The sequence below is a fragment of the Pseudomonas sp. AC247 genome (assembly GCF_979258015.1).
This window is the reverse complement of the sequence record NZ_OZ409829.1, coordinates 1132012-1244792: the sequence shown is the minus strand read 5'-3', so window position 1 is coordinate 1244792 and position 112781 is coordinate 1132012. Positions and strand designations below refer to the sequence as shown.

Annotated in this window: 110 protein-coding genes and 2 pseudogenes (2 of these 112 only partly in view); 50 read left to right on the top strand and 62 right to left on the bottom strand. The window is 58.4% G+C overall.

Features of this window, described 5'->3' with window-relative positions:
• From atuC to ppnP, 6 genes are all read left to right on the top strand, one after another.
• Window positions 1–1467 carry the 3' portion of a geranyl-CoA carboxylase subunit beta gene (gene atuC, locus ACZZ0B_RS05945; RefSeq protein ID WP_463544588.1) on the top strand. Its footprint begins 150 nt before the window's first position, so the window shows 1467 of its 1617 coding nt (coding positions 151–1617); its start codon lies beyond the left edge, outside the window; the stop codon is at window positions 1465–1467.
• A 31-nt stretch (window positions 1468–1498) separates the two neighbouring features.
• The gene (gene atuD, locus ACZZ0B_RS05940) at window positions 1499–2656 is read left to right on the top strand and encodes a citronellyl-CoA dehydrogenase (protein WP_463544587.1); all 1158 of its coding nucleotides are present in this window, start codon (window positions 1499–1501) and stop codon (window positions 2654–2656) included.
• Window positions 2653–3450, top strand: coding sequence for an enoyl-CoA hydratase/isomerase family protein (locus ACZZ0B_RS05935; RefSeq protein WP_463544586.1), 798 nt, complete (start codon window positions 2653–2655; stop codon window positions 3448–3450). The genes atuD and ACZZ0B_RS05935 overlap by 4 nt, the downstream gene beginning before the upstream one ends.
• A gap of 118 nt (window positions 3451–3568) precedes the next feature.
• Complete coding sequence (locus ACZZ0B_RS05930; RefSeq protein WP_463544585.1) at window positions 3569–5530, top strand: acetyl/propionyl/methylcrotonyl-CoA carboxylase subunit alpha; 1962 nt, start codon at window positions 3569–3571, stop codon at window positions 5528–5530.
• A 70-nt stretch (window positions 5531–5600) separates the two neighbouring features.
• Window positions 5601–6143 (top strand): 3'-5' exonuclease, encoded by a 543-nt coding sequence (locus tag ACZZ0B_RS05925; protein ID WP_008088215.1) that lies wholly within the window; start codon window positions 5601–5603, stop codon window positions 6141–6143.
• 105 nt (window positions 6144–6248) lie between these two features.
• Complete coding sequence (gene ppnP, locus ACZZ0B_RS05920) at window positions 6249–6533, top strand: pyrimidine/purine nucleoside phosphorylase (protein ID WP_007940055.1); 285 nt, start codon at window positions 6249–6251, stop codon at window positions 6531–6533.
• Window positions 6534–6602: 69 nt separating this feature from the next.
• Here ppnP and ACZZ0B_RS05915 read toward each other — a convergent pair whose 3' ends face one another.
• Window positions 6603–7409 (bottom strand): MOSC domain-containing protein, encoded by an 807-nt coding sequence (locus tag ACZZ0B_RS05915; RefSeq protein WP_463544584.1) that lies wholly within the window; start codon window positions 7407–7409, stop codon window positions 6603–6605.
• A 257-nt stretch (window positions 7410–7666) separates the two neighbouring features.
• Window positions 7667–8602 (bottom strand): chemotaxis protein CheV, encoded by a 936-nt coding sequence (locus ACZZ0B_RS05910; protein ID WP_007908676.1) that lies wholly within the window; start codon window positions 8600–8602, stop codon window positions 7667–7669.
• A gap of 454 nt (window positions 8603–9056) precedes the next feature.
• On the opposite strand from ACZZ0B_RS05910, the gene ACZZ0B_RS05905 reads away from it, so the two are divergent.
• From ACZZ0B_RS05905 to ACZZ0B_RS05895, 3 genes are all read left to right on the top strand, one after another.
• Window positions 9057–9527, top strand: a complete 471-nt coding sequence (locus ACZZ0B_RS05905) for a hypothetical protein (RefSeq protein ID WP_008088219.1) — start codon at window positions 9057–9059, stop codon at window positions 9525–9527.
• Window positions 9528–10010: 483 nt separating this feature from the next.
• Window positions 10011–10904: a sensor histidine kinase gene (locus tag ACZZ0B_RS05900; protein WP_008088220.1), complete on the top strand. Its 894-nt coding sequence runs from the start codon at window positions 10011–10013 to the stop codon at window positions 10902–10904.
• The gene (locus ACZZ0B_RS05895; protein ID WP_463544583.1) at window positions 10901–11560 is read left to right on the top strand and encodes a response regulator; all 660 of its coding nucleotides are present in this window, start codon (window positions 10901–10903) and stop codon (window positions 11558–11560) included. The genes ACZZ0B_RS05900 and ACZZ0B_RS05895 overlap by 4 nt, the downstream gene beginning before the upstream one ends.
• On the opposite strand, the gene yegS is transcribed toward ACZZ0B_RS05895, so the two are convergent.
• Window positions 11544–12455 (bottom strand): lipid kinase YegS, encoded by a 912-nt coding sequence (gene yegS, locus ACZZ0B_RS05890; protein ID WP_008088224.1) that lies wholly within the window; start codon window positions 12453–12455, stop codon window positions 11544–11546. The genes ACZZ0B_RS05895 and yegS overlap by 17 nt on opposite strands.
• Window positions 12456–12758: 303 nt before the next feature.
• Here yegS and ACZZ0B_RS05885 point away from each other — a divergent pair, with 303 nt between their 5' ends.
• The gene (locus ACZZ0B_RS05885; RefSeq protein ID WP_008088226.1) at window positions 12759–13052 is read left to right on the top strand and encodes a hypothetical protein; all 294 of its coding nucleotides are present in this window, start codon (window positions 12759–12761) and stop codon (window positions 13050–13052) included.
• 54 nt (window positions 13053–13106) lie between these two features.
• Here the strand turns inward: ACZZ0B_RS05885 and ACZZ0B_RS05880 are convergent, their stop codons facing one another.
• A complete protein-coding gene (locus tag ACZZ0B_RS05880) occupies window positions 13107–14333 on the bottom strand; it encodes a molybdopterin molybdotransferase MoeA (protein WP_440096422.1) in 1227 nt (408 codons plus the stop codon).
• On the bottom strand, window positions 14317–14856 hold the full coding sequence (gene moaB / locus ACZZ0B_RS05875) for a molybdenum cofactor biosynthesis protein B (protein ID WP_008088229.1): 540 nt from the start codon (window positions 14854–14856) through the stop codon (window positions 14317–14319). Before moaB ends, ACZZ0B_RS05880 begins: the two co-directional genes overlap by 17 nt.
• Before the next feature lie 81 nt (window positions 14857–14937).
• Between moaB and mobA the strand changes: the two genes are divergently transcribed.
• Entirely contained in the window at window positions 14938–15540 is a 603-nt protein-coding gene (gene mobA / locus ACZZ0B_RS05870) for a molybdenum cofactor guanylyltransferase MobA (protein WP_463544582.1), read from the top strand.
• A 77-nt stretch (window positions 15541–15617) separates the two neighbouring features.
• Window positions 15618–15839, top strand: coding sequence for a YgdI/YgdR family lipoprotein (locus ACZZ0B_RS05865; RefSeq protein ID WP_008088233.1), 222 nt, complete (start codon window positions 15618–15620; stop codon window positions 15837–15839).
• Window positions 15840–15926: 87 nt separating this feature from the next.
• On the opposite strand, the gene ACZZ0B_RS05860 is transcribed toward ACZZ0B_RS05865, so the two are convergent.
• A complete protein-coding gene (locus ACZZ0B_RS05860; RefSeq protein WP_463544581.1) occupies window positions 15927–16583 on the bottom strand; it encodes a thiopurine S-methyltransferase in 657 nt (218 codons plus the stop codon).
• A 102-nt stretch (window positions 16584–16685) separates the two neighbouring features.
• On the opposite strand from ACZZ0B_RS05860, the gene ACZZ0B_RS05855 reads away from it, so the two are divergent.
• Window positions 16686–17453 carry a DODA-type extradiol aromatic ring-opening family dioxygenase gene (locus tag ACZZ0B_RS05855; protein WP_008088237.1) on the top strand — a complete coding sequence of 256 codons (768 nt, stop codon included), beginning with the start codon at window positions 16686–16688 and terminating at the stop codon, window positions 17451–17453.
• Window positions 17454–17611: 158 nt separating this feature from the next.
• Here ACZZ0B_RS05855 and ACZZ0B_RS05850 read toward each other — a convergent pair whose 3' ends face one another.
• Window positions 17612–19285, bottom strand: coding sequence for a DEAD/DEAH box helicase (locus ACZZ0B_RS05850; protein WP_008088238.1), 1674 nt, complete (start codon window positions 19283–19285; stop codon window positions 17612–17614).
• A gap of 423 nt (window positions 19286–19708) precedes the next feature.
• Between ACZZ0B_RS05850 and ACZZ0B_RS05845 the strand changes: the two genes are divergently transcribed.
• The gene (locus ACZZ0B_RS05845; RefSeq protein ID WP_463544580.1) at window positions 19709–20500 is read left to right on the top strand and encodes a crotonase/enoyl-CoA hydratase family protein; all 792 of its coding nucleotides are present in this window, start codon (window positions 19709–19711) and stop codon (window positions 20498–20500) included.
• A 132-nt stretch (window positions 20501–20632) separates the two neighbouring features.
• Here the strand turns inward: ACZZ0B_RS05845 and ACZZ0B_RS05840 are convergent, their stop codons facing one another.
• Window positions 20633–21388, bottom strand: a complete 756-nt coding sequence (locus ACZZ0B_RS05840; protein WP_008088242.1) for a spermidine synthase — start codon at window positions 21386–21388, stop codon at window positions 20633–20635.
• 150 nt (window positions 21389–21538) lie between these two features.
• Here ACZZ0B_RS05840 and ACZZ0B_RS05835 point away from each other — a divergent pair, with 150 nt between their 5' ends.
• Window positions 21539–22885 carry a class II 3-deoxy-7-phosphoheptulonate synthase gene (locus tag ACZZ0B_RS05835; RefSeq protein WP_027613442.1) on the top strand — a complete coding sequence of 449 codons (1347 nt, stop codon included), beginning with the start codon at window positions 21539–21541 and terminating at the stop codon, window positions 22883–22885.
• A 288-nt stretch (window positions 22886–23173) separates the two neighbouring features.
• Here ACZZ0B_RS05835 and ACZZ0B_RS05830 read toward each other — a convergent pair whose 3' ends face one another.
• Together ACZZ0B_RS05830 and ACZZ0B_RS05825 are read right to left on the bottom strand one after the other, a co-directional pair.
• Complete coding sequence (locus ACZZ0B_RS05830) at window positions 23174–24400, bottom strand: winged helix-turn-helix domain-containing protein (RefSeq protein ID WP_463544579.1); 1227 nt, start codon at window positions 24398–24400, stop codon at window positions 23174–23176.
• 64 nt (window positions 24401–24464) lie between these two features.
• The gene (locus ACZZ0B_RS05825) at window positions 24465–24680 is read right to left on the bottom strand and encodes a DUF1127 domain-containing protein (protein ID WP_463544578.1); all 216 of its coding nucleotides are present in this window, start codon (window positions 24678–24680) and stop codon (window positions 24465–24467) included.
• A gap of 97 nt (window positions 24681–24777) precedes the next feature.
• Between ACZZ0B_RS05825 and ACZZ0B_RS05820 the strand changes: the two genes are divergently transcribed.
• Window positions 24778–25632, top strand: coding sequence for a LysR substrate-binding domain-containing protein (locus tag ACZZ0B_RS05820; protein WP_026000633.1), 855 nt, complete (start codon window positions 24778–24780; stop codon window positions 25630–25632).
• On the opposite strand, the gene ACZZ0B_RS05815 is transcribed toward ACZZ0B_RS05820, so the two are convergent.
• A complete protein-coding gene (locus ACZZ0B_RS05815; RefSeq protein WP_175559623.1) occupies window positions 25622–26371 on the bottom strand; it encodes a sulfite exporter TauE/SafE family protein in 750 nt (249 codons plus the stop codon). The genes ACZZ0B_RS05820 and ACZZ0B_RS05815 overlap by 11 nt on opposite strands.
• Before the next feature lie 111 nt (window positions 26372–26482).
• On the opposite strand from ACZZ0B_RS05815, the gene ACZZ0B_RS05810 reads away from it, so the two are divergent.
• The 3 genes from ACZZ0B_RS05810 (at window position 26483) to ACZZ0B_RS05800 (ending at window position 28628) form a co-directional block, all read left to right on the top strand.
• On the top strand, window positions 26483–27439 hold the full coding sequence (locus tag ACZZ0B_RS05810; RefSeq protein ID WP_440096428.1) for a LysR family transcriptional regulator: 957 nt from the start codon (window positions 26483–26485) through the stop codon (window positions 27437–27439).
• A gap of 45 nt (window positions 27440–27484) precedes the next feature.
• Complete coding sequence (locus tag ACZZ0B_RS05805) at window positions 27485–27976, top strand: MarR family winged helix-turn-helix transcriptional regulator (protein WP_440096429.1); 492 nt, start codon at window positions 27485–27487, stop codon at window positions 27974–27976.
• A gap of 232 nt (window positions 27977–28208) precedes the next feature.
• Window positions 28209–28628 (top strand): organic hydroperoxide resistance protein, encoded by a 420-nt coding sequence (locus ACZZ0B_RS05800; RefSeq protein ID WP_008079954.1) that lies wholly within the window; start codon window positions 28209–28211, stop codon window positions 28626–28628.
• Between the two features lie 146 nt (window positions 28629–28774).
• On the opposite strand, the gene ACZZ0B_RS05795 is transcribed toward ACZZ0B_RS05800, so the two are convergent.
• On the bottom strand, window positions 28775–29344 hold the full coding sequence (locus ACZZ0B_RS05795) for an elongation factor P (RefSeq protein WP_007908599.1): 570 nt from the start codon (window positions 29342–29344) through the stop codon (window positions 28775–28777).
• 48 nt (window positions 29345–29392) lie between these two features.
• The gene (gene earP, locus ACZZ0B_RS05790; protein WP_463544577.1) at window positions 29393–30535 is read right to left on the bottom strand and encodes an elongation factor P maturation arginine rhamnosyltransferase EarP; all 1143 of its coding nucleotides are present in this window, start codon (window positions 30533–30535) and stop codon (window positions 29393–29395) included.
• Between the two features lie 124 nt (window positions 30536–30659).
• On the opposite strand from earP, the gene ACZZ0B_RS05785 reads away from it, so the two are divergent.
• Entirely contained in the window at window positions 30660–31070 is a 411-nt protein-coding gene (locus ACZZ0B_RS05785) for a hypothetical protein (protein WP_463544576.1), read from the top strand.
• A gap of 2 nt (window positions 31071–31072) precedes the next feature.
• Entirely contained in the window at window positions 31073–31555 is a 483-nt protein-coding gene (locus ACZZ0B_RS05780) for a GreA/GreB family elongation factor (RefSeq protein WP_158831673.1), read from the top strand.
• Between the two features lie 9 nt (window positions 31556–31564).
• Here ACZZ0B_RS05780 and cysB read toward each other — a convergent pair whose 3' ends face one another.
• From cysB to ACZZ0B_RS05755, 5 genes are all read right to left on the bottom strand, one after another.
• Entirely contained in the window at window positions 31565–32539 is a 975-nt protein-coding gene (cysB, locus tag ACZZ0B_RS05775) for an HTH-type transcriptional regulator CysB (RefSeq protein WP_158831675.1), read from the bottom strand.
• 113 nt (window positions 32540–32652) lie between these two features.
• Window positions 32653–33156, bottom strand: coding sequence for a universal stress protein (locus tag ACZZ0B_RS05770; RefSeq protein WP_463544575.1), 504 nt, complete (start codon window positions 33154–33156; stop codon window positions 32653–32655).
• Between the two features lie 99 nt (window positions 33157–33255).
• Window positions 33256–34161, bottom strand: a complete 906-nt coding sequence (locus ACZZ0B_RS05765) for a 5'-nucleotidase (RefSeq protein ID WP_008079944.1) — start codon at window positions 34159–34161, stop codon at window positions 33256–33258.
• Window positions 34162–34183: 22 nt separating this feature from the next.
• On the bottom strand, window positions 34184–35143 hold the full coding sequence (locus tag ACZZ0B_RS05760) for a putative 2-dehydropantoate 2-reductase (RefSeq protein ID WP_463544574.1): 960 nt from the start codon (window positions 35141–35143) through the stop codon (window positions 34184–34186).
• Between the two features lie 8 nt (window positions 35144–35151).
• Window positions 35152–35538, bottom strand: a complete 387-nt coding sequence (locus tag ACZZ0B_RS05755; protein ID WP_463544573.1) for a thioredoxin family protein — start codon at window positions 35536–35538, stop codon at window positions 35152–35154.
• On the opposite strand from ACZZ0B_RS05755, the gene ACZZ0B_RS05750 reads away from it, so the two are divergent.
• Both ACZZ0B_RS05750 and ACZZ0B_RS05745 read left to right on the top strand, forming a co-directional pair.
• Window positions 35537–35980: a PilZ domain-containing protein gene (locus ACZZ0B_RS05750; RefSeq protein WP_463544572.1), complete on the top strand. Its 444-nt coding sequence runs from the start codon at window positions 35537–35539 to the stop codon at window positions 35978–35980. The two genes, ACZZ0B_RS05755 and ACZZ0B_RS05750, sit on opposite strands and share 2 nt — an antisense overlap.
• Window positions 35981–36123: 143 nt before the next feature.
• Window positions 36124–37200 carry a 3-deoxy-7-phosphoheptulonate synthase gene (locus tag ACZZ0B_RS05745; protein WP_003226802.1) on the top strand — a complete coding sequence of 359 codons (1077 nt, stop codon included), beginning with the start codon at window positions 36124–36126 and terminating at the stop codon, window positions 37198–37200.
• Between the two features lie 60 nt (window positions 37201–37260).
• Here the strand turns inward: ACZZ0B_RS05745 and ACZZ0B_RS05740 are convergent, their stop codons facing one another.
• Window positions 37261–37542, bottom strand: coding sequence for a GNAT family N-acetyltransferase (locus ACZZ0B_RS05740; RefSeq protein ID WP_003226804.1), 282 nt, complete (start codon window positions 37540–37542; stop codon window positions 37261–37263).
• A gap of 640 nt (window positions 37543–38182) precedes the next feature.
• On the opposite strand from ACZZ0B_RS05740, the gene oprI reads away from it, so the two are divergent.
• The gene (oprI, locus tag ACZZ0B_RS05735; RefSeq protein ID WP_003199355.1) at window positions 38183–38434 is read left to right on the top strand and encodes an outer membrane lipoprotei OprI; all 252 of its coding nucleotides are present in this window, start codon (window positions 38183–38185) and stop codon (window positions 38432–38434) included.
• A gap of 123 nt (window positions 38435–38557) precedes the next feature.
• On the opposite strand, the gene ACZZ0B_RS05730 is transcribed toward oprI, so the two are convergent.
• The 3 genes and pseudogenes from ACZZ0B_RS05730 to ACZZ0B_RS05720 all read right to left on the bottom strand — a co-directional run.
• Window positions 38558–39529 (bottom strand): L,D-transpeptidase family protein, encoded by a 972-nt coding sequence (locus ACZZ0B_RS05730; RefSeq protein WP_463544571.1) that lies wholly within the window; start codon window positions 39527–39529, stop codon window positions 38558–38560.
• Between the two features lie 195 nt (window positions 39530–39724).
• A complete protein-coding gene (locus tag ACZZ0B_RS05725; RefSeq protein WP_007908575.1) occupies window positions 39725–40018 on the bottom strand; it encodes a hypothetical protein in 294 nt (97 codons plus the stop codon).
• 57 nt (window positions 40019–40075) lie between these two features.
• Window positions 40076–40210 (bottom strand): annotated as a pseudogene (locus tag ACZZ0B_RS05720) (arylesterase); the annotation flags it as partial.
• Window positions 40211–40372: 162 nt separating this feature from the next.
• Between ACZZ0B_RS05720 and hxsA2 the strand changes: the two are divergent.
• From hxsA2 to hxsC, 4 genes are read left to right on the top strand one after another with little or no spacing between them, the layout of a single operon-like run.
• Window positions 40373–40657 carry a His-Xaa-Ser repeat protein HxsA2 gene (hxsA2, locus tag ACZZ0B_RS05715; protein ID WP_463544570.1) on the top strand — a complete coding sequence of 95 codons (285 nt, stop codon included), beginning with the start codon at window positions 40373–40375 and terminating at the stop codon, window positions 40655–40657.
• A gap of 1 nt (window position 40658) precedes the next feature.
• On the top strand, window positions 40659–40961 hold the full coding sequence (hxsD, locus tag ACZZ0B_RS05710; protein ID WP_463544569.1) for a His-Xaa-Ser system protein HxsD: 303 nt from the start codon (window positions 40659–40661) through the stop codon (window positions 40959–40961).
• On the top strand, window positions 40954–42411 hold the full coding sequence (gene hxsB / locus ACZZ0B_RS05705) for a His-Xaa-Ser system radical SAM maturase HxsB (protein ID WP_463544568.1): 1458 nt from the start codon (window positions 40954–40956) through the stop codon (window positions 42409–42411). The genes hxsD and hxsB overlap by 8 nt, the downstream gene beginning before the upstream one ends.
• A complete protein-coding gene (gene hxsC / locus ACZZ0B_RS05700; RefSeq protein WP_463544567.1) occupies window positions 42405–43568 on the top strand; it encodes a His-Xaa-Ser system radical SAM maturase HxsC in 1164 nt (387 codons plus the stop codon). The genes hxsB and hxsC overlap by 7 nt, the downstream gene beginning before the upstream one ends.
• Before the next feature lie 17 nt (window positions 43569–43585).
• On the opposite strand, the gene ACZZ0B_RS05695 is transcribed toward hxsC, so the two are convergent.
• On the bottom strand, window positions 43586–44191 hold the full coding sequence (locus ACZZ0B_RS05695; protein WP_008079924.1) for an arylesterase: 606 nt from the start codon (window positions 44189–44191) through the stop codon (window positions 43586–43588).
• A gap of 10 nt (window positions 44192–44201) precedes the next feature.
• Between ACZZ0B_RS05695 and ACZZ0B_RS05690 the strand changes: the two genes are divergently transcribed.
• From ACZZ0B_RS05690 to greB, 3 genes are read left to right on the top strand one after another with little or no spacing between them, the layout of a single operon-like run.
• Window positions 44202–44885: an ABC transporter ATP-binding protein gene (locus ACZZ0B_RS05690; protein ID WP_008079923.1), complete on the top strand. Its 684-nt coding sequence runs from the start codon at window positions 44202–44204 to the stop codon at window positions 44883–44885.
• Window positions 44885–47389 (top strand): ABC transporter permease, encoded by a 2505-nt coding sequence (locus tag ACZZ0B_RS05685; RefSeq protein ID WP_463544566.1) that lies wholly within the window; start codon window positions 44885–44887, stop codon window positions 47387–47389. The genes ACZZ0B_RS05690 and ACZZ0B_RS05685 overlap by 1 nt, the downstream gene beginning before the upstream one ends.
• Before the next feature lie 34 nt (window positions 47390–47423).
• Window positions 47424–47921 (top strand): transcription elongation factor GreB, encoded by a 498-nt coding sequence (gene greB / locus ACZZ0B_RS05680; RefSeq protein WP_008079921.1) that lies wholly within the window; start codon window positions 47424–47426, stop codon window positions 47919–47921.
• Window positions 47922–47926: 5 nt separating this feature from the next.
• On the opposite strand, the gene ACZZ0B_RS05675 is transcribed toward greB, so the two are convergent.
• The 4 genes from ACZZ0B_RS05675 to ACZZ0B_RS05660 form a co-directional block, all read right to left on the bottom strand.
• Window positions 47927–48235, bottom strand: coding sequence for a hypothetical protein (locus tag ACZZ0B_RS05675; RefSeq protein ID WP_008079920.1), 309 nt, complete (start codon window positions 48233–48235; stop codon window positions 47927–47929).
• Between the two features lie 209 nt (window positions 48236–48444).
• On the bottom strand, window positions 48445–49335 hold the full coding sequence (locus ACZZ0B_RS05670; protein ID WP_463544565.1) for a pseudouridine synthase: 891 nt from the start codon (window positions 49333–49335) through the stop codon (window positions 48445–48447).
• Between the two features lie 71 nt (window positions 49336–49406).
• Window positions 49407–49724, bottom strand: a complete 318-nt coding sequence (locus ACZZ0B_RS05665; protein WP_008079918.1) for a hypothetical protein — start codon at window positions 49722–49724, stop codon at window positions 49407–49409.
• Window positions 49725–49886: 162 nt separating this feature from the next.
• Window positions 49887–50123 carry a glutaredoxin family protein gene (locus ACZZ0B_RS05660; RefSeq protein WP_008079913.1) on the bottom strand — a complete coding sequence of 79 codons (237 nt, stop codon included), beginning with the start codon at window positions 50121–50123 and terminating at the stop codon, window positions 49887–49889.
• Between the two features lie 207 nt (window positions 50124–50330).
• On the opposite strand from ACZZ0B_RS05660, the gene ACZZ0B_RS05655 reads away from it, so the two are divergent.
• Complete coding sequence (locus tag ACZZ0B_RS05655; protein WP_463544564.1) at window positions 50331–52043, top strand: cation:proton antiporter; 1713 nt, start codon at window positions 50331–50333, stop codon at window positions 52041–52043.
• On the opposite strand, the gene ACZZ0B_RS05650 is transcribed toward ACZZ0B_RS05655, so the two are convergent.
• On the bottom strand, window positions 52040–53248 hold the full coding sequence (locus ACZZ0B_RS05650) for an ammonium transporter (RefSeq protein WP_008079911.1): 1209 nt from the start codon (window positions 53246–53248) through the stop codon (window positions 52040–52042). The two genes, ACZZ0B_RS05655 and ACZZ0B_RS05650, sit on opposite strands and share 4 nt — an antisense overlap.
• A gap of 304 nt (window positions 53249–53552) precedes the next feature.
• On the opposite strand from ACZZ0B_RS05650, the gene ACZZ0B_RS05645 reads away from it, so the two are divergent.
• The 8 genes from ACZZ0B_RS05645 to ACZZ0B_RS05610 all read left to right on the top strand — a co-directional run bounded on the left by ACZZ0B_RS05645 (window position 53553) and on the right by ACZZ0B_RS05610 (window position 64858).
• The gene (locus tag ACZZ0B_RS05645) at window positions 53553–53867 is read left to right on the top strand and encodes an ElaB/YgaM/YqjD family protein (protein ID WP_008079910.1); all 315 of its coding nucleotides are present in this window, start codon (window positions 53553–53555) and stop codon (window positions 53865–53867) included.
• Between the two features lie 2 nt (window positions 53868–53869).
• Window positions 53870–54256, top strand: a complete 387-nt coding sequence (locus ACZZ0B_RS05640) for a phage holin family protein (protein ID WP_008079909.1) — start codon at window positions 53870–53872, stop codon at window positions 54254–54256.
• On the top strand, window positions 54253–54591 hold the full coding sequence (locus ACZZ0B_RS05635) for a hypothetical protein (RefSeq protein ID WP_008079908.1): 339 nt from the start codon (window positions 54253–54255) through the stop codon (window positions 54589–54591). The genes ACZZ0B_RS05640 and ACZZ0B_RS05635 overlap by 4 nt, the downstream gene beginning before the upstream one ends.
• Before the next feature lie 123 nt (window positions 54592–54714).
• A complete protein-coding gene (locus ACZZ0B_RS05630) occupies window positions 54715–55878 on the top strand; it encodes an EAL domain-containing protein (RefSeq protein WP_158831689.1) in 1164 nt (387 codons plus the stop codon).
• 68 nt (window positions 55879–55946) lie between these two features.
• Window positions 55947–57275 carry a deoxyguanosinetriphosphate triphosphohydrolase gene (locus ACZZ0B_RS05625; RefSeq protein WP_440096436.1) on the top strand — a complete coding sequence of 443 codons (1329 nt, stop codon included), beginning with the start codon at window positions 55947–55949 and terminating at the stop codon, window positions 57273–57275.
• A 298-nt stretch (window positions 57276–57573) separates the two neighbouring features.
• A complete protein-coding gene (locus ACZZ0B_RS05620) occupies window positions 57574–58200 on the top strand; it encodes a response regulator transcription factor (RefSeq protein ID WP_008079905.1) in 627 nt (208 codons plus the stop codon).
• An 8-nt stretch (window positions 58201–58208) separates the two neighbouring features.
• A complete protein-coding gene (locus ACZZ0B_RS05615) occupies window positions 58209–61853 on the top strand; it encodes a transporter substrate-binding domain-containing protein (RefSeq protein ID WP_463544563.1) in 3645 nt (1214 codons plus the stop codon).
• 47 nt (window positions 61854–61900) lie between these two features.
• Entirely contained in the window at window positions 61901–64858 is a 2958-nt protein-coding gene (locus ACZZ0B_RS05610) for an HD domain-containing phosphohydrolase (protein ID WP_463544562.1), read from the top strand.
• On the opposite strand, the gene ACZZ0B_RS05605 is transcribed toward ACZZ0B_RS05610, so the two are convergent.
• A complete protein-coding gene (locus ACZZ0B_RS05605; protein ID WP_463544561.1) occupies window positions 64859–65341 on the bottom strand; it encodes a GAF domain-containing protein in 483 nt (160 codons plus the stop codon). It abuts the gene before it with no gap.
• Window positions 65338–66228 (bottom strand): ATP-binding protein, encoded by an 891-nt coding sequence (locus tag ACZZ0B_RS05600; RefSeq protein WP_008079900.1) that lies wholly within the window; start codon window positions 66226–66228, stop codon window positions 65338–65340. Before ACZZ0B_RS05600 ends, ACZZ0B_RS05605 begins: the two co-directional genes overlap by 4 nt.
• Window positions 66229–66395: 167 nt before the next feature.
• On the opposite strand from ACZZ0B_RS05600, the gene ACZZ0B_RS05595 reads away from it, so the two are divergent.
• Complete coding sequence (locus ACZZ0B_RS05595; protein WP_463544560.1) at window positions 66396–68717, top strand: hybrid sensor histidine kinase/response regulator; 2322 nt, start codon at window positions 66396–66398, stop codon at window positions 68715–68717.
• Here ACZZ0B_RS05595 and ACZZ0B_RS05590 read toward each other — a convergent pair.
• The 3 genes from ACZZ0B_RS05590 to msrB form a co-directional block, all read right to left on the bottom strand.
• Complete coding sequence (locus ACZZ0B_RS05590) at window positions 68701–69162, bottom strand: MarR family winged helix-turn-helix transcriptional regulator (RefSeq protein ID WP_008079898.1); 462 nt, start codon at window positions 69160–69162, stop codon at window positions 68701–68703. The two genes, ACZZ0B_RS05595 and ACZZ0B_RS05590, sit on opposite strands and share 17 nt — an antisense overlap.
• Window positions 69159–69644, bottom strand: coding sequence for a glutathione peroxidase (locus tag ACZZ0B_RS05585; protein ID WP_008079897.1), 486 nt, complete (start codon window positions 69642–69644; stop codon window positions 69159–69161). Before ACZZ0B_RS05585 ends, ACZZ0B_RS05590 begins: the two co-directional genes overlap by 4 nt.
• Window positions 69645–69826: 182 nt before the next feature.
• Window positions 69827–70222: a peptide-methionine (R)-S-oxide reductase MsrB gene (gene msrB / locus ACZZ0B_RS05580; RefSeq protein ID WP_008079896.1), complete on the bottom strand. Its 396-nt coding sequence runs from the start codon at window positions 70220–70222 to the stop codon at window positions 69827–69829.
• A 224-nt stretch (window positions 70223–70446) separates the two neighbouring features.
• Here msrB and ACZZ0B_RS05575 point away from each other — a divergent pair, with 224 nt between their 5' ends.
• Window positions 70447–71658 carry a pyridoxal phosphate-dependent aminotransferase gene (locus ACZZ0B_RS05575; protein ID WP_008079895.1) on the top strand — a complete coding sequence of 404 codons (1212 nt, stop codon included), beginning with the start codon at window positions 70447–70449 and terminating at the stop codon, window positions 71656–71658.
• 305 nt (window positions 71659–71963) lie between these two features.
• The gene (gene htpX / locus ACZZ0B_RS05570; protein ID WP_008079894.1) at window positions 71964–72851 is read left to right on the top strand and encodes a protease HtpX; all 888 of its coding nucleotides are present in this window, start codon (window positions 71964–71966) and stop codon (window positions 72849–72851) included.
• 84 nt (window positions 72852–72935) lie between these two features.
• On the opposite strand, the gene ACZZ0B_RS05565 is transcribed toward htpX, so the two are convergent.
• On the bottom strand, window positions 72936–73370 hold the full coding sequence (locus ACZZ0B_RS05565) for a DoxX family protein (protein WP_008079893.1): 435 nt from the start codon (window positions 73368–73370) through the stop codon (window positions 72936–72938).
• A gap of 111 nt (window positions 73371–73481) precedes the next feature.
• A complete protein-coding gene (locus tag ACZZ0B_RS05560) occupies window positions 73482–74903 on the bottom strand; it encodes an MltF family protein (protein WP_008079892.1) in 1422 nt (473 codons plus the stop codon).
• Window positions 74904–75138: 235 nt separating this feature from the next.
• Between ACZZ0B_RS05560 and ACZZ0B_RS05555 the strand changes: the two genes are divergently transcribed.
• The 3 genes from ACZZ0B_RS05555 to ACZZ0B_RS05545 all read left to right on the top strand — a co-directional run bounded on the left by ACZZ0B_RS05555 (window position 75139) and on the right by ACZZ0B_RS05545 (window position 78233).
• Window positions 75139–75945 carry a TatD family hydrolase gene (locus ACZZ0B_RS05555; RefSeq protein ID WP_463544559.1) on the top strand — a complete coding sequence of 269 codons (807 nt, stop codon included), beginning with the start codon at window positions 75139–75141 and terminating at the stop codon, window positions 75943–75945.
• Window positions 75946–76156: 211 nt separating this feature from the next.
• Window positions 76157–77638 (top strand): methyl-accepting chemotaxis protein, encoded by a 1482-nt coding sequence (locus tag ACZZ0B_RS05550; protein ID WP_008079890.1) that lies wholly within the window; start codon window positions 76157–76159, stop codon window positions 77636–77638.
• Between the two features lie 229 nt (window positions 77639–77867).
• Window positions 77868–78233 (top strand): DUF962 domain-containing protein, encoded by a 366-nt coding sequence (locus tag ACZZ0B_RS05545; protein WP_440096444.1) that lies wholly within the window; start codon window positions 77868–77870, stop codon window positions 78231–78233.
• Between the two features lies 1 nt (window position 78234).
• On the opposite strand, the gene ACZZ0B_RS05540 is transcribed toward ACZZ0B_RS05545, so the two are convergent.
• The 3 genes from ACZZ0B_RS05540 to ACZZ0B_RS05530 all read right to left on the bottom strand — a co-directional run bounded on the left by ACZZ0B_RS05540 (window position 78235) and on the right by ACZZ0B_RS05530 (window position 80360).
• The gene (locus tag ACZZ0B_RS05540; protein ID WP_440096445.1) at window positions 78235–79029 is read right to left on the bottom strand and encodes an acyl-CoA thioesterase; all 795 of its coding nucleotides are present in this window, start codon (window positions 79027–79029) and stop codon (window positions 78235–78237) included.
• A 205-nt stretch (window positions 79030–79234) separates the two neighbouring features.
• Window positions 79235–80002: a CHAD domain-containing protein gene (locus tag ACZZ0B_RS05535; RefSeq protein WP_463544558.1), complete on the bottom strand. Its 768-nt coding sequence runs from the start codon at window positions 80000–80002 to the stop codon at window positions 79235–79237.
• A gap of 79 nt (window positions 80003–80081) precedes the next feature.
• Window positions 80082–80360, bottom strand: coding sequence for a hypothetical protein (locus ACZZ0B_RS05530; protein WP_008079886.1), 279 nt, complete (start codon window positions 80358–80360; stop codon window positions 80082–80084).
• 216 nt (window positions 80361–80576) lie between these two features.
• Between ACZZ0B_RS05530 and ACZZ0B_RS05525 the strand changes: the two genes are divergently transcribed.
• On the top strand, window positions 80577–81614 hold the full coding sequence (locus tag ACZZ0B_RS05525; protein ID WP_008079885.1) for a patatin-like phospholipase family protein: 1038 nt from the start codon (window positions 80577–80579) through the stop codon (window positions 81612–81614).
• A gap of 49 nt (window positions 81615–81663) precedes the next feature.
• On the opposite strand, the gene ACZZ0B_RS05520 is transcribed toward ACZZ0B_RS05525, so the two are convergent.
• From ACZZ0B_RS05520 to kdpF, 7 genes are all read right to left on the bottom strand, one after another.
• Window positions 81664–81978, bottom strand: a complete 315-nt coding sequence (locus ACZZ0B_RS05520) for a hypothetical protein (protein WP_008079884.1) — start codon at window positions 81976–81978, stop codon at window positions 81664–81666.
• 121 nt (window positions 81979–82099) lie between these two features.
• Window positions 82100–82789: a response regulator gene (locus ACZZ0B_RS05515; protein WP_008079883.1), complete on the bottom strand. Its 690-nt coding sequence runs from the start codon at window positions 82787–82789 to the stop codon at window positions 82100–82102.
• Window positions 82790–82837: 48 nt separating this feature from the next.
• Complete coding sequence (locus tag ACZZ0B_RS05510; protein WP_463544557.1) at window positions 82838–85489, bottom strand: DUF4118 domain-containing protein; 2652 nt, start codon at window positions 85487–85489, stop codon at window positions 82838–82840.
• 187 nt (window positions 85490–85676) lie between these two features.
• Window positions 85677–86222 carry a potassium-transporting ATPase subunit KdpC gene (kdpC, locus tag ACZZ0B_RS05505; protein ID WP_463544556.1) on the bottom strand — a complete coding sequence of 182 codons (546 nt, stop codon included), beginning with the start codon at window positions 86220–86222 and terminating at the stop codon, window positions 85677–85679.
• 227 nt (window positions 86223–86449) lie between these two features.
• Window positions 86450–88507, bottom strand: coding sequence for a potassium-transporting ATPase subunit KdpB (kdpB, locus tag ACZZ0B_RS05500; protein WP_463544555.1), 2058 nt, complete (start codon window positions 88505–88507; stop codon window positions 86450–86452).
• 25 nt (window positions 88508–88532) lie between these two features.
• Window positions 88533–90227: a potassium-transporting ATPase subunit KdpA gene (gene kdpA / locus ACZZ0B_RS05495; protein WP_463544554.1), complete on the bottom strand. Its 1695-nt coding sequence runs from the start codon at window positions 90225–90227 to the stop codon at window positions 88533–88535.
• Between the two features lie 8 nt (window positions 90228–90235).
• Window positions 90236–90325 (bottom strand): K(+)-transporting ATPase subunit F, encoded by a 90-nt coding sequence (gene kdpF, locus ACZZ0B_RS05490; protein ID WP_007899818.1) that lies wholly within the window; start codon window positions 90323–90325, stop codon window positions 90236–90238.
• 415 nt (window positions 90326–90740) lie between these two features.
• Between kdpF and eat the strand changes: the two genes are divergently transcribed.
• From eat to ACZZ0B_RS05475, 3 genes are all read left to right on the top strand, one after another.
• Window positions 90741–92105, top strand: a complete 1365-nt coding sequence (gene eat, locus ACZZ0B_RS05485; RefSeq protein WP_463544553.1) for an ethanolamine permease — start codon at window positions 90741–90743, stop codon at window positions 92103–92105.
• Window positions 92106–92327: 222 nt separating this feature from the next.
• Complete coding sequence (locus ACZZ0B_RS05480; RefSeq protein ID WP_008079868.1) at window positions 92328–92495, top strand: DUF2897 family protein; 168 nt, start codon at window positions 92328–92330, stop codon at window positions 92493–92495.
• Between the two features lie 139 nt (window positions 92496–92634).
• Complete coding sequence (locus ACZZ0B_RS05475) at window positions 92635–93192, top strand: TetR/AcrR family transcriptional regulator (protein ID WP_463544552.1); 558 nt, start codon at window positions 92635–92637, stop codon at window positions 93190–93192.
• On the opposite strand, the gene fabF is transcribed toward ACZZ0B_RS05475, so the two are convergent.
• The 17 genes and pseudogenes from fabF to rfbA all read right to left on the bottom strand — a co-directional run.
• Window positions 93183–94463: a beta-ketoacyl-ACP synthase II gene (gene fabF, locus ACZZ0B_RS05470; protein ID WP_463544551.1), complete on the bottom strand. Its 1281-nt coding sequence runs from the start codon at window positions 94461–94463 to the stop codon at window positions 93183–93185. The genes ACZZ0B_RS05475 and fabF overlap by 10 nt on opposite strands.
• Before the next feature lie 31 nt (window positions 94464–94494).
• Window positions 94495–95289 (bottom strand): SDR family NAD(P)-dependent oxidoreductase, encoded by a 795-nt coding sequence (locus tag ACZZ0B_RS05465; protein WP_463544550.1) that lies wholly within the window; start codon window positions 95287–95289, stop codon window positions 94495–94497.
• 212 nt (window positions 95290–95501) lie between these two features.
• Complete coding sequence (locus ACZZ0B_RS05460; RefSeq protein ID WP_463544549.1) at window positions 95502–95837, bottom strand: ComEA family DNA-binding protein; 336 nt, start codon at window positions 95835–95837, stop codon at window positions 95502–95504.
• 110 nt (window positions 95838–95947) lie between these two features.
• Entirely contained in the window at window positions 95948–97942 is a 1995-nt protein-coding gene (locus tag ACZZ0B_RS05455) for a polysaccharide biosynthesis protein (protein WP_463544548.1), read from the bottom strand.
• 281 nt (window positions 97943–98223) lie between these two features.
• Window positions 98224–98460 (bottom strand): annotated as a pseudogene (locus tag ACZZ0B_RS05450) (transposase domain-containing protein); the annotation flags it as partial.
• Window positions 98461–98967: 507 nt separating this feature from the next.
• Window positions 98968–99321 (bottom strand): DUF2304 family protein, encoded by a 354-nt coding sequence (locus tag ACZZ0B_RS05445; protein WP_463544547.1) that lies wholly within the window; start codon window positions 99319–99321, stop codon window positions 98968–98970.
• A 4-nt stretch (window positions 99322–99325) separates the two neighbouring features.
• Window positions 99326–100000: a glycosyltransferase family 2 protein gene (locus ACZZ0B_RS05440; protein ID WP_463544546.1), complete on the bottom strand. Its 675-nt coding sequence runs from the start codon at window positions 99998–100000 to the stop codon at window positions 99326–99328.
• 3 nt (window positions 100001–100003) lie between these two features.
• Window positions 100004–100363 (bottom strand): EamA family transporter, encoded by a 360-nt coding sequence (locus ACZZ0B_RS05435; RefSeq protein WP_463544545.1) that lies wholly within the window; start codon window positions 100361–100363, stop codon window positions 100004–100006.
• Between the two features lie 10 nt (window positions 100364–100373).
• Entirely contained in the window at window positions 100374–102188 is a 1815-nt protein-coding gene (locus tag ACZZ0B_RS05430; RefSeq protein ID WP_463544544.1) for a hypothetical protein, read from the bottom strand.
• A gap of 348 nt (window positions 102189–102536) precedes the next feature.
• Window positions 102537–106418 carry a glycosyltransferase gene (locus tag ACZZ0B_RS05425; protein WP_463544543.1) on the bottom strand — a complete coding sequence of 1294 codons (3882 nt, stop codon included), beginning with the start codon at window positions 106416–106418 and terminating at the stop codon, window positions 102537–102539.
• Window positions 106419–106421: 3 nt separating this feature from the next.
• Window positions 106422–107681, bottom strand: a complete 1260-nt coding sequence (locus tag ACZZ0B_RS05420) for an ABC transporter ATP-binding protein (protein WP_463544542.1) — start codon at window positions 107679–107681, stop codon at window positions 106422–106424.
• Complete coding sequence (locus tag ACZZ0B_RS05415) at window positions 107681–108469, bottom strand: ABC transporter permease (RefSeq protein WP_463544541.1); 789 nt, start codon at window positions 108467–108469, stop codon at window positions 107681–107683. The genes ACZZ0B_RS05420 and ACZZ0B_RS05415 overlap by 1 nt, the downstream gene beginning before the upstream one ends.
• Window positions 108470–108540: 71 nt before the next feature.
• Window positions 108541–109632 (bottom strand): acyltransferase family protein, encoded by a 1092-nt coding sequence (locus ACZZ0B_RS05410; RefSeq protein ID WP_463544540.1) that lies wholly within the window; start codon window positions 109630–109632, stop codon window positions 108541–108543.
• Window positions 109633–109816: 184 nt separating this feature from the next.
• A complete protein-coding gene (locus tag ACZZ0B_RS05405; RefSeq protein ID WP_463544539.1) occupies window positions 109817–110842 on the bottom strand; it encodes an MraY family glycosyltransferase in 1026 nt (341 codons plus the stop codon).
• Window positions 110839–111798: a UDP-glucose 4-epimerase family protein gene (locus tag ACZZ0B_RS05400; protein WP_463544538.1), complete on the bottom strand. Its 960-nt coding sequence runs from the start codon at window positions 111796–111798 to the stop codon at window positions 110839–110841. Before ACZZ0B_RS05400 ends, ACZZ0B_RS05405 begins: the two co-directional genes overlap by 4 nt.
• Window positions 111795–112718, bottom strand: coding sequence for a glycosyltransferase (locus ACZZ0B_RS05395; protein WP_463544537.1), 924 nt, complete (start codon window positions 112716–112718; stop codon window positions 111795–111797). The genes ACZZ0B_RS05400 and ACZZ0B_RS05395 overlap by 4 nt, the downstream gene beginning before the upstream one ends.
• Window positions 112719–112767: 49 nt before the next feature.
• Window positions 112768–112781, bottom strand: the 3' portion of a protein-coding gene (gene rfbA, locus ACZZ0B_RS05390; RefSeq protein ID WP_463544536.1) for a glucose-1-phosphate thymidylyltransferase RfbA. 877 nt of this gene lie beyond the right edge of the window; the window shows 14 of its 891 coding nt (coding positions 878–891); its start codon lies off the right edge, out of view — the gene reads right to left on this strand; its stop codon occupies window positions 112768–112770.

The following is a 112781-nucleotide window of genomic DNA, read 5'->3' as shown; positions in this document are numbered from 1 at the left end:
GGACAGTTACTGCCGCGTGAACGCCTGAACCTGCTGCTAGATCCCGGTGCACCATTCCTCGAACTGGCCAGCCTCGCCGGCTACAAGTTGCACGACGACAAGGACGGCAGTTCGGCCGGTGGTGGACTGATCGCCGGCATCGGTTACGTCTGTGGCATCCGCGCAATGGTCGTGGCCAACAACAGCGCGATCAAGGGCGGCACCATCTCGCCCAGCGGCTTGAAAAAATCCCTGCGCCTGCAGCAAATCGCTCAGGAAAACAAACTGCCAGTGATCACCCTCGCTGAAAGCGGTGGCGCCAACCTTAATTACGCGGCGGATATTTTTGTCGAAGGCGCGCGCAGTTTTGCCAACCAGGCACGGATGTCGGCGATGGGTTTGCCGCAGATCACCGTTGTACATGGCTCAGCCACGGCGGGCGGCGCTTATCAGCCGGGTTTGTCCGATTACGTGGTGGTGGTGCGCGGCAAGGCCAAGCTGTTTCTGGCCGGCCCGCCGTTGCTCAAAGCCGCCACAGGCGAAGTCGCCACCGATGAAGAACTCGGCGGCGCCGAGATGCACGCGCAGGTTGCCGGCACGGCGGAATACCTCGCGGAAAACGATGCCGACGGCGTGCGTCAGGTGCGCGAAATCCTGCGCATGCTGCCATGGAATGAACAGCTGCCATGGCTGCCGGAGCCGCAATACAAAGAGCCGCTCTACCCGATCGACGAACTGCTCGGGCTGATTCCGGACGATGCGAAAAAGCCTTACGACGTGCGCGAAATCATCGCGCGCATCGCCGACGAATCCTGCTTTCTCGAATTCAAGGGCGAGTTCGATCAGCAAACCCTTTGCGGGCAATTGAAGATTCAGGGCCGCGCCTGCGGTTTCATCGGCAACAACGGCCCGATCACGCCGAACGGTGCGAGCAAAGCGGCGCAGTTCATTCAGTTGTGCGATCAGAGCCAGACGCCGTTGCTGTTTTTCCACAACACCACGGGCTTCATGGTCGGCACCGAATCGGAACAGCAAGGCGTGATCAAACACGGCTCGAAACTGATTCAAGCGGTGGCCAATGCGCGGGTGCCTAAACTGACCATCGTCGTCGGCGGTTCCTACGGTGCCGGCAACTACGCGATGTGCGGACGCGGTCTCGATCCACGCTTCATCTTCGCCTGGCCCAACAGCCGCACGGCGGTGATGGGCGGTGCGCAGGCCGGCAAAGTCTTGCGCATCGTCACCGAAGCCAAACAACTCAAGGACGGCCTGATGCCGGACCCGAAGATGCTCGACATGCTCGAACAGGTCACCGCGCAGAAACTCGACAGCCAGTCCACCGCGCTCTACAGCAGCGCCAACCTGTGGGACGACGGGCTGATCGATCCACGCGACACGCGCACCCTGCTCGGCTACTTGCTGGACATCTGCCACGAAGCCGACATTCGCACGCTGCAACCCAACAGCTTCGGCGTCAGCCGGTTCTGACCGCCACGGATCTTACGGAGAACAATAAAAAATGATCTTCACCCCGGAACACGAAGCCCTGCGCCGTACCGTCCGCCAGTTCGTCGAGCACGAGATCAATCCGCACGTCGAGGAATGGGAAAAGGCCGGACGCTTTCCCATCCACGAGATTTTCCGCAAGGCCGGCGACCTCGGTTTGCTGGGTATTTCCAAACCGGAAAAATTCGGCGGCATGGGCCTCGATTACAGTTATTCGATTGTCGCCGCCGAAGAGTTCGGCACCATTCATTGCGGCGGCATTCCGATGTCGATCGGCGTGCAGACCGACATGTGCACGCCGGCCCTCGCCCGTTTCGGCTCCGATGAATTGCGCGAAGAGTTCCTGCGCCCGGCGATCACCGGCGAGCAGGTCGGCTGCATCGGCGTTTCCGAAGTCGGCGCCGGCTCCGACGTCGCCGGGCTGAAAACCACCGCGCGCAAGGACGGCGACGACTACGTGATCAACGGCAGCAAGATGTGGATCACCAACTCGCCGAGTGCTGATTTCATTTGCCTGTTGGCGAACACTTCCGACGATAAACCGCACATCAACAAGTCGCTGATCATGGTGCCGATGAACACGCCGGGCATCAGCCTCAGTTCGCACCTCGACAAGCTCGGCATGCGCAGCTCGGAAACTGCGCAGGTGTTTTTCGACGACGTGCGCGTGCCGCAGCGCAACCGCGTCGGCCACGAAGGCGCCGGGTTCATGATGCAGATGCTGCAGTTTCAGGAAGAACGCCTGTTCGGCGCGGCGAACATGATCAAGGGCCTTGAGTACTGCGTCGACAGCACCATCGAGTACTGCAAGGAGCGCAAAACCTTCGGCAATGCGCTGATCGACAATCAGGTGATCCACTTCCGTCTCGCCGAATTGCAGACCGAAATCGAATGCCTGCGCGCGCTGGTCTATCAGGCCACCGAGCAGTACATCAAAGGCCAGGACGTCACGCGCCTGGCGTCGATGGCCAAGCTCAAGGCCGGGCGCCTCGGTCGCGAAGTCAGTGACAGCTGCCTGCAATATTGGGGCGGCATGGGTTTCATGTGGGACAACCCGGTGGCCCGCGCTTATCGCGATGTGCGGCTGGTGTCGATTGGCGGCGGCGCCGACGAAATCATGCTGGGGATCATCTGCAAACTGATGGGCATCCTGCCGGGGAAAAAGAAATGAGCAGCCTGCCGGAATGCCAGACGCTGTTGCTGGAACTGCATGGCGGCGTGCTGCACATCACCCTCAACCGCCCAGACAGCCGCAATGCGATGAGCCTGCAAATGGTCAGCGAGTTGCGCGCGGTGCTCTCGTCGGTACGCGATGACCGCAGTGTTCGCGCTCTGGTGCTCAGCGGCGCCGGCGGACATTTCTGTGCTGGCGGCGACATCAAGGACATGGCCAGTGCCCGTGCTCAGGGCGCTGATGCTTATCGTGAATTGAATCGTGCGTTCGGGGCTTTGCTGGAAGCAGCACAGCACGCGCCGCAAGTGCTGATCACGGTGCTGCAAGGCGCAGTGCTCGGCGGCGGTTTTGGGCTGGCGTGTGTCAGCGATATTGCGATTGCCGATCATCAGGCGCAGTTCGGTTTGCCGGAAACCAGCCTGGGTCTGCTGCCGGCGCAGATCGCGCCGTTTGTGGTGCAGCGCATTGGCCTGACCGAGGCGCGGCGACTGGCGCTGACCGCCGCACGTTTTGATGGGCATCAGGCTCGGCGTCTGGGGTTGGTGCATTTTGTCGAACAGGACCCGCAAGCCCTCGCCGAGCGTCTGGATGAGGTACTGCAACACGTGCTGTGTTGTGCACCGGAGGCGAATGCCATGACCAAGCAATTGTTATTGGCGAGTGCCGGACAGCCATCGGGAGCTTTGCTTGATGAAGCGGCGCAGTGGTTTGCCGAGGCGGTGACGAGCGAAGAAGGGATCGAGGGCACCATGGCTTTTGTGCAGAAGCGTAAACCGCGGTGGGCTACCTAAAAAGCATCGCTGGCAAGCCAGCTCCCACAGGGAATTTGCGTCGTTAACAAAACCTGTGGGAGCTGGCTTGCCAGCGATGAGGCCAGCACATGCAACGCAACTTCCGAGGAAACAGCCCATGCCTGCCATTCAGAAAATCCTGATCGCCAACCGCGGTGAAATCGCCTGCCGCATCCAGCGCACCGCCCAGGCTTTGGGCTACCGCACCGTCGCCGTCTTCAGCGACGCCGACGCCAACGCGCTGCACGTGCAAATTGCCGATCAAGCCGTACACATCGGCCCCGCCCCCGTGCAGCAGTCGTACCTGAACATCCCGGCCATCCTCGACGCCGCCCGTCACAGCGGCGCCGATGCCATCCACCCTGGCTACGGTTTCCTCTCGGAAAACGCCGAGTTCGCCCGCGCCTGCGCACAGGCGGGTCTGACATTCATCGGTCCCAGTGTCGAAGCCATCGAACTGATGGGCAGCAAACGCCGCTCGAAAATCGCCATGCTCGAAGCCGGCGTGCCCTGCATCGCTGGCTACCAGGGCGCCGAGCAGGATGACGTCACCCTGCTGCGCGAAGCCGAACGCATTGGCTACCCCTTGATGATCAAGGCCAGCGCCGGTGGCGGCGGTCGCGGCATGCGCCTGGTGCACGATGCCGCGGATTTACCGGCGCAGTTGCGCACCGCACGTTCCGAAGCGTTGAACGGTTTCGGCAGCGACGATTTGATCCTCGAACAGGCGCTGATCGAACCACGGCATGTCGAAGTGCAGTTGTTTGGCGATCAACACGGCAACCTGATCTACCTCGGCGAGCGCGATTGCTCGGTGCAGCGCCGCCATCAGAAAGTCATCGAAGAAGCGCCCTGCCCGGTGATGACCGCCGAGTTGCGCCAGGCCATGGGTGAGGCCGCGCTCAAGGCCGGGCGTGCAGTGAATTATGTGGGTGCCGGCACGGTGGAATTCTTGCTCGATGCACGCGGGCAGTTTTACTTTTTGGAGATGAATACCCGCTTGCAGGTCGAGCACCCAGTGACCGAGCTGATCACCGGAGTGGATCTGGTGGCGTGGCAATTACTGGTCGCCGAGGGGCAACCGTTGCCGCTGACTCAGGACCAAGTGCAACTCAGCGGCCATGCCATGGAGGTGCGACTCTACGCCGAAGACCCCGCGCAAGATTTCCTGCCGCAAACCGGTCGCATACAAGCGTGGGAACCGGCGTTGCAGCGCGGCGCACGCATCGATCATGGTCTGCTTGCAGGGCAATCTGTCAGCCCGTTCTACGACCCGATGCTGGGCAAACTGATCGCCCACGGCGCTACCCGCGAAGAGGCCCGGCGCAAACTCCTGCGCGCAGTGCAGGACACAGTGTTGCTGGGTGTGCAAAGCAATCAGCGTTTGCTCGCCGGCCTGCTGCAGCATCCGCAGTTCATCAGCGGTGACTTCAGCACAGCGTTCATCACGCAGCATTTCAGCGACCACCCGAGCCTGCACATTTACTCGCCAAGTGCTGAAGATCTGGCCATTGCCGCCGTGCTGTTTTATCAAACCAGTGCCCTCAGCCACCGCGCGCCACTGTCCGGTTGGCGCAACAATGCCAACGTGGCGCTGCACTACCGTCTCGGCCGCGACGAGCAGAACTGGACGCTGCAACTGCTCGCGCAAGCGCACGGCGTATTCAAGGTGCAGGTCGCCGAACGCACGCTCGAACTGAAACTAGTCGACCGCGATGCGCAGTCGGTGACGCTGGAAGTCGACGGCTTGCGTCAAACTCACCCTTATCACCTCGATGGCGAACAACTCTGGCTGTTCACCCATCCCGGCAGCCTGCAGGTGGAGGATCGAACTCACGCGGTGATCGACAGTCAGACCAGCGTCAGTTCCGGCACCTTGAAAGCGCCCATGGACGGCGCCATCGTCGACGTACTGGTCAGCGAAGGCAGCCCGGTCAGCAAGGGTCAGTTGCTGGTGGTACTGGAGGCAATGAAAATGGAGCACCCGCTCAAGGCCGGCATCGACGGCGTGCTCAAGCGGGTGCAAGTCAAAGTTGGCGATCAGGTAAAAAATCGTCAGGTTCTGTTGCAGGTGGAGTAGTCAGCCAAGCGCAAACGCAGGGTTTGGCTACGCTCTGAATAATCAGAACGCACAAATCAGGAACCCTGCGATGCCCCACTGGCTGGTCATAGATCTGGAAGCCACCACCGATGAGGGTGGCTGGCCGGTCACCGAGATGGAAATTATCGAGATCGGCGCCACGCTGGTCGATCGTGCCGGGCGCGAGCAGGATCACTTCCAGCGCTTCGTCAAACCGACACGGCGGCCGTTGCTGACGCCGTTCTGTCGTGAGCTGACGCACATCACCCAAGCCAATATCGACTCGGCGCAGCCGTTGACCGAGGTCTGGCCGGCGTTCGAGCGCTGGCTCGCGCAACATCAGCCACGGCTTGAAGGCTGGGCCAGTTGGGGCGACTACGATCGCAAGCAATTGCTTCAGGAATGGCAGCGTCTGAATATCGACAGCGGCTTGAGCAAAGTGCCGCACATGAACCTCAAACAACGTTTTGCCAAGGCCCGGCGCCTGGAGCGGCCATTGGGCCTCAACGGCGCGCTGCAATTGGCCGGCATGCAGTTCAACGGTCAGCAACACCGGGCGCTGGAAGATGCGCGCAACACCGCGCGATTGTTGCCGCTGGTTTTGCCACTCTAGGGTCAATTCGAGAACTCGCCGGACAGGCGCCGGGCAGGTGACGGCGCCGAAAGCCTTGTGCATACTGGCCGCCTCCATTTTTTAGCCCTTTTCGAGGAATCGCCCATGTTTAAAGTCAACGAGTACTTCGACGGCACCGTCAAGTCGATCGCCTTTGGCACCGCTGAAGGTCCGGCGACCATCGGCGTCATGGCCCCGGGCGAATACGAATTCGGCACCAGCCAGCGTGAAATCATGCACGTGGTCTCCGGCGCACTGACCGTCAAACTGCCCGACAGCAGCGATTGGGAAACCTTCGCCGCCGGCAGCCAGTTCAACGTCCCGGCCAACAGCAAGTTCCAGCTGAAAGTCGCCGTCGACACCGCTTACCTGTGCGAATACCGCGGCTAAAACCCTCGGCTGCACCCAATAAAAAATGCCCGTGTCTCAGGACACGGGCATTTTTCGTTTCAGCGAGGCTTACTCGAGGATTTCCACCGGCATTCCGACTTCAAGCCGTCCATTGCTGTCATTGACCAGGTTCTGGCCGAACATCGCGCCATCGGCTTCGGCGCGGTATTTCTGCAAGGTAGCCAAGGGTTCACGATCGGCACTGCGCTCGCCGGTTTGCGGGTCGATGGTGGTGAGGATGCAGCGCGAGCACGGCTTGACCACGCGAAACTCGACGTCGCCAATGCGAATCCGCTTCCAGCTGTCCTCGGCATACGCCTCGCTGCCTTCGATCACCAGGTTCGGGCGAAAGCGCAGCATCTCCAGCGGCCGCCCGACCTTGTGCGAAAGGTCCTGCAGCGACGCTTCACCAATCAACAGCAGCGGAAACCCGTCAGCAAAAGCGACCTGATCATCATCCTTGCCAAAACCTGACTGCGTGGTACGCGCACGATCCAGCGGCACCTGCACCAGACGGGTCGGCTTGCCGATGAACGCACTGACCCAACGGGCCGCCTCGTCACCGGCATCCGGCACGCGCAACGTATCACGCCAGATCGTCACGCCGCGCAGTTCGGCGTCGTCGCCTGGCAGGGCGATTTCGATGGAAGACTGTTGGGGTGCGCTCAGGGTCAACCCGCCCTGGACATTCCACAGGGCCGACAACTGACTCATCTTCGCTTCCGCGCGCTGGGTCAGGAAGCGGCCGCTGGCTTCATCCACGAGCATCCAGCGTCGGTCGCCATCAAGCCCCAGCTTGTCGAGGTCGACGCTTTGCAGCACATCGACTTTGCCGGATTTCAACGGGTAACGATAAAGCGCGCTCAGACGCAGCATGGCCAGCTCCCTGGAGGATAAAACCGCCACCCTATACGAGCTTCATGCACGAATCAAAACATCAATTGGTACACTGGATTCCAGCTGCTACTCGACCTTGTGGCGAGGGGATTTATCCCCGTTCGGCTGCGCAGCAGTCGCAAATTCAGCAAATGCGGTTTAAATGGTGTACGAGTCAACTGCATTTGGGGCCGCTTCGCTGCCCAACGGGGATAAATCCCCTCGCCACAGGGCTCACTCCTACAAAGGGGGTGTGATCAGGCCGGGACTTCGTCGAGCATCAGGCGCTGGCGCACCACGTCGACCAGTTTGTCCGGCTGGAATTTGGAGAGGAAGTTGTCGCAGCCGACCTTCTTCACCATCGAGTCGTTGAAGCTGCCCGACAGCGAAGTGTGCAGCACCACATACAGCCCACGCAGGCGCGGGTCATTGCGAATTTCAGTGGTCAGACGGTAACCGTCCATTTCCGGCATTTCCGCATCGGTGAAGATCATCAACAGCTTGTCGGTCATGTTCACGCCGGTGTCAGCCCAGGCCTTGAGCATGTTCAGCGCCTTCAGACCGTCGCTGGCGATGTGCATTTTCACACCGAGTTGGCCGAGGGTGTCGCGCAGTTGCGAGAGCGCCACGTTGGAGTCGTCCACCAGCAGCACTTCACGGCCACGCGCACGTTCCAGCACTGGGTCTTCGAGTTTTTCCCGCGAGACTTTGGCGTTGTACGGGACGATTTCGGCGAGGACTTTCTCGACGTCGATGATCTCCACCAGTTGATCGTCGACTTTGCTGATCGCGGTCAGGTAATGCTGGCGACCGGCACTGGTCGGCGGCGGCAGGATGGCTTCCCAGTTCATGTTGACGATGCGGTCGACGCCACCGACGAGGAATGCCTGCACCGAACGGTTGTACTCGGTGACGATGATGGTGCTGTTCGGCCCCGGCACCAGCGGACGCATGCCGATCGCCTGCGACAGGTCGATGACCGGCAAGGTCTGACCGCGCAGATTGACCACACCGCAAACGAATGGGTGACGCTGAGGCATCAGCGTCAGCTTCGGCAACTGCAAGACTTCCTGAACCTTGAACACGTTGATCGCGAACAATTGGCGTCCGGCCAGACGAAACATGAGAATTTCCAGGCGATTCTCACCCACCAGTTGCGTGCGTTGGTCTACCGTGTCGAGAATGCCGGCCATCAATGACTCCTGGGCTTGTTCTGATGAATTCACTATGTGAGGTTATCGGCTGCGCATGGCGGTTCTTTATCGCCATACCAAGTGCCGTCAAAAATGCCATGCTCAGGCATTGATGTCACATTAACATCATGCTTTACTGGCCCGGTGATTTTCATCTGCTACATTCTCTGCAGCGCGACCTCGGTTGGCGCCGTAGGTTCCCGCGCCTAAGGGATTCCCCTAGGAACAATCAGGCCTAACCTGATGTTCGCAATATCCAATAGCCATTAATGTGACGCCATTCTCATTGCATGAACGGAGTCAGGCTATTGTGTGCGATCGCAGGTCAGTGGAAACACCTCCTCTCGAAACCCCGAATCTGTGCACCTGCACACCGGGGCGCGATCTCGCGACGGTTCACGATCGTCGACACACACGGCATTCCCTCATCAGACATGACGTTGTGGAGATAAGCATGCCAAACGATCGCAAGGACTGGGCGCAACGGTTCCCCGAGTTTATCCTCGAGGCTGAAACGCTCCTGGCCAAGTCCGAGGAATGCCTCAGCCACCTGCAACTGATCAACAACGACAAGGACGCCATCGAGTGCATGCTCAGCACACTGCTGAAGCTGGCGAGCAAGGCAGATGCGCTGGCGCTGCAAGCGATTTCCGAATTTTCCCTGCATCTCCACGGCCTGCTCAATCATGCGCAGGACGAGGTCGACCTGCATGCACAGGCGCTCAACGCACTGCAAGACTGCTTCACGTTGATGGCCTGGCAATTGGAACTGGTCGATCAAACCACTGGCCAGTTGAGCCTCGACGACAGCGAGCAGACCTCCCTGATCGAGGCCTTTGCCTCCCAGGTCGGCCAGAGCCAACTGCAACTGCCGCACCACGTCAAACCATTGTCCCTGGTGGCGTATTCGGACCGGCAAGCCTGACTCTGTGAAAAGATTGCGCGTTGCCAGAGTCTGAAAGCGCAGACGGCGAATGTCGCAATTGAATAGTTCATACCTGCCAGCGACACAGTCGAATAAATAATCACCTCTGATCTCAACGGACTTCTCGCTGCCGGTATCAGGGTTTGCCTGTGTATAAATAAGGCACTATCGATTCCTGTCGAGTTGAATAAATCAACTTTTCCATAATGGAACTCACGTCCAATACGACGTAATTCCTGACCGACTGGACATATATAGCAAACGCGACCAACGGTATCTTAAGTGGTATTATGCCGCGCATTAGTTGCTTTCAATTAATGGCACAGTGATTCCAGCGATAGGCTGCCAACGAAGTTGGCGGTTCAATATCGATCACGCGACGTTGTTGAATTCAATAACATAAATGACAGTGTTTTCAGACAGAGATCCGTCAGCCACTCTGACCGGTCTGCCCGCAGCGAACATCCATTGGCTCCATCCGTTATGTACGCCAGCCTCAAGTCAATCGCCACATGGCCACCTTCCCGGGAAAATGCCCGCCGGTTCACGCTCATACTGAGTGTCGCCGCCGCGCTCGGCAGCGTGCTGACCTATGGTTTTTCCCTGCCGCTTTGCCTCGGACTGCTGCTGCTCAACGTCGCTGCCACCGCATGTGTCTGGGTGCAATATCGGCTGTCGCGCAAGTCGATCAAGTTTCAGCCGCAGGAGTTGGCCGACCGCTTGCTCGAAGTCCAGGAAAACGAGCGCCATCGCCTCAGCCGGGAATTGCACGACGACATCGGCCAACTGCTGACTGCCGCCAAACTGCAAAGTGAATGGCTCAAGCGCCGCTTGCCGGACGACTTGCAGGAACAATGCAGCGTGCTCTGCGACACCCTTGAGGAAACCCTCAACAAAGTGCGCGACGTGTCGGCCATCCTCAATCCACGGCAACTGACCAGCCTTGGCCTGGAAGCCAGTCTGCGCGCGCACTTGCTCAAGACGCTGACCAACACGTCGGTGCACTGGAGCCTGGATTGCCAGCAGCGGCTGAACGGCATTCCCGAAGAAATGGCGGTCGCCGCTTTTCGCATTACTCAGGAAGCCGTGACCAATATCCTGCGCCATGCGCAGGCAAAGAATCTGCTGATTCGCGTCCAGCGTCTGCCCAAAGGCCTGACGCTGCTGATCAGCGATGACGGTCAGGGATTCGCCCCGGCAGCCAATCCGGGGCGGGAAGGACAACGCGGCATGGCCGGGATGGCCGAACGGATGGAGCAGTTGGGCGGCACCCTGAGCGTTACCAGCGAGCCGGGCAAAGGCACTCAAATCGAAGCACTTTTCCCCTGGGCGCCGCGTGCACTCGAGCGGGCCAGTACGAATAAGGTTATGCGTTGACTTGTAACTTACTTCTGGTGGATGACCACTCGCTGATCAGGGCCGGCGTGCGCGCTCTGGTGCTGGATATTCCCGGCTACGCGGTGATTGGCGAGGCCAATGACGGCTCGCAACTGCTCGAAATGGTCGAGCAATTGAGTCCCGATATCGTACTGCTGGATATTTCCATGAAAGAAACCGGCGGCCTTGAAGCCCTGCAGCGACTCAAGCGCGTGCGCCCACATAGCAAAGTGCTGATCCTGTCGATGCACACTGACCCGGCGCTGATCATGCAAGCGCTGGAATCCGGCGCGCATGGCTACCTGCTCAAGGACACCACGGCCACCGAACTGGAACACGCGCTCGAAGCGTTGCGCAACAACGAGCGCTATCTGAGCCCGGCCATCGCCCATACGGTGATCAACCAGGCCCTGACGCGCAACCAGAAGACCCAGCCGGAAACCAGCGACTCGCACAATCTGACCGCGCGCCAACTGGAAATCCTGCGGCTGATCGTGCGCGGCAAATCGACCCGGGAGATCGCCAACGGCCTGGGCCTGAGCATCAAGACCGTCGAAACCCACCGCTCGCAGATCATGAAACGCCTGCAGATCTACGACGTGGCAGGCCTGGTGCTGTTCGCCGTGCGCGAGCAGATCATCAGTCTGGACGACTGACCGCGCCACTCAACAGTGGCGAATCAGCCGGCAAATGCACCTGCAGCGCTGCCGGGCGCGCTTCGAAACGCATGTTGTCGCCTTCCAGTGGCTCACCGTCGAGATTGATATAAAGCCCTTCGGCCACCTTGATTTCGACCCACGGCAAGCGGGTCCGCACAAACATGTTTTCGATGCCGAAACCGTCGCTGAGCAAATTTTTCAAAGTCCCCACCAGCTCCTGAGGCGCCGGCAGAATACTGATATCCAGCAGGCCATCATCGGCCAGCGCCTGCGGGCACAATACGTGCCCGCCGCCTGCCTGACGTCCATTGCCGATGCCCAGCGCAAGCAGTTCGCCACTCCAGTGGAAGTCCGGGCCTTGCAACTCGCCGTAGGCTGCATGCAATTCACTGAAGCGCGACAGGCCGGTGAACAGATACGCCGCCCCGCCCAGGACCTTTTTCAAGTCTTCCGAAGTATTGGCCGTGACCTGACTGCCAAAACCGCCAGTGGCCATGTTGAGAAAGATCTGCCCGCCAACCTCACCGAGATCGATGTCACGCGGCGACACCTCCAGCAACTCGAGGGCCTCGGCCGGTTCCAGCGGTACGCCTGCCGCACGGCAAAAATCGTTGGCCGTGCCCAAGGGCAACAGCACGAGACTGGCCTCGCCGGGATGCGCCGACAACGCCTGAGCGATGTCGCGCAAGGTGCCATCGCCACCGCCGGCAATGATGGTGCGGTAACCGGCGGTCAGCGCTTCCTCGACCATGCGCTCGGCGTCACCCGCCTCCCAGGTCACCCGCACCGCCAGCTCCCAGCCTTGCTCGCGTTTGCGTTCGACAGCGCTGCGCACCGCCTCGTTGAGTGCCTGCTTGCCATGCAGAATCATTAGCGCCCTGCGTTCACTCATTACGGTCACTCCCTGAATGGAATCGGTACGGGACATCTTGACCACTGCGCCACGTAAAAAAGCCGCAAGAATGGCAATTATTTCAAGCGTCCAAGCTTGCTCGTCCTACAGAGCAGGAAATCTTCCTACAAAACCTGAGGAAACGGCTGAATTGACCCGGCGCCAGCATTGGCACATCGTGCGCCGGCAACAGCAATTTTTCGATCTGAAACACACAAGGAAGTGCCGCAATGAGTAGATACACGTTTAGCGCTTGCGATCGTTCAAAGGATAGCGAGCAACGGCCAGCAGGTGGACACCTCAATGCATAGCCAGGAAACCAGAACGCCGGTCAGCCCGCTTGCTCCACTTACGGAGAGTCGCGCCAGCCACAGCAACGGCGCCAAAACCGGAGAAGTGAATATGGAACCTCGCATCACCGAGCTTGAGACCCACCTCAAATACATTCGCCGGGACATGGATGAAGTTCGCGGCGATGTCAGAACTATCAAACATCGGCTGGCCTACTCCGCAGGTGCAACCGCGGTCGTGCTGGGCTTGCTCGGATGGGTGGCGAACAGTCGGTTCGACCAGCTCGTCTCGATCATGACGCGCTGACCGTACAGGCAGGCTTCGGAGACGACCTCCGAGCCTGCCCCTGCGATCGACGTGTCAGCTCAGCAGCTCGCTGAGCGGAATGAAGACTACTTCGTCGCCCTCGCCAAGCGTGCGCCCCTCCAGCACCTCCACCAGTCCATCGGCCCAGGCCGCACTGCGCAGGACACCCGAACTTTGATTGCGATAAATAACCGCACGACCTTGCTCAAGGCGACCCCGCAAATACTCACGGCGATTGCCTGCCACGGGCCAGTCAAACCCCGCCGGTACCGGGAACTTCAGTGGCTCCACGTCCTGCACGCCCTGGCGACGCAACAGGTAGGGACGGGTCAGCAAGGCGAAGGTCACCAGGGTCGAAGCAGGATTACCCGGGAGGCCGATCACCGGCACCTTACGAAAATGGCCGAACGTCAGTGGCTTGCCGGGTTTGATCGCGAGTTTCCACAACGCCAGCTCACCCTCCTCCCTCAGCGCAATGCCGAGAAAATCGGCCTCACCCACGGACACGCCTCCGGTCGAGAGAATCAGGTCGACATCCTGCAAGGCGCCAAGCCGCTCACGGGTTGTGGCCAGATCGTCCGGAAGAATCCCGGCATCAATCACTTCACACCCCATGCGCTGCAACCAACTGCACAGCACCACCCGGTTGCTGTTGTAAATCTGCCCCGGACCCAACGCCTGCCCCGGTTCGACCAGCTCATCGCCAGTGGACAACACCGCCACGCGCACCTTGCGCACCACGCTCAATCCGGCACAGCCCAGAGACGCAGCCAGGCCTTGCTCGATCGGTCCGAGCCGGGTGCCGGCCGACAAAACCAGCTCACCCACCGTGGTTTCCTGGCCTTGCGGACGGATGTTCTGTCCTGGCGTCATCCTTTCGAGAAAACGCACACGACCCTCTGCAAGGACCTCGGCGTTTTCCTGCATTTCAACGCAATCGGCACCCGCCGGTACCGGAGCGCCAGTGAAGATGCGCGCACAGGTACCCGGCGCGAGCGCTTCGGGAGCCTGCCCGGCGAAGACCTTTTGGCTCACCGGCAAAGGTTCGCCCGTCCAGTCAGCCAGTTTCAGCGCATAGCCATCCATCGCACTGTTCGGCCACGGCGGCAGATCCAGCGTCGAAATCAGATCCTCGGCCAGCACGCGGCCCTGAACGTCTGCCAATGGCAAAAATTCCCGCTCGGCAATCGGCGAGGCCTCGGCCATTTCCAGCAGGCGCGCCAGCGCCACTTCGACCGGCATCAAGGCACCGGTCTTGCCCGGCTTACCCACGGGATTCACAAGGTGCCGCCTGTTTCAGATGGGGCACGAAGTTGCAGGGACGGTGCCGGGAATCCAGTTGCTCGGCGAGAATGCCATCCCAGCCGGTGCGCACGGCGTTGGTCGAGCCTGGCAGGCAGCACACCAGCGTGCCATTGGCCAGACCGGCCAAGGCCCGGGACTGCACGGTGGATGTACCGATATCGGCCACCGAGATCTGCCGGAACAATTCACCAAAACCATCCACCTGCTTGTCGAGCAGACACGCCACTGCTTCAGGGGTGCTATCCCGACCGGTAAAACCAGTGCCCCCAGTAATCAGTACGACCTGCACGACATCGTCAGCAATCCAGCTGGCGACTTGCGCACGGATTTTGTAGAGGTCATCTTTGAGCAACACCCGCTCAGCCAGCAGGTGGCCTGCGGCCGTCAGGCGGTCGACGAAGACCTGGCCCGAAGTGTCGGTTTCCAGCGTTCGGGTATCACTGACAGTCAGCACGGCGATATTGAGCGGTGCGAAAGGTACATCAGCCTTGGCTTTCATAGGCTCGTCCAGTTGTAGGAGAAACAGCCCGGTGTTATATCACAGCGCCCCCTTTTTTCGCCGCCCCTCTGGAGAGCCGACATGACGCTGAATAGACATTTGCCCGCCTGCTCCGTTCTGCTCCTGGCAGGCGGACGCGGCCAACGCATGGGGGGGCAGGACAAAGGGCTGGTGGAGTGGCTGGGCGAACCGCTGATTGCGCATTTGCAGCGTAAAGTGCGCCCGCTGACGGATGATTTGATCATCTCCTGCAACCGCAATCGTGAACGCTATGCCGCGTACGCCGATCATCTGGTGGTCGATGATGAAGGCGACTTTCCGGGGCCGCTGGCCGGTATTCGTGCCGGCTTGAAAGCGGCGCGCCATACTCACCTGCTGGTGTTGCCATGCGATGTTCCGCGCATCGACGAGACGCTGCTGCAAAGCATGCGGGAAACCGCCAGTCAGAATCCTGAAAAACCTTTAATGTTGCGTCACGACGAGCACTGGGAACCGCTGCTGTGCGTGATTCCGGTCGCCCTGCTGCCAGCCTTCGAAGACGCCTGGAACGCCGGTGAGCGCAGTCCCGGCCGCGTCATGCGCCATCTTGGCGCCACGGCCCTGCAATGCCCGGACAATGACCCACGGCTGGCCAACCTCAATACCCCGGAACTGTTAAATTCGCACAACACTGTGTCAGACTGACAGCACTCAAGGAACTCTCACGCCTTGTATACGTCTCAAGCTCAGTAACCAAAAGAATTTCCATTCGGAGACACACCATGACTCAACGGACCCTCGCCACTCTCATGCTCGCACTGGGCCTGGCTACCCTCGCCGGTTGCTCGTCGCCAACAGTGATCACGCTGAATGACGGTCGCGAAATCCAGGCCGTCGACACCCCGAAATACGATGATGATTCGGGCTTCTACGAGTTCAAACAGCTGGACGGCAAAGAGACCCGCATCAACAAGGATCAGGTTCGCACCGTTAAAGAACTGTAAGGTTCGACGCGACGCCTGAAGCAGTCAGATTGACTGGTTAAAAAAATGCCCCGATACGTCGGGGCATTTTTTATGCGCGCAAGAAAGCTACCGGGCAGTCAACCGATACACCCGCTCCTCAAGCCGCGTAGCACCGGCCTGCACAAACTTGCCACTGTCACTCAGCACATCCTGCGATTGCAGCACCTGCATCTGCCAGACGCTGCCGAACAAGCGCTGCACTTGCGCATCATCTACAGAGAACGGCGGCCCCGGTATTTGCGCCTGATCGTAATCCAGCGTAATCAGCAGCCCTGTCAAACCGGCCGGCAGAATGTTTTGCAAATGCTCGGCATAGTGCTCGCGCATTGGCACTGGCAAGGCGATCACGGCAGCACGGTCGTACAGCGCGGCGCAATCGGCAACATCCTCTGCGGTCAGCGCGAAAACGTCACCGCACCACAACTCAATCGAACCGGCGCGATAAACCTTGAAAGCACCGTGCTCGCTGATCTGCGGCTGAAGTTGCTGCTCAGTGAAAAAATCCTCGACCGCCTTCTGCGACAGCTCGATGCCAAGCACCCGATGCCCACGCCCGGCCAGCCACAGCAAATCCAGACTTTTCCCACACAACGGCACCAGCACACGTGCTTGTGCTGGAAGCTGCAGATCCGGCCAGAAACGCTGCAGATACGGGTTCACCGCAGGCAAATGAAAGCCGATCTGATTCGAAGCCCACTTCTTGTGCCAAAACTCAGGCTGCATGCATCCCCCTAAAAAATCGATCAAAAAGCGTTAAAACTTATATTAGATTTAGATCAATGATCTGACTGAAGATGGGTCATCTTAACGCTCAGGAACCCTCTTATGTTTCCCAGCCTGTTTATCTCCCACGGCTCACCGATGCTCGCACTGGAACCGGGCGCCAGTGGCCCGGCCCTGGCGCGACTGGCGGCCGAACTGCCGAAACCGAAAGCCATCGTGATCGTCTCCGCCCACTGGGAGAGCCACGAATTGCTGGTCAGCAGCAACCCACAGCCGGACACCTGGCACGACTTCGGGGGCTTTCCCCGTGCATTGTTTGAAGTGCAGTACCCGGCGCCGGGCGACTCGCAACTGGCGGCGCAAGTAGCCGAGCTGCTGGCGGCCAACAACCTGCCGGCCCGCCTCGACCCGCAGCGTCCGTTCGATCACGGCGTGTGGGTGCCGTTGTCGCTGATGTACCCGCAGGCGGATATTCCGGTGGTTCAGGTTTCCTTGCCAAGCCGTGCCGGCCCGGCGTTACAGACTCGCGTTGGTCGTGCGCTGGCCGGCTTGCGTGAGCAAGGCATTCTGCTGATCGGCTCTGGCAGCATTACCCACAACCTGCGCGAATTGGACTGGCATGCCGGGCCGGAAAGCGTTGAGCCGTGGGCGCGGGATTTTCGCGACTGGGTGATCGACAAGCTGACGGCGAACGATGAGGCGGCGCTGCACGATTACCGCCAGCAAGCGCCGAATGCGGTGCGCAGTCATCCGAGTGATGAGCATTTATTGCCGTTGTATTTTGCGCGGGGGGCGGGTGGTGAGTTCAGCGTGGCGCATCGGGGGTTCACGATGGGCGCGCTGGGGATGGATATTTATCGTTTCGGGTAAAAGCAAAAGATCGCAGCCTTCGGCAGCTCCTACAGTTAAATGCATTCCCATGTAGGAGCTGCCGAAGGCTGCGATCTTTTGACCCTGAAAAACAGGCAAAAAAAATCCCCGAACCAGTCGGGGATTTTTTATGTGCGATCAATCAGCCCAAGGGCGGATCAATCTTCGCGGTAGCGACGCAGCTTCAACTGCTTACCAGCAACGCGAGTGTCCTTCAGTTTGGTCAGGAGTTTGTCCAGACCATCTTCCGGCAGCTCGACGAGGCTGAAGCTGTCACGCACCTGGATGCGACCGATCGCTTCACGGGCCAGACCGCCTTCGTTGAGGATGGCGCCCAGCAGGTTTTTCGCGGCGATACCGTCACGCGCACCCAGCGCGGTACGGCAACGAGCACGGCCTTCGCCCAAAGGCATTGGCGCGCGACGCTCGCGGTCACCACGATCAGGACGATCACCGGTGCGCTCAGGACGGTCGCCACGCGGTGCGTTGTTCGGCACCAGTGGGCGTTCCTTCTCGATCGCGGCCAGGTTCAGTGCTTGACCGTTGGTGGCTTTGCGCAGCAGGGCTGCAGCCAGAGCACGCGGAGTGCAACCGATGTCTGCAGTCAGACGATCAAGCAGCTCACCGTGAGTCGATTCGGCATCAGCAACCAGCGGCGATAGGCTGTTGGTCAGTTTCTTGATGCGCGCATCGAGAACGGCTTGAGCGTCCGGCAGGCGAACTTCAGCCACTTTCTGACCGGTTACACGCTCGATCACTTGCAGCATGCGGCGCTCACGTGGAGTCACCAGCAACAGTGCACGACCTTCGCGACCGGCACGGCCAGTACGGCCGATACGGTGAACGTAGGACTCTGGGTCGTACGGCATGTCAACGTTGAACACGTGAGTGATGCGCGGAACGTCCAGACCACGAGCAGCAACGTCGGTCGCCACAACGATGTCCAGACGGCCATCTTTCAGCGAGTCGATGACGCGCTCACGCTGGTTCTGGGCGATGTCACCGTTCAGCGCCGCGGCTTTGTAGCCTTTGGCGTCGAGGGCGCTGGCCAGATCCAGGGTCGCTTGCTTGGTGCGTACGAACATGATCAGCGCGTCGAAGTCTTCCACTTCCAGCAAGCTGAGAACGGCCGAAGTCTTCTGGTCAGCGTGAACCAACAGGTGAGCCTGTTCGATCGCGGTAACGGTCTGGGTCTTGGTCTGGATCTTCACGTGTTGCGGATCGCGCAGGTGGCGTTCGGCAATGGCGCGGATCGACTGCGGCAGGGTAGCCGAGAACAAAACGGTCTGACGGGTCGCTGGCAGAGCCTTGAAGATGACTTCCAGGTCATCCATGAAGCCCAGCTTCAACATTTCGTCAGCTTCGTCGAGAACCAGGTGGTTCACGGTCGACAGCACTTTTTCGTCACGACGCAGGTGGTCGCACAGACGGCCCGGAGTGGCGACAACGATCTGTGCGCCATTACGGATTGCTTTCAGTTGTGGGCCCATCGGCGCGCCGCCGTAAACGGCCACAACGGTAACGCCCGGCATTTGCTTGGCGTAGGTTTCGAAAGCGGTTGCTACTTGCAGCGCCAACTCACGAGTTGGCGCCAGGATCAGGGCTTGCGGTTCGCGCTTGGCAGGATCGATGCGGTGCAGAATAGGCAGTGCGAACGCGGCGGTTTTACCGGTACCGGTTTGCGCCTGGCCAATCATGTCCTGGCCGGCCATGATGATCGGGATCGATTGCTGCTGAATCGCCGAAGGCTCTTCGTAGCCGGTCGCTGCGACGGCTGCAAGAATATTCGGGTTAAGATTAAAAGCGGCGAATCCGCCGGTTTCCTGGGTCATGGGTCTGCCTCTAAGTGCATCCGCAAAGACCCATGCTCCAAAGCTGCGCATGCCGTGTTGAGACTCAAGAGTCGCCCTGGCAGCTTTGTCGGCGGGGATTTGCGAAAACGAATGAATGAAAAAAAAGAATCGTCCGGGAAGAGCCCGCAATGCGGACGTGCAGCCGAAGCTGACTTCGGGAAATTGCGCTACCTAAACGCGGCCCGGTTAAAGGCCGGCGCGCACTATACCGGATTTTGCCCGAAAAGGGAGCTTTTTTTATTGCCTGAATGCGTGTGTCACCGCTGTGTAACGGGGTTTTGCGGATAATCGCGCCAAGGTCTATTTTTCAAAGGCCCGGCCCTGCGGGCGATGACGCTTAAACGATTCACCGACCTGCGGCATTCCGTCGCCGCACCCGCCCTTCCCGCCCGAGGATTTACCATGAACCAGCCCTGCGCCGGCCGCGTCAGCCGAGAACGTCGTGGTCACGTGCACTTGATCGGCCTCGATCGGGCGGCCAAGCGCAATGCTTTCGACCTCGACTTGCTCAATGCACTGAGCCTGGCCTACGGCGAATTCGAAGCCGATAACGAGGCCCGGGTGGCTGTGGTATTTGGCCATGGCGAGCACTTCACCGCCGGTCTGGATCTGGTGAATGCCAGCTCGGCGCTGGCGCAAGGCTGGCAGGTTCCGACCGGTGGTTGCGACCCGTGGGGTGTTTTCGTCGGGCCTCGGGTGAGCAAACCGGTGATTGTCGCCGCACAGGGCTACTGCCTGACCATCGGTATCGAGCTGATGCTGGCCGCCGATATCAACCTCTGTGCGAGCAATACCCGCTTCGCGCAGATGGAAGTGAAGCGTGGGATCTTTCCTTTTGGCGGCGCGACGTTGCGTTTCCAGCAGATCGCCGGTTGGGGCAACGCGATGCGCTGGTTGCTGACCGGGGATGAGTTTGATGCGCACGATGCGTTGCGTTTGGGGTTAGTGCAGGAAGTGATGGCCAGTGAGGATTTGCTGCCACGGGCGATTGAATTGGCCGAGCGGATTGCCCGGCAGGCGCCATTGGGGGTGCAAGCGACGTTGCTGTCAGCGCGACAGGCTCGCTATGAAGGTGAGGCCGCGGCTGCGCAGGGGCTGCCGGCGCTGGTGAAGAAGTTGTTGGCCAGCGAGGATGCCAAAGAGGGCGTGCGGTCTTTGGTGGAACGCCGCCCCGGAATATTCAAAGGGATCTGAGAATTATGGCGCCTGTCTGGGCCCCATCGCTGGCAAGCCAGCTCCCACAGTGACCGAGTCGTTCACACATTTTGCGTACGGCGCGAACCCTGTGGGAGCTGGCTTGCCAGCGATGGGGCCAGCTCTGACGCCTCAGGTCGCCGGGCGAATACTGTTGATCAACGATTGCAACGAATACCCCAACCGCGGCGCCAAGGCTTCAGCCCGCGCAGTCAGTGCCTGCATGTCCAGCACCTGGTCCAGGTCCGCCGGCACCAGCAGAATCACATTGCCCTCCTTCACCGGCAGTTCCCAGTAATGCCGGTGATAGAGCCCGCGCAACAGCGCCGCGCCCAACGGCTGGCCATCATCGGTGGCCCACTGATTGATCACCAGCCAGCCCCCCGGATTCAAGCGCTTCTGGCAATCACCGAGAAACCCCCAGGCCAGATGCCCGACACCCGGGCCGACGTCAGTGTAGAGGTCGACGAAAATCAGATCCGCAGGCTCGGCAGTCGGCAACAACTCCAGCGCATCGCCGACACGGATGTACAGCCGCGGATCATCGTCCAGCCCAAGGTATTCGATGGCCAGACGTGGCACGTCCGGGCGCAGTTCGATGGCCTCGACATCTTCCAGTGGCAGAAACTTGAGGCAGGCCTGGGTCAACGTGCCCGCACCAAGCCCTAGGAACAGCGCACTCTCGGGCAGCTCATGGCACAACGCGCCGATCAACATCGCGCGGGTGTAGTCGTACTCCAGCCAGCTCGGATCAGCGGTGAACACGCAGCTCTGCTCGATCGCATCACCGAATTCGAGAAAGCGGTAATCAGCCACTTCCAGCACGCGAATCACGCCGAACTCGTCCTGTACTTCGGCGAGCAGATGCTCGACGCGCTCCTCAGTCATTTCGTCTCCTGATGGTCACCGGGCGCGGTGACGCGATGGCACCGCTGTGGCACCGTGGCAAAACCGCGATTGTCAGCGATGGGGCGGGAACAGGTCACGCACTAATTGCTGCTAACATGGCGGCCCGTGCGAAGAACCTTAGAGACCGTGATGAGCCAACCGTGGAGCCCTGACAGCTGGCGCGCCCTGCCGATCCAGCAACAACCCCAATACCCCGACGCCGCGCACCTGCGCCAGGTCGAGCAAACCCTGGCCAGTTATCCGCCGCTGGTGTTTGCCGGCGAGGCGCGCGAGCTGCGTCGACAGTTTGCCGAAGTAACTCAGGGCCGCGCGTTTTTGCTCCAGGGTGGCGATTGCGCCGAAAGCTTCGCCGAATTCTCCGCGGCGAAGATTCGCGACACCTTTAAAGTGTTGCTGCAAATGGCGATCGTCATGACCTTCGCCGCCGGTTGCCCGGTGGTCAAAGTCGGGCGCATGGCCGGCCAGTTCGCCAAGCCGCGCTCGGCCAACGACGAGACCATCGACGGCGTGACGTTGCCGGCTTATCGCGGTGACATCGTCAACGGCATCGGTTTCGACGAAAAGAGCCGCGTGCCGGATCCGGAACGTCTGCTGCAGTCCTATCATCAATCGACCGCGACGCTGAACCTGTTGCGCGCCTTTGCCCAAGGCGGTTTTGCCGACCTGCACCAAGTGCACAAGTGGAACCTCGATTTCATCGCCAACTCGGCGCTGGCCGAGAAGTACAGCCACCTCGCCGACCGCATCGATGAAACCCTGGCGTTCATGCGCGCCTGTGGCATGGACAGCTCGCCGCAACTGCGCGAAACCAGTTTCTTCACCGCCCACGAAGCGTTGCTGCTGAACTACGAAGAAGCCTTCGTGCGCCGCGACAGCCTGACCAACGATTACTACGATTGCTCGGCGCACATGCTGTGGATCGGCGACCGCACCCGTCAGCTCGACGGCGCGCATGTCGAGTTTCTGCGCGGGGTGAACAACCCGATCGGCGTGAAGGTCGGCCCAAGCATGAACCCCGATGATCTGATCCGCCTGATCGACGCGCTCAATCCGGACAACGATCCGGGTCGCCTGAATTTGATCGCGCGGATGGGTGCGAACAAGGTCGGCGATCACCTGCCGGCGCTGATCCGCGCGGTGCAGCGTGAAGGCAAGCAGGTGCTGTGGAGTTCCGACCCGATGCACGGCAATACCATCAAGGCCAGCAGCGGTTACAAGACTCGCGACTTTGCGCAGATTCTTGGCGAGGTGAAGCAGTTCTTCCAGGTGCATGAGGCTGAAGGCACTTATGCCGGCGGGATTCACATCGAGATGACCGGGCAAAACGTCACCGAGTGCATCGGTGGTGCGCGGCCGATTACCGAAGATGGCTTGTCGGATCGCTATCACACGCATTGTGATCCACGGATGAATGCCGATCAGTCGCTGGAGTTGGCGTTTTTGATCGCGGAGACCCTCAAGCAGGTTCGCCGCTAATGCTCGACATCTTTATCGCTTGAACCGGCCTCATCGCTGGCAAGCCAGGCTCCCACAGGATCTGCGTCGCGCACAAAATTGATGAATGACGCGGTCAATGTAGGAGCTGAGCTTGCTCGCGAAGGCGCCCCCTCATTCAACAGGTTCGCCGCTAGGGTTCGATATCTTTGTCGTTTGAACCGGCCTCATCGCTGGCAAGCCAGGCTCCCACAGTGACCGCGCCGATCACAAAATCTGTGTACGACGCAGAACACTGTGGGAGCCTGGCTTGCCAGCGATGGCGTCAGTTCAGTCACAGCCGATTTGGGCGAATGCCACTCGTAATCGTGCGGCACTCTCGCGCTGACAATTGAGCTGTACCCGCGCAAGCCCCAACCAATCCGCCATCCGCCGTAAATTCACCGCCAGCGCCAACATCCCCGCCTCATCCAGCCCCGGCTCCTCCTCGTGCACCGCATGCACCGCCAGTCGCCCCGACGCCCGTTCGGCACGCAGATCAACCCGTGCCGCAATCCGCTCATTGTGCAAAAACGGCAACACGTAATAGCCGTAAACCCGCTTGTCCTGCGGCGTGTAAATCTCCAGCCGATAGCGGAAATCGAACAACCGCTCGGTGCGGCTGCGCTCCCAGATCAACGAATCGAACGGCGACAGCAGCGCACTGGCGACCACCTTGCGCGGGACTTTCGGCTCTGGCAGGCAATAGGCGATCTGCCGCCAACCGGCCACTTCGCATATTTGCAGTTGTCCCGCCTCGACCAGCTCAGCCAGTCGCGGACGCGCATCCGCCGGATTCAAACGAAAGTAATCGCGCAGGTCTTTCTCCGTGCCGACGCCCAACGCCTGTGCTGCATGCAACAGCAAACCACGCTGCGCCTCAGCCTCATCGGGCAACGCTTGCTGCAGAATGGACGAAGGAATCACTCGCTCCGGCAAATCATACAAACGCTCAAACCCACGCCGTCCCGCTACCGTCACTTCACCGGCGGCGAACAACCACTCCAGCGCGTGCTTTTCCGCGCTCCAGTCCCACCATGGCCCGGCCTTGTCTTCGCGGGTCGACAGACTGCCGGCGCCGATCGCGCCCTGCTCTTGCACCGAACTCAACACGCGACGTACAACGTCTTGCTGCTCGCGACCAAACTTGGCCAGTTGCTGATAAATATCTTCGCCGCGCCTGGCGCGTTGCATGCGCCAGCCCATCAACGGATACATCGACAGCGGCAACAACGACGCCTCATGCCCCCAATATTCGAACAACGAACGACGACGCCCCGAACTCCAGGCAGCCTGGTCGAGCAAGTCAGAAGAATAGTTACCGAGGCGGGAAAACAGCGGCAGATAGTGCGAGCGCACCACGGCGTTGACGGAATCAATTTGCAGCAAGCCCAGCCGTTCGATCAGCCGGTTGAGGTGAGCGGCCTTGACGGTCGGCGGCTGGCGCCCGTTGAACCCTTGGGCGGCCAGCGCCAGACGTCGCGCCTGTTTGAGGGAAAAGGCCAGTGTCGCGGGCATGAGCATCTCCTTGTCTGCTCGCAACCTACCTCACCTGAAAGTGTTTTGTGTAGCACTGGCGTCATCATTTATGCATCGGATCATCCCAGAACGGCCGCACAGACTCGTGTTCGACGTCGGCACGACTGACCCCGATGTCTTTCAACGCCTCGTCGCTCAGACTGGCGAGCAACTCGCGTTCACGGTGCAATTCATACCAGCGGCTAAACTTGTGCAGCAGGTCGGAAACGATGTGACCGCTGAATTTTTCTTCGCCTGCAAACTCTCTTTGACCTTTCATCGTGTTGCCCTCCTTTGTGGATGGCTCAAGTCTCTGCCTGGCGCTAAGATCAATCCAACGAATGTTTCTGATGGCATGCATCACGGAGATTCATCAATTGTCGGCCTACCCCAGTATCGATACCGATGTGTTGCGCACCTTTGTCGCGATTGCCGATCAGGGTGGTTTCACCCGCGCCGGTGAAATGGTCAACCGCACGCAATCGGCGGTGAGCATGCAGATGAAGCGTCTGGAAGAGGACGTGTTGCAGCGCCAGTTGTTCGAGCGCGACGGCCGACAGGTACGCCTGACTGCCGAAGGCCAGGTGCTGCTCGGTTACGCGCGGCGCATCCTCAAGCTGCACAGCGAGGTGTTCAACACCCTGCGCGAACCGCACATGGTCGGCACAGTGCGCATTGGTACGCCGGACGATTATGTGATGCGTTTTCTGCCGGGAATTCTGTCGCGGTTCGCGCAGTTCTATCCGTTGATCCAGATCGAAGTGCATTGCGAGTCGACCAAACAACTGTTGCAGCGCACCGATCTGGATCTGTCGATCGTTACCCGCGAACCGGGCAACGAGATCGGCCAACTGCTGCGCAAAGAGCGTTTCGTCTGGGCCGAGGCGCAAAATTTCAGCGCCCATGAACAAACGCCGCTGCCGCTGGCGATGTTCAACAGTGATTGTTTCTGCCGCTTGTGGGCGTGCAATGCGCTGGACGCGATGGGCCGCGATTACCGCATCGCCTATAACAGCACCAGTTTGTCGGCGCTGATGGCCGTGGTCAGCGCGGGTCTGGCGATCACCGCGCAACTGGAAAGCCTGATCACCCCGGACATGCGCATTCTCGGCGCTGCCGAAGATCTGCCGCTGTTGCCCGAGGCGAGCATCATGCTGATCCGCAACCTGAACAACCCGTCGCCGATCACCGAGTGCCTGGCCGAGCACATCGTCGAAGGCTTCAAACTTTAAACGCGAGCATCACCGCACACAGCACCAGAAAGCCGCAGAACAACCCGCGCAGGAGTTTTTCCGGCATCGCGTGGGCGACTTTCACGCCCCAACTGATGCTGGCCAGCCCGCCAATGGCCAGCGGCAAACCGATCATCCAGTCCACCTCGTGATGCACTGCGTAGGTCACCAGGGTCACGCCGGTACTTGGCAGCGCCAGCGCCAGCGACAAACCCTGCGCGACGACTTGTGTGGTGCCGAACAGGCTGGTCAGCACTGGCGTCGCCACCACCGCCCCGCCGACACCAAACAAACCGCCCATGGTCCCGGACGCCGCGCCGAGCACACCCAGCCACGGCCACGAATAGCGCATTTCGGAAGTCGCAGCGGGTTGCTTGCCGAACATCTTCAACAGGTTGTAAGCCGACAACACCACAAGGAACGCAACGAAACCGATACGCATGGTTTGCGCATCGATGCCGACCGCCCAGATCGAACCGATCCAGGCAAAACAAAAGCCCATCAGCGCCAGTGGCAGCGCGTGGCGCAGTTCGATGCGATTGCGCTGGTGATAGCGCCACAGCGCCAGCATTACGTTGGGCACCACCATGACCAGCGCCGTGCCTTGAGCGATCTGTTGATCGAGGCCGAACCACACGCCCAGCAACGGAATCGCGATCAAACCGCCGCCGATGCCAAAAATGCCACCCAAGGTGCCGAGTGCGGCGCCAAACAGCAGGTATAACAAAAACTCCATCACAGCCCAATTCCTCTAACGTCAGGCGACTCATCCTACGCAGTCGCCGCTGGCGGGTAAACGCACAGCAACGCACAATGGCTATGCCGATTTCGCACAAGCACCGGGCCGAACATGAATCCCAATCAATTGACCGACCAACTCGGGCTGTTTCTCGACGTGCTCGAGAGTGGCAGTTTTTCCGCCGCCTCGCGCCGTCATCCGCTGACGCCCTCAGCGGTCGCGCGGCGTATCGACAGCCTGGAAAATGCAGTCGGCAGCCAGTTGTTCATTCGCAGCACCCACGCCGTACTCGCCACGCCGGCCGGTCTGGCGTTCGCCGAGCGGGCGCGGCGCATCGTCGCCGAATTGCAACTGGCCCGGGCTGAAGCGGTGTCCTTGAGCAGCGCCCCCGAAGGCTTGATCCGCATCGATGCCCCGGCCGCGTTCGGGCGGCGACATCTGGCGCCGGTGATTGCCGACTTCCTCGTCCTCTATCCGGGGCTGGATGTGCAATTGCACCTGATCGACAGCTTCGTCGACATGGGCGGTTCGAACCTGGGCAAGGTTGATCTGGTGTTGCGCGCAGGGCAACTGGCCGACACGCGACTGGTGGCCACGCCGTTGGCGAGCATGGTGCGCATCGCCTGCGCCAGCCCGGACTACCTCAAGCGTCGCGGTATCCCCAAGCACCCCGCACAGTTGAGCGAACATGACGGCCTGGATTGGGAAGGACTCGCCCCGCCCTTCGCCTGGCGATTCGAACAGGACGGTCAAATGCAATTGCACCGTCCGGCGCGGATCCGCATGAGCGCCAACAATGCCGAGGCGCTGGTGTGCGGCGCATTGGCCGGGCTAGGCATCGCCCATTTACCCACTTGGCTGGCCAGCGAATACCTGCTGCGCGGCGAGTTACTGCCGCTGTTTTGCGAAAGTGGCCTGCCGAAGGCGGAATCCACGGGCATTTACGCGCTGCGTATGGAGCAGCAAACCAACTCCCGCAGTCGCTTGCTGCTGGAGTATCTGAAGACGCGGTTCAGCCCGGTGCCCCCTTGGGATCTGGCGCTGCAGCGGGACCTGGGTCGTCATTAGCGCCGGCGAATTATCTGGCGCATTAAACATTCGGGCGCTAGATTCATGACCATTACCGATCAAGGCTTTGATATGACTTCCGACCGCAACACCCCCGACGTCTGCGAAGAACTGCTGCTGGACAATCAAGCGTGCTTCGCCCTGCACTCCACTTCGCTGATGATGACCAAGGTCTACAAGCCGCTGTTGCAGGCGCTGGGCCTGACGTATCCGCAGTATCTGGCGATGATGGTGCTGTGGGAAAAGGACGGTTTGACGGTCGGAGAGATCAGCACAAAGCTGCTGACTGATCCGGGTTCGCTGACGCCGCTGCTGAAACGGCTAGAGGGCGAAGGGTTATTGAGCCGTACGCGTAGCCGAGAGGATGAGCGGGTAGTCATCGTCGAATTGACCGAACAGGGCCGAGCGCTAAAAGATCGGGCGCGCACGGTTCCCCCTTGCATCCTCGGCGCCAGCGGTTTCTCCATCGAGCGCCTGCAAAACCTGCAAGCAGAACTCCAGGCACTGCGCAGCCACCTGCAAAACAGCCTTTCCTGAATCCACCCTCCCCTTGTGGGCGCTGCGGCACGTTGCGATCTTTGGATTTTGGCTTTTTCAAGATCAAAAGATCGCAGCGTGCCGCAGCTCCTACAAGTGTTTCAGTGCACCTATCACGAATAATTTTCCAAAATTATCTTGCGCGCAAAATATTTGCGCTATACATTTGCCTCGTACTTATTTAGCGCGCAAACAATTAGCGCAAACCACGACACCCAACGAGGCTCACATCATGCAAACGCTCTACACCGCAATCGCAACCTCCACTGGCGGCCGTGATGGTCGTGCGATCTCCAGCGACAATATTCTCGACGTCAAACTCGCCACCCCCAAAGAACTCGGCGGTGCTGGCGGCGCGGCGACCAACCCTGAGCAGCTGTTCGCAGCCGGTTACTCGGCCTGCTTCATCGGCGCGCTGAAATTCGTTGCCAGCCAGACCCAACGCAAAATCCCCGACAATGCCTCGATCACCGCCCACGTCGGCATTGGTCAAATCCCTGGCGGCTTTGGTCTGGACATCGATCTGCACATCAGCCTGCCTGGCCTGGAACAAGCCGACGCGCAATCGCTGGTCGACGCCGCTCACCAGGTTTGCCCGTACTCCAACGCCACCCGTGGCAACGTCGACGTACGCCTGCACGTCACTGTCTGAACAAAGCAAAAGATCGCAGCCTGCGGCAGCTCCTACAGGGGTACATATGTAGGAGCTGCCGCAGGCTGCGATCTTTTGATCTTACTGACAGGCACAAAAAAGCCCGACTCAATGGTCGGGCTTTTTCTTTCCGCAAAAAGCAGTGCTTATTTAGCACGGCCTTTGTAGGAACCGCCTTCGCGGGTGTCGATCTCGATCTTGTCACCGATTTCGATGAAGTCAGCAACCTGCAGCTCAGTACCGTTGGCCAGTTTGGCTGGCTTCATGACTTTGCCGGAAGTGTCGCCGCGAGCCGAACCTTCGGTGTAGTCAACTACACGTACGATGGTGGTCGGCAGCTCTACGGAAACCAGACGCTCTTCGAAGAAGATCGCTTCGCAAACATCGGTCATGCCTTCTTCAACGAAAGGCAGAACGGCTTCGATGTCTTCAGCGTTCAGCTCGTACATGGTGTAGTCGGTGGTGTCCATGAACGTGTAGGTGTCGCCGCTGATGAAGGACAGGGTCGCTTCTTTGCGGTCGAGGATTACGTCGTCCAGTTTGTCGTCAGCGCTGTAAACGATCTCGGTCTTGTAACCGGTCAGCAGGTTTTTCAGCTTGGTCTTCATGATCGCGCTGTTACGGCCCGATTTGGTGAATTCAGCTTTCTGAACCAGCCAAGGATCGTTTTCGAGACGGATCACGGTACCGGGTTTCAGTTCTTTACCAGTTTTCATTGCGAATATCCGAATTTGGATGGGATTTACAAAAATCTAGGCCGCGTATCATATCCAATTTAGGTAAAACTGTACCAGCGCTGCGGCAAGATCGGCCTGCAAGCCTTGTTCCAGACACCATTTTTCGGCATTTTCCTGCAGTTCGGGCCAGTGTTTGCGGCTCGCCAACCAGTGATCACCGATTGGTTGCCCAGCGCTCCAGGCTCGCCACAGACCGTTCATCGCCTCAGCGGCGGCCGGCGACAGACCTTTGGTGTACAGCACCAGAAAGGCGTCGAGCTTGTCCAGATGGATGTCTTCGTCCTGCTGATAGATGTGCCAGAGCATCGGCCGCCCCGCCCATTGCGCGCGAACGAAAGAATCCTCGCCGCGCACGGCGTTGAAATCGCAGCACCACAGCAGGTGATCATATTGATCCTGTCGGACGAATGGCAGCACCTGCACGTTCAATGACTGCCGTACATGGATCGCACCGACCGTCAGGGTTTCAACCCCGAGCCAGCGCGCAACATCGCCAAGAATGCGCCCTTCCGGCACCAGCAGATGAGTCGGCGTGGGGTCTGCTGCCAATACGTCCAGCCAACTGGCCAGCCCGGCATTCTCGTAGGCAAATAACGAAATCAGCTGCGCCTCAGGCGCGCGATCAATGCCCAGGCCTTGCAGGAATTGTCGCTGCGCCTCGGGATCCAGCTGAAACTGCTGACGCTGTTCAAGCAATCCACGCTCACGCAGCAAGCCGCCAGTACCGGGCTGGAAGCCGGGGAAAAAGAAGATCTTCTGCACCGATTTGTATTTCACTGATGGCAGACCGTGGCAGCCGATGACCCAGTCCTCGGCGCTGAGGTAGTCGAGATTCATCCATAACGGTGGCTTTTCGCGCGCGGCCATGGCGTCCATGTAATCACTGGGCAACTGACAGGCAAACGCGGCGATCACCACATCCACCGCGTCAGTCTGTGCCCACTCACTCGGCCAGAGGCGCACTTCGACGCCCTGCTGCGATTGCTGCGCAGCGTTGACGTCGATGTCCGGGCAGATCCGTTCGAACGCACGCAGGTCATCGACCCACAGGCGCACCGCCAAAGAGTGCTCGGCGACCAGTTGCCGGGCCAGGCGCCAGGTCACGCCGATGTCGCCATAGTTGTCGACCACGGTGCAGAAAATATCCCAGCGGGTGTTCACTTCCGGCATTCAAGACTCCCGTTGGCAAAAGCAGCGATTGTCCGCATAAATCACCTCGCGCAGAAGAGCCGACGGCGATTAATCTTCGTGCGACAATCGCCACTTGCCCGCAATCATCCGCCAGGAGGCAGCCATGCCCTATCGTCCCAACCCGCGTCGCCCCTTGCCTGTTCAGCTTAACGCGCTGCACCTGACCGGCAGTATTGCCTTGGGCCTGTGGCTGGGGTTTCTCGCCATTGCGCTGACCTGCTGGCTGCTGTCGCGTTTTCTGTTCACCGAACAGTTGGCACCGGTTGCTCAGGCGGTGCAGCAACTGGCCAAGCCGCCGGCTGCCGTCCAGGTACAACCGGATATTCCGCCGCAAAGTCCGCTGTTCGACCAGTACGAAGAAAACCTGCGCAAGAACGAACAGCAGGTTCGACTCGATCAAGCGCGCAGCAGCTCGCGAAACCAATCCAACCCTAAATGCCAGTTCTGGCTGCAACAGGATCAGACCGCCCCAAGCGAAAAGAGCCGCGCCAACGTCCTACAATTCTGCGATTGATCATGAACAAGCACACGGTTCACCAACTGATTATCGACAAGCTGCGCGTTGATCTCGACATCGCCGAACGCGCGGCGCAAACCGCCTACGAAACCGCGACCCACGAAGAAAACATTGCCGAAAACAAGTACGACACGCTGGGGCTTGAGGCGTCTTATCTGGCCGCGGGTCAGGCAAAACGCGTCGAGGAAATTCGTCAGTCACTGGCGCTGTGCCAGAACTTGACGCTGCGCGCCTATGACGAAAACCGTGGAATCGAGATCGGCGCCCTGCTCGGTCTGGAAGACGAAAAGGGTCGCGAGCAGTGGCTGTTTCTGGCGCCGGATGCGGCCGGCCTGAAAGTCGATGTCGTGGGTCAGCCGATTACCGTCATCACCCCGCGCTCGCCACTGGGCAAAAGCCTGCTGGGCAAGTTCGAAGGTGATGAGGTGGAGATTCTGGTGGCGGGCACCCGGCAACAATTTGCTGTCACCGAGGTGCTTTAAGAGGGTTGCTTAGTGAACGGGCAGTTCGACGCCGTCGAACAGCTCTTCCAGCTCTTGTTTGTTGTGGCACTGAATGGCTTTGGCCATGACTTCGCGGGTCAGGTGCGGCGCAAACTTCTCGATGAAGTCGCACATGAAACCGCGCAGGAAGGTGCCGCGACGGAAACCGATCTTGGTGATGCTCGATTCGAACAATTCGCTGGCATCCAGTACCACCAGATCGCTGTCGAGTTTGCTGTCGACCGCCATTTTCGCCACGATGCCCACGCCCAGCCCCAGGCGCACGTAGGTTTTGATCACGTCGGCGTCGGCCGCAGTGAACACCACTTTCGGCGTCAGGCCACGATGGCTGAACGCTTCGTCGAGTTTCGAACGGCCGGTGAAACCGAACACGTAAGTCACGATCGGGTATTCAGCCAGCGCTTCGAGCGTCAGCTTCGGCAATTTGGTCAGCGGGTGACCTTGCGGCACGACCACGCAGCGGTTCCAGCGGTAGCACGGCATCATCACCAGATCGCCGAACAGCTCCAGCGCTTCAGTGGCGATCGCAAAATCGACGGTGCCGTCTGCGGCCATCTCGGCGATCTGCATCGGCGAACCCTGGTGCATGTGCAGCGCCACGTCCGGGTATTGCTTGATGAAATTGCTGATCACCGGCGGCAGGGCATAACGCGCCTGGGTGTGCGTGGTGGCAATCGACAGGGTGCCCTTCTTCTCGTTGGAGAATTCCTGGGCGATCTGCTTGATGCTTTCTACCTTGCGCAGAATCTCACCGGCAGTGGTGATGATGCGCTCGCCGGCCGGGGTGACGCGGGTCAGGTGCTTGCCGCTGCGGGCAAACACTTCAACGCCGAGTTCGTCTTCCAGCAAGCGGATTTGTTTACTGATGCCCGGTTGCGAGGTGTACAGGCTTTGGGCTGTAGCGGAAACGTTGAGGTCGTGGTGCGCCACTTCCCAGATGTAGCGCAATTGTTGAAGCTTCATATGTATCCCTCAAAGCAGGTAGACGCCACGGGCATCAGCGACGGTATATAACTATATTAATGGTTTGAAGAATAAATCTAGAACTTTTTTATCAAAGTGCCATTATTCCCGCTTCAGCGATCCTCCCGCCGCCGACGTTCCACCAACGGCACCAGATAAACCGGCACCTTGGCCAACTGCAGGACCCGAGCCGCCGTGCGCCCCAACGGCGTTTCCGCGCCCACCCCGTGACTGTGGCTACCTACGATCAGCAAATCGACCGAGAGTTTCTGCGCCTGGTCGAGAATCACCTGCGACGGATCGCCTTGCAGCACGCGCACCGCGCGAATGCGTTGCAGATCCTGCTCGCCCTCCTCCCCCAACTCTTCGCGAAAGCTTTCCAGCACCCGTTGTTCGATATTGGCGATGACTGTTTTCAGACCCTGGCTGTGAAAATCGTTCAATGCCTGCTCGTCGAGATAGCTCTGCAACACCGATTCGGCGAACAGCCCCATCGGTTCTACCGCGTGCACCACATACAAGTCGGCATTGAACGTTCGCGCCAATGCCAGGGCATGCTGCATCACTAACGGTGCGTACAGACCGAGGTCAGTGGCATACAGCATCGAACGAATCATATGACCTCCTCGCAAGCCAACAATGGCGGAGATTTGATTCAGCTTAGCAGTGCCTTGGCGAGTACGACGTGCGGCGCAACGTCTTGAACCGTTTGGGCTTTAGACCGACGGTTCGTTGCTGATGCCGTGCGGCACATGGCCGGTGGCAACCACTTCGCGGGCGAGTTCGCAATGCCCGGCCTGATCGTCGAAGAACACGTCGGCTGCGAATGCTTCGAGAAACGCCGATTTGGTTAGACCGCCGAGAAACAGTGATTCGTCGAGACGGATATCCCACTCGCGCAAGGTGCGGATCACCCGTTCATGCGCAGGTGCCGAACGTGCGGTGACCAGCGCGGTGCGGATCGGGCAATCGTCGTCGGGAAACTCGCGCTGGAGCAGATTGAGCGCTGCCAGAAAGCCCTTGAACGGCCCGCCACGCAGCGGTTCGCGTGCAGATTCACGCTCCTTGGCCTGAAACGCTTCGAGCCCGCCGGATTGATAGACGCGCTCCGACTCGTCGGAGAAAATCACCGCGTCACCGTCGAAGGCGATGCGCAATTCGTCGCTGGCCGCACGGCTGGCGCCACCGGACAAAATGGTCGCGGCGGCAAAACCGGCGTCCAGCGCCGCACGTACGTCTTCAGCATGGGTCGACAGAAACAGGTCGCAACCAAACGCTTTCAGATACGGGTACGGACTGCGCCCGCCGACAAACGCCGCGCGGGAAATCGCCAGCCCATAATGGTGAATCGAGTTGAACACGCGCAGGCCAGTGTCGGCGCTGTTGCGCGACACCAGAATCACCTCGACCCGCGCTCGGCCGAGGCGGCTGTTGAGTTTCAGGAGTTTTTCCACCAGCGGGAAGGCATCGCCGGGCGCCAAAATCTCGTCTTCGTGTTCGATCTGATATTGCCGATAGGCTTCGACGCCGCTCGACAGGTAGACCTTGTGGCTCTCGCTCAGGTCGAACAAGGCGCGCGACGAAATCGCCAGCACCAGTTTGTCATCGATGTTCTTGGCCATGCATTCCCCCAAAGCGACCGGCTTAAACGTTGCGTCGGTCGATAAAACGTAAAGTGCGATACAGCGCTTCGATGCGCGGCAACTGACAACCCGCCGCTTTTGCTGCCGCCAGTGGTCGAGCGTAGATCGCGTCCAGCTCCAGCGGTCGCTTATGTAGAAAGTCGTGGTACATGCTCGGCCAGTAGTCGGGCATTTTCTCGGTCATCGTGAACAGGAAATCGGCATAGCCGGCCGGCACTTCCAGACCACACGCCTTGGCGCCCTGCACGACCTCAGCCATCAACGCCTGAATCAGCGCGCGACTGTCGCCATCGGCCATCAGCGGCGTGGTACCCGCACCGAGGAGCACCGACAGGCCGTTATAGGGAATATTCCAGACCAGTTTCTGCCAGCGCGCCTGATGCAGATTGGGCATTGCCTGCGAATCGAGACCGGCGGCGCGGAACAGGCCAGCGCCTTCTTCAACGATGGCCATGCGCGCCACTTCATCAAGCGCCGGACCGCTGTGATAGCCGACGTTCACCGCCCCCAGGGCTTGATGGGTTATCAGCCCGGGCTCCTCGCGATGCACACAGATCAGACACAAGCCGCCGAGCAGATGGAGGGAATCGGGAAGCAGTTCACGCAGGCTGTCTTCGACATCAAGACCGTTTTGCAGAACCAGCACTTTCGCATCAGCCTTGGCCGCCTGAACGATTGCAGGCGCGAGGCCAGCGTTGCTGGTGGTTTTCGCGCCGACCAGCAGCCAGTCACACTTGGGCATGTCCTCGGCCGCCGAATAGGCTTGCACCGGATTCAGCGTCAGTTGACCGTGCACCGCACTGTTCACCTGCAACCCGCGCTCGGCGACTGCCGAGAACTCGCTGCGCAACAGAAAGTGCACATCGAACCCGGCACGCGCCAGCATCAATCCGTAGAAACCACCAATTGCGCCGGTGCCAATAATCCCCACTTTCGGTTTATCAAAGCCTGACTTATCCATTGCCCCGATCATGGCAACTCCTCTGCAATTCGACCCAGTGCCTGCGCCAGCGCCGCGTTCAGCGCATCAGCTGTCAGGCGCATGTGCAATGCCCCAAAGAACTCACCGTCGCGCACCACAAACAGCGCCGGCAAATGAAAGACCTGATAACGCTCGACCAACCCGCCGTTGTCACCGGCATCGATCCAGCACAGGCGATCAACCGCGAGCGCCATCTCCGGTAATACTTCGCGGGCATAACGGCAACTGGCGCAGCCGACACTGGTGAAAATCACCAGTGAAACGCCGCTCATCGCCAACAGCCGTTGGTCGGCGTCGAAATCGGTCAGTTCGGATTCGACCACTATACTGGGGGAAACAATGTCAAATGGCCGACACAGGGAGTCTGTGCTCATGGGACGTTTCATTCCTCATCCGGACGAGGTGCCGGTTGAATTAACCTTGCTCAAGCCTGAGTGTATTTCCAGGCAACAGCTGCACACTATCAGCCTCGGCGGCATCGCTTGCAATTACCACCGTGCCTGGCGCCATGGCACGGCGCTGCAAGTGCGCATGCCGACACTCAATGCCGACATCTGTTATCCGGGCTATGTGGCGTGGTGCCTGCGGCGCAAAAAGGGTTATCTGGTGGGGATCGCATTTACCGATGAACAGACGCTGTTCAGCGCGCGAATGGGTGAGCAGGTGTGTCAGATCGAGCGCTACTGCCGCATGCACGACACCCACGATGACCTGCAAGAAATTCAGGCGGTGGCCCTGCAATGGGTCGAGCAACACGCCGACGAGTTCTCCCACGACAGCGTGCGCAAGGCTTTCGCCCAAGCAGTGTCGGACTGACGCGCTTCTCTAAACAATTACTTGCCCATTGTCGAGCAGGCGCTTTACGCGCTAAGGTTCCGCTCCCCGACGCGCTTAAATCTGCTGTGCTCCGCCGCGCGGGGATCGCTGGCGGCCGGCACCCGTGACCTGACGAGTAAACGATGGCTGATTTACCGATCAACGACCTAAACGTCGCCTCTAACGAGACCCTGATCACTCCTGATCAGCTCAAGCGTGATATCCCTCTGAGCGACGCCGCCCTGCGCACCGTCACCAAGGGCCGCGAAGTCATTCGCAACATTCTTGATGGCACTGACCACCGTCTGTTCGTAGTGATCGGCCCGTGCTCGATCCACGACATCAAGGCTGCCCACGAATACGCCGATCGCCTCAAGGTGCTGGCGGAGGAAGTCTCCGACACCCTGTATCTGGTCATGCGCGTGTATTTCGAGAAGCCACGCACCACCGTCGGCTGGAAAGGCCTGATCAACGATCCGTATCTGGACGACTCGTTCAAGATTCAGGACGGCCTGCACATCGGTCGCCAGTTGCTGCTGGATCTGGCCGAAAAAGGCCTGCCAACCGCCACTGAAGCCCTCGACCCGATCTCCCCGCAGTATCTGCAGGATCTGATCAGCTGGTCGGCCATCGGCGCGCGCACCACCGAATCGCAGACTCACCGTGAAATGGCCTCTGGCCTGTCCTCGGCGGTGGGCTTCAAGAACGGCACCGACGGCGGCCTGACCGTGGCGATCAACGCCCTGCAGTCAGTCTCCAGCCCGCACCGTTTCCTCGGCATCAACCAGGAAGGTGGCGTGTCGATCGTCACCACCAAAGGCAACGCCTACGGTCACGTGGTGCTGCGCGGTGGCAACGGCAAGCCGAACTACGATTCGGTCAGCGTCGCCCTGTGCGAGCAGGCGCTGAACAAAGCCAAGATCAAGCCGAACATCATGGTCGATTGCAGCCACGCCAACTCCAACAAGGACCCGGCCCTGCAACCGCTGGTGATGGAGAACGTCGCCAACCAGATCCTCGAAGGCAACCAGTCGATCATCGGCCTGATGGTCGAAAGTCACCTGAACTGGGGCTGCCAGGCGATTCCCAAAGACCTCGCCGACCTGCAATACGGCGTGTCGATCACCGATGCCTGCATCGACTGGTCTGCCACCGAGAACACCCTGCGCAGCATGCACGCCAAGCTCAAGGACGTGCTGCCGAAACGTCAGCGCAGCTGATCAGCGTTTCGCAGGCATAAAAAAACGCCGGGCATTGCCCGGCGTTTTTGTGTGTGCGGCTCAGATCTTCGCGGCGCGGCGCTGATGGCGCTCCATGTAGCGCTCGACGTAGGAGCACGACGGGATCACCGTGTAGCCCATTTCTTCGGCGTACTGCAGCGCGCTTTCGGTCAGCGCAGCGGCAATGCCACGCCCGCGCAGGGCGTTGGGCACAAACGTGCGGTAAATATCCAGGGTCTGTTTCCCCAGATCCATATAGGTCAGGTAGGCACGATGACCGTCCACATTGGTCTCGAACTGATGACCAGCCTGGTCATGGTGGATGGACAACGCCTCGCTCATCACTACTCCTCGCGGGTCTTGGATTCTGACCCCTACCTTACCGATGTTTTTCCGGCGAAGGAACATCTACGCCACCCCGTGCCTGTTGGACACCGAGAAGAGCCACACCGATCTCGCGCAACCGAGCACCTGATAAATAGTAGGCTCCATTGGCAAAAATGCTCAAGGTGCGCTCGTCATCAAGCCGGTTGACGGGGGTTGCTCCGATGGACGCAGGGGTGGTTGGGGAGAAGATCTTCCCAAGCCGCTCACCTGAACATTGCCGGATGTTGAGACTTAAGACGTGCAACCTTTTTTAAAGTCACCTCAACATGGACAAAAGATAAGCGAAGCAGCACGCAAAATCGGAACAAAAGTGTGGACGAATTCATCTAGAAAGACTTTAGCCAAGACTGCAAAAACAGCACACCGTAACGGGAACTTTTTCTGATTAACTCGCTCAGTGCGGGGCTTGCAGCTGGATATTTTTTATACAGTGCAGTTAAAAGTTGCTCGAAAAAGAATCAGCGCCTACAATTTTTTTTGCTTCTTGCGCTACGTCAGTTTACTTACTACAAGTAATGGGTAGTATGTACGCCGGCTATTTCCTCAATCGTGAGGAGACAGCCACTTAATTTGAAAGTCCTTGAAGGGGAACACGATGAACAACGTTCTGAAATTCTCTGCTCTGGCTCTGGCCGCAGTTCTGGCTACCGGTTGCAGCAGCGCATCGAAAGAAACCGAAGCACGTCTGACCGCTACTGAAGACGCAGCTGCTCGCTCCCAGGCTCGTGCAGACGAAGCTTACCGTAAAGCTGATGAAGCTCTGGCTGCTGCTCAAAAAGCACAACAGACTGCTGACGAAGCTAACGAGCGTGCTCTGCGCATGCTGGACAAAGCTAGCCGCAAGTAATAATCCTTCGGGATTGTTATCAAGCCGATCCGATGTCTGGGTCGGCTTTTTTGTGCCCGATGCTTTTGTCCAGGCAATAAAAAACCCGCCGGCGCGTGAAGCGTCGGCGGGTTTTTTATTGCCTTATTGCTGCAAATCGATTGGCGCACTCGAAACAATCGGCGCCGAGCTAGTCGGTGTACCGATTTCCGTAGGCAGGCCATCTTCAGCCGCCACCACATCGCGCACCACATCCCAGTTCATGCGCAGGTTGTTGGTGACGTCTTCACGCTTGAGCATCGCGTTGATCACTGCAGTGTGCTTGTCGACTACCGACGGGTTGCCCTTGTCGTCGATCGGCGTGTGCGCTTCCAGATAAACCTTGCCGCCACTGCGACCGAACTTGTAGGCGTCGTTGAGGATGCGCACCGACGTGCCGACCGGCACCATGCTGGCCATCTCCAGCACATTGTTGTTGAACATGCGGAAGCAGCCGTGGCTGGTGCGCATGCCGATCCCGAATTTCTTGTTCGAACCGTGGATCAGATAACCCGGCGTGCCCAGCGTGAACTTGAACGGGCCCAATGGATTGTCCGGGCCGGCCGGCACTACGTTTGGCAGCGGATCACCATCGGCGGCGTGTTCAGCCTTGATCGATGCGGGCGGCGTCCAGGTCGGATTTGGCGTCTTGGCGATGATCGAGGTGTGGGCGATCGGCGAACCCCAACCTTCACGACCGATACCCAGCGGGAACGTGTAAACCACGTTCTTGCCTTTCGGGAAGTAGTAGAGGCGGTACTCGGCGAGGTTGATCACGATGCCTTCGCGCGGGCCCGGCGGCAGAATAAAGCGGGTCGGCAAGACGATTTCAGTGCCGGCGCCCGGCAACCAGGCATCGACGCCCGGGTTGGCCGCGACCATTTCCGAATAACCCAGATCGTAGGTCGTGCCCAGATCGGCGAAGGTGTCTTCGTACTTGGCCTTGATCACCTGGACCTGGCCGATGATGTCTTCACCGGGCGGTGGCAGGGGGAACTCCAATGCAGCAACGGGACCGGCCACACACAGGGCGGCAAGTGACAGGCAGCGGGTGACGGCAGGAAAGCGCGGCAACATCCGGAAAATCCTTCGCATGATCAACAAGGGTATAAGAGCGGGATTGTACACCGCACTTTGAATATTGGGGGAGACAGCCCGATGGACCGCGTCAGGCCTTGAAAAGATCGCAGCCTGCGGCAGCTCCTACAGGATTACGCGAACCCATGTAGGAGCTGCCGAAGGCTCGGGCCGCGATCGGACGATCTTTTGACCTTAAAGCTCGAATCGCAGCTCAGGCCAGATCGGCGACGTGCCGCGCTTTTGCGATTCCAGAATCGCCCGGCACAGCGAACACAGGCGCTGATCCTGAAACACCCGGCGATCAACGCTCGACCAGCGCGGTTGCGCCGGGAGCAAGCTGCCGCACAGGGTGCGATCAGCCGAACCACCGAGTTCGAGTTGCCGGGTCACCAGATGCACCCGCACTTCCTGGCAGGCGAACAGATCCAGCTGCTCGTCAGGCTCGATCAGTTGGTAGGCAAACAGGGACCAGGCAGAACGCGACATCGGGGGCTCCAAATAAGGGGGCGCCACATTAGCCGAAAGCCTGCCCTTAGAAAAGCCTCATAACAGCGGTTTTAGCGTCGGCCAGACATTTTCCAGCAACTTGCCCTGAGCCCCGACCGCCGGGTGCAGTCCATCGGCCTGCATCAAGTCCGGATGACCGCCGACGCCGTCGAGGAAAAACGGTACCAGCGAGAGACTATTCATATGTGTGTCAGCCTGAAAAGATACATACCTTGTAACGTCTGTCGGATTTTTACTGCGGAAAGCTCAGCCAAGTTAATTCCATATTGACATCACGCTCATCGGACGGGGAGACTCAGCGAGTAACCCCACCCCTGATAAGGAAATCCAATAATGAAAAATCGCTCCTTTCTGGTACCTATGGCGACTTTGGCAGCAGCAGTTGCTACAGAGCACGCTTCAGCATCACTACCTCACCAGATTATCGCCCCCGCCATTGACCAAACAATCGCAACTCAGTCGCCTCCTCAAAGCGAAAACCTTTCGGTACGCGGCGGCAACGATTTGTTCACATTTGTGTTGAAACGCGGAGACCAAGGTCAATTTATGGCCTATCACAGCTCTCACAGCTCCCACGCGTCGCACAGTTCACACAGCTCCCATCATTCGGGCTCCTGACATGGAGCGGGAGGTGACGCTCGTATTTGACCAGCAGCTTTACGAAGCACAAGTGCTGCAAAAAGCTGCTTATCGGGCTATGAACTCGCTGACGGTTGATATCGCATGCGCTGATGGAAAATTCAGCTGCGTTTTGTCCGCGAATATCGGCATCGAAGAGCCTTCATTTTTACTCGCTGTTCAAGAATTCAAGAAAGACGTGATCGACTACCAACTGCGCCACCAGTTGAATACTGAAACGTTGTCCATCAAAAATCTGATCCTTGGGCTGGCCTTTTCGAAAACCGGACTGATCAGTGAGTAAATTTCAGAAGCTGGATTTCTATGCTCAGCAACGCCCTTACGAGCTGCTGCCGTTCAAATTCGACCGTTTGAATGACTGCGAATACGTCATTACCAATATGGCGGGCGAGTACCACGTACTGCCGATGCCGGTCCTCGAACCGCTGATCAACAGAACACTACCGCTTACATCAGAGCTGATCCCAACACTCCGTTCGAAGCAGTTCATCCGATTTCCTGAAGAGCAAGCACCTCTCCAGCTACTCGCACTCAAAATTCGCACCCGGCTGTCCAGGCTCGCTCAGTTCACAAATCTTCATATCTTTGTAGTAACCCTTCGATGTGACCATAGCTGCCCCTACTGCCAGGTCTCTAGGCAATCGGAAAGCAGAGATGAATTCGATATGACTTCAGAGATGGCTGACCGGTCATTGGATTTCGTTTTCATGTCTCCGAATCCGGCCATCAAAATTGAGTTTCAGGGCGGAGAGCCCTTGCTGAATTTTGAGATGGTGAAATACGTCGTCCTTGAGGCTGAAAAACGCAACCTCAAAGAGGGCCGTGACCTTCAGTTCGTGATCGCGACCACGCTTTCGCTGTTGACTGATGAAATGCTCATTTTCTGTAAGCAGCATCGCATCGTCCTTTCATCCTCCCTCGACGGTCCGACGAATCTCCACAATGCCAATCGCCCACGTCCCGGTCGGGACAGTCACCAGCGTTTCGAAGAAGGGCTAACCAAAGCGCGCGCAGCTCTCGGGTACGATCAAGTGTCTGCTCTGATGACAACCACAGACAAGAGTCTACCCCACGTAAGGGCCATCATTGATGAGTACCTGCGCCTCGGTTTTGATGGGATATTTCTCCGAACTCTCTCGCCATATGGCTTCGCGATCAAGACCAAGAAATTTCTGTCGTATGACACTGAACGCTGGCTCGATTTTTACAAAGAAGGTCTTGAATACATCATCAATCTGAACAAGTCCGGCATACGGTTCGTGGAGCAATACTCATCGCTTGTACTGGCAAAAATGCTGACATCAACAGATCCCGGATTCGTTGATCTGATGAACCCTGCGGGTGCTGGAATTGCTGCCATCGTGTTCAATTATGATGGCTCTGTCTATGCTTCTGACGAGAGTCGCATGCTTGCTGAGATGGGCGACCACACCTTCAGATTAGGCAACATTTTGGAACAATCCTATGAGGAGATCATCCTCTCGGATCAACTGTTAGATGCACTGGAATATTCCTTCACACTGAGTGCTCCCATGTGCTCAGACTGCGCATTCGAACCCTACTGCGGCTCAGAACCTGTTTACCACCATGCTATGCATAAGGATTTGGTAGGAAGAAAGCCAGAGTCCTCCTTTTGTAAGCGAAACATGGCGATCTTCAAACACCTCATCGAATTGATGGAAAACGACGAAGATACGAAGCGGATTTTTATGGGATGGGCCAATCGATGCTGAAGCTCAGCGGAAAAATAATCCGTATTCATGCAGTTGATGTCTCTAAGGATCTCACGTTAATCAAGGTCTCCACTAACCGAAACCTTCCCGAAATCCTACGAAGAGAAATGGCCTACCTGGCTACTGAATGCCCTATCCCCTTCGGATTTGCACACTATCTTCTGACTGAGCTGCATCAGGATTTGGTTCAAGAACTCCCCGAGGGTTCCGACTACTCGATCCTGCCGAATGACTACGACTACATTGGCAACAATGACATTGTCCGACTTTCCGCTGATCGTCAAAGCATCCGGGTTCTGTTCCGGGCTTCGTCGCCGAACAACAGCATTCTGCTAACTGAGCAATGCAATAACTATTGCCTCATGTGCTCGCAGCCTCCTAAAACAACCGATGATTCATGGATACTCGATGAAATCGAAAGCTTGATCCCTTTGATCCCAAAAGAAACACGCGAGCTGGGATTCACCGGTGGAGAGCCTACGACCAATCAAGAGCGTTTTCTCAAAATACTTAGCCTGACGAAAAGCTACCTACCAAGGACCGCAATTCATATCCTTTCGAACGGAAGAAGCTTCAGAGACCCAAGGTTTGCTGAAAAATATGCGGACATAGGATTACCTGATGCAATGGTCGGGATTCCCGTCTATTCAGATGATCCAACTCTTCATGACTACATCGTTCAGGCTCAAGGCGCATTCGACGAAACCATTCAGGGCATTCTGAACCTGAAACGCTTGGGGCAGAGGGTTGAGATTCGGGTCGTCTTGCACAAATTGTCTATCCAGCGGCTTCCTCAGCTATGTGAGTTCATTGCACGCAATCTCTTGTTCGTTGATCAGGTTGCTTTGATGGGACTTGAAATGATGGGATTTACCCGCGCCAATCTTGATGAGCTCTGGATTGATCCCATCGAATACAAAGACACTCTCAGCAAATCGGTGCTGATTCTTACCAAATATGGAATGAACGTTTCGGTCTACAACCATCAGCTGTGTCTGGTTAACCCAGACATTATTCCGCACTACCGAAAATCAATCAGTGACTGGAAAAATGAGTTTGCGCCGGAATGCCTGACCTGCCGAAAGCAAAGCGAATGCGGAGGCTTTTTCGCATCTGGGATCAAGTTTGGATATAGCAAACAACTCACCCCCTTCTGACGCCTCCGCACGAAAATTCAAAGCAAGGGTTTTAGCGTCGGCCAGACATTTTCCAGCAATTTGCCCTGAGCCCCGGCTGCCGGGTGCAGTCCATCGGCCTGCATCAAGTCCGGATGACCGCCGACGCCGTCGAGGAAAAACGGTACCAGCGGGATCTTTTTATCGTCGGCGAGTTTGCCGTAGACCTCAGCGAAAGCATCGGTGTAGCGCTTGCCGTAATTGGGCGGCAGCTGCATGCCGAGCAGCAGGACCTTGGCGCCGCTCTGACGGGAGCTGTCGATCATCGAGGCAAGATTTTGTTGCAATTGAGTTGGCAGCATTCCGCGCAAGCCATCGTTGCCACCCAGTTCAAGGATCACCAGCGCCGGTTTATGCTCTGCAAGCAGCGCCGGCAGCCGCGCCTGGCCTCCGGCACTGGTGTCGCCGCTGATCGAGGCGTTGACCACTTTATCGTCGAAACCCTCCTGTTTGAGCCGTTGCTCCAGCAACGACACCCACCCCAAGCGGGTATCCAGGCCGAAACCGGCGCTGATACTATCGCCAACGATCAGGACAGTACCCGCCGCTGCGTTCTGGGCCATGCACATGACGGCCAGGCCAGCACTCAAAAACCATACACGCATCGGATTCTCCATGGGCGCAAGCATTCTCACCGCGAAGAACCTCAGCAAAGTGGTTCCCAGCGCGGAAGGTGAACTGACTATCCTGCACGAACTCAGCCTGGAACTGAACAAGGGCGACAGCCTGGCCATTGTAGGCGCGTCCGGTTCCGGCAAATCCACCCTCCTCGGCCTGCTCGCCGGCCTCGACCTGCCGAGCAGTGGCGAAGTCATCCTCGCCGGACAGAGCCTGAGCAATCTCGATGAAGACCAGCGCGCGCGCATTCGTGCCGAGCACGTCGGTTTCGTCTTTCAATCGTTTCAACTGCTCGACAGCCTCAATGCGCTGGAAAACGTCATGCTGCCGCTGGAGCTTGATGGCCGCAAAGACGCGCGCGAGCGTGCGACGGAACTGCTTCAGCGCGTCGGCCTCGGCCAGCGCCTGACGCACTCGCCGCGCCAGCTCTCCGGTGGCGAGCAACAACGTGTAGCGATTGCCCGAGCGTTTGCCGCCGAGCCCGATGTGCTGTTTGCGGATGAGCCCACCGGCAACCTCGACAGCCACACCGGCGAGCGCATCAGCGACTTGCTCTTCGAACTGAACAAGGAACGCGGCACCACCCTGGTGCTGGTGACCCACGACGAACGCCTGGCCCATCGCTGCCGGCGCCTGATCCGTCTTGAAGCCGGGCTGTTGGTCGCCCCTCTGGAGCCTTGATGGCACGCCTGCCGCTGTTGCGTCTGTTCAGTCTCGCCATTCGCCAACTGCTGCGCGATGCCCGCGCCGGGGAATTGCGGGTGTTGTTCTTCGCGTTGGTCGTGGCGGTGGCGGCGAGTACCGCCATCGGTTACTTCGGCGCCCGCCTCAACGGCGCGATGATGTTGCGTGCCACTGAGTTTCTCGGCGCCGATCTGGTCCTTGAAGGCAGCTCGCCGACCCGCGAAGAACAAATCAAGAGCGGCATCGAGTTGCGCCTGCAGCATGCACAGGTGGTGGAGTTCTCCAGCGTCATTGCCACTGACAACGGTATTCAGTTGTCGAGCATCAAGGCGGTCGACCGCACCTATCCGTTGCGCGGCGAACTTAAAAGCGCCCCGGCGCCCTTTGCTGCGGAAGAGGTTGGCGGCGAGCCGCAACCGGGCGAAGCGTGGGTCGAAGCGCGCCTGCTGACGGCGCTCGATCTGAAGATCGGCGACAGCATCGATGTCGGCATGAAGACACTGAAGCTGGCCCGCGTGCTGACTTACGAGCCGGATCGCGCCGGCAACTTCTACAGCCTGACACCGCGGGTGATGATCAACCTCGACGACCTCGCTGCCACTGGCGTGGTGCAGCCCGGTAGCCGCGTGAGTTACCGCGAACTGTGGCGCGGCGAACCGCAGGCGCTGGAAACCTATCGGCAACTGATCAAACCAGGCCTTGCAGCCAACCAGCGGATTCAGGATGCCCGCGATGGCAACCGGCAGATTGGCGGTGCGCTGGGCAAGGCCGAACGTTATCTGAACATGGCCAGTCTGGTCGCTGTGTTGTTGGCCGGTGTAGCGGTAGCGTTGTCGGCGAACCGTTTTGCCAGCCGCCGTTTTGATGCCAGTGCGCTACTGCGTTGCCTGGGATTGTCGCGGCGGGAAACCATGCTGCTGTTCAGCATTCAACTGACGGTACTCGGTTTGCTCGCTGCCCTTAGCGGTGCGCTGCTCGGCTGGCTGGCGCAATTGGGCCTGTTTGCCCTGCTGCATGATCTGTTGCCAAGCGACGTTCCAGCGGGCGGTCTGTTCCCGGCGATCGCCGGGATCGGCACCGGGCTGGTCGCACTGGCCGGATTTGCTTTGCCGCCTTTGGCAGCGTTGGGTCGTGTGCCGCCGCTGCGGGTTTTGCGTCGCGACATGTTGCCGATCCCGTCGAGCACCTGGATGGTTTACGGGGCGGCACTCGGCGCACTCGGTTTGATCATGTGGCGCCTGAGCCTGGATCTGCTGCTGACGTTCGCCTTGCTTGGCGGTGGCGTGATCGCCGCGCTGGTGCTCGGCGGCTTGCTGCTGTTGCTGCTCAATAGCCTGCGGCGAATGCTCGCCCGCGCTTCGTTGCCATGGCGGCTGGGCTTGGGTCAGTTGCTGCGTCATCCATTGGCCGCGGCGGGCCAATCGCTGGCATTCGGCCTGATCCTGTTGTCGATGGCCTTGATCGCCCTGCTGCGCGGCGAACTGCTCGACACCTGGCGAAACCAGTTGCCGAAAAACGCGCCCAACTATTTCGCCCTGAACATTCTGCCCGCAGACAAACAGGCCTTCACTGATCACCTTGTCAACGTGTCGGCTCAGGCGGCGCCGTTGTATCCGGTGGTACCGGGGCGATTGATCAGCATCAATGGTGAAGCGGTGCAGCAAATCGTCAGCAAGGATTCCGCTGGCGACCGTGCAGTACAACGCGACCTGAGCCTGACCTGGGCCGCCGATTTGCCAGCGGGCAACAAACTGACGGCGGGCAGGTGGTGGAGCGAACAACCAGTAGACGACGTTCCGGGTGTCTCGGTCGAAGGCAAAGTCGCCGAGAGCCTGAAACTGAAACTCGGCGACCACATGGTGTTCAGCGTCGGCGGGGTCAATCGTGAAGCGAGGGTCACCAGCCTGCGCGAGATCAACTGGGATAACTTCCAGCCGAACTTCTTCATGATCTTCCAGCCCGGCACCCTCAAGGACCTGCCGGCGACCTACCTGACCAGCTTCTACCTGGCGCCCGGTCACGACCAACAGATTGTCGAGCTGTCGCGCGCATTCCCGGCCGTGACCATTCTCCAGGTCGAAGCCCTGCTCGAACAACTGCGCAGCATCCTCGCCCAGGTCACCCTGGCCGTGGAATATGTGTTGTTGTTTGTGCTGGCGGCGGGAATGGCGGTGCTGTTCTCTGGCCTGCAAGCGACGCTGGATGAGCGCATCCGCCAAGGCGCGTTGCTGCGTGCGCTGGGCGCCGAGCGGCAATTGCTGATCAAGGCGCGGCGTATCGAGTTTGGTTTGCTCGGCGCAGTCAGCGGTTTGCTCGCAGCCATTGGCTCGGAAGTGGTCAGTCTGGTGCTCTATCGCTACGCCTTCGACTTGCCATGGCATCCGCATCCCTGGTTGCTGGTGCTGCCATTGATTGGCGCTGTACTGATCGGTGGTGCGGGCGTATTCGGTACGCGTCGGGCGCTCAATGCAAGTCCACTGACAGTGTTGCGCGAGGGTTGATAGACTCCAGCGGTCTTAATCACAAGAAGTTGCCATGAGCCGTTATCGCCCTCCCCGTACCGCCGGCACCGCGCTGATCACCCCTGAAGGTGAAGCGCGGATGCGTGCCGAATTCCATGAGCTGTGGCATGTGCGTCGCCCGCAGGTCACGCAATCGGTCAGCGAGGCTGCAGCGCAAGGTGACCGTTCGGAAAACGCCGAATACACCTACGGCAAAAAGATGCTGCGCGAGATCGACAGCCGCGTGCGCTTTCTGACCAAACGTCTGGAAGCGCTCAAGGTGGTCAGCGAAAAGCCCAGCGATCCGAACAAGGTCTACTTCGGCGCCTGGGTGACCATCGAGGACGAAGACGGCAAGCAATCGCGCTACCGCATCGTCGGCCCCGATGAACTGGATCTTAAACTGGGTTTGATCAGCATCGATTCACCGCTGGCCCGCGCCTTGATCGGCAAGGCGCTGGACGCTGAAGTACGGGTGCAGACGCCGACTGGCGAGCAATTCGTCTACATCGTCGCAATCGAATACCTCTGACACCGTCAGCGGCGGGTGATCAGACCTTGCCGCGCCACGCGGGTCAGCTGCTTGATCATTTCCGGGGCATCTTCCGTGCTTGGCGCCTGAATCACCGCCAGATCAAAGCTGTCACTGGCAAACCGCGCCAGTGACTCGCCGTCTTCAACGAACTGGATCAGGAACGCGGCAGGGCCGCCACTGCGACGTGGCCAGCCATCGAGATAACGCAACAGCGTCGGCTGATGTTTGCCGCCAAGCAGGATTTTCGGGTTGCGTTGAGTGATATGCGCAGTGATCGGCGCGGGACGTGCAGGAGGGCGTAGTGCATTCATTGGTCGTGTCTCTGCCTCAAAAGTCTGCATGGCAGGTGAGAGGCAACACCGAACCAGCGCTTTAGCGGTATTTCGAAGCCCTGTTCCGGCTTCTGACGGCAACTGATTGAGTCACCTGGCGCCCCGCAAGTAGCTGTTTAAATCGGCGCATGACCACATGCTAGATAACGTGACCGTACAGTGTCAAGAATCAGAAGCTATAAGCGCTGTCACCACTGCAAGGTGATACGGCTTTCGAATTCACGCGCCTGCCCAGTGACTGGATCAATGAAGCGCAGGCCCTGCGCCAACAGTTTCAGCGGATTGGCGTAATCATCCTCGACGTCCTTCAACACGTCCGGGTAAAACGGGTCGTTGCAAATGCTCGCGCCCAATGCGGTCATGTGCACACGCAGTTGATGTTTTTTGCCCGTGACCGGGTAAAGGCCATAGCGCCACAGATCGCCGTTCTTCTCGCGAACTTCGACCGCCGTTTCCGTGTTGCTGACGCCCGGTCCTTCCTGCATGCGGAAAAACGGTTCGCCATCGACCAGACGACTCTTGTGTACCAAGGGGAAGTTCAGATCAGGCAGCGCAGGCGCGATCGCCTCGTAGCGCTTGTCGATCTGCCGGGTCGGGAACAGTGACTGATACGCCGAACGGGTTTGCGGATTGGCCGAGAAAATCACCAGCCCGGCGGTGTGCCGGTCGATGCGGTGCAACGGCACCAAATGTGGATTGTCCAGACGCCGGATCAAACGGCGCAGCAACGTCTGTTCGACGTACTCGCCGGCCGGCGTCACCGGCAGGAAATGCGGTTTGTCCGCGACCACCAGATGCTCATCGGCATAAAGAATCGACTCGACCACCGGAATCGGTTTCTCGTCCGGCACTTCACGGAAGTAGTGAATGCGCAGGCCTTCCTTGTACGGCAGATCCACCGTGATCGGCTGACCATTGCCGTCCAGCACGCGACCACGAGCGATACGATCCAGCCACTGCTCGCGGCTGATGGCCCGGAAGTGCTCGCACAGGCAATCAAGCACTGTCTGCCAGGAGCCCGGTGGCAGATACAGGGTGCTGGCCTGATTGTGTGCCGCGGAAAATGTAGATGTGGACATACGAAAACTCTAACCCTCAATGCAGGCTGGCATTATCCAACACTGGGGGAAACGAACCTAGCGCAGAATCCTCAGGCCGGAATCGACTTGAGCGCCGCCGCCTCAGTGAATTCCTTGAGCCAGCGCAACACCTCGACCGCCTCCCAACGACCCGGGTCATACAAGGCGTAGAGCAATCCTTGATAACCGACCACGTCGAGTTGCTTGTGATAACCGGCACGCTGAAACAGCGCCTCGATCTCGGCAAAACACGTATTGAAATGGACTTTACTGAAGGGCGTCTTGCCTTCCGTGACCAAGCCGTCGAGACGCAATTCGGTGACGGCCTCGCGCACCACGTCAACCGACATCCGGTTTACGCTGTTCTTCAATTGTTCGACATTGACCACGGTTCATCCCTCTGACGTCCGGCTCACCTGCTCCACCCTGCAAAAAACCAGGATGCTGCAGGCCTACCCAATTACTGTATGAACATACAGTAACCGAATAATCCGCAAAGTGCCAAGGAATGGATGCGCCACCGCGACCGGCGGGATGTGGCAAAAAAACGCTTAACGAAGGAACGCCACCACCTGATCGGCATTGAACGGCCAGCCCAGTTCGGCACCGGTGTCGACGCGGCGCAACAGCGGAATGCGCAGACTATAAGCCTCGAACCACGACTCATCGTCAGCAATATCCACCAGTTCCACCAGCAGACCGTGCTCGACAAAAGGCATCAGCTCGGCTTCGGCCAATTCGCACAAATGGCATCCGAGGGTGCCGAACAGCTGACATTCAGGAGGCATGATCGCTCGACCACAAAAAGAGTGCGCCTATTCTAGGCCGCAGCGCAAAACCCGTCGACCCACCGCCGCTTAAAGGCTTGCGCGCGCCGACACGGCTTGTGCGCAAAACCCTGACGCACATCAGTCCAGCGAAAAACCAATTACGCGATCCTCCCGGTCTTTTTGCCTCTACGCTTGAACAGCCAGAGCCTGACATCGGAGTGTCCAGTGTTTGCCAACCTGTTGATCATCCTCGCCTCGTCCCTCGTGGTGATTGCCTTGTTCCGCCGCCTGCGCTTGCCACCGGTGCTGGGTTACCTGTGTGTGGGGCTGCTGGTCGGGCCGAGCGCATTCGACTGGGTCAACGAAAGTGAGCACCTGCCTGACGTGGCTGAACTGGGCGTGGTGTTCCTGTTGTTTTCGCTCGGGCTGGAATTCTCCCTGTCGAAGATGATTGCGTTGCGCCAGGTGGTGTTCCGGCTCGGCAGTCAGCAGGTGCTGATCAGTACGGCGCTGCTCGGGTCACTGCTGATGTTGCTGGGCATGCCGTTGACGCCCGCACTGTTGCTCGGCGCCGGGCTGTCATTGTCTTCCACGGCGATTGTCACCAAAGAACTGGGCAGCCTCGGTGAAGTGTTCAGCAGCCACGGTCAGAACGCGATCGGCGTGCTGCTGTTTCAGGACGTGGTCGCGGTGTTGCTGCTGACGCTGGTGCCGGTGTTCGCCGGGAGCAGCACGCAGGCCTGGTACTGGGCGCTGCCGCTGACGCTGGCGAAAACCGTGGTGCTGTTTGTCGGCCTGCTGCTCGCCAGCCGCTGGTTGCTGCCACGGCTGTTCCATGAGGTGGCGGCTTCGCGCTCGGCGGAATTGTTCGTGCTGCTGGCGCTGGTGATTGTGCTGCTGACGGCGTGGCTGACGCACTTGCTCGGTTTGTCCCCTGCCCTCGGCGCGTTTCTCGCCGGCATGTTGCTCGGCGAAAGCCACTACCGGCATCAGATCGAAGCCGATATCCGGCCGTTCCGCGACATTCTGCTCGGGGTGTTTTTCGTCAGCATCGGCATGCTGATCGACCTGCAGTTGTTTGTCAGTGACGGCGTGCTGATTCTCGGGCTTACCGTCGGTTTGATGGTAATCAAAGGCATCGTCGTCGCGCTGCTGGTGAGGTGGCGCGGCAGTGACAGCGAAACCGCGTGGCGCAGCGGTCTGGCCTTGGCTCAGGGCGGCGAGTTCTGCTTCGCGCTGATGGCGCAGATGCAACAAAACAGCCTGCTGCCGGCAAGGCTCGGCGCCTTGCTACTGGCGGCGACATTCTGCTCGATGTTGCTGACGCCGCTGTTGTTGCGCGCGGCGCCACGCATCGCTGCTGCCCTGCATCGCAAGCCCAATGAGGAAGCACAGATCGAAGAGATCAGCGCACTCAACGCCGACCTCGACCAGCACGTAGTGATCTGTGGTTACGGTCGTGTTGGCCAGTCCATTGGCCGCTTCATGCGCAACGCCAGGCAAGCCTATATCGCGCTGGACAACGATCCGGTGCGTGTTCGAGAAGCCGCCTCTGGCGAGAGTGACGTGCATTACGGCGACTCCGCGCGCGGCGATCTGCTCACCGCCGTCGGTTTGTTGCGCGCCCGCCTACTGGTGATCGCCGTCGATCAAAGCGATGTCGCCCTGCGCATCCTCAAGGAAGCGCGGCGACTCAACACGCACATACCGATTCTGGTGCGCACCCGCGACGACAGCCAATGGAGCGAACTGAAAGCCGCCGGGGCCAGCGAAGTGGTGCCGGAATTACTGGAATCGAGCCTGATGCTCGCCTCGCATGCGTTGATCATGCTCGGCCTGCCGGCGCATCAGGTGCAGGAGCAAGTCGATCAGGTGCGCATCGACCGCTATCGCCTCCTGCACGGCTTTTATCCCGGAACCGACGATGAAGAAACTTAGTCCTGACTCACCGCGCCGATCTTGTGCAGCGACAGATCGGCGCCGTAATACTCTTGTTCCTGACTGAGGCGCAGCCCATGCAGCGCCTTGATCGCGCCGTACACGACGAAGCCACCGATCAGCGCCACCGCGACGCCGAGAGCGCTGCCGAGCAACTGGCTGATCAGGCTGACGCCGCCCAGTCCACCGAGCGCGCTCTGGCCGAAGATGCCGCAGGCGATCCCGCCCCACACGCCGCACAAACCGTGCAATGGCCACACGCCGAGCACGTCATCGATGCGCCATTTCACTTGCGCGGCGGTGAAGCACCAGACAAACAGTGCGCCAGCAATCGCGCCGGTGACCAACGCGCCCACCGGGTGCATCAAGTCCGAACCGGCGCAGATCGCCACCAGCCCGGCCAACGGGCCGTTGTGCAGGAAGCCCGGGTCGTTACGCCCGACGATCAATGCCGCCATGGTGCCGCCGACCATCGCCATCAACGAGTTGACCGCGACCAGGCCGCTGACACCTTGCAACGTCTGTGCGCTCATCACGTTGAAGCCGAACCAGCCGACAATCAGAATCCACGAGCCCAGCGCCAGAAACGGAATGCTCGACGGCGCGAAAGCCACCAATCGTCCATCGCGATAACGCCCGTTGCGCGGGCCGAGCAGCAGCACCGCCGCCAGCGCCAGCCAGCCGCCCATGGCGTGCACCACCACGGAACCGGCGAAGTCATGGAACGGCGCGCCGAACTGCGCCGCCAACCAGGCTTGCAGGCCATAGTTGCCGTTCCAGATCATTCCTTCAAAAAACGGATAAATAAACGCCACGATCAGCGCCGTCGCACACAACTGCGGAACGAAGCGCGCACGCTCGGCGATGCCCCCGGAAATAATGGCCGGGATCGCCGCCGCGAACGTCAGCAGGAAGAAGAACTTCACCAAGCCATAACCGTGATCGGCGTTCAGCACCGCCGCCGGTTGCATGAAGGTCACACCGTAGGAGATCCAATAGCCTATAAAGAAATAGGCCAGGGTCGAGACAGCGAAATCGCTGAGGATTTTCGACAGGGCGTTGACCTGGTTTTTCTGCCGGACCGTACCGACTTCCAGAAAGGCGAAACCGGCGTGCATCGCCAGCACCATCACCGCACCGATCAGAATGAACAACGTGTTGGAGCTGTGCACCAGGGTGTCCACAGCGCTTTGCAGATTTTCCATAAGCAGGCAGACCTAAAGGCGAAAAGGCACCAAAGCGGTTCGTGCGGGCATTTCATGCACCAAGTTGCGACCGCCGAGTCACTGAATCGAATGCCCAGTGAACTGCTTTGGCGCACGAGGTCGATGTCCTGACACGTACCGGGATTATTTGAGTTAAGGTTTTCAAGCATGCACGCCCGGCAACAGCGCACAGCGGCCGGGCGACGCACCACGACACAGCAAAAGTTGTACCAGTCATTTGTACTGAACCTTCGCGCAAGGCTCATACTCGAACGCTTCAGACGCCACTTACGGAGATCCACCCATGGCCAGCATCAAGGCAAAGACTGCTCAAGAAATCCTCATGAACGACTTCCAGACTTTGGTCGCCGACACCGAACGGTTGCTCGAGCACACCGCCACCCTGGCCGGCGATCAGGCAGATGAACTGCGCGAGCAGATCCACGACAGCCTGCTGCGCGCGCGCGAAACCCTGAAGCTGACCGAAGAGACCGTTCGCGAACGCGGTCAGGCGGCCGTGACCGCCACTGAAGATTATGTGTCGGCCAATCCTTGGCAATCGGTCGGCATCGCTGCCGGTGTCGGTTTCCTGATCGGCCTGCTGGCCACTCGGCGCTGATTATGTCGATCGGTGAATCCGGCCCGACTGCGGGCACCGCCTCCTCCACGCGGCGCCTGGGCGCCGCTGTTCTGGGTTTGCTGCACAGCCATGTCGAACTGTTCGGCATCGAATTGCAGGAGCAGAAATCCCGTACGGTCAGCCTGTTGCTGTTCGCAGGCCTGGCCTTGGTCTTTGCCCTGTTGTTGCTGGTGGGCTTATCGACTTTGGTGATGATCATCTTCTGGGACACCTATCGCCTTGCCGCGATCATTGGCCTTTGCGTGTTCTATACGTTGGCATCGATCTTCTGTGGGCTGCGCCTCAAGGCAGCAATTTTCGATGAGTCCTCACCCTTCCACGGCACGCTCGAAGAGCTGGCCAACGACCGGGAGCGCCTGTTGCCATGAGCTTGCCTCAACTTCCACACAACGGTTCGCGCCGGGAAATGCGCAAGGCATTGATCCGTCTGCGCATGGAAATGCACCGTCAGGAAATCCGCCACGAAACCGCGCAAGTGCTGCAACCGTTGCAGCGTATGCGCGGGATGTCGCAGAACCTGCAGGGCGGCTTCGGCATCAAGCACGCGCCGCTGTGGGGCGTGGCGGCGGTTACGCTGCTGGGGTTCATCACGGGCAAAGGCGCGAAAAGCGGCGGCGCCGGTGGTCTGACCCGGCTGATCCGCCTCGGCACCAGCCTGGGACCATTGATCAAACTGGTCATGCAGAACTCGGGCAAGCGTTGAGCTGACGCATCTGGCTACATTCTTGCAATACCGACGGGATGAACCTCTTATCCAGAGGTTCAATCCTGCCTGCCTACCCGGTCGACAGGGTTCAACCAGAACAAGAACGACTAAGGAGGCCCCGTGATCGACGGGCAACCGCTCGCCTGCTTTCAGCCTTTCATCGACACCGCCACCGGACGCATCGCAGGCGTTGAAGCATTGGGCCGCCTGCGTCAGGCTGATGGTCAACTGAATTCTGTCGGGCCGCTTTTCGCCGACCCGCGCACGCCGGCCGTCGCCTTGCGCCGCCTCGACCGGCAAATCCGTGACAACGCCTTGAGCCGTCTGCATGAAGCGCCGGCCGACTGGTTCCTCAGCCTGAACATGTCGCCACGCTGGATCAGTCGTCTGCGTCCCGATCAGGCCCTGCCGAGCCTCAAGCAACTGGCCCGGCATGATGTCGATCCACAACGCATCGTTTTCGAAATCACCGAACTGGGCGGCAATGGCCAGCGCCTGGCCGAAGTGGTCGCGCGTTATCGTCAGGCGGGAGCGAGAATCGCGATTGATGATTTTGGCGCCGGCTATTCGCAGCTTGATCGCGTGCTGGCGCTGCAGCCGGATATCCTTAAACTCGATATGCGCCTGTTCCAGGCTGCCGCGTTGGGCGGGCCCAGCAGTGACGTGGTCAAAGCGCTTGCGCAGATGGCCGAGAAGACCGGCTGCTGGATCATTGCCGAAGGTGTCGAGACCGAAGCACAACTGAATTTTGCGTTGGAGTGCGGTTCACGTTATGTGCAGGGTTTTCTGTTCGCACGCGCCCAGCAAGATTTCTTCGCCGCCGATGCTTTCGTCCAACGCTTCGCTGAGCTGCGCCAACGTTATGTCCGGCAAAAACTCACCGAACGCGGGCGACTGATGCAGATGCGCCAGCAACTCGGCGAGCTGATGGCGATTCTGCAAGCCTGGGCTCAGGCCCGCGCCCCCTTGAGTGCATTGCCGCAACTGGATGCGTTTCCATGGCTGCTGCGTTTTTATCAATGCGACCGGCACGGCACGCAACTGACGCCGAACCTGGAATGGCGGCAGAACGGCTGGGTCGCTGACAACCGTTATCTGGGGCACAACTGGTCGTGGCGCCCGTACTTCTATCATCTGCTCGCCGAAGGCTGGGAAGAACGCCGCCTGACGCTGTCGAACACCTACCGCGATGCCACCAGCAATCAGTATTGCCTCACGGCCGGACAGTTTTTCGATAATGGCGAACGGTTACTGCTGATCGATATTGATGCGGCCGGCCTGTAGTTCCGCTTGCAGGTGCAGGGCTGAACCGGGAAGCTAGGGCATCAGTCACCAGACGGAGAGAATCAGCCTTGGATTGGCAGACCCTGCTCAACCGCGAACGCCTCGGAAAGCCACTGCACAGCCCGCAAGAACTTGGCCGCAGCCCTTTTCACAAAGACCATGACCGCATCATTTTTTCCGGTGCGTTTCGGCGCCTGGGACGCAAGACCCAAGTACACCCGGTCACCAGCAACGATCACATCCACACGCGCCTGACCCACTCGCTGGAAGTCAGTTGCGTGGGGCGTTCACTGGGCATGCGTGTCGGTGAAACCCTGCGCAGCGCCCTGCCCGAATGGTGCGATCCGGCCGATCTGGGCATGGTCGTGCAATCGGCTTGCCTGGCCCACGACATCGGCAATCCGCCTTTCGGCCATTCCGGCGAAGACGCGATCCGCCATTGGTTTCAACAGGCTGCCGGGCGCGGCTGGCTGGACGGCATGAGCGAAGCCGAGCGCGGCGATTTTCTTAATTTCGAAGGCAACGCTCAGGGATTCCGCGTACTCACGCAACTGGAGTATCACCAGTTCGACGGCGGTACGCGACTGACCTACGCCACCCTCGGCACTTACCTCAAGTACCCGTGGACCGCGCGCCACGCCGACTCCCTCGGCTACAAGAAACACAAGTTCGGCTGCTATCAGAGCGAACTGCCGTTGCTTGAGCAGATCGCCCACAAACTCGGCCTGCCGCAAATCGAAGACCAGCGCTGGGCGCGCCATCCGCTGGTGTACCTGATGGAGGCGGCTGACGACATCTGCTATGCACTGATCGACCTCGAAGACGGCCTCGAAATGGAGTTGCTGGAATACGCCGAAGTCGAATCGCTGCTGCTCGGCCTGGTGGGCGACGATCTGCCGGAAACCTACCGCCAGCTCGGCCCTCAGGATTCACGGCGGCGCAAACTGGCGATTCTGCGCGGCAAGGCCATCGAGCACCTGACCAACGCGGCGGCGCGCGCCTTTGTCGAACAGCAGGATGCCTTGCTCGCCGGCACGCTGCACGGCGATCTGGTGGAGCACATGCACGGCCCGGCCAAGCGTTGTGTATTGAACGCCAAGGACATCGCCCGCAAGAAGATCTTTCAGGACAAGCGCAAAACCCTGCACGAAATCGGCGCTTATACGACGCTGGAAATTCTGCTCAATTCGTTCTGTGGTGCCGCGCTGGAACAACACAACGGTCGTACGCCGTCGTTCAAAAGCCGGCGCATCCTCGATTTGCTGGGCAATAACGCCCCTGATCCACAGGGTTCGTTACACGCCTCGTTTCTGCGCATGATCGACTTTATCGCCGGCATGACCGACAGCTATGCCAGCGACATGGCGCTGGAAATGACCGGACGTTCCAGTCATTGACCTCTGGCACCCAACCGGCCTTGTGGCCGGTTGGGTGAACAAATAAAAACACCTGTAGCAATAACATTAAACACACTTCACAGGCTCATCGAAGTCAAACTCTCGCAACAACGCCAACACTCAAAAACAATTAAAAAAACCTGCACTTCCTTACATCAGACCTAATCCCCCGTAGTCCTCTTCCTCATTAATTGTAGGAATAATCCGATAACGCACCTTGAGCCACACCCACTCATACGAGCGCTCATACATCTGAGCTAAGGTGCGCGCTTTATTCGTGCTTGTATGGGATTTGATTATGAACTCCGTTTTTATTGTCGACGATCACCCGGTCATCCGTCTTGCTGTTCGAATGCTGCTGGAACATGAAGGCTACAAGGTCGTTGGCGAAACCGATAATGGGGTCGATGCCATGCAAATGGTGCGCGAATGCCTGCCCGACCTGATCATTCTCGACATCAGCATTCCCAAGCTTGATGGCCTCGAAGTCCTCGCCCGGTTCAACGCCATGGGCTCTTCGTTGAAAACCCTGGTTCTCACTGCGCAATGCCCAACCCTGTTCGGCATTCGTTGCATGCAGTCCGGTGCATCGGGGTATGTCTGTAAACAAGAGGACTTGAGTGAACTGGTCAGTGCAATCAAGGCAGTACTTTCCGGTTACAACTATTTCCCCAGCCAGGCTTTGAATCCGGTTCGTCCTGATGACATCCGCTATGCCGAACTGGAACTGTTCAAATCCGTCAATGACCGTGAACTTATGGTATTGCAGTTATTTGCCCAGGGGCGCACCAACAAGGAAATCGCCAAGGGCATGTTTCTGAGTAACAAGACCGTCAGCACCTACAAGAAACGCTTGATGCAAAAACTCAAAGCCAAATCCCTTGTAGAACTTATCGAGATGGCCAAACGTAACGCACTCGTGTGAGAGCCAGCATGCCCAGTCGTTTAACGCGCTATTTGATTGCCTTGAGTGCCGGTCTGTTTCTGAGCACCAGCGCCTTCGCCGTATTTACCACGTCGCCGCATTATGCGTTGCTCAGTCGCTCGGCAAGCGAACCCGTATCGGTGCCGCTGGAACCGTCGCAACACCAATGGCTGCAAACTCGTCGCGAACTGATATTGGGCACCTCCGCCCCCGATTACCCGCCCTTTGACATGACCGTCAGCGGCCGTGATTACGAGGGACTGACCGCCGATTACGCGGGATTGCTGAGCAACGCCACCGGGCTGCCGATCCGCATTCAGCGCTTCCCCTCGCGGGACGCGGCGATTCGTGCGCTGGTCGACGGGCAAGTGGACATGCTCGGTACCGCCAATGGCTTCGAGGCCGGTAACGCCAACCTCGCACTGTCCGAACCCTATGCCATCGATCAACCTGTGCTCGTCACCCGCGAAGGCGAAACCCGCTCACTGAGCGAAGGCCTGGCAGGTCTGCGCCTGAGCATGGTCTATCACTACCTGCCGCTGGCCGAGGTCAAGGCGCTGTATCCCAAGGCGCTGATCACCTGCTACCCGTCCTACCAGAATGCGCTCAACGCCGTCGCGTTCGATCAGGCCGATGTGTTTCTCGGCGACACCCTCTCAACGCATTACATGATCAACAAGGGTTACCTGAACAACGTGCGCATGGCCAACTTCGGCAAGCAGGAAGCCCAGGGCTTCAGTTTCGCCGTACGCCGCAATAATCCGCAGTTGCTGGGCGTCATCAATTCCGTGCTCAAGGCGGTTCCGCGCAACGAACGCGAAAATATTGCCAAACGCTGGAGCGCCGGCAGCGACCTTTTGCTCACTGACCAGAAGTTGCAACTGAGTCAGCGCGAAGAGACCTGGATCAAACGCCATCCGGTGGTCAGCGTAGTGGTCAACGAGGCCTACGCGCCGCTGACATTCTTCGACAGCGACGGCAATTTTCGCGGCATCAGCGCCGACCTGCTCGAACTGATCCGCCTGCGCACCGGCCTGCGTTTCGAGATCCGCCGTAGCCGCAACGATGCCGAGATGGTCAAACAGATCGACAACCATCAGGCCGACCTGATCGCCGCGCTGCTGCCAACCGCCGAGCGCGAAGAAACCCTGAATTTCAGTCGCCCCTACCTGGAAAACTCCTACGTTTTGCTGACCCGCAAAAGCGCCGACAGCCCCACCAATCTGGGTCAGCTCAAAGGCAAGCAACTGGCGATCGCGCAAGGCAATCCGATGGTCGAATACTTGCGCCGGGACTTTCCGCGCATTCACCTGATCGAAACGGCAGACACCTTCAGCGCGGTCTCGCTATTGGCCGAGGGTCATGTCGACGGCGCGGTGAACTCGCTGGTGATCGCCAATTACTTCATCTCATCGCGCATTTTCGAACGCGCACTGCAAATCACCACCACCATCGGTACCGGTCAGGCGGCCTTTTCGCTGGCCACCGCGCGCGACAATACCGAGCTGGGCTCGATCATCAACAAAGCCTTGCTGAGCATCGCGCCTGAAGAACTCGGGGTGATCAACGGGCGTTGGCGCGGGTATGCAACCACCTCGCAGAACACCTGGCGCAACTATCAGCGCCTGTTCTACCAAGTGATCATCGGCGCCTGCCTGCTCTTGCTGCTGTTGCTGGCCTGGAATGCCTACATGCGTCGGCAGATCAAACAGCGTCAGGCAGCTGAACGCGCGCTCAACGATCAATACGAATTCATGCGCTCACTGGTCAACGGCACACCGCATCCGATCTACGTTCGCGATCGCCAGGGCCTGCTGCAGAGCTGCAATGACAGCTACCTTGAAGCCTTCAATGCCAGACGCGAAGACGTCATCGGCAAAAGCGTGATGAATGGCTCTCTGAGCAACGCCTTCGAAGCGCAGGCGTTTCAGGCGGATTACCAGCGCGTGGTGGCCGAGGGCATTCCGCTGGTGCTCGACCGACCGCTGCACATCGGTAACCGGCGCCTGACGATCTATCACTGGATCCTGCCGTATCGCGACTCCAGCGGTGACGTACAAGGCATCATCGGCGGCTGGATCGACATCAGCGAACGCCGCCAATTGTTTGAAGAGCTGCGCACGGCCAAGGAACATGCGGATGATGCCAACCGTGCCAAGAGCACTTTTCTGGCGACGATGAGCCATGAGATCCGCACACCGATGAATGCCGTGATCGGCATGCTCGAGCTGACGCTCAAGCGCATGGATCAACAGCACCCGGACCGTTCTTCGATCGACACCGCCTACCACTCGGCCAAAGACCTGCTGGGCCTGATCGGCGACATTCTGGACATCGCGCGAATCGAGTCAGGACGCCTGAGCCTGTGCCCGGAGCGGGTCAATCTGGTGGAGACGGTGGCGTCTGTCACGCGAATCTTCGACGGCCTCGCCCGCCAGAAAAGCCTCTCACTGCACCTGGCTGTCAATCCGCCGGAGCTGGCAGTGGACGTACATCTGGACCCGTTGCGTTTCAAGCAAGTGCTGTCGAATCTGATCAGCAACGCGATCAAGTTTACCGAGCTGGGGCAGATCAGAATCACCCTGGACCTGATGACCACTGACGACCCGGCACGCTCGCTCATGCAACTGAGCGTTCAGGACAGTGGTGTCGGCATCAGCGCCGAAGACCAACAGCGCCTGTTCGAACCCTTTGCCCAGGCGGAGAACAGCGGGCCACAAAGCCGCAGCGGCGCCGGCCTGGGCCTGGTGATCAGTCGCAACCTGTGCGAGATGATGGGTGGCAAGCTGCAACTGAGCAGCCATCCCGGCATCGGCACTCAAGTGTCTGTTTCGTTGCCACTGGAAACCTTGCCGGCCGAAGTCAGCACGCGAAAGACCGAGCCTGCCATCAAGACTTCGCTGACGCCGCTGAATGTCCTGGTGGTCGACGATCACCCGGCCAATCGCCTGTTGATGTGCCAGCAACTGGAGTTCCTCGGCCACCGCTTCAGTGTCGCCGAGAATGGCAGCAGCGGACTCGACCTGTGGAGGGATGGCCAATTTGATCTGGTGATCGTCGACTGCAACATGCCGTTGATGAACGGTTATGAACTGACTCGCGCAATTCGCCAGCATGAGCTGCAGAACCGCCGCACGCCCTGCGTGGTGCTGGGCTTCACGGCCAACGCGCAACCCGAAGAAATACAACGCTGCAAACAAGCAGGCATGGACGACTGCCTGTTCAAACCCTTGAGCCTGAGCCAATTGAGCCAATGGGTCGACAACGTCACGCCTGCAACGGCGTCAGCCGTGTTCAACCTGCAAAGCCTGAATATGCTGACCGGCGGCAACCCCGAGCAGAGCCGACGACTGCTGGCCGAACTGTTGAAAAGCAGCCGCCTGGATCGGGAGGAGCTGCTCGCGCTGTCGCCACACAATGATTGCCAGGCGTTAGCCTTGGTCGCGCACAAGATCAAGGGCGCTGCGCGCATCGCTCAAGCCTCGCGCGTGATCGAAAGTTGCGAAGCCCTTGAGCAAGCCTGTACGCAAGCGTTGGCCAAAGACGAGATCGCCCGACGGTGTGCGGCCAGCAACCGAGTGATGCTCGAACTGGAGCACGCCTTGCAGCAACAATTGGCATTGACCGACCAAGGCAGAATGACTTTGCCTTAACTATGCTTGGGCGCTGAGCAGTGAGTAAACATCATGGAGACGTCGAAATGCCCAGCCCACTGCGCCCGGAACGACACCCGGAACAACGCCGTTTCCCTCTGCATGTGCACATCAGCGTCATGTTCACCTTTCTGTTGTTGCTCACTGGGGTGATCCTCGGCCTGTTCAATTACCGGCAGACCACGCAGATCATCCTGTCGAGCAGCGAAAAGCTGTTCAACCGTATCGAACAGGATGTGCGGGTCGACCTGCACGCCACCTATCAACCGATCCGCCACCTGTTGAGCCTGCTGGCGGACAATCCGGCCACTCAGGCGCTGCACCTTGAGCAGCGCCTGCCGTTGCTCAAGCCGTTCAGCCAGTCGCTCACCGACAACCCCGACCTGGCCTCGCTGTACCTGGGTTATGCCAATGGCGATTTCTTCATGGTGCGCCCACTGCGCTCCGCCGCGTTGAAGACCCTGCTCAAGGCACCGGATGCAGCGGCTTATCAGGTCTGGAGCATCGAGCATGGCGCCGACGGCGAGGCGCACTCGCAATCGCTGTTCTTCGATCAGTCTCTGACCGCCCTCAGCCGTCTCGACAACCCCGGCGACACCTACGACCCACGCGGTCGCGCCTGGTTTACAAGTGCGCGCCAGCAAGCCGAGCAGATCACCACCGAACCCTACGTGTTTTTCTCGACTCACAACGTTGGCACCACCCTCGCCCGGCGCAGCGGCGAAAACGCCGTTATCGCCGCCGACCTGACACTTGAAGCACTGTCCGCCACCCTGAACAAACACGTGGTGACGCCGGCCACCGAAATCGCCCTGTTCGATGCTGATGGCAATGCCGTCGCCTACCCCGACAGCAGCCGATTGATTGTTGATGACCGCACCGCGCGGCTGGCCAAAGTGACTGACCTGAGCCCGAGCCTGCACGCGCTGTTGTCCGGCGCCCAGCAGGGCCGTCGCCTGCAGGCCGACGGTCGGCAATGGATCGTCGCCCGCAGCAGCATGCAGGAAGGCGGACCGAAGGGCTTGCAACTGGCGCTGCTGGTGCCGGAAGACGAATTGCTGGTCGATGCCTACCGCATGCGCTGGCAAGGCGCGCTGATAACGCTGGCGACCTTGTTGCTGTGCCTGCCTCTGGGCTGGCTGATTTCACGGCTGCTGGTCAAACCCCTGCGCGCGCTGGTGAAAGAGGCCGACGCGATCCGCAGTTTCGATTTCAACTTTCCACTGGCGCGGCGTTCGCCAGTGCTTGAAGTCGATCAGTTGAGTGTGTCGATGGCGCGAATGAAAGACACCCTGGCCAGTTTCTTCCGCATTACCGACAGCCTGTGCGCCGAGACCCGCTTCGCGCCGTTGCTGCAACGGGTGCTGTTCGAAACCGTGCAGATCGCCCAGGCCCAGGCCGGGCTGATCTATTTGCGCGAAAGTGACGGCAATCGCATGGAGCCTTACGGGCTGGTGATTGACGGTACCGAGCAAACGCTTGAACCCTTCGACATTACGGGCCGAGACCTGCAAGCGCCTGAGGGCCCGGCGTGGTTTCAGCAACTGGCCAGTGCCGACAATGTCGTGAGTAACCTGGGGTTCGAGCAGGCTGATGATCTGCAGAAAGTCCTGCTGGCGATGTCGTCGCCGCGCGTGCACCTGATCGGTATCCGCCTGCGTAATCGACATAATGAAACCATCGGCCTGTTGGTCCTGCTGGTGAACGACAGCGGCAACGCGGCCGATCTGGAAAAACTGCTGCCTGACCGTATCGCCTTTTTGCAAGCGGTGTCCGGCGCCGCGGCCGTCAGTATTGAAAGTCAGCGCTTGCAGGCCAAACAGAAACAGTTACTGGATGCGTTCATTCAATTGCTCGCCGGCGCCATCGACGCCAAAAGCCCCTACACCGGCGGACATTGCCAGCGAGTGCCGGAACTGACGCTGATGCTTGCCCAAGCCGCTGCTGCCAGTCAGGCACCTGCGTTCAAGGCTTACCAGCCCAGTGAGGATGAATGGGAGGCGCTGCATATCGCCGCGTGGCTGCACGATTGTGGCAAGGTCACGACGCCAGAGTACGTGGTCGACAAAGCCACCAAACTGGAAACCATCAACGACCGCATCCACGAGATCCGCACCCGTTTCGAGGTGCTCAAGCGCGATGCCTGCGTCAGCTACTGGCAAGCGCTGGCCAGCGGCGGTGACGAGGCGCAACTGAGCGAACGGCGCGACGCCACGCTGACGGCGCTGGACGAAGACTTCGCGTTTGTTGCGCGCTGCAATCTGGGCAGCGAGGCGATGGCCGAAGCCGATCTACTGCGACTCAATAAGCTGGCCCAACGCACCTGGATGCGTACCCTGGACGACCGTCTGGGTGTGTCATGGGAGGAAAACCGTCGTCAGGCACACACGCCGGCACCGACGTTGCCGGTCCGCGAAAACCTCCTCACGGACAAGCCCGAGCACTTGCTCGAACGCGATCCCGGCGAGGTGATTCCCGAAGACAATCCATGGGGCTTCAAACTGGATGTGCCGCGCTACAAATACAATCGTGGCGAGCTGTACAACCTGAGCATCAGTCGCGGCACGCTGACGCGCGAAGAACGCTACATCATCAATCACCACATGGTGCAGACGATCCTGATGCTCAGCCATTTGCCTTTCCCCGGGCACCTGGACAGCGTTGCCGAAATCGCCGGCGGTCATCACGAAAAAATGGACGGCAGCGGTTATCCAAAACGCTTGAAGCGCGAAGAGATGAGCCTGCCGGCGCGGATGATGGCGATTGCCGATATTTTCGAAGCGTTGACGGCGGCGGACCGGCCGTACAAGAAGGCCAAATCCTTGAGCGAAGCGTTGAACATCATGGCGACGATGAGCCATGAGGCGCACATCGATGCCGAGCTGTTCGGGCTGTTTATCAACGAAGGCGTGTACCTGCAATACGCCACGCGCTTTCTCGATCCACAGCAGATCGATGCGGTGGAGCCGGCCAGCCTGCTACGCAAGGCTGGCCTTTCAGGGTGATCAGCAGTCGGTCAGGCGCAGGAAGATTGCGGCCAGTTGCTCGACACCGGCTTGGTCGTCGGCGCCGAAACGCGCCAGCTTCGGGCTGTCGAGGTCGAGCACACCGATCAGGCGACCGCCCTTGACCAGTGGCACCACCAGCTCGCTGTTCGACGCGCTGTCGCAGGCGATATGGCCGGCAAACGCGTGAACGTCTTCAACCCGTTGCGTTTGCAGGGTTGCAGCAGCAGCGCCACACACCCCACGACCGAACGGAATGCGCACACAGGCGATCTGCCCCTGAAACGGGCCGAGCACCAGTTCTTCATTGCGGTTGAGGTAGAAACCCGCCCAGTTCAGGTCATCGAGCTGGTTGAACAGGAACGCCGAAAACTGCGCGGCGTTGGCGATGAAATCGCGTTCGTCCGCCAGCAGCGACTCCAGTTGTGCGGCCAACATGCCATAGCCTTCGAGGCCCTGGCCGCTTTGTTGCAAATCAATCATGCCTTGTGCTCCAACAATTTCAGTCCCACCCAATAACGGGCGAATTGGTACGCGCAACGTCCATTGCGATTGCCGCGGCCGGTGGCCCAACGCACGGCGAGGATGTCCAGCTCTTCGTCGCGCTGCCAGCTCAGGTTGGCTTTGGCAGCCAACTGGCCGATCCAGTGTTCAACAACGTCGAGGAAGTGTTCTTGAGTAAACGGGTAGAACGACAGCCACAGGCCAAAGCGATCCGACAGTGCGATTTTGTCTTCCACCGCTTCGCTGGGGTGCAATTCGCCGTCGACGCGTTTCCAGTTTTCGTTGTCGCTTTCCTTCTCCGGCACCAGGTGGCGGCGGTTCGAGGTGGCGTACAACAAGACGTTGTCCGGTGCCTGTTCCAGCGAGCCATCAAGCACGCTTTTCAATACGCGGTAATCGCCTTCACCGGATTCAAACGACAGGTCATCGCAGAACAGCACAAAGCGCTGCGGCAATTTGCCGATCTGCTCGACCACACGCGGCAAGTCTGCCAGGTGATCGCGCTCGATCTCGATCAGGCGCAGGCCCGCCGCAGCGTGCTCGGCCAGCAGTGCGCGCACCAGCGAGGACTTCCCGGTGCCGCGCGAGCCCCACAGCAAGGCGTGGTTGGCCGGCATGCCGTCAAGGAATTGCTGGGTATTGCGGCCCAGTTGTTCGAGCTGACGGTCGACGCCGATCAGGTCGGACAGGCGCATGTCGAGGCTGACTTCCAGCGGCAGCAGATAACCGCTGCGGCCGTCACGCTGCCAGCGTGCGGCCAGGCAAGTGCCCCAGTCGATCACCGGACGGGGTGCCGGCAACAACGGTTCGATCCGCGCCAGGACCGACTCGGCGCGTTCAAGAAAAGCATTCAATCGGGAATCCACGTCTTCTCCTCGGGCACGTTCACAGTGATGATGGCGATCCAGCGACGTCACACAGACTTCAATCCACCGCCTCAGGCCTTGTTACAAGGCGATTCGGGAACCTCGGTAGCCCTACATGATCGACTATGCTTGAGCAGCGAAAGGAAACGGAAGTGGTTCAACACCCCATGGATATCAAATTCACCCACCGGCTGTCATACAAGCAAGCCAAGCTCACTGTGCTGGTCGGGTTCATTCTGGGCACGCTGCTCAGCCTGCTGCAAATCGGCATCGATTATGCCAGCGAAGACGCCTCCATCAACCGTGAAATCCTGTCTTTGCTGGAAATCAGTCACAATCCGGCGTCACGCATCGCCTACAACATCGACGCTGAACTGGCGCAGGAGCTCACGCTCGGCCTGCTGCGCTCACCGGCGATCATCTCCGCGCAACTGACCGACAACAACAATACCGTGCTGGCCAGCGTCAAACGCCCGGAATTGCAAAGCGGCTATCGGGTGATCAGCGATTTTCTGTTCGGCGCCAAGCGCCAGTTCGAGGACCGCCTCTATCTCGATCACTTGCCTGCCGAATCACTGGGTGTCTTGAGCCTGGAAGTCGACACGTATGCTTTCGGCAGTCGCTTTTTGCGCCGTGCGGAAATCACCCTGCTCAACGGTTTTGCCCGCAGCCTGATCCTCACCGGCATTCTGCTCGCGTTGTTCTATGTGATGCTGACCAAGCCGCTGGTGCGGGTGATCCGCGAGCTCAGCGGGCGCGACCCGCGCAGTGCCGAGCCGACCACGCTGGAATGCCCGGGCGGGCACGCCAACGACGAGATTGGCGTGCTGGTCAAGGTCGCCAATCAACAGTTCGAAAACATTGCCACGGAAATCCAGCAGCGGCGCAACGCCGAAAACCGTCTGACCGACTATCTCGGCCAACTGGAAAACATCGTGTCCTCGCGGACCGCCGAACTGAAAGCCATCAATGCCCGGCTCAGCCAGTCCAATCAGGAACTGGAAGTCGCGCGCAGCACCGCGCTCGACATGGCCGAAGCGCGTTCGGCGTTTCTGGCCAACATGAGCCATGAGATCCGCACGCCGCTCAACGGCTTGCTGGGGATGATCGCGCTGTCGCTGGATGGCCCGTTGAATGCCGAGCAGCAGCAACAACTGTCGATTGCCCATGACTCGGGCAAAGTGCTGGTGGAGTTGCTCAACGATATTCTCGACCTGTCGAAATTCGACGCCGGGCAACTGGAGCTTGAGCACATTCCATTCGATCTTGGCTCACTGGTCGAGGACACCGCCAATCTGCTGTCGCAGAACGCGGCGCCGAGTGTCGAACTGACCTGCCTGGTCGATCCGCAATTTCCTGCGTTGGTGCTGGGCGATCCGACCCGGGTGCGGCAGATCGTCAGCAACCTGCTGTCCAACGCGTTGAAATTCACCCGTTTCGGGCGAGTCGACGTGCGTTTGTCAGCGATCAAGGACGGCGTGCGCATCGAAGTCTGCGACACCGGGATCGGCATCGCGCAGGACGCCCAGGTGAAAATCTTCCAGCCGTTCACTCAGGCCGGCGCCGGCATTACCCGCCAGTACGGTGGCACCGGGTTGGGTCTGGCGCTGACCTATAACCTCTGCGAAGCCATGCAGGGGCGGCTGACGATCAGTTCCGAAGCGGGTTTCGGCAGCCAGTTTTGCGCCGAACTGCCGCTGCCCTGCCATACCCGCGCGGTCGCGCCGGCACCGCTGCACGGCAAAGTCCTCGCGATCACTGCGGGCAGCAGTGGCCTGGCCGAGCTACTCAAGAGCTTGTTGCCGGCGTGGGGGCTGGAATATGAGCAGCGCACGATTGACGACTCGCTGCTCGGCCTGAGCCCGGACGTGCTGATCACCGACTGCCCGGAATGCCTGTTCGGCCTGCGCCCGACCCTGAGCGCGCCGATTCTGCTGGTCACGGCCTACGGCAGCTTCCTGCCCAGCGAAGAAGCCGCAGCGCTCGCACCGTTGCAACAACAGGCGCGACCGCTGGCACGCAACGCGCTGTATCAGAACCTGCGCAGAACATTGCAACCGGACGTCACCACGATCAACGACGCGCGCCTTGAAACCTCGCCATCACTGCGACGCGGGCGGGTGCTGCTGGTCGAGGATAACCCGGTCAATCAACTGGTCGCCAAAGGCATGCTCGGCAAACTCGGCTGCGATGTCGTGGTTGCAGCCCACGGTGCCGAAGCGCTGGATCAACTGGAGTTTCACCAATTCGACCTGGTGCTGATGGACTGCAACATGCCAGTGATGGACGGCTACGAAGCGAGCCGGCAGATCCGCCAGAGCGGGCGCTGGCCGAATCTGCCGATTGTCGCGCTGACCGCCAACGCCATGTCGGAGGAGCGCGAGCGTTGCCGGGCCGCCGGCATGAGCGACTACCTGGCCAAACCGTTTCGCCGCGAAGAACTGGCGGCGCTGCTCGATCTGTGGATCCCGACTACGACAGCGCTTTGATTTGCCCCAGCAGATGATCGAGGCCGTCGCGCAAATCGTTGAGCCGATCCAGATCGACGCCGCTGTCACAAAGCAATCGGGCCTTGAGCGGCCCGACCTGCTCGCGCAGTGCAAGCCCCGCCGATGTCAGGCTCAGATGCACTTCTCGCTCGTCACGCAGCGAGCGTTGACGCTGCACCAGTTGCAACTGTTGCAGCCGCTTGAGCAGCGGCGTCAGCGTGCCGGAATCCAGCGCCAGCCGCTCGCCCAAGGCCTTGACCGTCGGTTGCTCGGGCGCGCTGTCCTGCCATTCCCACAACACCAGCATCGCCAGGTATTGCGGATAGGTCAGGCCGAGTTGATCAAGCATCGGCTTGTAGGCACGAATTACCGCGCGGGAGGCGGCGTACAACTTGAAGCACAACTGGCTGTCGAGCTTCATTGAATCGACCGACAGGCTGTTCATTTGAGCAGGGCTTCGATCTCGCGGCTCAGGTCCTGCGGCTTGGTGGCCGGGGCGAAGCGCTTGACCAACTGGCCGTCCTTGCCGATCAGGAACTTGGTGAAGTTCCACTTGATGCCCTGGGAGCCGAGCACGCCCGGTGCGCGTTTTTTCAGTTGCACGAACAGCGGATGCGCGTCGGCACCGTTGACGTCGATTTTCTTGAACAGCGGGAAGCTGACGCCGAAATTCAGCTCGCAGAATTCACTGATCGCGCCCTCGTTACCTGGTTCCTGCTTGCCGAACTGATTGCACGGAAAGCCCAGCACCACCAGGCCTTGATCCTTGTAGGTCTGCCACAGTTGTTCAAGACCTTTGTATTGCGGGGTGAAACCGCACTTGCTCGCGGTGTTGACGACCAGCACCGCTTTGCCGGCGAAGTCGGCCAGGGTCTTTTGCTCACCCTTGATGGTGGTGCACGGGATGTTCAGCAGGTTGTCGCTCATGGCGTGGTGCTCCGCGTAAAGATCGGGAAGCGCCAAACATAGCGAGCAATTAAATTGTGTGCAATTTAATTAATCAAATCCCCCCCTGTAGGAGCTGCCGAAGGCTGCGATCTGTTGATCTTGTCTTTTAAAAACAACATCAACAGATCGCAGCCTTCGGCAGCTCCTACAGGGGATACCGGTTATTCGCGTGGTTCGAGGTTCAGGCACACCGAATTGATGCAATAACGCAGACCGGTCGGCGGTGGGCCGTCCGGGAAGACGTGGCCCAGGTGCGCATCGCAGCGGGCGCACTTCACTTCCGTGCGGATCATGCCGTGGGTGGTGTCACGGATTTCGGTCATGGCGCTCTCGCCGATCGGCGCGTAGAAGCTCGGCCAGCCACAACCGGAGTCGAACTTGGTCGTGGAATCGAACAACGGTTCATTGCAGCAGATACAGTGATAGACACCGTCGGTTTTGGTGGCGTTGTATTTGCCGGAGAACGGTCGCTCGGTCGCACTGAGGCGGCAAACCTCGTATTGCTGCGGGTCGAGCATGGCTTTCCATTCTTCCAGGGTTTTTTCCAACTTTTCCATCATCACACCTCAGCGGCTGAAAAAGCCCGATCTGTACCTTTTCCACGGATCGGGCGGCACGTATGATTGCGCCTCGTCACGTGCCAGTCTGGCAGCCAGACCGGGCGCATTCAAACGGATTCTGGGCGCTGCGGCTCAAGACCTCCGCCTGTGGCAAGACACAGGAATCCCAGTACGGTTGTCCATCCGCCGTCTGGATCGTTCATTTTCGGGATCACATCGCCATGCAGTTCAGCAAATCGAACAAGCTCGCCAACGTCTGCTACGACATTCGCGGCCCGGTGCTCAAGCACGCCAAACGACTGGAAGAGGAAGGCCAGCGCATCCTCAAGCTGAATATCGGCAACCCGGCGCCGTTTGGTTTCGAGGCGCCGGAGGAAATTCTTCAGGACGTGATCCGCAACCTGCCGACCGCGCAAGGCTACAGCGACTCCAAAGGTCTGTTCAGCGCGCGCAAGGCGGTGATGCAGTACTACCAGCAGAAAAATGTCGAAGGTGTCGGCATCGAAGACATTTACCTGGGCAACGGCGTGTCCGAGCTGATCGTGATGTCGCTGCAGGCGCTGCTCAACAACGGCGACGAAGTACTGGTGCCAGCCCCGGATTATCCGTTGTGGACCGCAGCGGTGAGCCTGGCCGGTGGTAACGCCGTGCATTACCTGTGCGACGAAGGCGCCGACTGGTTCCCCGACCTGGCCGACATCAAGGCCAAGATCACACCGAACACCAAAGCCATGGTGATCATCAACCCGAACAACCCGACCGGTGCGGTGTATTCGAAGGAAGTGCTGCTGGGCATGCTGGAAATCGCCCGCGCGCACAACCTGGTGGTGTTCTCGGATGAAATCTACGACAAGATTCTCTACGACGATGCCGTGCACATCTGCACCGCGTCGCTGGCGCCGGATCTGCTGTGCCTGACCTTCAACGGCCTGTCGAAGTCCTACCGCGTGGCGGGTTTCCGCTCCGGCTGGATCGCCATCTCCGGGCCGAAACACAATGCCCAGAGCTACATCGAAGGCATCGACATGCTGGCCAACATGCGCCTGTGCGCCAACGTGCCGAGCCAGCATGCGATCCAGACCGCACTCGGCGGCTATCAGAGCATCAATGACCTGGTGCTGCCGCAGGGGCGTTTGCTGGAACAGCGCAACCGCACCTGGGAATTGCTCAACGACATTCCAGGCGTCAGCTGCGTCAAGCCGATGGGCGCGCTGTATGCGTTCCCACGGATCGACCCGAAGGTCTGCCCGATCCACAACGACGAAAAATTCGTCCTCGACCTGCTGCTCTCCGAGAAGCTGCTGGTGGTGCAAGGCACCGCGTTCAACTGGCCGTGGCCGGATCACTTCCGCGTAGTCACCCTGCCGCGCGTCGATGACCTGGAAATGGCCATCGGCCGCATCGGCAACTTCCTCAAGTCGTACCGCCAGTAATTGGCCAGCAGTGCGCAACGGCCCGAACGTTGCGCACTGTCTGATTCAGCAACACATCTACCTCCCCCGCCCTCACCCGCCTTCTACACTTGCGATTCATACCGCCCACAAACGTCTGACGTAATGGCGGCGGGTCGCGGCTATCTGTCGTCCCTGTCCGTGTCAGCCGTGGGAAATACACCGCGCAGCGCAGAATCTGCTGTAGGACACAGTTTGAAATAGTCACTCAGTTGAATAGGCCCGGTGCAGCACCTTATATACCCCGCAGTACGCTACATCTTTAGCTTGAGGAGATTTCTACAACCATGATGCGCATCCTGCTGTTTTTGGCCACTAACCTGGCGGTCGTGCTGATAGCCAGCATCACCCTGAGCCTGTTCGGCTTCAACGGGTTCATGGCGGCCAACGGGATTGATCTCAATCTCAATCAGCTGCTGGTTTTCTGTGCGGTCTTTGGTTTCGCCGGTTCGTTGTTCTCGCTGTTCATCTCCAAGTGGATGGCGAAGATGAGCACCAGCACTCAGATCATCAGCCAGCCACGGACCCGGCATGAGCAATGGCTGTTGCAAACCGTTGAGCAACTGTCCCGCGAAGCCGGGATCAAGATGCCCGAAGTGGGTATTTTCCCGGCCTACGAGGCCAACGCCTTTGCGACCGGCTGGAACAAGAACGACGCGCTGGTCGCGGTCAGCCAGGGCCTGCTCGAGCGTTTCTCGCCCGATGAAGTGAAAGCCGTGCTGGCCCACGAAATCGGCCACGTCGCCAACGGTGACATGGTTACCCTGGCGCTGATCCAGGGTGTGGTGAACACCTTCGTGATGTTCTTCGCGCGAATCATCGGCAATTTTGTCGACAAGGTGATCTTCAAGAACGAAGAGGGTCAGGGCATTGCCTACTACGTGGCGACCATCTTCGCCGAACTGGTACTGGGCATACTGGCCAGTGCGATCGTCATGTGGTTCTCGCGCAAACGCGAATTCCGCGCTGACGAAGCCGGTGCCCGCCTGGCCGGCACCAGCGCAATGATCGGCGCACTGCAACGCCTGCGCGCTGAACAGGGTCTGCCGGTGCACATGCCCGACACCCTGAATGCGTTCGGCATCAACGGTGGCATCAAGCAGGGTTTCGCTCGCATGTTCATGAGCCACCCGCCGCTGGAAGCGCGTATCGATGCCCTGCGTCGCCGCGGTTGATCTGACGGCGGCAATATCACACAGCAGAAAAACAAAAATGCCCGTATCTCGCGATACGGGCATTTTTTTGTCTGAAGCTGCGGATCAACCAGCGATGGCGCGATCCACCGAGAGTTTGCCAGCGCCTTCGATCAGCACCGCAAGGCTGCCGCCGAGCAGGGCCAGGGCGAATTCGTAACCGTTGTTGGCCATGAACAGACCGTTACCGATGTGCACGGTGAAAATGGCCACCAGCGAAAGAAAGGTCAAACCCAATGCTGCCGGGCGAACCAGCAGGCCGATGATCAGCGCCAGACCGGCAAAGAACTCGGTACCGCCGGCCAGCGTGGCCATGACGTAACCCGGGTGCAGACCGATGCTGTCCATGTATTGCGCGGTCCCCGCCAGACCGTAACCACCGAACAGGCCGAAGAGTTTCTGCGAGCCGTGGGCGGCGAAGATCACGCCGACGGCGATGCGCAGAATGGTCAGACCGTAGCCGGCACGGGTGAACAGAACCTTGTTGATCAGAGAGCTCATGGGGCATTCCTTGTTTTGCGAGAAGTGATGTGTGTTGGTTGGCCGCTATATTAATCAGTTATTTTCATGTTAAAAGCGCAAATATTCCGCCATAACAATCAGTTTATTTGATCATTTGCGTGAGACAACTTTCTGTCCCCGGGGCTCCAACGACTCTCGCTCCCGGTCGAACGCCAAATAGTATTTGTTCACGCTATTAACATAGCTGACGGCGCCCATTCCCACCTGCTCCATGGCGATGCGCTCGACCTGGAAAAACCATTGATTAGGGTTCAGCCCACGCCTGCGGGCTTCGGCGCGCATGCCCTGGACCCGCTCCGGCCCGATGTTGTACGCGGCCAGTGTGAAGGCCATGCGCTCGCGTTCATTGAGTTTGGGGCTGTTGAAGAACTTGCGCCGGATCATCGCCAGGTATTTGGCCCCGGCCTGCACATTCGCATCGAGATTCTGGATATTGTTGACGCCGACCCGCTGCGCCGCAGACGGAGTGATCTGCATCAGCCCGGTCGGGCCACTGCCGCTGCGCGCATTGGGTTGCAGCGCCGACTCCTTGAACGCCAGCGCCGCCAGGTTGAGCCAGTCCATGTTCTGTGCATCGGCATGTTTTTGCAGGGTCGGGCGCAGTTTTTCCAGACGCTGGCGGTCAGCCTTGGCCAAGGGATAGTGCACCTGATAGAGACGCCGATAGATGCGCAAAAACGCCGCATCTTCGTTGGAAGGCTTTTTGTAGCCGGTCAGGAAGCGGTCGATGCTTGCCCGCAGCATCGACGCATCGCGGCGCACAAACCAGTACTCCTCGCCCGGCTCGCTGATCATCACTTGTCGGTCAAAGCGCAATTTCGGCAGGATCTTGCCCCAACGCTCGGCAATCGGTTGCTCGACGATGGTCAGGTGGAAAATACCGCCCTGCACCATCTCCAGGACATCCTCGACCGCCAGCGTCGGGTCGACCCATTCGATCTTGATCGGCGCCAGCTTGTGCAGCGCCAGCTTCTGGTTGATCTGACTGACCGCCTCCCCCGCCGCGCTGCCCGTTGGCAACGCAAGAGTCTTGCCGGCCAATTGTTCGACCTTGGTGTAACGGCGCTCGCCTTTGATGCCCACCAGTACCAACGGCACGTTACTGGCAATCGGCTCACTGCTGGCCACGGCGAAACCCGCTTGCAGGTCGAGCAATTCACCCGGCGCAACCAGGTCGCCCTCGCCGCGTTGCAGCGCACCGAGCAGTTGATCCTTGGCTTTGGGAATGATCTTGAGGGTGATTTCCTGGCCATCGCGGGCGTGGCCATTGAGGTATTGCTCGAAGGCGCGCAGGCGATGGTATTCAACACCGATGGCCTGGCCTTGGACTTCGCCGGAGCTGTTGCGGCTCTGGTTGACCAGCACGCGCAGGACGCGGCTGCTGCGAATCTCCGAAAGATCACGGACCTTGGTGGCCGGTACTGCCTGCAGCGGCCCGGGCAGGCGCGCAACCGCCGTCATCGGCAGCAGCAACGATCCACACAACAGCAACAAAACCGAGGGACGAATCATCCACTCTCCGGAAAGAATACGGGGTGAGCCCACCGCTGAACGGCGTCAATCACCGACGAAAACAGAGCGCCTGAGCGCTGGCAAAGTGCGAGAGACTGGCACAGTGATGGCATCTTTGCCAAACCGGGCTGCGTCGCGGCATCAAAAGACAGCTATAACTCGTTGTAGTTCTTGGCTTTTCTTATGGATCTACAGCTCTGGTATGCTTTCCGGCCTTCGGCCCGAGGTAGCAACCATGCAACTCATCGATATCGGCGTCAACCTGACCAACCCAAGTTTCGCCGACAAACACCAGGCCGTGCTTGATCGCGCCTATGCCGCCGGGGTCTGCCAACTGGTGTTGACCGGCACCAGCGTCGAGGGCAGCGAACAGGCGCTGGAGCTGTGTCAACAGCTGGATGACTCTGCGCAGCGACTGTTCGCCACCGCCGGTATTCATCCGCATTCGGCCAGTGACTGGAGCGCGGACAGTGCCCGGCGTCTGCGCAGTTTGCTGAAGGAGACCAACGTGGTCGCGGTGGGCGAATGCGGGCTGGATTTCAACCGCGATTTCTCGCCGCGCGCGCAGCAGGAAAAGGTTCTTGAAGAACACCTGGCCATGGCCGTCGAACTGCAAATGCCGGTGTTCCTGCACGAGCGCGACGCCAGCCAGCGTCTGCTGGAGATACTCAAAGACTTCCGCGATCAATTGCCGGCCGCTGTGGTGCATTGCTTTACCGGCGAGCAAAAGGCGTTGTTCAGCTACCTCGATCTGGATCTGCACATCGGCATCACCGGCTGGATCTGCGATGAGCGCCGAGGCACGCATTTGCACCCGCTGGTCAAAGAGATCAAGCGTGGGCGATTGATGCTGGAAAGCGATGCGCCGTATTTGCTGCCGCGCACGTTGCGGCCGAAGCCGAAAAACGGTCGCAATGAGCCGGCGTATTTGACTGAAGTGCTGCGTGAGGTGGCCTTGCATCGGGGTGAATCCGAAGCCGATCTGGCGGCGCACACCACTGCTTGCGCTCGCGCGTTTTACAACCTCCCCGTACTCCCCTGACACACCAGAAACTGAATGTCGGAGTGAGCCTGCTCGCGATGGCGGCAGCTCATTCAACGTCGCAGTGACTGATCCATCGCCATCGCGAGCAGGCTCACTCCTACAGTGGCAGGATGGGGGTCTTTTGATGTGCATCAAGTTCTTCATATTTGGATAGCGGCACAATGCTGGCACCTTGCCAATGCTGTTTCCGCTATCAGAGAAGACCTCCATGGGTGCCTGGCTTAGCAATATCTCGCTGAAATACAAATTCTGGGCGGTCAACGCGGTCGCCTTTGTCACGACTCTGCTGCTGGTGCTGTACGCCGTGCAGCTCGAGCAGCAGGCGCGCAGTCACGCCTCCAAAGCCTCGGCTCAAGCCCAGGCGCAAATACTCATGGCCTGGCCAGCCGGGCAAGCGTTGCCCAAGGCCGATCACGTGCTGACGTTCAAGCACGGTGAAGCGCCGCGCCTCAACGATCAGCCGCTGCTGGAGATCACCGACAGCCATGGCTGGAACGACATCAACCCAATGCCAGTGTTGGGCGAAAATCCGCTGATGGGCGCTGAAGTGTTCAGCCGCGCCGACGGCCAGCAAGTCGCGGTGATCGCCTATGGCCCAAGCCTGACGCAGGTCTTCGGCGAGCGATTTGCCAACTACGCGGTGGCGGTGTTCATTCTGATGCTGGCGATGCTCGGCGCTTCGCAGTTGCTGATCCGTTTTCTGCTCAGCCAGCTCAACACCTTGAAAGACGTGATGCTGCACGTTGAAAAGAGCGGCGACCTCTCCGCCCGCGTCCCCTTGGTCGGCAAAGATGAGGTCGGGCAGATGGCCAATGCGTTCAACGCGATGCAGGCCGGTTATCAACGCGTGGTCAGCACCGTCGCCAACACGGCGCGGCAACTGGATGTCGGCGCTGCGCGGCTGGCGTCGAGCATGAACGAGGTGCGCCACGGCATGCTCGGCCAGCAAAGTGAAACCGATCAGGCCGCCACCGCAATCAACGAAATGACCGCCACGGTTTACCACATCGCCCAACACGCGGGCGCCACTCGGGATTTGTCGCAGACCGCCGATGGCCTCGCCGGCAGCGGCCAGCAAGTGGTGGCGCGGGTGCAGCATTCGATTGCCGGGCTCTCCAGCGGCGTGCAGCAGACCGCCGAAATGATCCAGCGCCTTGCCGAAGACAGTCAGAAGATCAACGGTGTGGTCGGCGTGATTCACAGCATCGCCGAGCAGACCAACCTTCTGGCCCTCAACGCCGCCATCGAAGCCGCCCGCGCGGGTGAAATGGGCCGTGGTTTTGCCGTGGTCGCCGATGAAGTGCGCAACCTGGCGAAACGCGTGCAGGCCTCGACCGATGAAATCACCACCATGGTGTCGGCGTTGCAGGCCGGTACGCGTGATGCGGTGGATTTCATGCAGGAGAGTTCGTACAAGGCCGACGACTGCGTGCAGCAAGCGCAGGAGGCTGGCGCAGCACTGGCGGAAATCACCGGGGCAGTGGCGCAGATGCGCGAAAGCAACACGCAGATTGCCGTCGCGGCAGAGCAGCAGAGCCAAGTCGCCGAGGAAATGAATCGGGCGGTGGTGAGTATTCGTGATGTGACCGAGAACACCGTGCAGCAGACGGTCGATTCGGCGACCACCAGTAATGAACTGGCGACGTTGGCGGGGGAGTTGAGCAAGGCGATTGGGCAGCTGAAACTTTGACGGCCTCATCGCGGGCAAGCCCGCTCCCACAGGTTTCGTGGGTGTTCACACAATCGGTGTTCACTGGAGATCACTGTGGGAGCTGGCTTGCCAGCGATGGCGGCATTTGAAACGACATCGAATCCTGCGATGACGCCTATCGCTTCAATAGCCAACCTTGATTCGCCGCCCTTCCCGCCCGGGCCTATTCTTCAGCCATGTGTTCAACAAGGATCGAGGAGTAGTCAACATGGGCAAACGTCACCCCAACCTTCCCGCGTGGCAATGGCGCGCGTACCCGGGCAATCATCAGCATCCGACCAACCTGGTGCTGCACCTGATTGCCGTGCCGCTGTTCATCGTGGCGTTTCTGCTGATCGTGTCCGGGGTGTTCAGCCTGAGCCTGGCCAGTGTCGCCATCGGCGTGATCGGTATCGTTGCGGCGCTGGGTCTGCAGCGCCACGGCCACAGCCTGGAGGCGCAAGCCTCCGAGCCGTTCAGTGATCGCAAAGATGCCATATCACGCTTGTTGGTCGAACAGTTTCTGACCTTTCCACGGTTCTTGCTCAGCGGCGGCTGGTGGCGCGCCTGGCGTGAACGTCATCGCCGGCATTGATTCAGGCGAAGATCGTGACAGTCTGGCGGCTCATGGCGATCAACTCGCCTTGCGCACTCCACAGTTTCGCGGCGGCATGTCCGTAGCCGTCAGCGGCGTACTCGGTTTCAACGCGGTACTTGCACCAGTCCAGCGTGTTCAACTCACGTAACGGCTGAACGAATTCGATGGTCCAGGTCAGCGTGCTGCCCATGGCCGGTTTCTTCAGGTGCGGCAGCAACGACGGCGGCCACGCGTCCACCAACGCCAGAATGTGCGACTCGGTGACCGGTTCTTCCTTCACATCCCCACGCAATCGTACCCAACCGCCCATCTCCCGCGACGGATTACCGGTAAACGGCAGACCGCCGATGGTCCAGCGCATGCCCAGGTGACGCATGAATTCCGGCAGCACGCCTTTGATATAGGGCAGTTCCTGACAGTCGTCCCAATGCTTCATCTCAGGGGCCGGCTCTGCGGCAATCGCCACTTCCGAGGGGCGCGAGGCGCCAAAACTGCCTTGTACCAGCGTGACCACCTGGCCGTTCTGCATGGCGCGGCCCAGCACCTGGCTGACCGCTTTGCCTTCGCGCAACACGTCCACTTCAAAACTGACCGGGACTTCGGGCTCGACCGGGCCGACAAAAGTGATCGCCAGCGAACGCACCGGTCGATCCGCCGGCACTCTGGCGCGCATGGCTTCGTATTGCAGCGCGGCGACCAGGCCACCGAAACTGGCACGACCCTGCGCCCATTCGGCGGGAATCGTCACGTGCGGATCACGGCGGACGGCATCGAGCAGATCGCAAAAGCGCATGGCAACCTCAGAAAACGAGAAAGGAATGCAGGGATCTTAACCAGCCCGGCACAGCACCGCAGCGTCTATTCCGGTCAAATGCGCTGACAGATCAGACACCCTCCCTGTAGGAGCTGCCGAAGGCTGCGATCTTTTGATGTTGTCTTTGAAAAACAACATCAAAAGATCGCAGCCTTCGGCAGCTCCTACAGGGGGTGGAGGTTGCTCAGGATTTGAAGCAGGTGCTGATGAGTTTTTCGAGCACGCGGTCGGCTTTGATTTCGGCCTTGATCATGGTTGCCTGCCATGTCGCGACGCAAGGCTCAAGATCCGCTTCGTGTTCGGCTTTCGCCAGCCACTGCCAGCAGTCGTGCCAGTCGCCCAACGCACCTTGCGCGGACTTCAAGCGTGGCAACGCCGCCGCAGGCAGACGATCAAGCTCTGGATAGGCTTCGATGCCGTAGCGCACGCGCTTGATCAACAGGCGCAGACGATGACGGTCGTGGGCGGGATCGTGCAAGGCCGCGTCGAGTTTTTTCCATTGTTTGCCGAGGCGTTTTTCGATGCGTTTATCCAGGCCCTTGAGCAAACCCTGGCGCTGCGAGGCGCGCAGAAAACGTGGAAAGGCGTCGAGAATCATCAACAGCGACGCCACCTCGGCACTCGCCGCCAGCGCCGGGTAGGCCTCAGCCATTTGCGCCATACGCCGTTGCGCGGCTTCGGGCTGAGCGTGCTCGAGCAGGTACGCGGCCAGCACTTCACGATCGCGCCACGGCGTGGTCAATTGACCCACCGCCGACGCCGCGTCCTCCAATTGCTCGACACCCGGCAAACCGCGCAATGGCCGCAACAGACTGCGCAGGCGCCGCACCGTGGTGCGCAGATCGTGCAGCGCCTCAGGATCAGTGCGCGCCGTCAACCGCGCCTGACAAGCCAGCAGTCGCACTTCCAGGCTCAGGACATGAGCCACCAAACGGTCAACCAACGCAGACATCACATGCTCCTGATTCAAATGCCCTGGGGGATGAGTCTGGCGGTTCGACCGCGCAGCATCCTTGCTTCAGGTCAGCAGCTTAGCGTCCGGCGCGGGATTCGCGAATGTAGAAGCGCGCCTTCTCGGCTTTACTGCTGCAACCTTCAAAACCCTCGAATTGCTGCTGGGTCTTGGCCGCCGTCAACAACGACAGCGCCTTGGAATAGCTGACGGTGCCGGCAAAACCCTCAGCCTTGGCCAGGTCCAGTTCATGCCAGGCGGCGTCGAGCTGGCTGCCGCAGCTGTCGCGGTACGCGGTCTTGCCGGCGCAACCGGCCAATGCCAGGGCCATCAACGGCACACAGATCCAGGCTTTCATCACTTACACCTCAACGTTAGGTCAACAGTCGTGCAGGTAAGACGGTCACGCCGGGAAAAAGTGCCTTGCCCGCATGTGAAACTGCGTTGGCGAAAGGATAGCGCTGAAGGGTCACGCCGTTGCGAAAAAACGACGTCACTGGCGCACTGAACGACCTCGGCGATTGAGCCTGCCCGTCGATGGGTGCATTGTGGAACCTTGTCGGGAGGAAGCTGGATGAAAAAGCGTGTCGCACTGGTGCTGGGCTCCGGTGGTGCCCGGGGCTATGCCCATATCGGGGTGATTGAAGAGATTGAAAAACGCGGTTACGACATCGCCTGCATTGCCGGTTGTTCGATGGGCGCAGTGGTCGGCGGAATCTATGCCGCCGGCAAGCTCGACGAATACCGCAACTGGATCGAGAGCCTCGATTACCTCGACGTGCTGCGCCTGGTGGATGTGAGCTTTCGCCTGGGTGCCATTCGTGGCGAAAAGGTCTTCGGGCAGATCCGCAAGATCGTCGGCGAGATCAACATCGAAGACCTGCGCATCCCCTACACCGCCGTCGCCGCCGACCTCACCAATCAGCAGGAAATCTGGTTTCAGGAAGGTTGTCTGCATCAGGCCATGCGCGCCTCGGCGGCAATCCCCAGCCTGTTCACCCCGGTGATGCAAGGCAACCGCATGCTGGTCGATGGCGGCATTCTCAACCCACTGCCGATTGTGCCGGTGGTGTCCAGCCACTGTGACCTGATCATCGCGGTCAACCTCAACTCGACCAACCAGCGCCATTACAAACTGCCGGTGATCCAGCGCCCCGCCGCGTTCCGTTCACGCTTTGACAGCCTGATCAGTTCGCTCGGTTCGAAGATGCCGTTTCGCCGTACACAGGCCGAGCAGTTGCTGAAGCTCGAACAGGAAGCGCTGCGCGCCGAGGCGGCGGACATTAACCCGTGGCTGGAGGGTGTCGAACCGGAAAACCAGCAACCGGCCGCCGCGCCCGAGCGTGAAGGCGCACCAAAATCGGCAACCGGTTCGTTCATTATCGATAACGTCGGACCGGCCTCGTTGCTGGACCTGATCAACCAGAGTTTCGAGGTCATGCAGACATCGCTGGCGCAGTACAAGATCGCCGGTTATCCGCCGGATATCCTGATCAACGTGCCGAAGCGGGTGTGCCGGTTTTTCGAGTTCTACAAGGCGCCGGAGTTGATCGCGTTGGGGCGCGAGATTGCCAGCGATACGCTGGATCGGTATGAAAGTGAGCAGGGTTGATACTGCAACCCTGCGCCAGCGATTGGTGCAGGGCTTTGATGCTTGAATCTTAGCTGCCGGACTTGTAGTAGCTTTGAACCCGCATATTGCCGTCAAACTTCTTCTCAACACCATTCTGCATGTCGATAACCACGTAGCTGGTCCCCGACTCGTGGCCAAGCGCCGGCGATTCATCGGGCACCCTTGAAGCTTTTTCAGTCGTCCAGATGTAACCGCTGGTGACATTCCATTGACCTGCGAATTGCTTCTGCAGTTCGCGCGCGGCGCTCAGGGTGGGCAACCCACCATGGGTTTGCGCCTCGCGGGCGCAGTTGTTGTAGGTATCGGCATCAATCCGCTGGTATCCATCATTGTGCGTAGACATCAGGCTCTCCAGACACTTCGGGGCTAAGTTGAGCTTGAAAACTAACAGTAGCCACTTCGCCGCAGCACCTGACAGAAATGACAGTCCCGACAGACGGCGGCGCCTTGGCGTCGACCTTCACTCACACCTCCAACAACCGATACCCCACTCCCGCCTCGGTCACGATAAACCGTGGCCGCGTCGGATCATCCGCCAGTTTCTGCCGCAAATGCCCCACCACAATCCGCAGGTAATGGCTGTCCTCGGTGTGTGTCGGCCCCCAGATATCCTTGAGCAATTGCTGCTGAGTGATCACCCGTCCCGGATGCCGCGCCAGTTGCGCCAGCACCGCGTATTCCTTGCGGGTCAGCGCCACTTCAACGCCGTCGAGCAACACCCGCCGATAGGCCAGGTCCACAGTCAACGGGCCGAAATTCAACGCTGCCTGTTGCGCCTCGCCAGCAGGTGCCTGACGCAACAACGCGCGGACCCGTGCGAGAAACTCCTGGATGCCGAATGGTTTGGTCACATAGTCGTTGGCGCCGCCATCCAGTGCCTCGACCTTCTGCCCTTCGCTGGCGCGCACTGACAACACCAGTACTGGCGCCGTCGCCCATTCACGAAACTCGCGCAGCACTTGCTGGCCGTCCATGTCCGGCAAGCCAAGGTCGAGGACCAGCAGGTCGGGTTTGTTCAACGCTGCCTGCGCCAGGCCCTCGGCACCGGTGCCGGCCTCCAGCACTTTGTAGCCTTGCGAGGCGAGGCTGATGCGCAGGAATTTACGAATCTGCGGTTCGTCGTCAATGACCAGAATGGTCGCGGTCTGGCTCATGAATTCACATCGATACAAAAGATTGGCGAGAGAGTAGCGCAGTCGGCATCAGGCTTCATTGTCCATCCCCGGTTGCGCCTGCAACGGCAAGTGCAGGGTGATGCAGGTGCCGCGTCCTTCGATGCCGTCAGCGACAGTGATGCGCCCGCCATGCGCGCCGACCATGCCCTGGCAAATCGCCAGGCCCAGGCCCGTGCCCTGGCCGCCACGATCACCGCGCGCGGCGGTGTAGAACATGTCGAAAATATTCGCCCGCTCGTCTTCGGGAATGCCTGGCCCTTCGTCGCTGACCGAGAAGAAAATCTCGCTGTCATCGGCCCCGGCGCGCAACGCCAAACGACCGTGAGGCGGTGAGAAACGTGCAGCGTTTTCCATCACATTGACCAGCGCCTGTTCGATCAGCGCCGCGTGCACAAACAGTAACGGCAACTCGGCCGGCACCTCGGTACTGACCTGCAACGGCGCCAGCACCGCGCGCAGGCGATTGAGCGAACTGCCGACAATGTCGGCCGGCGACACCCAGTCCCGCGCAAGCTTTAAAGCGCCATGTCCGAGGCGGGTCATGTCGAGCAGATTCTGGATATAGCGGTCGAGGCGTTCGGCTTCATCGCGAGTGCCTTCAAGCAGCTCGCGGCGATCTTCCAGCGGGATGGCTTCGCCGAGCGCCAACAGGCTGTCGATACTGCCGCGCATGGCCGTCAACGGCGTGCGCAAATCATGCGAAACCGAGGCCAGCAGCGCACTGCGCAATTGTTCGGTTTCGCCATGCAGGCGCGCCGCCTCCAGATCATCCGCCAGTTGCGCGCGGGCCAGTGCCTGCGCCAGCGGCTGACTGAGCGCAGTCAGCAAACGCCGACGCTGGCCGCTCAAGGTCTGGCCCTCTTTAGCGCAGACACCGAGCAGCGCCAGCGGCCCGTCCTCGACGGAAAGCGGCCACCACCACCAACGCCCGAACGGTAACGTGCCGGTGCCCATACCCGCCGGTTGATCGTGTTGCCAGGCCCAGTCAGCGGCGGCACGCTCAGACTCGGTGAACTGCAGCGGCCCGCCGGTTTCAACCTTCCAGCCGCCCTGTCCGTCACGATTGAGCAGGCACAGTTGCAAATCGCTCCAGCCGTTGAGGTGCTGCGCGGCGGCACTGACCACGGCTTGACGATCGGTCGCGGCGGTAAGTTTGCGCGACAGATCGAGCAGCTCGCTGGTTTCTTCCTGGGTGTCGCGCAACGCCTGCAATTGCCGACGCTGCCGCGCCGCGAGGTTGCCGGTGAGCGCCGCCATCAAGAGGAAAAACAGCAGTGTCAGTACGTCTTCTTCGCGCTGGATGCTGAAGGAAAAATTCGGTGGAATGAACAGAAAATCGTACGTCAGAAACGACAGCGCCGCACACGCCAGGGCCGGGCCCAGACTGCTGCGCACCGCCACCAGCAACACCGCGGCGAGGAACACCAGCGAGATGTTCGGCAGCGGCAACACACTCGACACCGCCCACGCCAAGGCACTGGCCAGCAGCGTGGCGACCAGCGCCAGCGCATAGTCGAACCACACCAGTGTCAGCGGGTTTCGCGGACGCGATTGCGGGTGTTCATGATCGTTGTCGAGGACGTTGATTTCCAGGCCATGGGCCTGACGCAACAGACGCGCGGCCAAGCCACCGCCGAACAGTCGACGGCGCAAACTTGGCCGCGACTGGCCGACCAGCACCAGACTCGCACGGCGTTCAGTCGCGTGCTGAATCAGGGTTTTCGCCACTTCACCGGCGCGCAATAACACCACTTCACCGCCGAGGCGTTCGGCCAACTGTTGCGCGCTTTGCAGGCGCAGGCGTGATTGCTCGTCGCGCACGCTGCCGTTGTCGACGTGCACCAGGCTCCACGGCAGATGCCGACGCTGGGCAACGCGACTGGCGTGACGCACCAGACGTTCGGCCTGCGCATCGCCATCGACGCCGACCAACAATCGACCGCGCACCGCCGGCGCTGCCTGACCAAGCTGGCGATAGCCTTGAGCGAGATCGTTATCGACTTGCGCAGCGGCGGTTTGCATCGCCAGTTCGCGCAATGCCGTGAGGTTGGTCTGGGTAAAAAATGCGTCGATGGCCGCGCGTGCCTGCTCCGGGACGTAGACCTTGCCTTCACGCAAACGCTCGAGCAATTCGCGCGGCGGCAGGTCGATCAGCAGCAGTTCGTAGGCTTCTTGCAACACCCAGTCCGGCAGGGTTTCGCGCACTTGCACACCGGTGATGCCGCGCACCTGGTCGTTGAGACTTTCGAGGTGCTGGACGTTGACCGTGGTGAACACATCGATGCCGGCGGCGAGCAGTTCCTGAATGTCTTGCCAGCGCTTGGCGTGACGACTGCCGGGGGCGTTGCTGTGGGCCAGTTCATCGACAAGTACAAGCTTCGGTCGGGCCACAAGGATGCCGTCGAGGTCCATTTCTTCGAGCATCACGCCACGGTATTCCGAGCGCACCAGCGGTTGCTGCGGCAAGCCGCCGAGCAGCGCTTCGGTTTCAGCGCGGCCGTGGGTTTCGACGACCCCGGCGAGGACTTTCACGCCCTGGCGCAGTTGCGTGTGGGCGGCCTGGAGCATGGCGTAGGTTTTACCGACACCGGGGGCGGCGCCGAGGAACACCTTGAGGCGGCCACGGCCGTCGCGGGGCAGGTCTGCTAACAGTGCGTCGGCGCGGCCGGAGTCGCTCATCTGGGGTTGCCTTGTTCAGTTTGTCATTGGGGTGAAGCGTTAAAAGATCGCAGCCTGCGGCAGCTCCTACAGGGGCATGTCAAGCCAGCGGGACATGATCGCCGTGCGTGCGCCGGTCCGGTGCCACTTGATCGGCGGATGTACGCCGATCCAGTGTAGGAGCTGCCGCAGGCTGCGATCTTTTGATCTACAGCTGTTCCAGGGCCATGTTCAGCTCAAGCACATTGACCACTGGCGGCCCCACCAGCGGCTGTTCAATGTGTTTATCAAGCAACTGCTGCAAGGTCGAGACCGGCAGATTACGCGCCGCCGCGACACGCGCCAGTTGATAGGCAATTGCCGCCGGTGGCAAGTGTGGATCGAGGCCGCTGCCCGAAGTCGTCAGCAGCGCCAGCGGCACCGGACCTTGCCCCGGAACCTGCAATTTATTGGCATCGTCGATCACCCGCGTGGCGAGTGCCGGATTGCTCGGCGCGAGGTTGCTCGCGCTGCTGGAAACAGTGGCAAACGCACCGGCGGAGGGACGCGGATGGAACCACGCATCGCCGACAAAATCCTGGGCGATCAGCGATGAGCCACGCACCTTGCCATCGGCATCGTGAACCAGACTGCCGTTGGCTTGCGCGGGGAACGCGACTTGCGCGACACCGGTCACCACCAGTGGATAGCCAACGCCGGTGACCAGGGTCATCAGCACCAGCAGGCTGAGGGCGGGACGTATCATTGTGGACATTTCAAAATCCTCGAATTCGTTGGGCAAAATTTTGTGGGGTGTCAGGGGCATCGTTTCCCCCTCACCTCAGCCCTCTCCCCAAGGGGGCGAGGGGGAAAGGGAGCCGATCTTCGTGCTCTTGGAGACCTGAGTTCGACTCGATAGCTCAGGTCGGTGCAGCTCTCACAAACCCCTCGGTCAGTCCCTCTCCCTCCGGGAGAGGGTTAGGGTGAGGGGCTCTTCAAGAATCAAACCAAATGCAACGCCGTGAGCAACATGTCGATCGCCTTGATCCCCACAAACGGCACCAGAATCCCGCCCACCCCGTAGATCAACAGATTGCGTCGCAACAACGCCGCCGCACTCGCCGCCTGCACGCGTACACCGCGCAAGGCCAGCGGAATCAGCACAACAATGATCAACGCGTTAAAGACGATGGCCGAGAGAATCGCGCTCTGCGGACTGCTCAGGTGCATGATGTTCAGCACCCCGAGTTGCGGGTAGATCGAGGCAAACAGCGCCGGCAGGATCGCGAAGTATTTGGCCACGTCATTGGCGATCGAAAACGTCGTCAAGGCACCGCGCGTCACCAGCAGTTCCTTGCCGATCTGCACCACGTCCAACAGCTTGGTCGGGTCGCTGTCGAGATCGACCATGTTCGCTGCTTCGCGCGCCGCTTGTGTACCGTCGTTCATCGCCATACCGACGTCAGCCTGGGCCAGTGCCGGAGCATCGTTGGCGCCATCGCCGCACATGGCGACCAGACGCCCGTCGTTTTGCTCATGACGAATGCGCGCGATTTTTTTCTCTGGAGTCGCCTCAGCGAGAACGTCATCAACGCCTGCTTCGGCAGCAATTGCGGCAGCCGTCAGCGGGTTGTCGCCGGTGACCATCACGGTACGAATCCCCAGTTTTCGCAGTTCGGCAAAACGTTCGCGGATACCCGGTTTGACCACGTCCTTGAGGTGGATCGCGCCGAGCAGTTTGCCGTCAGCACAGACCAGCAACGGCGTGCCGCCGCTCTGGGCGATTTTGTCGATTTCCCGCGACAGCGCCGGAGCCAGATCCGAGCGTTTCTGGCCAAGGAAACTCAGCAGCGAATCCACCGCGCCTTTGCGATACACACGACCTTGATAGTCGACGCCGGACAAGCGGGTTTCAGCGCTGAACGGCACGGCAGTCAGGGTTTCCAGCGCCGGCTCAGCCTGTGGATGCAGACCGCGCAGGTACTCGACAATGGATTTGCCTTCCGCCGTGTCATCCGCCAGCGAGGCGAACAGCGCGCCTTCAGCCAAATCGCGACCGTTCACACCGGGCGCGGCATACACCGCGCTGCACCGACGGTTGCCGAAAGTGATGGTGCCGGTCTTGTCGAGCAGCAGCACATGCACGTCGCCCGCCGCTTCCACGGCGCGGCCGGATTTGGCGATCACGTTGAGGCGCACCAGACGGTCCATCCCGGCGATACCGATGGCCGACAGCAGACCGCCGATGGTGGTCGGAATCAGCGTGACCAGCAGCGCCACCAGGAACACCAGCGGCAAACTGCCGTTGGCAAAATGGGCGAACGGTTGCAGGGTCACGACCACCAACAGGAAGATCAGAGTCAGGCCGATCAGCAGAATATCCAGCGCCACTTCGTTCGGGGTTTTCTGGCGTTTGGCGCCTTCGACCAGGGCGATCATGCGATCCAGAGTCGACTCGCCCGGGTTGACGGTGATCTTCACCAGCAACCAGTCGGACACCAGTCGGGTGTTACCGGTGACGGCCGAACGGTCGCCGCCAGACTCACGAATCACCGGCGCCGATTCACCGGTGATCGCCGCTTCGTTCACTGCGGCGATGCCTTCGATGACTTCGCCGTCACCGGGGATCATTTCCCCCGCTTCGACGCGCACCACATCGCCCTTGCGCAGACTTGCCGCAGGCACGACTTGAAAGCTGCCATTGGCCTGTTTGCGCCGCGCACTGAGGCCTTCGCTGCCGGCCTTGAGACTGTCGGCGCGGGCCTTGCCGCGACCTTCGGCCAAGGCTTCGGCGAAGTTGGCGAACAGCACGGTGAACCACAGCCACAGAGCGATTTGTGCGGCGACAAAGGTCGGCACATCGGCGTCGGGAATGAAGCACAGCACAGTGGTGAAAATCGCGGTCAGTTCGACCACCAGCATCACCGGCGAACGCTTCAATTGCCGCGGATCGAGCTTGACGAAAGCTTGCACCAGCGCCGGCCGCCACAGGGCCGAGATCGCGGTTTTCGCCTGTTCCGGCGCCTTGACGGCAGCGGGTTTGATTGCGGGCATATTCATCATTCAGCTCCTAAAAAAGAGAGGCTTAGAAGCCCATGCTCAAGTGCTCGGCAATCGGGCCGAGCGCCAGGGTTGGCAGGAAGGTCAGGCCGCCCACCAGCAAAATGGTCACGGTCAACAGGGTCACGAACAGCGGGCCATGGGTCGGGAAGCTGTTCTGGCCGATCGGTGCGGTTTTCTTCATCGCCAGACTGCCGGCCAAGGCCAGAACCGGGAGGATGTAACCGAAGCGACCGATCAACATGCCCAGCCCCAACATCAAGTTGTGAAATGGCGTATTCGCGCTCAGACCACCGAACGCCGAGCCGTTGTTGGCACTTGCCGAGGTGTAGGCGTAAAGCAACTGGCTGAAGCCGTGCGGGCCGGGGTTGCTGATGGTCGCCGCCGCACTGGGAACCGTGGCAGCAATCGCACCGAGCACCAGCACGCCGACCGGCATCACCAGCAACGTCACCACCAGCAGTTGCACTTCACGGGCCTGGAGTTTCTTGCCGAGGTATTCCGGCGTACGTCCGATCATCAAACCGGCGAGGAACACCGCGATCAGCACGTTGAGCAACATGCCGTAAAGCCCGGCACCGACGCCGCCGAAGATCACCTCGCCAACCATCATGTTGACCAGCGCGACCATGCCGCTGAGCGGGTTGAGGCTGTCGTGCATGCCGTTGACCGAACCGTTCGACGCCGCTGTGGTGGTCACCGACCAAAGCACGGTGGCGGTGGTGCCGAAACGTGCTTCCTTGCCTTCCAGCGGAGCGGTCTGCTCAACAGCAGCATTGTTCAGGGTTGGATTCGGTTGGTATTCAGCCCACAGCGAGGTCGCGCCGCCGATCAGGAACAGCGCCAGCATGCAGGCGATGATCGCGCGGCTCTGACGCAGGTCTTTGACGTAATGGCCGAAGGTGAACACCAGCGCCACCGGGATCAGAATGATCGAGGTGACTTCGAACAGGTTGCTCCACGCGGTCGGGTTCTCGAATGGATGCGCTGAATTGACGCCGAAGAAGCCGCCACCGTTAGTGCCCAGTTGCTTGATCGCAATCTGACTCGCGGCCGGGCCCAGGGGAATGACTTGATCAACGCCCTGCATCGTCACGGCATTCACGTACTGCGCGAAGGTTTGCGGCACGCCCTGCCAGACCAGATACAGCGCCAGCAGCAGGCACAGCGGCAACAGGCCATAAAGTGTGGCGCGGGTCATGTCGACCCAGAAGTTGCCGAGGGTTTTCGTCGATTTGCGGCCGATGCCACGGCACAGCGCAACCAGTACGGCGAGGCCGGTGGCGGCGCTGACAAAGTTCTGCACGGTGAGGCCGACCATCTGGCTCAGGTAGCTGAGGGTTGCTTCACCGCTGTAGGACTGCCAGTTGGTGTTGGTCATGAAACTGATCGCGGTGTTGAACGCCTGCGTCCACTCCTGGCCCGGCAGGTTCTGCGGATTGAGCGGCAAGTGATCCTGGAACAACAGAATCGCGAACAGCAGCAGGAAACCGGCAAGGTTGAACGCCAGCAGCGCCAGCGTGTACTTCTGCCAGCTCTGCTCAACCTCGGGATCGACCCCGGCGATACGATAGCAACCGCGCTCGACCGGACCGAGAATCGGCGTCAGCCAGGTGCGCTGACCTTCCATCACTTTGTAGTAGAAGCGCCCGAGCAGCGGCGCTGGCAGCAAGACCACCGCGAAAAACGCGAGGATCAGCCAATAGTCATAACTGTGCATAGCCGCTCCTAGTTCCGATCCGCGCGCAACAGCGCAACCAACAGATAAATGAACAGCCCCACTGCCAGCAGCAGTGACACCCCGTCCAGAACGCTCATGGAAGATCTCCGTGTTACGGCGTATTGCCGCGTGTGGGGTGATTGTCGGAAAGGAGGCTGTAAAGGAACGAGACCGAGGGGGTTGGCTGGGCATAAAGAAAGCGTAAAGAGTGGGTTTATGCGGGCTTTACGGCGGTGTTTGCACCTGCCTCATCGCTGGCAAGCCAGCTCCCACAGGTTTCTGGGGTGTACGCAATATTTGTGAACGACCGAGATCACTGTGGGAGCGGGCTTGCCCGCGATGACGGCGGCCCTATCGGCATCGCACCTAGATGGCGCACAGATTCGTTGGCGCTGCGACTTGAGCATCCCCGATACGACAGCTTTCAACTCATTACGACTTGTTTCAGCACAATGGCACGCCCACTGCACACGCTCTCCCCCGAGCTTTCCAAACCGTTCAGGGAGCAAGCGCATGAACACACAACTCAAACCCACGCTGGGCACGTTGCACCTGTGGGGCATTGCCGTTGGGCTGGTGATTTCCGGGGAGTATTTCGGCTGGAGTTACGGCTGGGGCGTCGCCGGCACACTGGGCTTTCTGGTGACCTCATTCATGGTCGCGACCATGTACACCTGCTTCATTTTCAGTTTTACCGAGCTGACCACTGCAATTCCCCACGCCGGCGGGCCGTTTGCCTACAGCCGCCGTGCCTTCGGTGAGAAAGGTGGTTTGATTGCCGGGCTGGCGACGCTGATCGAGTTCGTCTTTGCGCCCCCGGCCATTGCGCTGGCCATCGGCGCGTACCTGAATGTGCAATTTCCGGCACTCGATCCGAAACACGCAGCAGTCGGCGCCTACATTGTGTTCATGGGGTTGAACATCCTTGGGGTGAAACTGGCAGCCACCTTCGAATTGATCGTCTGCGTACTGGCCGTCGCCGAATTGCTGGTGTTTATGGGCGTGGTGGCTCCGGCTTTCAGCTTCAGCAACTTTGCCCTCAATGGCTGGGCCGGTTCCGATGTGTTCGGTGCTCCGGCAATTGCCGGGATGTTCGCAGCGATCCCGTTCGCGATCTGGTTCTTCCTGGCCATCGAAGGTGCAGCGATGGCTGCCGAAGAAGCCAAGGACCCGAAACGCACGATCCCCAAGGCCTACATCAGCGGCATTCTGACTTTGGTTTTACTGGCGATGGGTGTGATGTTCTTCGCCGGCGGCGTCGGTGACTGGCGCACCTTGGCCAACATCAACGATCCACTGCCGCAAGCGATGAAAACCGTGGTCGGCGACAACTCCGGCTGGCTGCACATGCTGGTGTGGATCGGCCTGTTCGGCCTGGTGGCGAGTTTCCACGGGATCATTCTCGGTTACTCGCGCCAGTTCTTCGCTCTCGCCCGCGCGGGTTACCTGCCGGCTTCACTGGCGAAACTCTCGCGCTTCCAGACGCCACACCGCGCCATCATTGCCGGCGGCTTCATTGGCATCGCCGCGATCTACAGCGACGGCCTGATCAACCTCGGCGGCATGACCCTCACCGCCGCGATGATCACCATGGCGGTGTTCGGCGCGATCGTGATGTACATCATGAGCATGCTCAGCCTGTTTAAACTGCGCAAATCCGAGCCGAACCTGGAGCGCACCTTTCGCGCGCCGTGCTATCCGTTGATCCCGTTGATCGCGCTGGTGCTGGCGGTGGTGTGCCTGATCGCCATGGCGTGGTTCAACGCCCTGATCGGGCTGATTTTCCTCGGCTTCATGGCCGTGGGATTCGCCTACTTCCTGCTCACCGGCCAGTTACGCGCCAACGCACCCGCCGACGCCATGCTCACGGGCCAGTAACCCCTCATGTAGGAGCTGCCGAAGGCTGCGATCTGTTGACTTTGTTTTTTTAGAAACAAGATCAAAAGATCGCAGCCTGCGGCAGCTCCTACAGGGAATTAGGGTGCAGCAGGGATATCGGGCCTAGAATGGAACCACTGCGAAGTCGCTTCGCTCAAAAGTGGTAAGCAGCATCGCACGACGAAATCCTCGTCGGTCGATCTGCCATTAAGGAGAGCCGTTATGCCCTGGTATGCCTGGTTGATTCTGGTCGTTGCAATCGGCTCGATCGTTGGCGGTCTGATGATGTTGCGAGACACTGCCAACAAGGTCGAACTGACCGATGAAGAACGCAAACGCATCGCTGAGCGCAATGCTGAAGCGGATGCCAAAGAAGCGCAAGACCGCTGAAACGAACCCCGCCCAATCGGCGGGGTTTGTGTTTTTTCGACGCTTTGGACTTATCTGCATGCTTTTTAGAAGTAGAAGTACAGTCACCATTTAATTTTCCGTGGTTAAGATGGTGGCCTTGTTGCAGAGAGAGTTTCAGATGCGTTACTCGCAGGACCATAAAGCCCAGACTCATCAGCGCATCATCAAGGAGGCTTCGGCACGATTTCGCAAGGACGGAATTGGCGCCACTGGCCTGCAACCCTTGATGAAAGCGCTAGGTCTGACCCATGGCGGCTTCTATTCGCACTTCAAGTCCAAGGACGAGTTGGTGGAGAAGGCCCTGCAAGAGGCCGGCGCCCAACTGGATGCGCACTGCGCCATGCTGTTTTCCGAAGAACACCCACTGGAAGCCTTCATCGACAGTTACCTGTCCGAATGGCACTACACCTCGCCTCATGAAGGCTGTCCGCTGCCCACCATGTCTTCCGAGCTCGGCTTGCGCGGTCAGCCAAGCCCGACCACCGACGGCGTGCTCAACGCCCGCCTGGAACAAGTGCAAAACACTCTGGGTGGTGAGAGCGCCGCCGATCGCAGCATCGTCATCATGGCCACCCTGGTCGGCGCGCTGGTGCTCGCGCGCAGTGTCGAGAACCCGCAATTGGCCCAGCGGATTCTCGACGTCACACGCGCTCATCTGAAACAGGATCAGGACTGATCCGGCCAGCGCTTGAACAGTACGCTGGCGTTCACACCGCCGAAACCGAAGCCGTTGGACAGCGCGTATTCAATCGGCATCGGCCTTGCCTGACCATGGACAATGTCCACGCCCTCGGTAGCCGGATCCGGGTTGTCGAAGTTGAGCGTCGGCGGCACCACCTGGTCGCGAATCGCCAACAACGTGAAGATCGCCTCCAGCCCGCCGGCAGCACCGAGCAAATGCCCGGTGGCTGACTTGGTCGAAGTAACGGCGATCTTGTTGTCCTGACCAAACACACTCTTGATCGCCGCCAACTCACCCAGATCACCCACTGGCGTGGAAGTGGCGTGAGCGTTGAGGTGTTGCACCTGATCCGGGTTTACTCCGGCTTGAGTCAATGCCAACGCCATCGCCCGGCGCGCACCGCTGCCATCTTCCGGCCCGGCGGTCAGATGATAGGCGTCAGCGCTGGTGCCATACCCGACGAGTTCAGCCAGAGGCCGAGCGCCCCGGGCCAAGGCATGTTCCAGTGATTCGATGACCAACAGGCCGGCGCCCTCGCCCATGACAAAACCGTCGCGCCCGCTATCAAAGGGGCGTGAAGCACGTTCGGGGGTGTCGTTGTAGCCGCTGGACAGCGCCCGAGCGGCAGCGAACCCGGCGAGGCTGACCCGATCAATCGCCGCTTCTGCACCGCCGCACACAGCAATATCCGCTTCGCCGGCGCGAATCAGCCGTGCCGCATCGCCAATCGCCTGAACCCCGGCGGCACATGCCGTCACGGGTGCGCCCAAGGGACCTTTCAAACCGTGCTGGATCGACACATGCCCGGCCGCCAGATTGACCAGAAACGACGGAATCGTGAACGGTGACAGACGTCGTGGACCGCGACTGTCGGTGGTGCGCACGGCGTCGGCAATCGCGCCGAAGCCGCCGACACCGGAGCCGATAATCGTTGCAGTGCGTTCCTGCTCACCGGCTTGCGAGGGATGCCAGCCTGCCTGCTCCAGCGCCTGCCGTGCCGCCTCCATAGCGAACAGAATGAAACGATCCATCTTTTTCTGTTCTTTGGGTGGCGTGGCGCGATCCGGATCGAAACCCGCCTCGGCATCCTCTTCCAGGCTCAGCACCCTGCCCCCAATCCGCGTCGGCAGATCAGCGACCACTGCCTGCGGCAAATGACGCAAACCTGAGTTCCCCGCCAACAAGCGTTGCCAGACCACTTCGACATCACTGCCCAAGGGGGAAACCAGGCCCATTCCCGTGACGACTACTCGACGCTGATCCATACCGTGGTGTCCTCTGATCAATGGATTGGCCTTACTTGTAACGTTGGGCTGCGGAACTGTGCGAAAGGTTCGGGGCCAAGACATGGCGCGCAGCGACGAATGCTTGCCAATCAGCGGCATCGGGCAGTGACGGAATGGTGATCAACTCTCCCTGATCCAGGCCGGTCAGCGCTGCATCAACCATCTCACCGGCTTCCATGACCATTTCCGCCGGAATACCACTGGCGTCGATTCCGGAGCGTTCCCAGATTTCAGTGCGGGTAACCCCCGGCAATACGGCCTGGACCTGAACCCCGGTGCCCTCAAGCTCGGCGTTCAGCGATTGGGTGAGGCTCAGCACGTAGGCTTTGCTGGCACTGTAAGTGGCGTTAAAGCGTTCCGGAAACAGCGCCACCACCGAGGCAATGTTAATGATTGTACCCCGCCCGGCCTTGGCGAAAGCGGCTGCAGCGGCAGAAGCCAGACGGGTGACTGCGGTGATATTCAACTGGATCAAGCGCTCCAGTTGATCCAGATCGGCGTTGGCCAACAGACCGTCGGCGGCAACACCGGCGTTGTTCAGCAACAGGCTGATACTCGAATCACTACGCAGACGCTGTTCGACCTTGAGCACATCGTCCTTTTGCGTCAGATCCGCTTTGAGCACCTCGACCTGCACACCATGGGCTTCGCGCAATTGGCTTGCAGCCTTATCCAGACGCTCCTGATCACGCGCCACCAACAGCAGATCAAAACCACGTGCGGCCAGTCGCTCGGCATAAATCGCACCGATACCGGACGATGCGCCGGTCACCACAGCCGTGCCTTGGGATTTTGCGGAATTCATGCCATTACTCCTGAAAATGCTCGAAATGAGAAAGCCGCACCGGACATGACAATCCGTGCCGACAATTTATTATAGGCATAATCTAAAGCCGATATGATAGTCGTAATTTTTTATCGTCCGACGAACGTCTTCACGCCCATAACGACTTGCATCAAACAGCTGCAACAAAAAAGGCCGGTCAATGACCGGCCTCATGGCGTGGAAAAATCAGCTTAGTTCACTTCCAGCTTTTCACGATTGCGATCAAGGATCGCCTTGCCAATCCCCTTCACTTCCAGCAATTCATCCACGGATGCGAACGGCCCGTTTGTTTCTCGATATGCAACAATCGCTTTCGCCTTGGCTTCACCGACCCCGGACAGCTCTTTCTGCAACATTGCCGCATCGGCGTCGTTGAGATCGATTTTTGCGACTTGGGAAGTGGCGGCCAAGTCAGTCACGAGAGGCGCCTTCGGCAACTCCGGCGTCGCAACTGGCGCTGCAATCGCCGTTATCGAGGCGCTGGTGAGCAAGGCAAAAATCAACGAGTAAAAATAACCGGTACGCATAAGTGACGCTCCATCATCATTTGAGAAAGCAGCTTTTCCGAAGCTGCTCTCCAAACGTAGGTCATGAGGGGCGAATGTCAAAAATGCGAGCGTTACAGGATGTGAAATAATCAGGGCTCGAGACGGCGTTGCTGGTAGATCCAGTCAACGATCTCACCGTCGGGGGTGTAGCCGCTGACGGTTTCACGCAGGAGTTGGCGGACGCGGGAGTAGTCGTCCTGCTCGACGGCAATTAGCAAATCTGCCAAGCGCGCTTTTAGAACGTCCCAAGGGAGGTGATCTTCGTTGGCGCTCATGATCATCGGGTGCTGAGTGGCCGAAACGTTATCGCCGATCAGTAACTCTTCATAAAGCTTCTCACCTGGGCGCAGGCCGGTAAATTCGATGGATATATCACCGTGCATATTCTTCTCAGAACGAATACTCAAACCCGACAAGTGAATCATTTTCTCAGCCAGTTCGACGATTTTAACCGGCTCGCCCATATCAAGTACAAACACGTCACCGCCCTGCCCCATGGAACCGGCCTGTATCACCAGTTGCGCGGCTTCCGGGATCGTCATGAAGTAGCGGGTGATTTTGGGGTGAGTGACCGTCAGAGGGCCACCGGATTTGATCTGGCTGTGGAATAGTGGAATTACGGAGCCCGATGAGCCTAATACATTGCCGAAACGAACCATAGTGAAACGGGTTTTGTTTACCCGTGAAACATTTGCTTTGTCGCCGAACAAAACCGGAGCAATCTCTCGGCTGAGTGCCTGAAGCGTTAATTCAGCGAGTCGCTTGGTGCTGCCCATGACATTGGTCGGTCTAACCGCCTTGTCGGTCGAGATCAAGACGAAATTGGCAACACCTGACTGAAGCGCGGCCTGAGCGGTATTCAGTGTACCAATGACGTTATTGAGCACGCCTTCGGCGATGTTGTGCTCGACTATTGGCACGTGCTTGTAAGCAGCAGCGTGATAGACGGTGTCCACACGCCAAGTTTTCATGACGTCAAGAAGTTTGCCCTGATGGCGGACCGAGCCGAGGATCGGAAGCAGTTTGACCGAAACCGATTCCCGAACACCACGTTGCTCCAACTCCGAAAGGATGCTGTAAAGGTTGAACTCGCTATGTTCAAACAAAAGGAGCGCGGTGGGTCTCAGTAAAAAAATCTGGCGGCAAAGCTCTGATCCAATCGACCCGCCTGCCCCCGTCACCAAAACCGTCTTGCCTTTGATGCAGTGCTCAAGCAAGTCATGTTGCGGGGGCACAGCATCGCGCCCCAGCAAGTCAGCGATGTCAACCTCTTGAATATCTTCAACTTTTACACGGCCGCTGGCCAAGTCGGTGAAATTGGGCACGCTACGCACATGCAGCGGAAAGCCTTCAAGGAAATTAAGAATCTCCCTACGTCTGGCTCGTGTCGAAGATGGGAGCGCCAACAAGACTTCCTGCGCACCAGTCACATCGATCATTTGCTGGATATGTTTTGGCTTATAGACCTGTAGGCCCGAAATTGATCGATCTGCAATACTTGAATCATCATCAATAAATGCTACCGGACGCATCACTCGCCCCATGCGCAACGCAGCGACCAACTGATTACCCGCCACTCCCGCACCATAAATCGCTACTTTAGTCAGACCATCTTCGCGATTGGTGAACGGGACATGTTGGGCAGCCGTGAACCAGTCGCCCATGAAATATTGGCGCATGCATAGGCGCAAGCCACCGATGATGACGAGACTGAGCCACCAATAGTTGAAAATGATCGAACGGGGGACAACAGCTTCATGGTTGCTGTACCAATAAACCACGAGCGCGAGGATCAACGACGAGAGACTGACGGCCTTGATAATAGCGACCAACGCGTCGTTGCCAAAATATCGCATGACAGCCCGGTACATGCCGAATCGAATAAAGAGAGGAATAGCGATAAGAGGCGCGCAGATGAACAACCACAGATGGACTTTTATGGGATTAACCATCTCGTCGACGCCCAGACGCACGATAAACGCCATCCATAGCGCTGCCCAGACAAGGACAATATCTGTCAGCACCTGAATCATTCGCTTTTGTCTGCGCGGCAGCGCCAACAAAAATCCGCGTAGCTTTCCCATATCCCCTCGCCCCAATCTGACCTACTCCGTTGGTTGAACCGGCTGACGCATTGTACGGAGTAAAAGACCTGCATCACAGAACAAACGCTAGTAAAACCTTACCAACAAATCGACTCAAGCTCCTGCCAAGTGAACATGCGGCAGAATTCTTGAGTTCTCGAGATGCGAACAAATCGTCGCAAAAGGGCTGAAGTGCCGGTTGAGCAAAGCCCCAGCAGGCGTAGCGTACGCATTAGGCGCCGCATCCGGCTCTGTTGTAAGCGCAATAAATCCCACCCATTTCAAAGTGGGTGGAGCTCTGGGCCAGGTGATTTAGATGAACAGTTCCACGGCAGCAAGGCTATATAAGCCACAACCGAAGCCGCCGTGGGCAGGCGTTCAAATGCGCGTTGCAGCCATACACAGGGTTCTTGGCCGTCAGCTTTGGCTTTCTCGATCGGGCTCTAAAGTTGAGAACCGGCCATCGCGCCTTTGGTTGTATCGCTGAATAACCAGTTCTTTCTACCGATCAGGAAGGGCGAATCGCGCGCCTAGTCAAACTCGACAAGAGCAGCAAGTCTATCGATAGCCTTTCGGAAGTCGACGGGCTTGGGTCAGATAGACTTTTCGACTTTGGCATCGGGTCGCATCATCGCGGACTGGCTCCCGAGAGAATCGGGATCATCTAAGCGCTTTGAATGTGGGGTTGGTGGAGCGGTTACGGCTATACGTGCACACCGGCGTGTCATCGCGCGTGAACGAAAGCATAAGTACGGAGAAAGTATCGAGGACGATGAATCGTTTTGATCTGCACCATTAGGTCCCCACCGCATGCCCGCATACGGTGGAGCCAGATGCGTTTTCAACCAGGACACCGCTGCTAAGCTTATCCACAGCTGCTGCGAAAAAAACAGCGATCCTCCCTGAGCAATTTTCAATCGGAAGGATGTGTCAGTTTCAATCAGCACTAGCATTCTGCAAAAACTGTTCTTTGAGAATGATGCCTCTGGGCGCCGCGCCAGGACTCTGAAAGGCGCCCCTCCCGCCTATTCCTCTTTAGAACCGGTAACAGGCCCTTCCGAGTTTTCGCCCCGAACCGCGCGGTCAATCGCAATAAAACGCGAAAGACTTGTTATATTTTCATTTAGAGATTTAATTTGAACAGTAAGGAAAAATATAAACAAAGAGCCAATGGCAAACCACAAGTAAAGAAGTAAGTCAGCTCCACGACCAACCCCAAAAAATTCAGCTACCACCGTTGAATGTTCAGGAAGCAATACAAAATATATTGAGCAGCAAGAAAAGAACACTACTACCCAAGGGATAAAGCGCACACGCTGCCGCTGAATAATTGCACACACTATTAAAAAAACAAAAAACAACACAAGGATAATTTTCATAAAATCACCGTATAAACTTTGAGGACAACTGCTCAAGTAAAATCGAGAACGAATTAGATAATTTCTGCCCCTTGGCGATTGAGTACTCCGTATATGTAATCGTAACCGGATACTCTTTAACAACTAAGCGACACGCCCCAATAATGTCAATAATTTCAGATGCATGCGACATTCTGTTCTGTCTGATTTTAATCTGCCTGGCTGCATTTACCGTAAAAACTCTTAACCCATTATGGGCATCGGTTAACCAGACGCCACTCACAACACCTGTAAAAAAAGCAGCACACTTCAGGAAAAAACGACGGAATTTTGTAATCCCAACTGCATTACCAAGAAAGCGCGAGCCCAGAACGACATCAACATCGTCAGTTTTAATTAAATTGAGCATACCAACAACATCTTGAATGGAGTGCTGCCCATCGGCATCAAATGTAACAATATATTCGGCGTCATTTTTTATAGCAAACTCTATCCCTGTTTGCAAAGCAGCTCCTTGCCCAAGATTAATCGGGTGAGCAATGCACCAAGCACCTGTTTTTTTGAGTTCAGAATAAGTTTCATCTGATGAGCCGTCATCAACAACAACAACATTTTCAAAAACCAAACGAACATCTTCAACGACCCGCGAAATAACGCTTGCCTCATTATATGCTGCGATTACGATCCAAACCTTATTCATAAATCAATCACCCGAAACGCCGACAAGAACAACGCCAACCAAAATGAAGAAAACACCGGAAATATGAAACCAGTTGATTCTTTCACCCCAAAGCCACCACCCCAGAAAAACCATTATAGCGATAGAAAGAGAAACAAATGGGTAAGCGTAGGATATAGATATGGAACGTAAAAGCCAAATCCAGTAGATCGTCAGAAGGCCATAAATACCTATAGCAATGAAAAACTCAAAACTCGTCAACAGCGCACCAGCGATGGCGTAAATACTACCATGAGTGGAAATGGAAATCGCAACCCTCTTAAACAGGACCTGACCAAAAACCATTCCAAACACATAAACCAAAAGAAAAACTATGTCTTTCACAAAAAAAACCTCACATTGAAACTAATCTGGCAGTACAGGTTTTATCGCCGCTAGGAACGACCTCATATACAGTACCCTTCGCAACATCAAAGAACCTGGAAAACTGATTCCAAAAAAGGGGAGACATATTATCAATATAAATATATTTCACGCTACATAACTTTCGCGCAAAGAGACGCTGCCTGTAGTCCAAATTAATTCCGCGCTCCAGGTTATTATTATGGTATATATCATACCCTGCAGAATAAGCAATAAACTTTAACGGCATAGCTTTCATTTTGAAAATGAAATAGCCAAGAGTTATATTTTGATCATTAACATACCAAACCAGGTCGTTTTCATTGGCATATTTCTTAAGCTTTTCAGCCTTTAAGCGATACTCTTCATTTACCATGACAGGTGGTCTTTTAGACGTCACAAAAACCGATAGCAAGGATGGACTCACAACCGTACTAAACGAAACCATTGCAGCCACAAAAATAGCAAATACCAAAGTGGGAATATGATTCCGCACGACCAGAAACTGCATCAAAAATGTCGCAAACAATACCACCATTAGATATCTTGAAAACGAATAGGGATCCTGTCCCCAAGGGGTCACGGAAGCAATATAAGCCAAAAACAATGTATAACTTACATTCGTCGCAATTAGAAGACCGACAGCTATCAGCTTATTTCGCGAGGGAATAGAACTGCAAAAAACCAAGGATATACTTAAAGCAAAAATAGCAGCAACAAAAACCCATACTGGAGTAGACTTAAAATTAATGCTTGTCACGTAAAGCGGCTCAATAAACCCTGCATGTACAAACTTATTATTTAAGACGACCAATAAACCTTTCCATAAATTTGCAAAAACTCCAGCACCTCCGCTTAATTTAGAAACATCAACGACGTCGCGTGACAAACCATAAAACCCAACATAAACAACCCAGGTGAAATATACGACACACACCAAACCAAGCAAAAACAAGGCGCGCGGAAAAAAAGCAATTAGTTTTTCCTTATATAGAAAAACCCTTACAGCAAGAAAGTACACCAGAACAAATAAAGAAAATATTAAACCAACATGCTTCATTAAAACTAACGACACACACAAAACAGCGACGACCTTAAAAGCCTCGGCACCTTTCTCATGCGCAAATTTCAAAGCACACAAAAAAATAACAGCCTGTAACGGATCAACATACAAGGCTGAAACAAGTGCTTGAAAAAAAATCAAATATGCAAAAAAGACAGCAACGGCAGTTCCTGCAAATTTGCATTTAGACTCAGAATATGAAATAGCGTATAGCCCAGACAACGCCATAACCCAAGTCAAGAAATAAGACGCACTGATACCGGTACCTTTAAGCAACACCTCGCCAAAGTACCGAAATAGCGATATTCCTGGAATGTAATCCGGAAAAATAAGTACGCCCGGTGCGACTGGAAGGTTTTTCTGAGTAATCAAGAACTCAATCTGAGCGCCCCAGTGCGAAAACTCATCCCAAGCCCAATAATTGGCACCCCATGATGCGAAAAACGCGATCGTAAAAATCGCTGATAATTCGACACCGACACGAATAACAGTCCATTTCTGACTTTCAGTATATAGCAACTTCCATAACGCAAGCCCTATCCCAACGACTCCTAAGATAACTACAAAAACAATGCCTAATGAAAGAAGCTGCAGACAGGCAAACAAATAAAGTGTAATCATAATTCCCGAGCAGGCACAAATATACTCTGCGCGAGAGACACCAACTAATGCGGAAGAGAACAAAACCACCCAGCCAAAAAAAACCATCCACATCAATAATAAATCGATCACTTCAATACCCACTAAATTCATCGAAAAAGTGAAGCGCTAGGCAGAGAGCCTGCCACCGGTAGAGTCCGGAACCTCACACCAAAGAACTCAATTACAGATGGTTACGCCTTACTACTGGAAGACGGCCTCGTCGCGACGCTGAGCGTTCGGTAGTGTACAGCCCTGCGATGCGTCAATCTAGACTCTAGGATCTGGATAGTGATTGAACTTGCCTCCAGACGAACCGGAACGTGAAATTTGCCGCGGGCTGCGCAGAACGCAGCATTTCCGTTTACCGGGCAAAGTACCCACATCGCAAATTATGAAAAAAGCCATATCTAAATGGCTTTTTTTCGGTCACTGATCAGCTTGAAGCACGGATCAATTTACCGTTCTGTAACCTTCGCACGACTTCGCTGCGCGATCCTTGGCCGTGTGGTAAGCCTCGTGCAACAGCTTGTGCCGTTCCAGACGCACATTCGGGTCAGCAGGTGTGCGGAACAACGACGTAGTCTTGGCTACATATGAGAATATATTGCCGTAACCGTATCTCAACCACAGGTTCCAGTCTTCCAGATTGCTCATGTCCGTCTCGAACCCACCTCGCTGCAAGTACAAAGCGCGTTGAAACAGCAACGACTGAATCGGGATGAAGTTGTGATCGAGCAGAATGTTGTAGTCATACTCATGTTTGTAGTAGGACGGTGTTTCATGGCTGAGTTCGGTGTAACGACCATCTGCTCCGACAATCGTTCCTACTTCCATGGCCAGCGAGTATGCCGCCACTGACTGCGAGTTTTTCAATAAGGCGGCAACCAGTACCTCAACGTGATCCGAGAACAATAGGTCATCGTCATCCAGGAACATGCAATATTCGCCCTTAGCCATCTCCAGGCCATAATTGCCTGTCACCGAGCGTCCCACCTTGTCCATGCCATAAAAGCGGATCTCACGGCCGTCAGGGGACTGGAACTCTCCAACCACCCCCTTCATGGTTTCACCACCGTCCTCCACCACAACCAGCTCCACGTTGGGATAGGTCTGATTCAAGACAGAGATGATCGCCTGGCGAAGGAACTCGTTTCGGTTACGGTAAGTCCGGGTCACGATAGTCACCAGTGGCGCATGTTCCAACGGTTCACCTATGGCCCAGAACGCACCGTCGCGAGTCATCTCGTAGTCAAACCCGCGAAAAGGAAAACCTGCCTCCTTACTGGAACCTTTGCCCGACAGAAAGTGCGGCGCCTTGCGCACTATCTTGCCGATGTTGCCGATCAGATCACGGCGTGCGCCCGCGTAGGCCTCAGGCCGGAACAACAGCGCAATTTGCAGTGCCAGCCCGCCAAACTTGTCACAAAAATCACCATAACGCAGGCGAAGGTAAGCATTGGCCAATGTACTGCCAGCGAACTGTATCGGCTTGACGTGGTTTTCGTGCTCATAGGTGTAGTGATAAACCACCGCAGACGGGCAGTACTTCAACAGGTAACCGTAGGAACGCAGTCGGTAGGACAACTCGACATCTTCGCCATACATGAAGATTTCATGCTCGTATCCTCCTACTTTGGCATAGGCGGAACGCCGGATCAGAATACAGGCGTGGGAAGACCAGTTTGTTTCGTGGGTCACCGGATCATAATATTTCGGATGTTCATACGGTGCCTGGCGCAACTCCCATGTGCCAACGGCACCAGCAGTATCCGCATTAGCCGCGGCCACCACCTTGGCGATCGAGTCGCGAGCGAACACGATATCGATATTACTGATCAGAACAAATTCCGAATCTCCAGTCTTGATCGCCCGGTCATGCCCCAAACCGAAACCCACATTCTCGCCCTGGATAACCTCAAAGCCCGCCAGCTCGGCGCCCAGCTGAGCCTTCCAGCGCTGTAGATCTTTAACGGTGCAGTCCTTTGAACCGTTATCGACGAAGCACAGATTCAACTTTTGCAGCGGGTAATCTTGCGCTTTCAACGATGCAAAAAATCCCTCGACCCATTTACTGCTGTTGTAGGTGACAATCGAAACATCGATCAATGGCTGCACGTCGGAAGCAGGAGAACTATGCGTGTAACCAAAACGCCGATCAGCAATAGTCTGTAAAGACTTGAGATTATTTCGCGAGTTGATGGCGCGCATCATCTTGGCCCGTGCCGCATTGGCCAAATGCCGCAAACGCATGCGCACGCCAATCAAAAAGGGCAGTTTCTGATAAATCGGCCGCAAAACAACACGCGGGTTCGTCAGTATGCTCCGTAATTTCCAGTAGCCACGCAGCAGGACCTTCCGAACGCCCCTGAATGGGCGGGTCATGCGCCAAGACTTCGAGATATAAATCTGGTAGAGATCGTGTTTCAGCACGTCTATTTCTGATTTGCATGATGCGATCTGGAGACTCAGTTGCTCCTGTTCCAACAGCAGTTGCCTTTGAATTTCTACCAGCTCATCGTTATCGTCCAGATAGCGGTCGTCGAGCACTGTAGTGAGCTTGTCATTCAAGTCCGAGATTTGATTGTTCGTCAAAAGCAGTTCATCCCTAACGTTCGACAGCTCACCTTGCTTGGCCAGATAGATTCCATTAAGTGTTGCCAACTCACCCTGTGCTTCTTGAACCTTCGCTTCAAGCCAAGTGATATAGGACTGCTGACGGTAGCTTTCGAGGTCCGGATCGAAGGTATTTCTGGCTGGATCCACAGCAACTGTCCGTGCCAATCGGGCGAGGTGTGCTGATGGTTCGTTAAACTGCGCAGCAGTCAAAAAGTAGTGCGACTGGGCAAAATCCAGTACTTGCGCACGCAATTCCGTAGAGCACGGCGCCGTAGCGCCGTTTGTTTGCCACAGCTCTGGAAGATCCTGCGGGTGCTCGACATCGATAACCAGCCCCGTACCACTGTAGGGTGCCGAGCCCAACACATAGACAGTCTTACCGGCAAGCGCAGCTTCGAAGCCTGCCGAGGAATTGATCGTGAACACCACATCGGCGCAGGCAATCAGCTCAGCTATACTGTCTTCCTTGTTTGCAATCTGGACATGCTCAGGTAAATCCGGCACATCATCCAGTGGATGTGGTTTGACGATCACCTTGTAGGGCGAGTCTGCCACAGTCGCGAGCACATGCTTAACGTATTCGGCCATGCTGGCAAACGGCGACCCCATGATAATGTTGGAGTCATTCTGTACCTGAAGCAGAATCAGTGCAGTCGGAATTCGGGTGGAGCCTTGAAAGCGATAACTTTCTTCCATCTCCGCGAGCCTTTCCCGCGCGGCATCTGTCGGCAGACTGGCTGACTGTTGCTGATACACTGCAAACTCGGCACTGAAGCCACTGCGCACATTTACGCCACGGACATCCGAGTAATAGGCCATGGGATTGGGCGCGCGTAACATACCCAATTCATTAAAGATCAAAGGAACGTCTTTAGCCGCGCACGCTGTCTCAAGGGAGCCGTCATAGTTCCAGCAGAACACCAGATCGGGTTCGACGTTGTCGACCAACAACCCGACGAACTGGTCGTGAAACGCGAGGGGTTCTTTATTGAGCAGGCACTTCCAGTCATTCAGCCAATCCGGATGGGCTGATTGCGAATAATCACAATTGTAAATGCCTGGACTGATCCAGGCATGCCTGAAGTCTGGATACTCGGCTTTCAGCTCGTCAGAACCGACAAAAATACATTCCCAGCCCTCATCGGCAAACTTGTTAGCCAGAGGCAGATAGACATCAACAATGCTGCTGAACAGAGTCGGACGATCTCGCAATATAAGCGGCAGCGTGTAAAACACCACACGCTTGTATTTGCGCGATGCCACTTTTACAGCCGGGTCACCTGCCGCGATGCTGTCCGCAGGTACGTTGAATTTCACGACCGAATTCGCTGCAATAATTGCGCCCCGGCCGATTTCCACGCCCGCCAGCACCGAAGAATTGGCGCCGATCCAGACGTCGTCACCAATGCAGACACTTGCCAGTCGGAGCCCCTGATCCTTGATGGGCGCGCGCAAGTCATATCGATGTGTCGATGAGGTGATGGAGACGTTGGGAGCAATCAACACATCCTTGCCAATTGTGACCTTGCCGCTGCCGTTGATCCATGTCCCGTAATTGATGACCGCACCGGAAGCGATGTTCAAGTAGCCTCCTGCACCACACTCAATGACGACGTTGTCGCGCAACTCAACACCGTCGCCGATGATACACTCGGCCGTTTCGTCGACATGAAACCTGACTGTGTCTGCGACAACTGCATTACCGATCTTAAGCATGATTCAAACAACCTTCACAACGTTGACTGTTGACGGGCAATAGGCGACTCCCACAATTTGACGCCCACCAGATACGCTGACTTTGCGCATCGGCCAGCGCTGATCCAGTTCGACGCGCTCGCCGTCCAAACTGGCCATCCCGATAAACAGGAAGTACTCCCCTGGCGCTACATTGAGCGGGAAGGAAAAACTGATTTTGTGCGCACCCGCATCCAGGTCGAACTTGCATCCGGCCAACAGCGTGTTGTCACCTGCCACGTCGACACCCTTGGCGTCACGTAAGGAGTAACCCATGACCACTTCTTTGATATCTGTATAGGCCTGGACGTAGCAATGCATGGCGATATCTTCGGTCGGCTCGAAGTGGTTGGTCTGAGTGCCGTCAGCGCTGTAAAAATCAACTGCGTTGATCTTCGCCGCTCCGGACCCGAATCGAACTTCCGATATATCGCCTAATTCCGTGCCATAGGACACGTCGGCATGCTTCTCTTCCAGTACCGGGGCCGCAACCGCACTGCTGTTGCGAACTTTCTTTTCGTAGTTCTTGGTTGCCGTCAGTACATCGGTGCTGTAGTCGATGATCTGCCCGTTTTGCATCACTATGACCGCTTGGCAAAAGCGAATGACGGACTGAGTATCGTGAGAAACGAACAGAATGGTGGTGCCGCGCTCCTGCATATGCTTCATCTTGAGCATGCACTTGAGTTGGAAGCCCGCATCACCGACGCTGAGCGCTTCGTCCACGATCAGCACGTCGGGCTCCACATTGATAGCCACGGAAAAGGCTAATCGTGCAAACATCCCGCTGCTGTACATACGAACGGGCTGATTGACGAAATCGCCAATATCAGCGAATTCCAGGATGGCTGCGAGACGGGTCTGCATCTCGGCATGGGAGTAGCCCATGAGGGATCCCTGGAAATAGATATTTTCTACACCGGTGTAATCCGGATTGAAGCCAGCACCCAATTCCAGTAACGAAGCGACCCGGCCAACCACCGAAACCTCGCCACTGGTGGGAGTGAGAACCCCTGTAAGAATTTTTAACAGGGTACTTTTGCCAGCCCCGTTTTTACCTAGGATCCCGACTGTCTGGCCTTTCTCGACGGAGAAGGAAACATCAGTCAGTGCGTGAAAATCATGATGCCGGTGCTTGCCGAAGAGCGAAAGAGCCTCGACCAGCCTGTCAACCGGCTTGTTATAAAGCCGATACACCTTGCTGACATTACGGACGCTGATTGCGCTCTCATTCACTTCATTCATTACAAAACATCCGCAAAGTGGGGTCTTAATTTTTTGAATGTACGCCAGCCCACCAATGCCAGGACAATCAACACTCCCCAAAAGAACAGGGTTTGAGTGGGCCGCTCCCAGAACCACACCCCGCGAATCAGAGAATCTCTGAATCCTTCAACAATGTACGCAAAAGGGTTCAGGCGCAGATAGGACGCCGCGCGCCCTTGAATGGCATCAATATCCCAGAATACCGGAGTCAGCCAGAAACCGAACTGTGTGGCCATAGCCACCAATTGGCTCAAGTCCGGAAAGAAGATCACCACCGAACTGGTAATCCAGGCAATCGCCAACAGCAGCATGAACAGACAGACGATGTAATACCCGACCTGCAACCAATAAAGATTCGGTTCGTAGCCGTAAATAACGAACAGCAACAGCAGAAGGACCACAAAGAAGATGTGCACGAGGACAGCCGAAGTCAGTTTGACCAGTGGCAATAAGGAAACCTTGAAGACAATCTTCTTCACCAGAAAACTGTTTTCCTTGACTGCCGTGCAACCGGAGTTCAGAGCTTCAACCGTGAAGAACCAGGGCACCAGCCCACACACCAGCCACAGGACGAAAGGAAAGTCCCCGTGAGGCGCGGCTTTGAAACCGAACTGAAACACGAACCACAGGATCAGTGTGGTTGCGCAAGGCTGGATAAATACCCACAAGAAGCCAAGGTAGTTGGTCAGGTAACGGGCCCGTAGATCATTTGAGACCAGGCTCAACAGAATCCTGCGATCCGCCAGCATTCCTCTGAGCCAACTCATCGCACATCTCCACGCGTCACAATCACATTCACCACCGCTTTAAAACTACCGCAAGACATCATGAATTCCATTTAACGGTCCGGGCTCATCGACTTTAGATTTTCACCAGCCTCAGGCACAAACACCGGCTTGGCTCCTTCAATGCCGGCCCTGGACTTGTCCTTGGGCTTGAACTTCAGCACGCGTTTTTCTACCAGATGCCAGGAGGCGTAACCGAGCACGAGGGTGATGGCAACGGTGACGAACAAGTACATCGGATACGAGATCTCCGGAAACTTGAGCAGGACAAACTGCTGTACCGGAAATGCATAGATGTAAACACCGTAGGAACAGTCGCCTACTCGATTGATCCAGCTTCCCAGGCGGCTGCTGGACAGGCCGTAGGCCAGAACGACATAAGGCAGGGTGAACCACAACACTACTTTGGAAATCGGGGCGTATGGAGCCAACAGGATGGTGGCGAAAATCAATACGCAAACACCCGACAGACTGAACCAGCGTTCGAGCCGCCATTTCGCGAAGCAGGCACCAATCATGAAGTAGATGCCTGTCAGGAAAATCTGTCGCACATCAGTGCCATAAACAACCTTCACAGGAGCATCGCGCCAAACCCAGAAAATGACTGTCAGTGCAAAAACTGTCGTGGCGGCGGCATAGACCCAGCGTCCACTGCGAAAAAGCAGCCCGAGAGCCATAACCACTAGGTACATAAAAAATTCGACAGGCAGGCTCCACAGCGAACCATTAACAGCGTTGGCCACCCGCGCATGCTCAAGAACTCCGGGCAAATAGAAAACCGGGCTTAAGATGATATTTCTCAGATATGGCCAGAACTGCGGGTGCGTAAAGTATTCGCTGACCGTCAACGTTGTGAACATTGGCCCCAGGATAAACATGCAGATCAGAACAACCACAATTAGCGCTGGAAAAATCCGTAAGGACCGCTTGATCAGAAAGTTGGTGGCTGAGGGAGTAAAGTCCCAGCTCTTGACGATCAGGTAACCACTGATGATGAAGAAAATATCAATACCGAGCCCTCCATAGGAGGTCAATCCCAGGAAGCCGGCGGGTGGATTGCCATAAAAAGCAAACGAATGTGCGTAAAGCACCATCAGCGCAGCAATCAGCCGAAGCAAGTTTAAATTATTATCCTTATGCTGCATTTAGTACTGCTCCAACACTGTTTGAACTGATCAACATAAATTGACTGTGTGATTACAGGAGTCGCGGGATGAGAATTCACACGTCAGCACCGGGATACCCGACAACTCGCTGCCCTGCGTATACCCACACGAGGGCCGCGAATCATAGCATTATCCGATACAGGCTCCCACGCCTGGCCAAGCTTCAAGGGATTGACGGCACTTCCCGGGTACCGGCCTTGAACCTCGCGGCCAACCACAGCAACGGAACATAAGCGACAATCAGTCCGACGACGCCCGGCACTATGCCTAGAGCCACCACCGCGGCCCATGGCAATAACCAGAAAACATTCAGCCCGACCACTGCGAGAGTCACCGCCTTGTGGCTTTTGAACTGTCGGGATGCGTACTGATAGGCGTGGCTGCGATGGGCCTGATAGACCTTGTCACCATTGAGCAGCCGTCGGCACAGCGTCCAGGTGGCATCCACCACGAAGGCGCCAAGCAGAATGGTCCAGCTCCACAACAGCTGCGGCGAACGGGTCGCCGCCTCCAGTGACAGAATGCCCAGTGCAATGCCGAGGAAACCGCTGCCGGCATCCCCCATGAAGATACGTGCCGGTGGATAATTCCAGCAGAGAAAACCGGCCACGGCCGCACTCAGCGCCAGCACGCCCCAGACAGGTTCGACCTGGCCAACAAGACCATAAATCAATGCACTTCCCAGGCATGCACACAGTGCCTCGGCACTGGCCAAGCCATCGATGCCGTCCATGAAGTTATAAAGATTGAGCATCCACACCAGGTACACCGCTGCAAGAGCATGGCCTACCCAGCCGAGATCGAGTGTGCCATTGAACATGGCGATCGGGGCCAGCCCATCGAGCCAGAACAACGCCCAGATGGCCGCCGCGAAATGCCCTAGCAGGCGCCATCTCGCGGCGATATGGCCATGATCATCGGCAAATCCGATCAGCGCCACCAACAATCCGCTGCCCGACAGCGCGAACAACGCCGGGCGATCCATCAGCCCAAACCACCCCAGAACAGGCAAGGCCAGCAAGAAACCGATAACGATCGCCACACCGCCGCCACGAGGCGTGGGCACGGAATGCGAGCTGCGTTCATTGGGAATGTCCATCAGGCTTTTAGACAGCGCGTAGTGCCGCACCGCCCAGGTCAACGCCCAGGACAGCAGGAATATGGAAAGAAACAACCCACCAGCAATCATGACTTTTGCGTATCCAGAAAATGGCCAGCAGTACGACGCATGGCAGTGTCCACATCAATCGGCGGCACCCAACCAAGCATCTCGCGGTTCTTGCTGATATCGACCTGCAACGACTCGCACACGCGCTGAGCCACAGCGCGCTTTCCCGCAGCGGCCGCGCAGATCAACAGCAGTTTCGAAGGCACGGGCAGCAAGCGCGCCTTTTTCCCTAACGCCGAAGCCAAGCGCCGCAACAGGCGCGGTGTCGACAGATCATCGCCGTCGCTGACCAGAAAGGTTTGCCCTGCGGCTGCAGGGTGCTCCAGACAGGTCTCGATGAAATCGACCAGGTTGCCGATCGCGACCATGCTGCGTTGATTGCGAATAGCGCCCAACGGCAAGACCACGCCTCTTTCGAGCCACTTGAGCAAGCTGAGAAAGTTGGCCTTTACGCCCGGCCCATACACCAGCGGCGGGCGAATGATCACGATCTCCATACCTGTTTCGCTACCGAGCAGGCGCAGCGCCTGCTCGGCCTCATGCTTGGAGATCCCGTAAGGATCTTGCGGTGCCGGCACATCATGGGCGGTGAAAGGACGCCCGACAGGCGTGCTTTCGCCATTCACCTTGATTGAGCTGATAAACACGAAGCGCTTGACCCCGGCCTGCGCTGCCGAGCGTGCCAATTGCAGTGTTCCATCGACATTCACGCGTCGAAATTCGGCCAGTGCATCGTCCGCCGTCTCGTGCATGACATGCACCCGCGCCGCCGCGTGCACGACAATCTGCACGCCGGCCAACTGCCCTGCCGAGCTTGCGCCCATTTCAAACCGCGCAACAGGACACAAACCCAGCAGACGGCTGGCGCCACGAACCGCGGCGACAGGCGCAAACTTTCGCCCGAGCAGCAAACGCAAAACCAGCGCCTCGCCGACGAATCCGCTCGCCCCGGTTACCCACACTTTTGGCGCCGTCATTGGGCCGATTTCCCGACTAGGGCGGTCGCCCAGCAAATCAGGAAAAACAAGGCACGATCTCTGACTCGGCGACGGCAGCGCCACGCCGAGAACGACAGCCTGATCAGTTGCAATCGACGCAACGCAAGCCAGGACCCGACGAAAGGATTGCCCGCCTGCCCGGTCAATCGCGCGATTAAAGCCACTTGGGTAAACCACCAGCCATCGTGAATGGTTTTATAGCGGGCAATCATCGGACTAAGGCCGGTGTTCGCCCCGACCTGATTACTTTCGTGCTGCCGATAGTCCATCGAAGGACGGGGATCGATATACCAGCGAAAGCCGTGGCTGCGGGCGAAAGCATAACAGTACCAATCGTGCAGGCTGACATTTTGCAGCTCATCCCATTGCGCCAGCATCGACTGTTTCATCGCCTGCACCAATGCCGTGCTCAGCACATAGGTACAGCCCGGCCCGGCGGCCTCGAACAGGAAATCCCAGTGTGTCTGCGGCTGTGCCTTGTGCAACAGTTGAGTCCTGCCGTTCTCCCAGAATGCCGTCACATTGCTGGAACACGCATCGACACCGCGCTCGCGAATCGAAGTGATGGCTCGCTGCAATTTGTCCGCATGCCAGATGTCGTCCTGATCGGCAAAGGAGACATAGTCATACCCCTGCAAATCGACATCGCGGATCAATCGGAAAAAGTTGCGCGAGGCGCCACCGAAACGAATACCAGACGGCAAAAGGAAGACATTCGGATGGTTGGCGGCAAAATCCGCGCACCAAGCTTCCGTACCATCGGAAGAAGCATCAACACTGATATGAACGGTGACGTGCACCGCCGATTGACCGAGGATCGAAGCCAACTGCTCTTCGATCCACTGCATTCCGTTGTAGGCAGCCAGCAAAACTGCAACCCGGGGAGTTGTTACTGGCATTCCATTCCTGCTTGCACGGTTCTGACAAATTGAGCGAGACAACGGATTTTCAGCGAATGCTGG

Bases quoted from the DNA above. Each gene is read 5' to 3' on its own strand.
- atuD (WP_463544587.1), top strand. From the start codon at position 1,499: ATGATCTTCACCCCGGAACACGAAGCCCTGCGCCGTACCGTCCGCCAG.
- ACZZ0B_RS05935 (WP_463544586.1), top strand. From the start codon at position 2,653: ATGAGCAGCCTGCCGGAATGCCAGACGCTGTTGCTGGAACTGCATGGC.
- ACZZ0B_RS05930 (WP_463544585.1), top strand. From the start codon at position 3,569: ATGCCTGCCATTCAGAAAATCCTGATCGCCAACCGCGGTGAAATCGCC.
- ACZZ0B_RS05925 (WP_008088215.1), top strand. From the start codon at position 5,601: ATGCCCCACTGGCTGGTCATAGATCTGGAAGCCACCACCGATGAGGGT.
- ppnP (WP_007940055.1), top strand. From the start codon at position 6,249: ATGTTTAAAGTCAACGAGTACTTCGACGGCACCGTCAAGTCGATCGCC.
- ACZZ0B_RS05915 (WP_463544584.1), bottom strand. From the start codon at position 7,409: ATGCTGCGTCTGAGCGCGCTTTATCGTTACCCGTTGAAATCCGGCAAA.
- ACZZ0B_RS05910 (WP_007908676.1), bottom strand. From the start codon at position 8,602: ATGGCCGGCATTCTCGACACGGTAGACCAACGCACGCAACTGGTGGGT.
- ACZZ0B_RS05905 (WP_008088219.1), top strand. From the start codon at position 9,057: ATGCCAAACGATCGCAAGGACTGGGCGCAACGGTTCCCCGAGTTTATC.
- ACZZ0B_RS05900 (WP_008088220.1), top strand. From the start codon at position 10,011: ATGTACGCCAGCCTCAAGTCAATCGCCACATGGCCACCTTCCCGGGAA.
- yegS (WP_008088224.1), bottom strand. From the start codon at position 12,455: ATGAGTGAACGCAGGGCGCTAATGATTCTGCATGGCAAGCAGGCACTC.
- ACZZ0B_RS05885 (WP_008088226.1), top strand. From the start codon at position 12,759: ATGCATAGCCAGGAAACCAGAACGCCGGTCAGCCCGCTTGCTCCACTT.
- moaB (WP_008088229.1), bottom strand. From the start codon at position 14,856: ATGAAAGCCAAGGCTGATGTACCTTTCGCACCGCTCAATATCGCCGTG.
- mobA (WP_463544582.1), top strand. From the start codon at position 14,938: ATGACGCTGAATAGACATTTGCCCGCCTGCTCCGTTCTGCTCCTGGCA.
- ACZZ0B_RS05865 (WP_008088233.1), top strand. From the start codon at position 15,618: ATGACTCAACGGACCCTCGCCACTCTCATGCTCGCACTGGGCCTGGCT.
- ACZZ0B_RS05860 (WP_463544581.1), bottom strand. From the start codon at position 16,583: ATGCAGCCTGAGTTTTGGCACAAGAAGTGGGCTTCGAATCAGATCGGC.
- ACZZ0B_RS05855 (WP_008088237.1), top strand. From the start codon at position 16,686: ATGTTTCCCAGCCTGTTTATCTCCCACGGCTCACCGATGCTCGCACTG.
- ACZZ0B_RS05850 (WP_008088238.1), bottom strand. From the start codon at position 19,285: ATGACCCAGGAAACCGGCGGATTCGCCGCTTTTAATCTTAACCCGAAT.
- ACZZ0B_RS05845 (WP_463544580.1), top strand. From the start codon at position 19,709: ATGAACCAGCCCTGCGCCGGCCGCGTCAGCCGAGAACGTCGTGGTCAC.
- ACZZ0B_RS05840 (WP_008088242.1), bottom strand. From the start codon at position 21,388: ATGACTGAGGAGCGCGTCGAGCATCTGCTCGCCGAAGTACAGGACGAG.
- ACZZ0B_RS05835 (WP_027613442.1), top strand. From the start codon at position 21,539: ATGAGCCAACCGTGGAGCCCTGACAGCTGGCGCGCCCTGCCGATCCAG.
- ACZZ0B_RS05830 (WP_463544579.1), bottom strand. From the start codon at position 24,400: ATGCCCGCGACACTGGCCTTTTCCCTCAAACAGGCGCGACGTCTGGCG.
- ACZZ0B_RS05825 (WP_463544578.1), bottom strand. From the start codon at position 24,680: ATGAAAGGTCAAAGAGAGTTTGCAGGCGAAGAAAAATTCAGCGGTCAC.
- ACZZ0B_RS05810 (WP_440096428.1), top strand. From the start codon at position 26,483: ATGAATCCCAATCAATTGACCGACCAACTCGGGCTGTTTCTCGACGTG.
- ACZZ0B_RS05805 (WP_440096429.1), top strand. From the start codon at position 27,485: ATGACCATTACCGATCAAGGCTTTGATATGACTTCCGACCGCAACACC.
- ACZZ0B_RS05800 (WP_008079954.1), top strand. From the start codon at position 28,209: ATGCAAACGCTCTACACCGCAATCGCAACCTCCACTGGCGGCCGTGAT.
- ACZZ0B_RS05795 (WP_007908599.1), bottom strand. From the start codon at position 29,344: ATGAAAACTGGTAAAGAACTGAAACCCGGTACCGTGATCCGTCTCGAA.
- earP (WP_463544577.1), bottom strand. From the start codon at position 30,535: ATGCCGGAAGTGAACACCCGCTGGGATATTTTCTGCACCGTGGTCGAC.
- ACZZ0B_RS05785 (WP_463544576.1), top strand. From the start codon at position 30,660: ATGCCCTATCGTCCCAACCCGCGTCGCCCCTTGCCTGTTCAGCTTAAC.
- ACZZ0B_RS05780 (WP_158831673.1), top strand. From the start codon at position 31,073: ATGAACAAGCACACGGTTCACCAACTGATTATCGACAAGCTGCGCGTT.
- cysB (WP_158831675.1), bottom strand. From the start codon at position 32,539: ATGAAGCTTCAACAATTGCGCTACATCTGGGAAGTGGCGCACCACGAC.
- ACZZ0B_RS05770 (WP_463544575.1), bottom strand. From the start codon at position 33,156: ATGATTCGTTCGATGCTGTATGCCACTGACCTCGGTCTGTACGCACCG.
- ACZZ0B_RS05765 (WP_008079944.1), bottom strand. From the start codon at position 34,161: ATGGCCAAGAACATCGATGACAAACTGGTGCTGGCGATTTCGTCGCGC.
- ACZZ0B_RS05760 (WP_463544574.1), bottom strand. From the start codon at position 35,143: ATGGATAAGTCAGGCTTTGATAAACCGAAAGTGGGGATTATTGGCACC.
- ACZZ0B_RS05750 (WP_463544572.1), top strand. From the start codon at position 35,537: ATGGGACGTTTCATTCCTCATCCGGACGAGGTGCCGGTTGAATTAACC.
- ACZZ0B_RS05755 (WP_463544573.1), bottom strand. From the start codon at position 35,538: ATGAGCACAGACTCCCTGTGTCGGCCATTTGACATTGTTTCCCCCAGT.
- ACZZ0B_RS05745 (WP_003226802.1), top strand. From the start codon at position 36,124: ATGGCTGATTTACCGATCAACGACCTAAACGTCGCCTCTAACGAGACC.
- ACZZ0B_RS05740 (WP_003226804.1), bottom strand. From the start codon at position 37,542: ATGAGCGAGGCGTTGTCCATCCACCATGACCAGGCTGGTCATCAGTTC.
- oprI (WP_003199355.1), top strand. From the start codon at position 38,183: ATGAACAACGTTCTGAAATTCTCTGCTCTGGCTCTGGCCGCAGTTCTG.
- ACZZ0B_RS05730 (WP_463544571.1), bottom strand. From the start codon at position 39,529: ATGTTGCCGCGCTTTCCTGCCGTCACCCGCTGCCTGTCACTTGCCGCC.
- ACZZ0B_RS05725 (WP_007908575.1), bottom strand. From the start codon at position 40,018: ATGTCGCGTTCTGCCTGGTCCCTGTTTGCCTACCAACTGATCGAGCCT.
- hxsA2 (WP_463544570.1), top strand. From the start codon at position 40,373: ATGAAAAATCGCTCCTTTCTGGTACCTATGGCGACTTTGGCAGCAGCA.
- hxsD (WP_463544569.1), top strand. From the start codon at position 40,659: ATGGAGCGGGAGGTGACGCTCGTATTTGACCAGCAGCTTTACGAAGCA.
- hxsC (WP_463544567.1), top strand. From the start codon at position 42,405: ATGCTGAAGCTCAGCGGAAAAATAATCCGTATTCATGCAGTTGATGTC.
- ACZZ0B_RS05695 (WP_008079924.1), bottom strand. From the start codon at position 44,191: ATGCGTGTATGGTTTTTGAGTGCTGGCCTGGCCGTCATGTGCATGGCC.
- ACZZ0B_RS05690 (WP_008079923.1), top strand. From the start codon at position 44,202: ATGGGCGCAAGCATTCTCACCGCGAAGAACCTCAGCAAAGTGGTTCCC.
- ACZZ0B_RS05685 (WP_463544566.1), top strand. From the start codon at position 44,885: ATGGCACGCCTGCCGCTGTTGCGTCTGTTCAGTCTCGCCATTCGCCAA.
- greB (WP_008079921.1), top strand. From the start codon at position 47,424: ATGAGCCGTTATCGCCCTCCCCGTACCGCCGGCACCGCGCTGATCACC.
- ACZZ0B_RS05675 (WP_008079920.1), bottom strand. From the start codon at position 48,235: ATGAATGCACTACGCCCTCCTGCACGTCCCGCGCCGATCACTGCGCAT.
- ACZZ0B_RS05670 (WP_463544565.1), bottom strand. From the start codon at position 49,335: ATGTCCACATCTACATTTTCCGCGGCACACAATCAGGCCAGCACCCTG.
- ACZZ0B_RS05660 (WP_008079913.1), bottom strand. From the start codon at position 50,123: ATGCCTCCTGAATGTCAGCTGTTCGGCACCCTCGGATGCCATTTGTGC.
- ACZZ0B_RS05650 (WP_008079911.1), bottom strand. From the start codon at position 53,248: ATGGAAAATCTGCAAAGCGCTGTGGACACCCTGGTGCACAGCTCCAAC.
- ACZZ0B_RS05645 (WP_008079910.1), top strand. From the start codon at position 53,553: ATGGCCAGCATCAAGGCAAAGACTGCTCAAGAAATCCTCATGAACGAC.
- ACZZ0B_RS05640 (WP_008079909.1), top strand. From the start codon at position 53,870: ATGTCGATCGGTGAATCCGGCCCGACTGCGGGCACCGCCTCCTCCACG.
- ACZZ0B_RS05635 (WP_008079908.1), top strand. From the start codon at position 54,253: ATGAGCTTGCCTCAACTTCCACACAACGGTTCGCGCCGGGAAATGCGC.
- ACZZ0B_RS05620 (WP_008079905.1), top strand. From the start codon at position 57,574: ATGAACTCCGTTTTTATTGTCGACGATCACCCGGTCATCCGTCTTGCT.
- ACZZ0B_RS05615 (WP_463544563.1), top strand. From the start codon at position 58,209: ATGCCCAGTCGTTTAACGCGCTATTTGATTGCCTTGAGTGCCGGTCTG.
- ACZZ0B_RS05610 (WP_463544562.1), top strand. From the start codon at position 61,901: ATGCCCAGCCCACTGCGCCCGGAACGACACCCGGAACAACGCCGTTTC.
- ACZZ0B_RS05605 (WP_463544561.1), bottom strand. From the start codon at position 65,341: ATGATTGATTTGCAACAAAGCGGCCAGGGCCTCGAAGGCTATGGCATG.
- ACZZ0B_RS05595 (WP_463544560.1), top strand. From the start codon at position 66,396: ATGGATATCAAATTCACCCACCGGCTGTCATACAAGCAAGCCAAGCTC.
- ACZZ0B_RS05590 (WP_008079898.1), bottom strand. From the start codon at position 69,162: ATGAACAGCCTGTCGGTCGATTCAATGAAGCTCGACAGCCAGTTGTGC.
- ACZZ0B_RS05585 (WP_008079897.1), bottom strand. From the start codon at position 69,644: ATGAGCGACAACCTGCTGAACATCCCGTGCACCACCATCAAGGGTGAG.
- msrB (WP_008079896.1), bottom strand. From the start codon at position 70,222: ATGGAAAAGTTGGAAAAAACCCTGGAAGAATGGAAAGCCATGCTCGAC.
- ACZZ0B_RS05575 (WP_008079895.1), top strand. From the start codon at position 70,447: ATGCAGTTCAGCAAATCGAACAAGCTCGCCAACGTCTGCTACGACATT.
- htpX (WP_008079894.1), top strand. From the start codon at position 71,964: ATGATGCGCATCCTGCTGTTTTTGGCCACTAACCTGGCGGTCGTGCTG.
- ACZZ0B_RS05565 (WP_008079893.1), bottom strand. From the start codon at position 73,370: ATGAGCTCTCTGATCAACAAGGTTCTGTTCACCCGTGCCGGCTACGGT.
- ACZZ0B_RS05560 (WP_008079892.1), bottom strand. From the start codon at position 74,903: ATGATTCGTCCCTCGGTTTTGTTGCTGTTGTGTGGATCGTTGCTGCTG.
- ACZZ0B_RS05555 (WP_463544559.1), top strand. From the start codon at position 75,139: ATGCAACTCATCGATATCGGCGTCAACCTGACCAACCCAAGTTTCGCC.
- ACZZ0B_RS05550 (WP_008079890.1), top strand. From the start codon at position 76,157: ATGGGTGCCTGGCTTAGCAATATCTCGCTGAAATACAAATTCTGGGCG.
- ACZZ0B_RS05545 (WP_440096444.1), top strand. From the start codon at position 77,868: ATGGGCAAACGTCACCCCAACCTTCCCGCGTGGCAATGGCGCGCGTAC.
- ACZZ0B_RS05540 (WP_440096445.1), bottom strand. From the start codon at position 79,029: ATGCGCTTTTGCGATCTGCTCGATGCCGTCCGCCGTGATCCGCACGTG.
- ACZZ0B_RS05535 (WP_463544558.1), bottom strand. From the start codon at position 80,002: ATGTCTGCGTTGGTTGACCGTTTGGTGGCTCATGTCCTGAGCCTGGAA.
- ACZZ0B_RS05530 (WP_008079886.1), bottom strand. From the start codon at position 80,360: ATGAAAGCCTGGATCTGTGTGCCGTTGATGGCCCTGGCATTGGCCGGT.
- ACZZ0B_RS05525 (WP_008079885.1), top strand. From the start codon at position 80,577: ATGAAAAAGCGTGTCGCACTGGTGCTGGGCTCCGGTGGTGCCCGGGGC.
- ACZZ0B_RS05520 (WP_008079884.1), bottom strand. From the start codon at position 81,978: ATGTCTACGCACAATGATGGATACCAGCGGATTGATGCCGATACCTAC.
- ACZZ0B_RS05515 (WP_008079883.1), bottom strand. From the start codon at position 82,789: ATGAGCCAGACCGCGACCATTCTGGTCATTGACGACGAACCGCAGATT.
- ACZZ0B_RS05510 (WP_463544557.1), bottom strand. From the start codon at position 85,489: ATGAGCGACTCCGGCCGCGCCGACGCACTGTTAGCAGACCTGCCCCGC.
- kdpC (WP_463544556.1), bottom strand. From the start codon at position 86,222: ATGTCCACAATGATACGTCCCGCCCTCAGCCTGCTGGTGCTGATGACC.
- kdpB (WP_463544555.1), bottom strand. From the start codon at position 88,507: ATGAATATGCCCGCAATCAAACCCGCTGCCGTCAAGGCGCCGGAACAG.
- kdpA (WP_463544554.1), bottom strand. From the start codon at position 90,227: ATGCACAGTTATGACTATTGGCTGATCCTCGCGTTTTTCGCGGTGGTC.
- kdpF (WP_007899818.1), bottom strand. From the start codon at position 90,325: ATGAGCGTTCTGGACGGGGTGTCACTGCTGCTGGCAGTGGGGCTGTTC.
- eat (WP_463544553.1), top strand. From the start codon at position 90,741: ATGAACACACAACTCAAACCCACGCTGGGCACGTTGCACCTGTGGGGC.
- ACZZ0B_RS05480 (WP_008079868.1), top strand. From the start codon at position 92,328: ATGCCCTGGTATGCCTGGTTGATTCTGGTCGTTGCAATCGGCTCGATC.
- ACZZ0B_RS05475 (WP_463544552.1), top strand. From the start codon at position 92,635: ATGCGTTACTCGCAGGACCATAAAGCCCAGACTCATCAGCGCATCATC.
- fabF (WP_463544551.1), bottom strand. From the start codon at position 94,463: ATGGATCAGCGTCGAGTAGTCGTCACGGGAATGGGCCTGGTTTCCCCC.
- ACZZ0B_RS05465 (WP_463544550.1), bottom strand. From the start codon at position 95,289: ATGAATTCCGCAAAATCCCAAGGCACGGCTGTGGTGACCGGCGCATCG.
- ACZZ0B_RS05460 (WP_463544549.1), bottom strand. From the start codon at position 95,837: ATGCGTACCGGTTATTTTTACTCGTTGATTTTTGCCTTGCTCACCAGC.
- ACZZ0B_RS05455 (WP_463544548.1), bottom strand. From the start codon at position 97,942: ATGGGAAAGCTACGCGGATTTTTGTTGGCGCTGCCGCGCAGACAAAAG.
- ACZZ0B_RS05445 (WP_463544547.1), bottom strand. From the start codon at position 99,321: ATGAAAATTATCCTTGTGTTGTTTTTTGTTTTTTTAATAGTGTGTGCA.
- ACZZ0B_RS05440 (WP_463544546.1), bottom strand. From the start codon at position 100,000: ATGAATAAGGTTTGGATCGTAATCGCAGCATATAATGAGGCAAGCGTT.
- ACZZ0B_RS05425 (WP_463544543.1), bottom strand. From the start codon at position 106,418: ATGCTTAAGATCGGTAATGCAGTTGTCGCAGACACAGTCAGGTTTCAT.
- ACZZ0B_RS05420 (WP_463544542.1), bottom strand. From the start codon at position 107,681: ATGAATGAAGTGAATGAGAGCGCAATCAGCGTCCGTAATGTCAGCAAG.
- ACZZ0B_RS05415 (WP_463544541.1), bottom strand. From the start codon at position 108,469: ATGAGTTGGCTCAGAGGAATGCTGGCGGATCGCAGGATTCTGTTGAGC.
- ACZZ0B_RS05410 (WP_463544540.1), bottom strand. From the start codon at position 109,632: ATGCAGCATAAGGATAATAATTTAAACTTGCTTCGGCTGATTGCTGCG.
- ACZZ0B_RS05405 (WP_463544539.1), bottom strand. From the start codon at position 110,842: ATGATTGCTGGTGGGTTGTTTCTTTCCATATTCCTGCTGTCCTGGGCG.
- ACZZ0B_RS05400 (WP_463544538.1), bottom strand. From the start codon at position 111,798: ATGACGGCGCCAAAAGTGTGGGTAACCGGGGCGAGCGGATTCGTCGGC.
- ACZZ0B_RS05395 (WP_463544537.1), bottom strand. From the start codon at position 112,718: ATGCCAGTAACAACTCCCCGGGTTGCAGTTTTGCTGGCTGCCTACAAC.